This window comes from Kitasatospora sp. NPDC050543 (genome assembly GCF_044457565.1).
Lineage (GTDB): Bacteria > Actinomycetota > Actinomycetes > Streptomycetales > Streptomycetaceae > Kitasatospora.
Genome location: NZ_JBITGZ010000001.1, coordinates 229,981 through 345,323 on the forward strand (window position 1 = coordinate 229,981; position 115,343 = coordinate 345,323).

The window sequence follows — 115,343 nt, forward strand, 5'->3', positions numbered from 1 at the left end:
GCTGTCGCGGTCGCCGTCACCGTCACCCGCGAGGCTCTCCACCGGCGCGCCGGCGGCCGCGCCGGGGCCCGGCCGGGGCGCGGGCGCGAACGCCGGGGGGCGGCCGGTTCGGTCGAGGGCGGCCTGCTCGGCACAGACCCGCAGGGCGAGCAGCAACTGCGCCACCGCGGGCTCCTCGCGCAGCGGCAGGTCGTCACCGTCGATCTCCAGCGGGACGCCCGCCGCGCTCAGCGCCCGCCGCACCCCCGGGATGGACCGGGCGCCGGCCCGGACCAGCACCGCCATCTCTCCCCACGGCACCCCGTCCTCCAGGTGCGCGCGGCGCAGCAGGTCCGCGATGCTGTCCAGCTCGGTACCGGGCGTCGGGTAGGTGTAGACCTCGACCCGCCCGCCCTCCCTGGACGGCAGCAGCGCGCGGTGCTGGGCGAGCTTGTCGGCGGGCAGCCGCCCCATCGGCATCCGGCGGGCGACTTCCCGCGAGGCGGCGAGCAGCACCGCGCCGGAGCGGCGCGAGACCCGCAGCACCCGGACGTCCGCCGGGCTGCCGTCCGCCTGCCGGAAGGCCTGCGGGAAGTCGAGGATGCCGTTGATGTCGGCGCCCCGGAACGCGTAGATCGACTGGTCCGGGTCACCGACCGCGACCAGGTCACGCCCGCCGCCCGCCAGCTGCTGGAGCAGCCGGACCTGCGAGGGATCGGTGTCCTGGTACTCGTCGACGAAGACCACCTCGTACCGCCCGCGCAGCTTCTCCCCCACCTCGGGGCGCTCGGCGAGCAGCACCGCGCGGTGCACCAACTCGGCGTAGTCGAGCACGCCGCGCAGGTCCAGGACGTCCAGGTAGTCGGCGAGGAAGTGGGCGGCGGCCGCCCAGTCCGGGCGCCGGACGCCGTCGGCGAAGCGCCGCAGCTCCTCCTCGCCGAGGCCGAGCTCGCGGCTGCGGGCCAGCACGGCGCGTACCTCGTCGGCGAAGCCGCGGGTGGTGAGGCAGGCGCGCAGGTCGAGCGGCCAGCTGATCCGGCCTATGCCCAGCCGGGCGTCCTCGGCGTCGCCGGCCAGCAGCTCGCGGACCATGACGTCCTGCTCGGGGCCGGAGAGCAGCCGCAGCGGCTCGGCGTACTCCTGCGGGTCCTGGTGGGCGCGCAGCAGCGCGTAGCAGAAGGAGTGGAAGGTAGTGGCCTGCGGGGCCGCGCCGGTGGCGCCGACCCGGGCGGACATCCGGTCGCGCAGCTCCATCGCGGCCTTGCGGCTGAAGGTCAGCACCAGGATGCGTTCGGGGTCGGTGCCCTGCTCGATCCGCCGGGCCACCGCCTCGACCAGCGTGGTGGTCTTGCCCGTGCCGGGCCCCGCGAGCACCAGCAGCGGGCCGCCGGCATGCTCCACCACGGCCTGCTGGTACGGGTCCAGCACGGGCGGGGCGGGTAGCGCGAGCGGGCTGCGCACCAAGCGGTAGGGGGAGGTCACGAACGTCCTGGGGTCGAACTTCGGGCAACAGCGGGACGGGCCCGCGGGGGCCCGTCCGTATCGAGCCTACGATCCTGCCCCGTCAACCTCCGCCACGCACCCGGTTCGGCGAAGGTGGGGGCGCGCCGGCCCCGGGGGTGCGCCCCGCCGTCAGGGGTGGGCCGGGAGGCCGTCCCAGCGGGCCAGCTTCAGGTCCACCCTGGGCAGGTCCTCGGCCGCCTTCGAACCCCGGGCCGGGCCCCGGCCGCCGGTGCCGCGCAGCGGGGTGCCCTCCTCGCGGTAGTGACCAAGGGCACGCTGCTCGTGGCCGGGGAGCAACGCGCCGTCGGCGCGGATCACCCGCCACCACGGCACCGCCGCGCCGTACAGTGCCATCACCCGGCCGACCTGCCGGGGGCCGCCCTGACCGAGGTACTCGGCGACGTCCCCGTAGGTCATCACCCGGCCGGGTGGAATGAGCTCGGTCAGGTCGAGCACCAGTTCGGCGAAGGGAGGCAGCGCCCGGTCGTTCCCACTGTCCGTCACCTGCGGCATTCTTCCGCATCCGGGCGATTCGCGGGCCTCGTCCGGCCGATCCGCCGCGCCCGATGCGCCCCCTGTCCAGCACGGAACGCCACGGCATGCCACCATCTTCGGGGCGGTGAGTGGTGATACGAGGACAAGACCAGATGACCGGGACGGCAGACGTGGGCGTGGACGAGGACTCCGGGGAGTCCCCCGACGAGTCCGCCGACGACATGTCCGCAGGTCCCGGCAGTGAACCGGACGCGTTGCCGGAAGTCTCCCTGATCAAGGACCGGACGATCAAGACCCCCGAGCCCACGACCGTCGAGCCCGCGGCCGTCGATACCTCGGCCGTCGATACCCCGGCCCGGGAACAGCCGGCCCCGGAGCACCCCACCGCGGAGCCCGGCACCGGCCGGCCCACCGGGCCGCGACCGGCCGCCGACCGCCCCTCCGACCACCGGCCGCCGGTGCCCGCCCAGCCGACGCCGGGCGGCGTGCTGCCCGACCCGCTGGACGACGCCACCCACCTCGACGTCGACGAGCCGCTGCTCGCCGCCCGCGCCCACCGCCCGTCCGACCTGATCCGGTTCCTGGCCGGGCTGCTGGGCATCATCGCGCTGTTCGTCCTCGCCAACGTCGCCACCTCGACCACCAGCGGCATCGAGAAGGACATCGCCGCCAACGCCCAGCGGATCTCCCCCGTCCTGTCCACCATCGCCGGACTGGTCTCCAGCATCGCCGTCCTCGCCGTCCCGCTCGCCTTCGCCGTCGAGCGTCTGATCAAACGCGACGGCCTGCGGGTCGCCGACGGCGTCCTCGCCTCCGTCCTCGCCTACGGGGTCTCGCTCGGCATCGACTGGTGGGTCGCCGAGGGCGCCTCGGAGCACATCAGGGATGCCCTGACCAGACTCCCGACGGGCAGCAACGGCACCCTCACCGACCCGGTGCACGGCTACCTCGCACCCGTCATCGCCTATATGACGGCCGTCGGCATGTCGAGCCGACCACGCTGGCGGGTCGCCCTGTGGGTGGTGGTGATTCTCAGCGGTACCACCGAGCTCATCAGCGGCTACACCACCCCGCTCTCCCTGCTGCTGACCGTCCTGATCGGCTGGTCCGTCGCGTACGGCACGCTGTACGCCATCGGCTCGCCGAACATCCGGCCCACCGGACAGCACCTGATGATCGGCCTGCGCAAGGTCGGCTTCACCCCGGCCAGCGCACACCGCGCCCCCGACGCACCCGGCGGCACCCGCCGCTACTACGTCGTCCAGCAGAGCGGCCCGCCGCTGGACGTCCACATCGTCGACCGCGAGCAGCAGGCCTCCGGCTTCTTCTACCGGGCCTGGCGGCGGCTGCGGCTGCGCTCGGTGGCCGTCCGGCGCAGCCCGCAGTCGCTGCGCCAGGCCCTGGAACAGGAGGCGCTGATCGCGTACGCGGCCGCCGCCTCCGGCGCCCGCGCCCCGCAGCTGGTGGCCACCTCCGAGCTCGGCCCGGACGCCGCGATCCTGGTCTACGAGAACGTCGAGGGCCGGCCGCTGGACGACCTGGACGACGAGGAGATCACCGACCAGGTGATGGCCTCGCTCTGGGAGTCCGTGGCGGCCCTGCACGAGCGCCGGATCGCGCACCGCCGGCTCACCGGCGAATCCCTGCTGGTGGTGGACGAGAAGTCGGCCTGCCTGGTCAACCTCTCCGGCGGCGACATCGCGGCCGGTGACCTGACCCTGCGGATCGACGTGGCCCAGCTGCTGACCACCTTCGCGCTGCGGGTCGGCCCCGAGCGCGCGGTGAGCGTGGCCAACGCCGTCCTCGGCGCCGAGCGGGTCGCGGCCGCGCTGCCGCTGCTCCAGCCGGTCGGCATGAGCCGCTCCACCAGGATCGACCTCAGGAAGCTCACCAAGGAGCGCAAGGCCGCGGCCCAGGCCCGGGCGCTGGAGCAGGTCGCCGCCGGCGAGCGCACCCAGCAGCAGGCCGAGGAGGACATCGCGGCGGCCGGCGAGGACCTGCTCAGCAAGATCCGCGGGCAGATCCTGCAGATCGCGCCCGAGGCGCCGATGGCGCCGGCCAGGCTGGAACGGCTCAAGCCGAAGACCCTGATCATGGTCATCGCGCTCACCTTCGCCGCCTACCTGGCGCTGACCACCATCAAGCCCGCGCAGCTCAAGCTCTCCCAGATGAACTGGGCCTGGGCGGCGGCGGCCCTGGCGGCGGCGGCCTTCAGCTACGTCGCGGCCTCGATGAGCCTGACCGGCTTCGTCCCCGAGCGGCTGCCGTTCAAGCGCACCGTCGCGGCCCAGGTCGCCGGGTCCTTCGTGAAGCTGGTGGCCCCGGCCGCGATCGGCGGCATCGCGCTCAACACCCGCTACCTGCAGAAGGCCGGCATCCGGCCCGGGCAGGCGGTGGCCAGCGTCGGCGCCTCGCAGCTGGCAGGCCTGGCGGGGCACCTGCTGCTGCTGTTCAGCTTCGGTCTGATCACCGGCAGCCAGACCAACGGGGATCTCAGCGCCTCCCGCGCGGTGATCATCGGGGTGCTGACGGCGGCGGTCCTGGCCCTGGTGGTCGCGGCCGTCGGACCGCTGCGGCGGGTCGTGGTGACCAGGGTGCGCTCGCTGTTCTTCGGTGTGGTGCCGCGGATGCTCGACCTGATGCAGACGCCGACCAAGCTGCTCACCGGCTTCGGCGGCATCCTGCTGCTCACCCTGAGCTTCACCGCCTGCCTGGACGCCTCGGTGCACGCCTTCGGCGGGGCGATCAGCTTCTCGGCGGTGGCCGTCGTCTTCCTGACCGCCAACGCGGCCGGGTCCGCCATCCCCACGCCGGGCGGCATCGGGCCGGTGGAATTCGCCCTGATCGGCGCCCTGACGGTGGCCGGAGTGCCGCCGGCGGTCGCCACCCCGGCCGTCTTCCTGTACCGCGCGCTGACCTTCTGGCTGCCCGTGGCGCCGGGCTGGATCGCCTACAACGTGCTCCAGCGCAAAGGCGCGCTCTGAGGCCCGGCCCGGGACCGCGAAGGGCCGCCGACCTGTGAGGTCGGCGGCCCTTCGCGTGGTTCGCTGCGGCGGCTAGTACACCGGCTTGTGCGGCTCGACCTGGCTGACCCAGCCGAGCACGCCGCCGCCCAGGTGGACGGCGTCGGCGAAGCCCGCGGACTTCAGCACGGCCAGCACCTCGGCCGAGCGGGCACCCGACTTGCAGTGCAGCACGATCTTCTTGTCCTGCGGGAGCGACTCCAGGGCGTTGCCCATCAGGAACTCGTTCTTCGGGATCAGGACGGCGCCGGGGATGTTGACGATCTCGTACTCGCCGGGCTCGCGGACGTCGACGAGGTAGATGTCCTCCTTGTCGTCCTGCCACTGCTTGAGCTGCTTGGAGGTGATGGTGGAGCCGGCGGCGGCCGCCTGCGCCTCCTCCGACACGACGCCGCAGAAGGCCTCGTAGTCGATCAGCCCGGTGACGGTCGGGTTCTCGCCGCAGAGCGCGCAGTCCGGGTCCTTGCGGACCTTGACCTGGCGGTAGTTCATCTCCAGGGCGTCGTAGATCATCAGACGGCCGACCAGCGGCTCGCCCACACCGGCGAGCAGCTTGATCGCCTCGGTGACCTGGATCGAGCCGATGGACGCGCAGAGCACGCCCAGCACGCCGCCCTCGGCGCAGGACGGGACCATGCCCGCCGGCGGCGCCTCCGGGTACAGGCAGCGGTAGCAGGGGCCGTGCTCGGCCCAGAAGACGCTGGCCTGGCCGTCGAAGCGGTAGATCGAGCCCCACACGTACGGCTTGCCCAGCAGCACCGCGGCATCGTTCACCAGGTACCGGGTGGCGAAGTTGTCGGTGCCGTCCACGATCAGGTCGTAGCCGGAGAAGATCTCCATGACGTTGGAGTTGTCGAGGCGGTCCTCGTGGAGGATCACGTTGACGTAGGGGTTGATCTCCTTGACCGAGTCACGCGCCGACTCGGCCTTGGAGCGGCCGATGTCCGACTGGCCGTGGATGATCTGGCGCTGGAGATTCGACTCGTCGACGGTGTCGAACTCGACGATGCCGAGCGTGCCCACACCGGCCGCGGCCAGGTACATCAGCGCCGGGGACCCGAGGCCGCCGGCGCCGACACACAGCACCTTGGCGTTCTTCAGCCGCTTCTGCCCGGCCATGCCCACATCGGGGATGATCAGGTGGCGGGAGTACCTGCGGACCTCGTCGACGGTGAGCTCGGCAGCCGGCTCGACCAGGGGTGGCAGCGACACGGGGACTCCGATGGTCGTCAGTTCGGGTACGCCAACAATGTGGCTTTGCTACGCCAACAGTGTCATGCCGGGTCGGTATTCCGAGACAGCTCGTCCGATTGGCGAGACACCATCCGCCGGATCGTGGGACCACCGCACCTCGCCGCATCCGGTGCCGTACCCCGCGGCGAGGCCCGTGCAGCCGCCGGGTTCCGGGGCGGACGAGGTCCGCCCCGCCCGCCCCGGATCCACTCAGACCCGGCAGGCCGTCTCCAGCCAGACGTCGCCGAGCGACTCCTCCAGCGGCACCTGTGTCCGCCAGCCGAGACGGTCCCGGGCGGTCCGGACGTCGGCCTGGCGCCAGGCGACCGGCTCCCCCGCCACCGGGCGGCCGTCCACGGTACGCGGCTCCACCGGACGGTGGCCCGGAAGGTGGTGCACGGCGTGGTGCAGCGGGTGGTGCACCGTGTGGTCCGCCGCCCCGACCGCCTGCGCGGGCAGCATCACCTGCCGGTTCTCCTCGGCGACCGTGCCCTCGAAGCCGGACGCCCGGACCAGCAGCTGGGCCGCGTCCCTGGCCCGGACGGCGTTGCCGCTGCCGATGTTGATCACCCCGGTGGCGGCCGAGACGGCGGCCGCCTGGATCGCCCTGGCAACGTCCCGGACGTCGACGAAATCCCGGTATCCGGACAGATCCGGCATCCGCACCTGCGACTCGTCCCGCTCCAGCGCCCGGCGCAGCCCCTCCGAGAGCCGCCCGAACAGCGAGGCCGTCGGCGCTCCCGGGCCGACCACGTCGAAGACCCGCAGCACGGTTGCGTCCAGCCCGGAGGCGAGCACCAGCTCGGTGCCCGCGAGCTTGGAGACCCCGTACGGACCCACCGGGCGCGGCTCGGCGCTCTCTGCGATCGGCACCCCACCCGGCATCGGGCCGTACTCGGCCGCCGACCCCACGTGCACCAGCCGGGCCGGCTCCCGGCTGCGCCGGATCGCCTCGCACACGGTGGCGACGGCCAGGGTGTTCGCCCGGATCAGCGTCCGTGAGCTGCCGTACGTCGCGCCGGCGCAGTTGATCACCACCTGGGGTGCCACCGCGTCCAGGAACCGGGCCAGCGCGCCCGGGCTCCCGGCCGTCAGGTCGAAGCGGATGTCGGCCGAGTCGCGCCGGCCGAGCACCGTCACCTGCAACTCCTGGTCCACGAGCAGACGATCGGTGACCCGGCGGCCGATGAAGCCGTCGGCGCCCAGCAGCAGCACCCTCATTGGGGGGGTGTCCTTCCACGAAGCGAGGTCTCAGCGACCTGGCGGGTTGAGAGATGGACGGGGCAGTGTGGAGCGGTCGCGCTCGATCGAGAGCGACCGGTCGGTCGGGAGTGTCGGGTCGGATCGGGTCCGGCCGCGACGGGTCAGGGCAGGACCGGTCGGGGCAGCCCGGGTGTGATCCGGGAGCCCGGGAGTGACGGGCGGGGTGGTGGAGCCCGAACCCGGAGGCCCGGGCCGGGCCACGGGCTCAGCGGTGCGAGGTGGGCCAGCCGAGCACGACCCACGCGTACGGCAGCAGCACGGCCCCGGCGGCGCCGCTGCCGAGCAGCCGGGCGCCCTCCGCCCCGTGACCGGCCAGCGGCAGCGCGTCCGCCACCGGCCCGGCCATCGCGCGTACGGCCAGCAGCAACGCGGTGAGCGCCACCGCCCCCGCCGCCCCGGCCATCGCCGCACGGGCCCGCCCGCAGTGCACCAGCAGCACCGCGAGCGCCAGCAGCAGCCCGGTGGCGGCCTGCGCGGCCCAGGGCACCGCACCCGCGCGCTCGACGGCGGCGTGCATCAGGCCGCCCGCTGCCGGGCCGGGTCTGGGCGCGACGGCGGTGAGCACCGCCAGCGCGGCGAAGGTCAGCAGCGCCAGCACCGCCAGGTGCAGCCCGAGGGCCACCGGCAGCACCGGCCGCATCCGCGCCCGGAACTCCGCGATCGTCCCCGAGGTGCGCAGATGCACCTGCCCGGCCTGCCGGAACCAGCGCGCCACCCACTCGGCCGCCCCGATCGAGAGCGCGGCCGCCACCGCCACGACCGCCGTGTCCGGACCGGCGCCGACGACCGAGGGCAGCAGCAGGACGGCGGCCACCCCGCAGCCGTACCCGAGCATCGCCGGCCCACGCTCCCCACCCCGGGCGGCCGCACCGGCGAAGGCCAGCGCGACGGCCAGCCAGAGGCCCACCGGCAGGACGGCCAGCAGGTCGGCGAACCCGGCCCGGCCCGGGCCGAGCAGCCGGATACCGGCCGCCACCGCGCACGGCGGGCCCACCAGCAGCGCCACCCTCAGCGCCTGCGCCAGGCGCCGCCGCCAGCTGTCACCCGGTGCCACCGGCGCGGGCTCCGGCGGCCGGCGCGGCACCCGGGCGTACAGCTCCTCGGCCAGCGAGAAGAGGTCCGCGTGCCGGTAGCGCGCCGCCGCGGCGGGCCCCAGCCCCGCCTCCTCCAGCCCGAGCGCGATCTCCAACGGGTCGACCGCCTGCTCGCACAGGGCCCGGTGGCGCGCCATCAGCTCGCGCACGGGATCACCCAGCACACCCGGCACACCCGCCGGCCTGGCGGGCGGCTCGTCCAGCCCGGCCGCGGCCCCGCGCGACGGCTCCCGACCGGCCACTAGACCGCCTCCGCCATGGCTTCCGGCTGCCCGACGGCCGCCACCCCGGCTGCCTCGGCCACCCCGTCCTTCTCGGCCACCTCGGCCACCTCGGCGGCCCCGGCAGGCCGGGCGGTGGCGGCCAGGACCGCGGCCGCCGGGGCGGTGCGACCCGGGCCCGCCCCGCCCGCCACCCCGGCGCCCGGCGGCTGCTGCGCGGGCGCCTCCCGTCCGCCCGCCACCCAGTACTCCGCGGGCCGGGCGAACGGCCGGGGTTGCCCGCCGGCGGTGCCGTCGTCGCCGGCCGCGGGGAAGGCCGGCCAGTGTGAGACCAGCTCCAGGTAGATCTCCCGGAACGAGGACACCACGGGCTCCGTGGCGAAGCGTTCCTGCGCCCGCAGGCGGCCCGCCAGCCCAAGCCGCGCCCGGCGCTCCTCGTCCTTCAGCAGCGCCAGGCAGGCCGCCGCCAGCGCCTGCGGATCCCTCGGCGGCACCAGCAGGCCCGTCGGCCCGACCATCTCGCGGGCCACCCCGACCTCGGTGGAGACCACCGCCCGCCCGCTGAGCATCGCGTCCACCAGCAGCCGGGGGCTGCGCTGGACCGGCGCCGAGAACACCACCACCGAGCCGCCCGCCCAGGCGGCCGCCGGCGAGGAGGGCAGCCCTGCGAACTCCACCGCCGCCTCGATCCCCAGCCGCCCGGCCAGCGCCCGGCAGTGCGCCAGGTACCCGGGCGCCGCCTCCTCACCGTGCAGCTGCAGCCGGGCGGCGGGCAGCTCGGCCCGGACCCGCGCGAAGGTGTGCAGCATCAGCACCGGGTCGCGCCCCGGCTCCAGCGCACCGGCCCAGACCAGGGTGGGCACGGCCGGCTCCGGCCCGGCGGGCTCGCGCGTCACCGCCGAGGTGCCCTCGTACACCACCCGGGTGCGGGCCGGGTCGGCACCGCAGCGCTGCTGCCACTGCTGGTCGTAGGCGCTGCCCGGGGTGAGGACCGCCGCCTTCCGGTAGGTCTCCTCGGTGAGCAGCCGGAAGAACGTCAGCAGCAGGGCCCGCACCGGCCAGCGGTAGGGCGCCCCGCGGTACCCGAGGTACTGCTCGCGCAGGTGCGGGCCGTGCTCGGTGACCACGAAGGGGACGCCGTGCAGCCGCTTGGCGGCCAACGCGGGCAGCGCCGCGGGGCCGCCGCCGAGCACATGGCACAGGTCCGCCGTGCCGAGCCCGCCGTGCCCGGTGCCGTACCAGGGCGCGGACAACGGCCGCAGGCACCGCTCCAGCAGGTCCCCCGCCACCAGCACGTCGCAGACCAGCGGCTGCCCGGCGGCGGTGTCGGCGCCGGGTGAGCGCCAGGCCTTCTCCAGCGCCCGCTGGGCGTGGCCGGAGGCCAGGAAGGCGGGCAGTGCGCCGTCCTCGCGGGCGAGCGCGGCCAGCTGGTAGAGCCCGGGGGCGAAGGAGGCCCGCTCCCCCGGCATCACCAGCGCCCGGACCAGCTGCCCGTATGCCTTGAGGTAGAGCCGCCTGCGCAGCGCGCCGGGCAGCCGGGCAGCCGGCGGGCGGCCCCACAACGGCAGCTGGTGGACGCCCTTGAGCAGCCCGGGGCCGCCCGCGGCGGTGGGGACGGCCCGCCCGGCCAGCAGGTACAGCTCGAACTCGTGCTCGGCCAGGCCTTCGACCAGGCGGGCACACCAGCCGCTCCCGCCACGCTGAGCGTACGGATGAGCGCCCTCGGTGAGCAGTGCGACGCGCACGAAGACCTCCAGAGCAGAGCGGTTCAGAGAGCGGATTCGGAGAGGACCGGAGCGGATCGGACGGGGCACGGATCGGGCGGACCAGGGCGGCGGCAGCGCGAATCCCGGGCGGAGCGCCGCCCGGTACGACCGCGCTCCCCGCGGCCGCCCCCCGGAGCCCGGCCCGTGGGCACCCCCGACCCGCTGGGTACCCCTCCCGGCAGCCGCCTCCCGCCTCCGGCCGCTGCTCCCCCACACCTGTTCGGTCCGACACCAGAAAGGTAGGACCGGGCGTCGCCGGTCCATCGGTCACATGCCTGATTGCCACCTGAACGAGTGAACAGGCGTGACCTAACCCCGAACAGCCGCGTTACGCCCGGCCCACCGCCGGCTCCGCGTCGCCCGTACCGTCCACACCGTCCGTACCGTCCGGCCCCGCCAGCAGCTCCCGCACCGCCCGCGCCACCTGCGCGGGGTTCTCCATCATCGCGACGTGCCCCGAGGCCGGCAGCACCAGCAGCCTGGGGTCACGGAACGCCGCGCAGGCCCGCCGCGCGGAGCGGTACGAGACGAGCTTGTCCCGCAGCCCGTACACCAGCAGCACCGGCACCCGCACCCGCTCGGCCTGGCGCCACAGCGACTGCTCACCGCGCTCGGTGTACGCCGAGACGATCCCCCGCGCCGAACCCACCATGACCGGCATCGCGTACGGCAGCCCCATCCGCCGCCCGTACTCGGCCACCGCCTCGGCCCGCCGGGCCGCCGGCACGGCCTCGGCGTCGCCGTAGACCAGCCGCAGCAGCCCGTCGGTGGCGTCCTCGACGCTGCGCCGCCCGTTCGAGGGGAAGCGCCGCAGCAACCCGGGGACCCCGGGCACGGCCAGCATCACCGTCGGCCAGGCGGTGCGCTGCGGCACCAGCTCCGGCAGCGCGGGGGAGATCCGGGTCAGCGAACGGACCAGGTCGGGGCGCAGCGCCGCGAGCCGGACGACGACCGCCCCGCCGAGCGAGTTGCCGAAGAGGTGCACCGGGCCGCGGCCGGACTTCTCCAGGTAACCGATCACCGCCCTGACGTGTCCGGAGACCGACAGGTTGCCGTCCGGCGGCGGCTCGGAGCGGCCGAATCCCGGCAGGTCGACGGCCTCGCCCTCGACCAGGTCGGCGAGGTCGGCCATCAGCTCGGTCCAGTTCTCGCCGGAGCCGCCGAGCCCGTGCACGAAGAGGGCCGGCGGCAGCGCCGCCGCACCCTGCGGGCGGTCGGCGCGGGGGCCGCGTACCGCCAGTACCGCCCCGGGGACCTCGACCGTGCGGACCTTCGCGGGCTCCCGGAGGACGGCAGGCACCTGCTGCTCAGCGCTCATGGAGCACGATGGTAGTGAGCCCCTGCCGCGAAATCCCGGGGCTCGGGACGGTACCGTTCCCCGCACCGCCCTCGCGCCAAAGGCCTCCCATCAGCCGTGGTCAGCGCCGTATTGTGGGCTTCCGACAAGGGGGCCGTGCGCAATTCTCGTGCTCACCGGGCGCAGATGCGGTTACCGAAAAGTAGAATCAGTCCCTTGCCAGCCAGTCAGAACCCGTGAAGTGAGGAGCGCCGTGACGGCCATCCAGGAGGCGCAGGAGCGCCCGCGCGGTGCCCGCCTGCCGCGAAGCGCCCGCCGTGAACAACTGCTCGGTGCCGCCCAGGAGGTGTTCGTCGCGCAGGGCTACCACGCCGCTGCCATGGACGACATCGCCGACCGCGCCGGGGTCAGCAAGCCGGTGCTCTACCAGCACTTCCCCGGGAAGCTGGAGCTCTACCTCGCGCTGCTCGACAAGCACTGCGACGCACTGGTGGAGGCGACCCGCACGGCGCTCTCCGCCACCACCGACAACAAGCAGCGCGTGGCCGCGACGATGGAGGCGTACTTCCACTACGTCGCCAGCGAGTCGGGCGCGTTCCGGCTGGTCTTCGAGTCCGACCTGACCAACGAGCCCGCCGTGCGCGAGCGGGTGGAGCGGGCCGCTGACCTCAGCGCGACGCTGGTCAGCAAGGTCATCGCGGAGGACACCGACCTGCCGGAGGCCGAGGCCAAGCTGCTGGCCGCCGGTGTCTGCGGGCTGGCCCAGATCACCGCCCGCTACTGGCTCTCGCAGGGCCGGGAGATCCCCCGGGACGAGGCCGTACGGCTGGTCGCCAGCCTGGCCTGGCGCGGCCTGAAGGGCTTCCCGATGCACCCGGGCGACCAGGCCCAGGGCGCGGAGGCGGACGGCGGGACGCCGGACGCGGCCGACGGCCGGACGGACAGCGAGGCCGCCCCGGAGTAGGCCCCCGGGCCCACGACGGCGGCCGCTGCCGGGGCGATGCGCGGACCTTCACCTGGCCGCGCACCCGGTGCTCTATGGTGAAGCCGTACGGCGCGGTCAGCGCGAACGCCTGTTCAGGGCGGTCCCGCTCCCGCGCGTGGAATGGCTGCAACCCCGGAGGGACGGAAGCCGTGGAGGTCAAGATCGGCGTGCAGAACGCGCCTCGCGAGATCGTGATCGAGAGCTCGCAGACTGCCGATGAGGTCGAGAGCGCGGTCGCCAGGGCGCTGGAGGGCACCTCGAAGCTCTTCTCGCTGACCGATGAGCACGGCCGCCGCGTCATCGTCCCGGCCGAGCGCCTGGCGTACGTGGAGATCGGCGAGCAGGCCGCCCGCAAGGTCGGGTTCGGCACGCTCTGAGAGAGTCCGACGGTGCCCCGCCCCCTCACCGAGGGGGCGGGGCACCGTCGCGTGTACGGCCCCGGCCTGCCGGGTAGGGCGAAGGTGCAACCGCACGCGACCCCACTCTCCGGGAGGCAGCCCTTGCTGGTCGAGCCGCTCGTCTTCGCCGCCGTCGGCTCCATCGTCGGCGCCGTGGCACTGATCGCCTTCCCCGGGTACTTCCCACCCTCCAGAAGCCTGACCGTGGCCACCGCGGTGATCGCCGCGCTGCTCACCGGGCTGATCGCGCGCTACGCGATGCAGGGTGCGCTGCCGGGGCTGAGCGTGGCGATCTCGGCGGTCGGCTCGGCGCTGCTGGTCTCCGTGCTCGCCCGCCCGGAGCGGGCCGGGCAGCGGCAGGCCGCCGCGCGCCGGCGCAGCGTCCACCGCCACGGCGGGCAGCGGCGCCACCGGCACCGGCCCGCCTGACGGCCGACGCCGTCACCCGGCGCCCGGGCCACCGGCGCCGTGCCGGCCGGCGCGGATCATGAGGCCAGGCCCAGCGCGGCCATCCGCTTGGTGTGCGCCTCGGTGATCCGGTTGAACATCTTGCCGACCTCGACCAGGTCGAAGCCCTGCACCTGGGCGCCGCCGACCAGCAGGTTGGACAGCGCGTCCCGCTCGGCGACCACCCGCTGCGCCTGGCTGAGCGCCTCGCCCATCAGCCGCCGGCCCCAGAGCGCGAGCCGCCCGCCCACCCGCGGGTTCTCCTGGATCGCCTCGCGCACCTTGCCGACGGCGAACTGCGCGTGCCCGGTGTCGGCCATCACGCCGAGCACCAGGTCCCGGGTGTCGTCGTCCAGCCGGACGGCCACCTCGCGGTAGAAGTCGGTCGCGATCGAGTCGCCGACGTAGGCCTTGACCAGGCCCTCCAGCCAGTCGGACGGCGCGGTCATCCGGTGGAAGGCGTCCAGCGGCTCGACGAAGGGGGTCATCGCCTCCTCCGGGTCGGCGCCCACCTCGGCCAGCCGGTCGTGCAGCAGCTGGTAGTGCTGGAACTCGGCGGAGGCCATCCGGGCCAGCGCGGCCTTGTCCGCCAGCCCGGGAGCGAGCTTGGCATCCTCCGCCAGCCGCTCGAAGGCGCTCAGCTCGCCGTACGCGAGGGCGCCGAGCAGGTCGAGCACCGCGGCCCGGTAGCCCGGGTCCGCCGCCCGGCTCGCCCAGTCACCGATCGAGCCGATCGGGGTGCCGTCACCAGATTCCCGAGTTTCCATCAGACCTCTTCGTCACGCAGCTACGGTTCGGCGCCCCGGCCGGCTCGGCGGGCAGGGCCTGCCCGCGCCCCAGCCTCGCACGGCCCGGGCGCAGCGGCCCCCGCGCCGCGAAGCGCCGAGGTCACGGCTCGCCACCCTAGACGGTGCCCGCGCGGCACGCAGTGCCAGGCAGTAACCCGCGTCACGTGTTCGAGTCTCCGCTTGACTGTATGGTGGTGGTGAGGCCTGGTGTACTCGCGCGGCCCGCCCCCAAGGGCAGGCCGCGCAGACGTGCCCCGCACGGTGACCGGGCGCTCACGTACGCGGATGCCCGGTCGGAGAGCCGATCGGCTCCGACCTTGGCTTGGACCTCAAGCCTTGGCACCGCATCAGTGGCCGAGCGAGGGCCGCCGCGGACCGCGCCGCCCGGCGCAGGTCCCGCGCCGTCTCCTCACGGGAAATCCTCCCCGACGCCGCCGGACGACGCGCCCGACCAACGGGCCGCTCGGGCCGGCAGGCCGCAGGGACCGGCGCGGTTGTGCGTCCACGCAGCTGCACCCGGGCCGTCCTGGCCCCCGCGCAGCCGTGTGGCTGCCCGCCGCCGCCCTCTCGCTCTCGGCCCTCCACATGGAAGAGGCAGCACCCTGTCCACCACCGCTGAACCCACCAAGACCACCTTCCGGGAGCTGGGAATCCTCCCGGAGACCGCCGAGGCCCTTGAGGCCGTCGGCATCATCCACCCCTTCCCGATCCAGGAGATGACCCTCCCGGTCGCGCTGACCGGCCACGACGTCATCGGCCAGGCCAAGACCGGCACCGGCAAGACGCTGGGCTTCGGTCTCCCGCTGATCGAGCGGGTCATCGTGCGCGCCGACGTCGACTCCGGCCGCGCCACCGAGGAGCAGCTCTCCGAGAGCCCGCAGGCGCTGATCGTCGTCCCGACCCGCGAGCTCTGCACCCAGGTCACCAACGACCTGCAGACCGCCGGCAAGGTCCGCAACGTCCGGGTGCTCGCCATCTACGGCGGCCGGGCGTACGAGCCGCAGGTCGAGGCGCTGAAGAAGGGCGTCGACATCATCGTCGGCACCCCGGGCCGCCTGCTGGACCTCGCCGGGCAGCGGAAGCTGGACCTGTCGAAGATCCGGGCGCTCGTCCTGGACGAGGCGGACGAGATGCTCGACCTGGGCTTCCTGCCCGACGTCGAGAAGATCCTCACCATGCTGCCGGCCAAGCGGCAGACCCTGCTCTTCTCGGCCACCATGCCGGGCCAGGTGATCAGCCTCGCCCGCCGTTACATGAGCCAGCCCACCCACATCCGGGCCACCGCTCCGGACGACACGGGCCACACCGTCGCCAACACCACCCAGCACATCTTCCGGGCGCACTCGCTCGACAAGGTGGAGATGGTCTCGCGGATCCTGCAGTCCGAGGGCCGCGGGCTGGCGATGATCTTCTGCCGCACCAAGCGGACCGCGGCGGACGTCTCCGACCAGCTGACCCAGCGCGGCTTCGCGGCCGGCGCGGTGCACGGCGACCTCGGCCAGGGCGCCCGTGAACAGGCCCTGCGGGCCTTCCGCGGCGGCAAGGTCGACGTCCTGGTCTGCACCGACGTCGCGGCCCGCGGCATCGACGTCGAGGGCGTCACGCACGTCATCAACTACCAGTGCCCCGAGGACGAGAAGACCTACCTGCACCGGATCGGCCGCACCGGCCGCGCCGGGGCGTCGGGCACCGCCGTCACGCTGGTGGACTGGGACGACATCCCGCGCTGGCAGCTGATCAACAAGGCGCTGGACCTGAAGTTCCCGGAGCCCGAGGAGACCTACTCCACCTCGCCGCACCTGTACGAGCTGCTGAAGATCGCGCCCGGTACCACCGGCGTGCTCCCGCGCTCCGAGCGGACCCGGGCGGGCCTGGGCGCGGAGGAGGTCGAGGACCTCGGCGAGACCGGCGGCCGCGGCTCCCGCACCGCCGTGAAGACCCGGGGCGGGCGCAGCGGCGCCGGCCGCGGCCCGGCCGCCGCCGAGGTGGCCGAGGAGAAGCCGGCCCGTAAGCCCCGCGAGCGCCGCCGCACCCGTGGCGGCTCGACCGTGGCGGACGACGCCGTGGTCGGGACGCCCGTGGCGGACGCGACCCCGGCCCCGGCCGTCGACGCCGCCCCGGCGGAGGGTGAGGGCGCCCCGCGCCGGCGCCGCCGCCGTCCGCGTGCCGCCGCCGAGGGCGCGGTGGGCGCGGTCGCCGAGGCCCCGGCCGCAGCCGAGGCCAAGACCGAGCCCAAGGTCAAGGCGGCGGCGAAGGCCAGGAGCGAGGCCGAGCCCGCGGCCGAGGGTGAGGCCGCCGCTCCGCGCCGCCGTACCCGTACCCGCCGCCCCGCCGCCTCCGGCGAGAGCACCCCGGCGAGCTGACGCACCCGAAGGGGCGGGCCGGTCCGAGCGGACCGGCCCGCCCCTCGGCGTTTGCGCGCCTCGGCCCGGCAGTGGGTGGCTAGGCTCGGGGCTACCGCAGGCCGGCACCCTCCCAGGAGACCTCACGATGAGCACCCCGCAGTTCCTCACCCTCCCCGACTGTGCCCGGGCCCTGCGGCTGCGCACACCACGCGGCGAGTTCGCGGCGCTCCAGGCCGATCCGGCCGGCCCGGTGCGCGGTGCGGCGCTGCTGGTACCCGGCTTCACCGGCAGCAAGGAGGACTTCATCGCCCTCCTGGAGCCGCTCGCGCTGGCCGGCTACCGGGTGGTGGCCGTCGACCAGCGCGGCCAGTACGAGAGCGGCGGCCCGGCGGCGGACCCGTCCGCGTACACGGTGCAGGCGCTGGGCGCCGACGTCCGGGCGCTGAGCGACCTGCTGGCCGGCGACGGGCCGCTGCACCTGCTCGGGCACTCCTTCGGCGGCCAGGTGGTGCGGGAGGCCGTGCTGAGCTGTCAGGAGCCGCTGCCCTGGCGGTCGCTGACGCTGCTCTCCACCGGACCGGCGTCCATCGACCCGGCCGAGGCGGCCCGGACCAAGCTGCTGATCGACGCGCTGGCCACGATGGACCTGGAGTCGATCTGGCAGGTCCTCCAGCAGATGGAGGAGGGCAGCGGGGACCAGTCCGCCCGCCCGGCACCCGAGGTGGCGCGCTTCCTGCACCGGCGCTGGGTGGCCAACGTCCCGCAGGCGCTGATCACCATGGGCGGGCATCTGATCGCCGCTCCGGACCGGGTCGACGAGCTGGCGGCGACGGCACTGCCCAAGCTGGTGCTCTCCGGCGTCCGGGACTACGCCTGGCCGGTGGAGGAGCAGTCGCTGATGGCGACGCGGCTCGGCGCCCAGCGCGTGGTGATCGAGGATGCCGGGCACTCCCCCAACGCCGAGCGGCCCGCCGAGACGGCCGCGGCGCTGCTGCGCTTCTGGTCCTGACCTGCGCCGATCCCTCCAGGTGGCGCGCTCGCGCCACCTGGAGGGACAACTCACGGGACAATATTCGTTAGTTCCGGTAATATTTGAGTCTGTCCGGGAATCATCACCCGCCGACCCCTTGTTGAACGTCCTGTCGAAGTACGGCCGCGCCATCGGGCGCCTGTCAGCCGAAACCGGGACTTTACGGGCGGGCAACCGCTCGGAAGCAGCACTGCACCACTGTGGTCCATGAGAAGCCGGCGACCCCGGCGAACAGGGGGCCGACTTGCCGCAGCAGACCGCGCAGCGAGCGACACGACAGAGCCAGCACCGGCCGATGACGAATCGGTCCCGACCGCCCCGCACGCCGGGGCACACAGAGGAGACGCCCATGCACTTCGAGATCCTCCGCCTGGACGACGCCCAGGGCGCCGCCACCGACCGGCTGATCGCCGACGCCGAGACCGTCCGCGAGTTCGTCCAGGCCGCCGCCCGTACCGGCGAGCGCCTGCTCATCCGTCCGTGCAAGACCGTCTGACGGCGTGCGGTGCGGCTCCCGCCGAGGAGCCCGGTACAGCCGCCCACCTGAGCCCCGACGTCGGCGAGCCCGACGAACCGATACCAACTGACGCCCCGTCGCCGATCGGCCGATGACGGGGCGTCAGTGCGTTCGGGCACGCGCCCGCTCCGCGCTTGCCGCCGCCGGCGCACGTTTGCCGCCGCCCGCCGCTGGACATCCCCTACCGGGGGCCTCCCGCGCAGCACCGCCGGCGAGGGTCCGGCCACCCACGGGCAGGTGACGTGACGCCCTCCGTACGGGTGATCGTCCTTGACGCGGCGGTCCGGAGGGAGGAGCGTTGTCGGCTATGAGGGGCGAGCCAAGCTGCCCGAGGTGCGCCGGTCGGGTCCGCGCCCCCGGTCTGTTCTCCGACACCTGGCAGTGCGACCAGCACGGAGCCGTGCACCCGATGCAGCCGGTGCTGCCCCCGAGCGTCGAGGCGCTCGGTGTGGCCGTCGCCCGTTCCCAGGTCCCGGTCTGGTTGCCCTGGCCGCTGCCGGTCGGCTGGCTCTACACCGGGATCGCGCACGTGGGTGACGATGTCTCCGGTGCCCGCGCCACGGCCGTCGCCTGCTCGGGCCCGGCACCGCTGGGCGGCTTCGGCGAGCTGGTCCTGGTCGCGGAGGAACTCGGCGTGGGGCTCGGCGCCCGCTACGCGGGGATGCCCGGGCCGGATCCCGGTGACTCCGTCTCGCTCTACAAGCCCGCCGACGCCAAGCTGATGGCCGCCGGCCGACCGACCCCGATGTTCCACGTCCCCGAGGCACCCGCCGACCGCGCGGTGTTCGTCGGCGAGGCGCGCGGCCTCTGGCTCTGGGCGGTCGCCTGGCCCGAGCAGTCGGCCCTGGTGATGTACGACGAGCTGGTGCTCACCGACCTGCGCGAGGCCGGCGCCGAGCTCGACCTGCTGCCCTGCGGCGCGCTCTCCCCCCAGCTGCTCGGCTGAGGCGCCGAGGCCGGACCGGCCGAGGGCCGAGCGGGCCGGCCGCGCGGCGCGGGGGCCTGGCTATCCTGGGGCGCACCCGGCGAGTGCCCAGCGACAGGAGCCCTGACACCCGTGCGCATCGACCTGCACGCCCACAGCAATGCCTCCGACGGCACCGACAGCCCGGCCGAGCTGGTGGCGGCGGCCGTGGCGGCGGGCCTGGACGTGGTGGCGCTGACCGACCACGACACCGTCTCCGGGCATGCCGAGGCCGCCGGGGCCGTGCACGCGCTGGCCCCCGGCACCCGGCTGACCCTGGTGCCCGGCGCCGAGCTCTCCTGCCAGGTGGGCGGGATCAGCATGCACCTGCTGGCGTACCTCTTCGATCCGGCCGAGCCGGCCTTCGCGCGGGAGCGCGAGCTGGTGCGCACCGACCGGTTCCGGCGCGGGCGGGCCATCGTGGAGCGCTGCCGGGAGCTGGGCGCGCCGATCAGCTGGGAGCAGGTCGAGCGGATCGCCGGTGACGGTTCGGTCGGGCGGCCGCACATCGCCAGCGCACTGGTCGAGGCGGGCGTGGTGGCGAGCGTGTCGGACGCCTTCACCGCCGACTGGCTGGCCAACGGCGGCCGGGCGGACGTCCGCAAGCACGAGACCGACCCGGTGACCGCCGTCCGGCTGGTCCGGGCGGCGGGCGGGGTGCCGGTCTTCGCGCACCCGGGCGCGTCCAAGCGCGGGCACACCGTCTCCGACGAGGTCATCGCCGCTCTGGCGGAGGCCGGACTCGCGGCGCTGGAGGTGGACCACACCGACCACGACGAGCCGACCCGGGAGCGGCTGCGCGCCCTCGCGGCCGAGCTGGGGCTGCTGACCACCGGCTCCAGCGACTACCACGGCGGGCGCAAGACCGTCCGACTCGGGGAGCACACCACCGACCCCGCGGTGTACGAGGCGCTGGTGGCGCAGGCGACCGGGGCCAAGCCGATCGGCGGCTGAGCGGGCGGGCCTGCCCCCGCCCCGCGAGCGAGCGGCCGACAAAGAGGTGCGACGCCCGGGACATGACCGGACAATTCCGGATATGAGCCGGAGCGCCCCGCCATGAGCATCTTCGACGCCACGACCTTCGGCTCGCTCTTCGTCACGCTCTTCGTGATCATGGACCCACCGGGGACCATCCCGATCTTCCTGGCGCTGACCTCCGGACGGGCCCATCGCACCCGCCGCCGGATGGCCTGGCAGGCCGCCGCCGTCGCACTCGGCGTGATCACCTGCTTCGGCCTGTTCGGCCAGCAGATCCTGGACTACCTGCACGTCTCGATCCCGGCCCTGCAGGTCTCCGGCGGCATCCTGCTACTGCTGATCGCACTCGACCTGCTGACCGGCAAGATCGAGGAGCCCACCCAGACCAAGGACGTCAACGTCGCGCTCGTCCCGCTCGGCACCCCGCTGCTGGCCGGGCCGGGCGCCATCGTGGCCGTGATCCTCGCTGTCCAGGGCGCGGACACCGGCGCGCAGAAGCTCGCGGTGTGGTGCGCCATCGTCGTGATTCATCTCGTGATGTGGCTGACCATGCGGTTCTCACTGCTGATCATCCGGGTGATCCACGAGGGTGGTGTGGTACTCATCACCCGGTTGTCGGGCCTGCTGCTCTCCGCCATCGCCGTCCAGCTGACCGCCAACGGCGTCTTCGCCTTCATCGACGCCAACCGCTGAGCCGCCGTCAGTCCAGCGGGACGGCCCGCCGAGCGGGGTCGCGCAGGTCGGTGCCGTGACTCAGCCAGCGCTCCTCCAGCGCGGCGGCGCCGTGCACCCGCTTGAACCCGGCCTCGTTGGGCGTCATCGGCAGCAGCGGCAGGAAGCGCACCGGATCGGCCGGCTCCTCCAGCTCCAGATCCTCGACCAGACCGCCCGGCTCGGCCGCCAGCACCGAGGTGAACGGCGCGCCCTCCCAGAGCGGCGCGCCGAGGTCCAGCGAGCCGCCGGGGGCCACCACCAAGCCCTCCACCTGCGGCGTCGCCGCGAAGGTGGCCAGCGTACGAAGGACGTCGTCGCGAGCACCACGGACCGTCAGCACCAGTTCCGCGCGCGGGCCACGGACCGGGTCGACGACGGCGGAGGTGGGGTCGGCCATCGGTGCGGCCGACATGCCGAGGGTGGCGTACCGCACCAGGCCCTGGGCGTCGGGGCCGAAGCGCAGCACCTCGATCCGGTCCGCGCCGAGGAAGGTGACGCCGGCGCGCCCGCTCGGCTCGCCGAAGGCGGTGAGCAGCCTGGTCTCCACCGCGGCCAGGACGGACTCGCGGGAGTGCCGGTCGTGGCCGGGCAGGCCGCCGGTGGGGTCGGACGGGTCACCGAAGAGCGGGAAGTCGTGCGCCATGCCGGTGAGCGTAACCCGCCACCCGCGCCGCGCCGCTGAACACCCCGGCGCCCGAGCCACGACAGCTGTTAGTATGAGCGACTGGCCACCGGGGATGCTTATACCTCCGGGGCAGCGGCGTGAAGGAGGTGGTTGCGGTGGATACCAGCCGACCATGCAGTACCGGCAGCTCTACCCGGCCCGGTCGCCTTCCCCGTACCCCTCGTAACGCCGGCTGAAACAGCTGTGCCCGCCGAGGCTATTGAGGCAGTGTCAGACCAGGCCGGGAGAGCACCCTCCCCGGAACCGCGTCGTCCCCCATCGCGCCCCAGCAAGGCCGAGGACTGACCGCAGGCTCCGGCGTCCACCGGTGTTCCCCGCCGTCGTACCACGGCCCCTGTCACCGCGCCGCCGTGCGACGGCTCCTGCCCAAGGAGCCCTGCCATGTCGATGATCAACAACCTGCGTGCCGCCGTCCGACCACACCGCCGGCGCACCGGCCAGGCGTACGACTCGATCCACCCCGGACAGTCCCCCTCGGCGGTCGTCGACTGCGCCGTCTACCAGGACGGCAAGCGCGCCGGGGAGAGCTGCAGCCCGCGCGAGGCGGCGCGCCGTGTGAAGGCCGCGAAGGCCCTGCAGGAGAGCGCAGGATCGTTCAGCTGGATCGGCCTGCACGAGCCGACCGAGGCCGAGTTCGAGGGCATCGCGCAGCGCTTCGGCCTGCACCCGCTGGCCGTCGAGGACGCCGTGCACGCCCACCAGCGCCCCAAGGTCGAGCGCTACGACGACGTGCTGTTCGCGGTGTTCAAGACCATTCGCTACGTCGAGCACGACCAGCTGACACCGACCAGCGAGGTGGTGGAGACCGGCGAGCTGATGGTCTTCGCCGGCCGGGACTTCGTGATCACCGTCCGGCACGGCGGGCACAGCTCGCTCCAGGAGCTGCGCCACCGGCTGGAGGCCGACAGCGACGGCACCGGGCTGCTCGCCAAGGGCCCGTCCGCGGTGCTGCACGCGATCGCCGACCAGGTGGTCGACAACTACCTGCTGGTCGCCGACCGGCTGCAGACCGACGTGGACGAGATCGAGTTCGACGTCTTCTCCAACAAGGGCGGCCGGGGCACCGACGTCGGGCGGGTCTACCAGCTCAAGCGCGAGGTGCTGGAGTTCAAGCGCGCGGTGACCCCGCTGCTGCGGCCCATGCAGCAGCTCTCCGAGCCGCTCCAGCGGCTGGTCGACCCGGACATCCAGAAGTACTTCCGGGACGTCGCCGACCACCTCGCCCGGGTGACCGAGCAGGTGCACGGCTTCGACGAGCTGCTCAACTCACTGCTCCAGGCCAACCTGGCGCAGGTCTCGGTCGCGCAGAACGAGGACATGCGCAAGATCACCGCCTGGGCGGCGATCTTCGCCGTGCCCACCATGATCACCGGCGTGTACGGGATGAACTTCGACTACATGCCCGAGCTGCACCACAAGTACGGGTACCCGATGGTGCTGTGCAGCGTGGCCGCGATCTGCGTGGGGATGTACCGGGGCTTCCGGCGCAACGGCTGGCTGTAGTTCCGCCCGCTCGCCTCCGGGGCGCTCGGGGCGCGCTTTCGGCCGGGGCTGGGGCGAACCCCGGCACGGAGCGGCGCCGCGCGGCTCTCAGCGCCGGCCGCCCCGGGCCACCAGCACCAGGCCGGCCAGGATCAGCGCGACCGCCGGGTACGCGGCCACCGGCGGCCACTGACCCAGCCAGAGCGCCGCGATCAGGGCCGCGCCCGGCGTCTCCAGCAGGATCGCGGTCGAGGTCACGGACGGGCCCAGCGTGCGCACCACCCGGTTGCTGAGCGAGTGCCCCAGCAGCTGGGCGGTGACCATCAGCAGCGCGATCTGCCACCACACGCCGGCCGGCCAGCCCGACATCGGTGCCCCGGCCCCCAGGCAGACCACCAGCAGCACCATGGCCGTGGTGGTGTAGCAGACCAGGGTGTACGCGGTGGTGCTGACCGTCCTGCGCACCTCGGCGCCCAGCAGCACGTACCCGGCCGCCGCGAGCCCCGCCCCCAGCGCCAGCGCGTCACCGGCCAGCGCGCGGGGTGAGAGCGAGAGGTCGACGCCGGTGAGCACCAGCACCCCGGCGAAGGCCACGCACATCCCGATCCAGACCGGGCGCGGCGCCCGCACACCGACCAGACGCATCAGCAGGATCGTCCAGAGCGGGGTGGTGGTCACCAGCGCCGTCGCCGAGGCGACCGAGGTCATCCGCAGGCTCGGCATCCAGAGCGCGAAGTGCACCGCGAGCAGCACGCCCGCCGCCACCGCCAGCAGCAGCGCCCGCCGGCCGATCCCGCGCAGCTCGGCCCGGTGGCGCAGCAGCGCGTACGGCCCCAGCGCGCCCACCGCCATGACGTTGCGCCAGAGCGCGATCGCCAGCGCGGGCGCGGCCGTCGCGCTGATCAGCGGGGCGGAGAGCGAGATGCCGCCGATGGAGACCGCGAGCAGCATCAGGTCGGCCCTGGGCAGGGCGTGCGGTGCGGCGGGCGCGGCAGCGGTGCGGGCGGGGGCGGCGGTGTCGGGCCGGGCGGCGGGCACGGGTCTCCTTCGCTGGCGGGCCCGCCGGCGGGCCGGGCGGGACTGGGCTGAGCTGGTCTGGTCTGGTCAGCGGCCGGGCCGGCCGACGGGCGCTACTACGGTAAGGCCCGTGCGGCGCTGACGGAACTGTCGTCCTGACGGGTGAGACACCCCGCGGACGCCACAGGCCTTACGCTGTGCGCCATGGACCGTACGCCCGCCGCAGCCGCGACCGCCGACGACTTCCTCGACCGGGCCCTCCTGGAGGAGGCCGCGAAGAAGTCCGGCCTGCTCTGGGTCCGGGCGGACGGGCAGCAGCAGAGCCAGGCGCTGTGGCACGCCTGGTACGACGGCGCGGTGGTGGTGGTCGGCGACGGCGGCGAGCAGCCGCTGCACGGGCTGACCGCCGGGGCCGGCGCCGAGGTGACCGTCCGCAGCAAGGACAAGTGGGGCCGTCTCACCGGCTGGCGCGCCCGGGTCTCGGAGCTCGCCCCGCAGAGCGAGGCCTGGCTCGGCGCCGTCGAGGAGCTCAAGGGCAAGCGGCTGAACGCCCCCGACACCGACACCATCACCGAACGCTGGGCCCGCGAGTGCCGGGTGCTGCGCCTGGAGCCCGTCGGAGGGCTGAGCGAGCAGCCCGGCGCCATGCCCGACGGCTCGCACGCCACCGCCCCGATGCCCTCACCCGCCACCACCCGCCGGCCGATCCCCGCAGGCCTGCCCAAGCTGCTCTTCAAGCGCCGCCGGGGCTGATCCAACGCGTCGGCGCCGAAAAGCGACAACCGTCGGCACCGGACATGAGCGGCCCGGACATGAACGACCCGGAGCCGAGCGGCCCGGCCGACCGCAGGTCCAACGGGCCGCGCCGGGCCCGCCGCACCGCCCTCACACCCACCTGCGGCCCGGCGGGCTGCCCCCCACGCGCCCGGGTAGCCTTGGCCGCGAGTGCGCATCGGCATCGAGGGAGTCGAGGGAGTCCATGGCAGGGGCAATCAGCCGGGTCTTCATCTCGCACCTGTCGGGCGTGGCGGTCTTCGACCCCAACGGCGACCAGGTCGGCCGGGTCCGGGACGTGGTGGTGACGCTGCGCATCGGCGGGCGCCCGCCCCGGGTGCTCGGCCTGGTGGTCGAGGTGGTCGGCCGCCGGCGGATCTTCCTGCCGATGACCAGGGTGACCAGCCTTGAGTCCGGCCAGGTGCTCACCACTGGTGTGATCAACATGCGCCGCTTCGAACAGCGCCCCGCCGAGACCCTCGTCCTCGCCGAGCTGCTGGACCGCCGCGTGCTGCGGGTCAAGACCGGCGACGAGGTCACCGTCCTGGACGTGGCGATGGTGCAGACCCGGGTCCGCGAGTGGGAGATCAGCAAGGTCTTCGTGCAGACCGGCCGGCCGACCAGGCTGCGCAAGGCCAAGGGCGAGTCCCTCACCCTCGACTGGCAGGAGGTCACCGGCTTCTCGCTCACCGAGGAGGACCAGGGCGCCGCCAACCTGCTGGCCACCTTCGACCAGCTGCGCCCCGCCGACCTCGCCAACGTGCTGCACCACCTCTCCGCCAAGCGCCGGGCCGAGGTGGCCGCCGCACTGGACGACGAGCGGCTCGCGGACGTGCTGGAGGAGCTGCCGGAGGACGACCAGGTCGAGATCATCGGCAAGCTGAAGGACGAGCGCGCCGCCGACATCCTGGAGGCGATGGACCCGGACGACGCCGCCGACCTGCTCTCCGAGCTGCCCGGCGAGGAGGCCGAGCGCCTGCTCCAGCTGATGGAGCCCGACGAGGCGGCCCCGGTGCGCCGGCTGCTGGCGTACGAGGAGAACACCGCCGGCGGTCTGATGACCACCGAGCCGATCGTGCTGGAGCCCGTGGACACCGTCGCCGAGGCGCTGGCCCGGGTCCGGATCGCCGACCACAAGCCCGCGCTGGCGGCCCAGATCTTCGTCTGCCGCCCGCCGGCCGAGACCCCGACCGGCAAGTACCTGGGCACCGTGCACTTCCAGCGGCTGCTGCGTGAACCCCCGTACACCCTGGTCGGCACGCTGGTCGACGACGACCTGGACCCGCTGCCGCCGGACACCCCGCTACCGCTGATCACCAGCTACCTGGCCACGTACAACATGGTCGCGGCGGCGGTGGTGGACGAGGCGGACCACCTGCTCGGCGCGGTGACGGTCGACGACGTGCTCGACCACCTGCTGCCCGAGGACTGGCGCGAGGTCGGGCTGCACGCGGACACCCGGATCGAGTCGCCGGAGGGCGTCGGGGCACCCGAGGGCATCGGGCCGAAGGAGAGCGAGGTGGCCGGTGGACGCTGACCGCAAGGGCAGGCGCGAGGACGGCCCGCGTCAGCGGCTGCAGGTCGAACTGCGACAGCTGCGCCAGCTGCGGGCCCGGGAGGGCAGCCGGATGCAGCGCACCGAGAGCGCCAGCACCGGCACCGCCCGGGTCCGGCTGGACCAGCCGCGCACCACCCGCCCCGGCCTGATCAACCTGCCCACGTACGACCCGGAGGCGTTCGGCAAGCTCTCCGAGCGGATCGCTCGCTTCCTGGGCACCGGGCGGTTCATCGTCTGGATGACGGTGGTCGTGGTCGTCTGGGTCGCCTGGAACACCCTGCTGCCCGACACCGTCCACTTCGACGACTACCCCTTCATCTTCCTGACTCTGATGCTCTCGCTCCAGGCCTCCTACGCCGCGCCGCTGATCCTGCTGGCGCAGAACCGCCAGGACGACCGCGATCGCGTCAACATGGAGCAGGACCGGGGCCGCAGCGATCGGAACATCGCCGACACCGAGTACCTGACCCGGGAGGTCGCCGCACTGCGGCAGGGCCTGGGCGAGGTGGCCACCCGCGACTTCATCCGCTCCGAGCTCCAGGCGCTGCTGAAGGACCTGGACGGCCAGCGGGAGCCCTCCAGCATGCTGTGACCGGCGGCACGCTACCGACGAGTCGGAGCCAACTCCCGGCGCCGTACCATCAAGGCATGGCCAACGAGACAGAGGTTGCGGTCGGTGTGACGGAGGAGTCCGTACGCGCGGCACTGGCGACCGTCAACGACCCGGAGATCAACCGCCCGATCACCGAGATCGGCATGGTGAAATCGGTCGAGATCGCCGAGGACGGCGCCGTGCGCGTCGCGGTCTACCTGACCGTCTCCGGCTGTCCGATGCGCGAGACGATCATCAGCCGGGTGACCCAGGCCGTCGGGAAGGTCCCCGGCGTGAGCGGCGTCGAGGTCGAGCTCGACGTGATGAGCGAGGAGCAGCGCAAGGAGCTCTCCCAGCTGCTGCGCGGCGGCGCCCCCGAGCGGGAGATCCCGTTCGCCAAGCCGGGCACCCTGACCCGGGTGTACGCGGTCGCCTCCGGCAAGGGCGGAGTCGGCAAGTCCTCCGTGACGGTGAACCTGGCCGCCGCGATGGCCGCCGACGGCCTGAAGGTCGCCGTCGTGGACGCCGACATCTACGGCCACAGCGTGCCGCGGATGCTGGGCGTCGAGGGCCGCCCGACCCAGGTCCAGGACATGATCATGCCGCCGTCCGCGCACGGCGTGAAGGTCATCTCGATCGGGATGTTCACCCCGGGCAACGCCCCGGTGGTGTGGCGCGGCCCGATGCTGCACCGCGCGCTCCAGCAGTTCCTCGCCGACGTGTACTGGGGCGACCTCGACGTCCTGCTGCTCGACCTGCCCCCGGGCACCGGCGACATCGCGATCTCGGTCGCCCAGCTGGTGCCGAACGCCGAGATCCTGATCGTCACCACCCCGCAGATGGCCGCCGCCGAGGTGGCCGAGCGGGCCGGGACGATCGCGCTGCAGACCCACCAGAAGATCGTCGGCGTGATCGAGAACATGTCCGGCATGCCCTGCCCGCACTGCGACGAGATGATCGACGTCTTCGGCACCGGTGGCGGGCAGACCGTCGCCGACGCGCTGACCCGCTCGGTCGGCGCCACCGTGCCGGTGCTCGGCTCGATCCCGATCGACGTCCGGCTGCGCGAGGGCGGCGACGACGGCACCCCGGTCGTCCTGGCCGCCCCCGACTCCCCGGCCGGCGCCGCCCTGCGCACCGTCGCGGGCAAGCTCGGCGGTCGCCAGCGCGGCCTCTCGGGCCTCTCCCTCGGGCTGACCCCCAGGAACAAGTTCTGACCGGGCACTGAGCGGCCGACGGCCGTGGTGGCGGGGCGAGGCGGTATCAACCGCCTCGCCCCGTCGCGTATGCGGCGGAGCCGGCGGGTCGGCGGGCCCGGGTGGGGCTACGGGCGGGTGTAGGCGGTCAGGTCGGGGACGGTGGAGAAGCCGACGCCGTAGGCGCTGACGCCACGCCCGTACGCTCCGAGCAGGACGCCGGGCGCCTCACCCGCGAGCACCCAGCCGTACTCCGACTCCCGGTAGCGGAAGGGCTGCGGCAGACCGTTGACGGGCAGGCTCAGGGTCGACCAGCCGGGGCCCGCCAGGTCGTCGGCGAGATCCCAGGCCAGCGCCGTCTGCTGGTCCAGCCAGTCCTGGCGCAGCGCGCGGTCCAGCTGGCCGGGCCAGGTGGCCGCGAGCAGGCCGGAGCCCGCCAGCCAGGCGGCCGAGGAGGCGGACGTCGCCTCCAGCGTGCCGGTGTTGTCCGAGCTGCGCCGCACGTCGCGGCGGGCCACCGTCACCACCACGGCGAAGCGGCGGACGTCCCTGGCCTCGTACTGTCTCGCCGGCTCCTCGCCGTGGCCCAGGGTGCCGTAGTCCACGCCGGTGGACTGCCCCGCACGCGGGCCGCCGGCGCCGGCCTGGAGCAGCCAGCGCCGGCCGGTCCAGCCGTCGTCCAGCCCGTACCAGGGGAAGTCCGCCGACAGGTAGGGCAGCAGCGGGTCCGCCGGGCGCGCCTGGCCGCCGACCACGGCGCCGAACGAACCGCCGGGCCCCGGCCCCCCTGCTGTCGCCGTTCCCACCGCATGACTCGTCGCGTCCATCCCCGGGCCTCCTCAAACGCATGTGTTCCCTGCCGCTGCGCGCTCCCATCGTGGCGCACGCCGGTGTTCCCGCAGTGCTCAACGGCCCCGGGAGGGGCTCGGAAGTGACGGAGAGCACAGCTGGACAATCAGCACAATAGCGGCGGACACGCCGCTGCCCCGCTCAGCCGAGGGGCCGGGCGGGGCGGCGTCGGGCCGGGGCACCGGTGACGCGGGGCCGGTCCCGGCGGTGGATCAGGTCGCGTCGGGGTCGAACGGCGGGCGTTCGCCCGTACCCAGCGGCCGGCCGGCCGCCGAAGTGGCCGCCGGGGCGCTCTTGTCCATGTTGACGCTGCCCGAACGCCCGTTCACCACGGCGGCCGGCTTGTCGTCCAGCACGGACTTGATGTCCAGACTCTCGCGGATCTCCTTGAACCCCAGCGGGTCCTCGTCGCCGCCCATCAGCTGCTTGCGGACGAAGGTCTTCGGATGCAGGTCCTCGAACTCGAAGTCCTTGAACTCCGGGCCGAGCTCGCTGCGGATGTCCTCCTTCGCGCTGTCCGCGAAGGACCGGATCTTCCGGATGAACCCCATGGTGTCCTGGATCAGCTTGGGAAGCTTGTCCGGCCCGAAGATCACGATGGCCATGATGACCAGCGTGATGACCTCCAGACCGCCTATGTCCTGGAACACGTAAGCTCCCACGCTCTTCTGACAACGGTGCCTACAGCGTAATGGCCACCGACTGGTCCGTCGCCCACGACGTGATGAAGCCGTGGTGAAGACCGGCCGATGGCCCTCGTCTCTCCTGCACCGGCCGGACGGCCGCCGAGGCGGACCGGCCCCACGGCCCCCGGGGCCGGAGCGGCCCTACGGCCGGTTCTCGGTGTGCAGGCCCGCGCCGTACGACCGCGGCAGGCGGTCGAGCCGCTCCGGCACCGTGCCCGCGCTGTGTGTGGCCGAGGCCGGCAGCAGCGGGAAGTCCACCGGGACCGGCGCCGTCATCGGCACCGGGGCGCCACCGCCGCCGGGCGCCCGCGCCGGGGTGACGGCGGTGCCGTGCTGGTCCTCCCCCGCGACGGAGGAGAGGCCGCCCACCCCGCCCAGCGTCACCGCGGCGACCGAGAAGGCCCCGGCGGCGGCGAAGACGAAGCGGCGCCCGCGCGGCGCCGGGGCCCGGACCACGGGCACGGCCGGCGCGGCGGCCGCCAGCGGCCCGGCCGGCGCCGGATGCGCGCTGCGCCGGCCCATCAGCGGGCGCAGCACCGAACCGCGGCCGAAGGCTCTCGGGTCGACACCCGGCAGTGGTGCGTCCGCGCCCAGCGCGCCCGCGCCGAAGGAGGCCCCGGCGCCACGGCCGAAGGAGCCGCCGTTCAGCCGGCTGCCGCCGAGCGTGCCGCTCGCGGCCACCCCGCCGCCGGGGCCGCCGCGGTGGTCGCCCCGGTCGTCGTGATCGTCGTGCTCGCCCCGGCTGTCCCGCCGCGGGGCGCGGGGGTCCTCCTCGGGGAGGTCGTCCTGGAGGGCGCCGACCGCGAGCAGCCGGGCCATCAGCGTCGAGGAGGGGGCCGGGGTGACGGTGTGCGTCAGCAGGTGCTTCACGGCACGGCCCTCGTCCGCCTCCGCCAGGCACTGCGGACACGTCGCCAGGTGGGCCTGGACGCGGTCGCGGGTGTCGTGGCCGAGCTCGCCGTCCACGAACGCGGAGAGCCGGTCACCGAGATGGTGCTCCTCGGCGGCGGGCTCGGCCGTCCGCAGTGGGAGCAGTGTGGCATCCAGGGCGGGTGGCGCGGTGGCCGTGGGCGGCTCGGGCTCGACCGTGCCCCTGCGGCCCAGCTGGGCCCAGCCGCTACCGCGCCTGGCCTGCGTCCTACCTGGCTCGTGCTGTTCTGGACCGGATCGGCCGACAGCGCTCACGACCGCCTCCGTCCACGCCTCTCGGGGGCGCCACCCCCGTCGCCGCTGACCGCGCCGACCGGTACGGGCTCCTCCGAGCCGCCCCGGCGCTCACGGCCGGGCGCGGCGCCCGGCGCGCGGTGCTTGAGCGCGGCGCGCAGGTGCGAACGGCCGCGGTGGATCCGGCTGCGTACCGTCCCGAGCTTGACGCCGAGCGTCGCGGCGATCTCCTCGTACGAGAGACCCTCGATGTCGCAGAGCACCACGGCGGCACGGAACTCGGGCGCGAGGGTGTCCAGCGCCTGCTGGACGTCGGCGTCGAAGTGCGTGTCGCTGAAGTGCTGGGCCGGGCTCGGCTCACGGCTGGGCAGCCGCTCGGCCGCGTCGTCACCCAGGGCGTCGAAGCGGATCCGCTGGCGGCGGCGGACCATGTCCAGGAAGAGGTTGGTGGTGATCCGGTGCAGCCAGCCCTCGAACGTCCCCGGGGTGTAGGTGGACAGCGAGCGGAAGACCCGGACGAAGACCTCCTGGGTGAGGTCCTCGGCGTCGTGCTGATTGCCCGTCAGACGGTAGGCCAGCCGGTAGACGCGGGCGCTGTGCGCCTCGACGATCTCCTCCCAGGATGGCGGAGTCCAGGTCTGCGCGTCGGGGCCCTCGGCGAAGGTGGCGAGAGCAGCGGGGGCCTCGGCGGTGCCGTCGGCCGGCATGTCCAGGGGGGTGGGCGCAGACTGGTTCATCACGGGCTTCGGCGTACGGACCGACGTGGTGCCGCGGAGCTGCCGCCGCACCGGGACGTCGCCCTCGGCCACACCTCCTCGGTCGGCTCTTCTGGCCAGCAGGGCAACCACCATATCCACCTCACCCGTCAGATCTGGATAAACGTGCTCAACCCCCGGCCGAACACGCCCGCCACCGACCGGTGGCCCTGTGGTGCGCACTCCGATCGTCCGCGCCTTCGTCCGTTCCCAACTGCACCAACGGCCCGCCGCCGGACGCGGTTCCCGGGCGGCCAGTAATCTGTGGCAGGAAATATCGACATCCGGTCGGCACAGGGTCGACACCCGGCGCTCCGAAAGAGGCAGCCATCACCGAGTTCGGGCCCGAGCGTGCGGCCCTCGCCGACACCTACGTGGGCGAGGACGCGGTCCTGACCTACGCCCGCGCCCAGTCCGCCAGGACCGGGATCAGGGCGATCGGACCGAGCGGCGGGGCCTTTCTGCGACTGCTGGCGGCCGCGCTGGACGCCAAGGCGGTCGCCGAGATCGGCACCGGCACCGGTGTGTCCGGCGTCTACCTGCTGCGCGGGATGCGCCCGGACGGCGTGCTGACCACCGTCGACTCCGAGCCGGTGCGCCAGCAGCTGGCACGCGAGGCCTACCTGGCCGCCGGCTTCGCCGCGAACCGGGCCAGGTTCATCCCAGGCCGGGCACTGGAGGTGCTGCCCCGGCTCGCGGACGGCCAGTACGACCTGGTCTTCTGCGACGGCGACCCGGCTGAATCGCAGGCCTACCTTGCAGAATCGTTGCGGCTGCTGCGCCCCGGCGGCATGGTCTGCTTCGAGGGCGTCTTCCAGGAGGGCCGGCTCGCCGAGCCATCCCACCGCGACCCGCAGACCCACGCCGTCCGCGAGCTGGTCCGGGACGTCCGGGAGAGCGAGGACCTGCTGCCCGCCCTGCTGCCCGTCAGCGACGGCCTGCTCTGCGCCGTCAAGCGCTGACCTGGCGACACACCCCCGGCACCCCCGTGCACCCCGGAACTGCCGTGCACCCCGGCGCGCCCTCACCCGCGAACGCCACGGGGCCCGGGCCGACAGGTCGTCGGTCCGGGCCCCGTGCACATCTCCAGGAGATGAGGGGAGCACCCACTGCGGTCAGCCGCAGGCCTTCTTCAACGCCTCGCCCAGGGCGTCGGCCTCGTCCGGCGTGAGCTCCACCACCAGGCGTCCGCCGCCTTCCAGCGGAACGCGCATGATGATGCCCCGCCCCTCTTTGGTGACCTCGAGCGGGCCGTCACCCGTCCGCGGCTTCATGGCCGCCATGCTCGTTCCCCTTCCTGCAACCGCTCAGCTACGTACCGGTGGTCCGTCCACCGCCGGTATCGAACGCATTGATCGGAAGCCATTATCCCGCATGCAACGGCCTGATGACCAACATCACTCTCACCGCAACCACGGCCGGACCCGCCCACAACGGCCGATTTCCTACCCAAAGCCCCGTCCTGGCGGCGATTCGCGCGCCACCTGCGCGCCGCCCAAAGGTGCGATACCTCACACTCCCCACGCGGGCTCCGGCTCCGGCATCCTGGCACAGCACCCTCACCCCACGACCTCGGGAGCCCACAGCCTCATGTCCGACTCCGTGCTGTACGAGCTCGACGGCGGCCTCGCCGTGATCACCATCAACCGCCCGGACGCGATGAACGCGCTGGACACGCCCACCAAGGTGGCCCTGCGGGACACCGTGACCGCGGCGGCCGAGGACCCGGCGGTGCGGGCGGTGCTGCTCACCGGCGCCGGCGACAAGGCGTTCTGCGTCGGACAGGACCTCAAGGAGCACCTGGGCCTGCTCAAGCGCGCCGAGGAGACCGGCGAGGGCGCGCTGAAGACCGTCGCCGAGCACTACAACCCGCTGGTGCGGGCGCTGGCGGGGATGCGCAAGCCGACCGTCGCGGCCGTCGGCGGGGTGGCCGCCGGCGCCGGTGCCTCGCTGGCCTTCGCCTGCGACTTCCGGATCGTCGCCGACTCGGCCGGCTTCAACACCTCCTTCGCCGGGGTGGCGCTGACCGCCGACTCGGGTGCCTCCTGGACGCTGCCCCGGCTGGTCGGGCACGCCCGCGCGACCGAGCTGCTGATGCTGCCGCGCACCGTCAAGGCGCCCGAGGCGCTCCAGCTCGGCCTGGCCACCAGGGTCGTCCCGGCGGCCGAACTCGCCGCCAGCGCACGGAGCTTCGCCCAACAGCTGGCCGAGGGCCCGACGGTCGCCTACGGCGCCATCAAGGAGTCGCTGTCGTACGGCGCCGCCCACTCGCTGAGCGACCTGCTGGACAAGGAGGACGAACTGCAGACCCTCGCGGGCGCCAGCGCCGACCACCGCGAGGCCGTCCGCGCCTTCATCGCCAAGGAGAAGCCCGCCTACCTCGGCCGCTAGCCCGGGAGCGGGCGCCACGGGCCGGGCGTTGACGGCCGGTCGGCACCGGGTGCCGGTCGGCCCGGCGTCCGGCCGGCGGCCGGTGCACGGCCGGCGCGCGGTGTCGTCGGAGCCGGAGCCGGAGCCGAGGGGCGGGCTCGCGAGCGGGGTGGCCGGGTGTCAGGACCCGGGCGTCAGGACCCGGAGCTCAGGGCCGCGCGGACGTGGCAGTCCGCCAGGTGGTCGTCGACCAGACCGCAGGCCTGCATCAGGGCGTAGGCCGTGGTCGGGCCGACGAAGCGGAAGCCCTGCTTCTTCAGCTCCTTGGCCAGTGCCGTCGACTCGGGCGTGACGGCCGGCACCTCCTCCAGCGACCGGGGTGCCGGGCGGCCGGGGTCGACGGCATAGCGCCAGATCAGCGCGTCCAGCCCGCCGTCGAGCTCGCGCGCCACCCGGGCGTTGGCGATCGAGGCCTCGATCTTCGCCCGGTTGCGGATGATGCCGGTGTCCTGGAGCAGCCGCTCCACGTCCGCCTCACCGAACTCGGCGACCTCGGCGATCTCGAAGCCCGCGAACGCCGCCCGGAAGCCCTCCCGGCGGCGCAGGATGGTGATCCAGGACAGCCCGGACTGGAACGCCTCCAGGCAGACGCGCTCGAACAGCGCGTCGTCGCCGTGCACCGGCCGGCCCCACTCGCCGTCGTGGTACTCCCGGTAGTCCTCGGAGGAGTTGCCCCAGGCACAGCGCAGCAGCCCGTCGGGGCCCGGCACGGTGCCGGTCATCGGTCCGCCGGGCGGTCGTCCGTCGCCGGGTGGTCCGCCCGGCGGTCGGCTGGGCGCTCGGCGGCCGCGCCGGCGGTCTCCGGCGCCTGGTCGGCCGCCGGAGCCGCGGACGGAGCCTCGGCCGACTCGACGACCTTGGCGAACGCCTCCAGGCCGGGCAGCGGCTCGCCCCCCGGCTCGGCGTCCGGTCCGGCCTCCACCGCGCCGCGCAGGGCGGCCGCGGCCTCCAGCTCGGCGATCCGCGAATCCCGGTACGCGAGTTCCGCGCCCAGCCGGTCGAGCACGTCGTCGACCTCGTCCATCCGGTAGCCGCGCACGGCCATCGGCAGCCGGATCTCGTCCACGTCGTGGCGGCTGAGCGGACGGTCCTGCGGAAGCCTGGCGGCGATCCGGTCGTGCACCGCCTCCGGCAGCGAGCCGCCACCGCCCAGCGCCACCAGCGCGGCGCCTCCGACCACCACGGCCATCGCCGCCACGATCACCCAGAACACGAGCTGTCCTCCCGACTTCCTGGCCGGCCCCGATAACAGTGGGATCATGGTCCCCGAGTAGGCCGGGGGCCATCATCGCACCCGCAGCAGCTGTGGAGGAGACAACGGTGGCACTGCGCCTGGGACCGCGTGAGTTCGGCGACGACGAGCTGGTGATCATGGCCATCGTCAACCGCACTCCGGACTCGTTCTTCGACCGCGGAGCCACCTTCGCCGACGAGGCCGCGTTCGCCGCCGCCGACCGCGCCGTGGCCGAGGGCGCGGCGATCCTGGACATCGGCGGGGTCAAGGCCGGACCGGGCGAGGAGGTCACGGTCGAGGAGGAACTGCGTCGCACGGTGCCCTTCGTGGCGGAGCTGCGCAAGCGCCACCCGCAGGCCGTGATCAGCGTGGACACCTGGCGGCACGAGGTCGGCGAGGCGGTCTGCGAGGTCGGCGCGGACCTGCTGAACGACGCCTGGGGCGGGTACGACCCCGCGCTCGCCGAGGTCGCCGCCCGGTACGACGCCGGGCTGGTCTGCACCCACGCGGGCGGCGTCGAGCCGCGTACCCGCCCGCACCGGGTCGGTTACCAGGACGTGATGGCGGACATCCTGCGGGTGACGGTCGGACTGGCCGAGCGGGCCGCCGGTCTCGGCGTGCGCCGGGACGCCCTGATCATCGACCCGGGCCACGACTTCGGCAAGAACACCCGGCACTCGCTGGAGGCCACCCGCCGGCTGCCCGAGATGACGGCCACCGGGTTCCCGGTACTGGTCTCGCTCTCCAACAAGGACTTCGTCGGCGAGACCCTCGACCGGCCGGTGGACGAGCGGCTGCTCGGCACCCTGGCCACCACCGCGGTCTCGGCCTGGCTGGGCGCCCGGATCTACCGGGTGCACCAGGTCGCGGAGACCCGGCAGGTGCTCGACATGGTGGCCTCGATCCAGGGCACCCGTCCCCCGGCGGTGGCCCGCCGGGGTCTGGGGTGAGCTGGTCAGCTTCTGTCTGGGGCTCGGCTCGCCTCCGGGGCGCTCTCTTCCTTTGGGGGCTCGGCTCGCCTCCGGGGCGCTCTCCTCATTTGGCGCTCGGCTCGCCTCCGGGGCGCTTCAGCCCGGCGCCGACGGTCGTCGCTCCCGCGCTCCCTCGTACCTCGGTCGCTTCCTCGCTCCTCCCTTTCGGCACCGGCGCGCCCCTTCGGCTCGCTCGCCGGTGGTGGGTGGCTGAGGTCAGGTAAGGCGCGGGCGGGCAAGGGCCCGGGAGCGGGCGTGGGCGTGGGCGGCCCGCCCCGGGCGGGGGCCGCTAGATCAGGTCGGGGCGGCGGGTCTCGGCGAGGATCTTCATCACCTCGTCGACCTCGTCGGTGATGTGGAACAGCTCCAGGTCCTTGGGCGAGGCCTTGCCCTCGGCGACCAGGGTGTTCTTCAGCCACTCGAAGAGGCCGCTCCAGTACGCGGTGCCGAACAGCACCACGGGGAAGCGGGTCACCTTCTTCGTCTGCACCAGCGTCAGCGCCTCGAAGAGCTCGTCCAGCGTGCCCAGACCTCCGGGCAGCACCACGAAGCCCTGGGCGTACTTGACGAACATCGTCTTGCGGACGAAGAAGTAACGGAAGTTCAGCCCGAGATCGACGAACTCGTTGAGCCCCTGCTCGAAGGGCAGCTCGATGCCGAGGCCGACGCTGAGCCCGCCCGCCTCCGAGGCACCACGGTTGGCCGCCTCCATCGCGCCCGGGCCGCCACCGGTGATCACGGCGTAGCCGGCCTCGGCCAGCGCCCGGCCGATCGCCACCCCGGAGGCGTACTCGGGTGAGTCGACGGCCGTCCGGGCGGAGCCGAAGACACTGATGGCGGGTGGCAGTTCGGCGAGCGCGCCGAAGCCCTCGACGAACTCCGAGGTGATCCGCCAGACCCGCCACGGGTCGGTGTGCAGCCAGTCGGTGGGGCCGGTGGTGTCCAGCAGACGCTGATCCGTGGTGCCGGTGCCGACCTGGTCGCGCCGGACCAGGACCGGCCCCTTCTGCTTCTCCGGCCAGGACTTCTTCTGCCCGGGCTCGCCCACCCGCTCAGGGCCGTGTCCGTAGTGCTTTTCGTCTCCTGTGCCTGTCATGACGAAACCCTACGCCCGCCGATCCCCGATTTCAGGGAACGGCGAGAGGTCGGTTCGCGGACCTTCAGGTGGCGCTCAGGAGCCGGTGAGCCAGCTGCGCAGCCGCTCCTCCACCTCGCCGATCGCGGCGAGCGAGCAGTGCTCCTCGCGCTTGTGCGCGAGATTGGGGTCACCCGGGCCGTAGTTGACCGCCGGGACGCCCAGCGCGCTGAACCTGGCGACGTCCGTCCAGCCGAACTTGGCCCGGGCCTGGCCGCCGGTGGCGGCCAGGAAGGCCTGGGCGGCGGGCTGGCCGAGGCCGGGCAGCGCGCCGGGAGCGGAGTCGGTCACCGTGATCTCGTAGCCCTCGAAGACCTCGCGCACGTGCGCCTCGGCGTCGGCCTGGCTGCGGTCCGGGGCGTAGCGGAAGTTGACCGTCACCACGCACTCGTCGGGGATCACGTTGCCGGCCACGCCGCCGTCGATCCGGACCGCGTTGAGGCCCTCGCGGTACTCCAGGCCGTCGATCTCCACCCGGCGCGGGCGGTAGGAGACCAGCCGGCCGAGCACCTCGGCGGCGTGGTGGATGGCGTTGTCGCCGAGCCAGCTGCGGGCCACGTGCGACCGTACGCCGGTGAGCCTGACCTGCACCCGCAGGGTGCCCTGGCAGCCGCCCTCGACCATGGCGCCGCTGGGCTCCAGCAGGACCGCGAAGTCCGCGGCCAGCCAGTCGGGGTGCTGGGCGGCGAGGTGGCCGAGCCCGTTGCGGGAGGCCTCGATCTCCTCGCAGTCGTAGAAGACGAAGGTGAGGTCCCGGTTCGGCTCGGGCAGGGTGGCGGCCAGCCGCAGCTGTACGGCCACACCCGACTTCATGTCGGAGGTGCCGCAGCCGTAGAGCAGGTCCCCCTCGACGTGGGAGGGCACGTTGTCGGCGATCGGGACGGTGTCCAGGTGGCCGGCGAGCAGCACCCGCTCCGCGCGGCCGAGGTTCGTCCGGGCGACCACGTTGTTGCCGTACCGGTCGACCCTCAGGTGCGGGTAGGCACGCAGCGCGGCCTCCACCGCGTCGGCGAGCGCCTGCTCGTCGCCGCTGACGGACGGGAAGTCGACGAGCTGCGCGGTCAGCGCGCCGCCGTCGAGGGTGAGGTCCAGGGACGTATGGGGGCTGCTCATGGTCGCCAAGCGTATCGCCGGGCCGGTCCGGCGCCGGCCCGTGTCCACGATCGCCCGCCCGGCGTCCGCCCGTCACCCCGTACGCCTGCGCCGGCCCCGGGTACGGACGCGCCGGGGGCCGCGCGCGGCGGCGGTCCGCAACCGTGGACGCCGTACACCCGTCCGAGTAGGTACGGTGGCGGGGCAATGCACGGTTCGAGAGGGGCGGCGGGTGGCCAGGAGAGCTAGGGGCGGAGAGAGCGGCGGCAAGGCTGCTCCGCGCCGGGGCAGGCTGCTGCGCTGGATCCTGGTCGGGCTGGTGGTGGCCGCCGTGATCGCCGGCTCGGTGGTGTGGCTGAACCGGGAGAAGTTCGTCCCGGAGGGCTGCACGGTCAAGACCGCGGCCGGCGCGGGCACGCTGGAGATCCCGCAGGCCGCGAACGCCGCGACGATCTCCGCGGTGGCGCACTCGCGGGGGCTGCCGGACCGGGCGGTGACGATCGCGCTGGCGACGGCGATGCAGGAGTCCAAGATCCGCAACCTGACCGGCGGCGACCGCGACTCGGCCGGGCTGTTCCAGCAGCGACCCTCGCAGGGCTGGGGCACGTACGAGCAGATCAAGGACCCGGTGTACGCCACCAACAAGTTCCTCGACGGTCTGGTCAAGGTGCCCGGCTACACCCGACTGCCGCTGACCGACGCCGCCCAGCAGGTGCAGCGCAGCGGCTACCCCCAGGCGTACGCCAAGCACGAGACCAAGGCGACGCTGCTCGCGTCCTCCCTGACCGGCCGTGAGCCGGGCTCGTTCACCTGCGTCGTCCATGACTTCGCCACGCCGGACAGCGCCGACACGCCGAGCGGCCAGCCCGGCGGCGTGACGTCCTCCACCTCGCCGGCCGCCGCGCCCGACCGGACCCAGCAGCTGACCGAGCGGGTGCGCCGGGAGTTCGGCCGTACGGTGACGGCGGCCGACGGCTACACCTCGGCCATCAAGGGCGCGGAGCACGCGGTGGCGCTCACCCCGGAGCCGTCGTCGAGCACGGACTCGGGGCCGGAGGCGGCCCGGGAGAACGGCTGGGCCGTGGCGCACTGGGCGGTGGCGCAGGCGCAGCAGCTGGGGATCGCGACGGTCGCCTACGACGGGAAGATCTGGCGGATGGCCAAGTCCACCGAGGGCTGGAAGCCGCTGGGCACGGGCACCTCGACCACGCTGGTGCAGGTCACCCTGGCGGCGCCGAAGGGCTGAGGCGCCCGTTCGGCGCCGCAACGGCGCGCGGTTGACGCACAGACGGCCGATACACCGCCATCCGGGTGATTCCGGTCAACCTGGATCGACGACCGGCACCCGCGCCGCGCGTCACCGGCGGGTGTTCCGGCCGTCCGGGACGATCCCCTCGGGCCATGGGAAGTGACGATTCTTCATCGGCGGCCCGCCCGGCCGGGCCGCCGATGACGACAGGCCGCCGACACGCCTTCTTGGCGTGCTCTTTACCTGTCCGGACCGAAACCTTCTCGCTCCTCAAGCGGTAATCACGTCGTCCGCCCGGCGGACGGGATTCACCCACACCTCTTAGGAGCTCCATGTCTCTCCCCCTCAAGCGCCGGATCGCCCAGGCCGCGCTGCTCGTCGCGGCCGGCGCGACCCCGCTGGTCGCGGCCGGGTCCGCGTCCGCCGACGCCCTGGTGCCGAAGACCGACCTGGCCGCACCTCTGAGCGCGCTGACGTCCACCGACGGTGGCACCACCCTGCAGAACGCCACGCACGAGCTGGGCCAGGCCGCCGGCTCCGACGCGACCGGCAACATCGTCGCGGACAGCCTGCCCGCGGCGACCCAGAAGGCCGGCACGCTGATGGCCCCGGTCGACAAGACCGCCGCCACCACCGGCACGCTCTCCGCCGTCGCCGCCAAGCTCAGCCCCGCGCTGGACGGCAAGCTCCAGCAGGCCGCCACCGGCCGCAGCGCCGGCACCTCCGCCGACCCGGTCGGCGCGCTGAGCCAGACCGCCGGCGTCACCCCGCAGCTGCCCGCCCCCGGCTCCCTCACCGGCGCGGTGCCCGGTGCCGAGAACCTCACCGGCGGCCTGCCCACCGGCGCCCTGCCCACCGGCTCAATGACCAAGGCCCTGCCCGGCGCCGACCTGCCCGGCGCCGACCTGCTCGGCAGCCTCGGCGGCGCGCCCGCCACCCGCGGCCTGCCCGGCGTCGGCGGCGCCTCCCCGGTCGGCGGCCTGACCGGCGGGCTCGGCCCGGTCGGCGGCCTGCTCGGCGGTATCGGCGGCGGCAACATCGGCTGACCCGACCGCTGACGCACCGACACGGCGAAGGGCCGGGGAGCAGCTGCTCCCCGGCCCTTCGCCAGCTGCTCGGGCCCCTTCGCGGGGCCCTCGGCTCAGCGCCGCAGCCGCTCCACCGCCGCCGCGACCCGCTCGTCCGTGGCGGTGAACGCGACCCGGACGAACCGCTCGCCGGCCGGCCCGTAGAAGTCGCCGGGCGCCACCAGGATGCCCAGTTCGGCCAGCTCGGCCACCGTCTCCCAGCACGGCCGGTCCTGGGTCGCCCACAGGTACAGGCTCGCCTCGGAGTGCTCGATCCGGAAGCCGTACGCCTCCAGCGCCCCGCGCAGTGCGGCCCGCCGCGCCGCGTACCGCCCGCGCTGCTCGGCCACGTGCGCGTCGTCCGACAGCGCCGCGACCGTCGCCGCCTGGACGGGCGCCGGCACGATCATGCCGCCGTGCTTACGGATCTCCAGCAGCTCCGCGACGACCACCGGATCCCCGGCCACGAAGGAGGCCCGGTAGCCGGCCAGGTTGGAGCGCTTGGACAGCGAGTGGACGGCGAGGATGCCCTCGTGCCCGCCACCGCAGACGTCCGGGTGCAGGACGGAGCCCGGATCGGCCTCCCAGCCCAGCTCCAGGTAGCACTCGTCGCTGACCAGCAGCACCCGGTGCTCGCGCGCCCAGGAGACCGCCTCGCGCAGCCGCTCGACGGGCAGCACCCGCCCGGTCGGGTTGGACGGCGAGTTCAGCCAGAGCAGCCGGACCCGGGCCGGGTCCAGCTCGTCCAGCGAGTCGTACTCCACCGCCTCCGCGCCGCACAGCCGCGCCCCGACCTCGTAGGTGGGGTAGGCCAGCCGCGGATGGGCCACCTGGTCACCGGGCCCGAGGCCGAGCTGCGTCGGCAGCCAGGCCACCAGCTCCTTCGAGCCGACCGTCGGCAGGACGGCCTGCGGGCCGATCTCGGCGCCCACCCGGCGGCGCAGCCAGCCGGCGATCGCCTCGCGCAGCTCCAGCGGGCCCCAGACGGTGGGATAGCCGGGCGTGTCGCCGGCACCGGCCAGCGCCTTCTGGATCACCTCGGGGACCGGATCCACCGGGGTGCCCACCGAGAAGTCGCAGAGCCCGCCGGGGTGGGCCAGCGCGGTCCTCTTGTACGGCTCCAGCCGGTCCCAGGGGAAGACCGGCAGGAGGTCTGATACGCGGCGCGCCGCCCCCGGGTGACCCGGGAACGGCGCGTGCGTCGTGTCGTTGCTGCTCACAGCTGGGCTGCCACCGATCAGTGGTCGGCGTTCTGCGGCGGCAGAGCGGCGATGAACGGGTGGTCGCGCTCGATCAGGCCGAGCTTCGAGGCACCACCGGGCGAGCCGAGGTCGTCGAAGAACTCGACGTTCGCCTTGTAGTAGTCCTTCCACTCCTCGGGAGTGTCGTCCTCGTAGAAGATCGCCTCGACCGGGCAGACCGGCTCGCACGCGCCACAGTCGACACACTCATCCGGGTGGATGTAGAGGGACCGCTCGCCCTCGTAGATGCAGTCAACCGGGCATTCTTCGATGCAAGCCTTGTCCTTGACGTCGACACAAGGCTGCGCGATGACGTAGGTCACGCTGTCGTTCCTCCTCGGAAGGGCTGGCCGCCCTAACTATTTGCTTGCGTGCGCGGGTGAGCGCGGCGTCGTCGATGCCCGCCCCTAGTATCGCGGGTCAGAGACCGCAAATGCACAGGAGGTGCCCAGATGGCGGGTGGAGCCCCGGTCGAGAACCGCCCCGAGGTCCGGATAGACCGCTCTGACGTGGGACGACGCGTGTCAGTACGGCGGCTGACGGAGATCGTGGCCGACCGGCCGGTGTTCCGGGATGTGATCGGTGTGCTCACATCCTGGGACGATCTTGGCCTCACGGTAGTTCCCCGCAGCGGTGCGGCGGTCTCCTTCCCGGCAGAGCTGCTGGTCGCGGGCAGGACGGTGCCGCTCTTCCCGGCGCGCCGCGCACCGCTGCCGGCGACCGGCCCGGCCGAGCTGGAGCTGATCGCCGCCCGCGGCTGGCCCGCCGTCGACACGGAGCGGCTCGGCGAGTGGACGCTGCGCGCCTCGGCCGGGTTCACCCGCCGCGCCAACTCCGTCCTCGCCGTCGGTGACCCCGGCCTGCCGCTGCCGGAAGCCGTCGAGGCCGCCCGGCACTGGTACGAGCAGCGCGGCCTGCCCACCTGGATCTCACTGGCCGAGCAGGCCGCGCCCAAGGGGCTCGCCGAGGAGCTGGAGCGGCACGGCGGCCTGCACCAGGAGACGCTGCTGCGCACCGCGCCGCTGGCCGGCCTCGCCAGGATCGCCGGCGACCACCGCCGGGTGCGGCTCTCCCGTACGGCGGACACCGACTGGATGTCGCTCTACCGCAGGGTCACCGACGACCCGGCGGTGGAGGCCGCCGCCCGCCGGGTGATCCACGGCGGGCCGTCGGTGTGGTTCGCGACCGTCCGCGAGGAGGGCGGCGGGGCGCCGATCGCCATCGGGCGCTGCGTGGTCGACGGCGCGTGGGCCGGCTTCGGCGCGGTGGAGGTCAGCCCAGCCGCGCGCCGGCAGGGCCTGGCGTCCGCCATGATGGCCGTGCTCGCCGCCCGGGCCGCCGAGGAGGGCGCCACCGGCGCGTACCTTCAGGTCGAGGCCGACAACGGTGGAGCGCTCGCGCTCTATGACCGGCTCGGCTTCACGACCAGTCACACTTACCAGTACGTCCGCCTTCCCCAGCGGTAGCGCCCCACCCGGCCCAGTACCGCCAGTACCGCCAGCAACACCCAGCTCCCAGCAGCCGTACCCACGAAAGCCGCCGCCGCCACCGTGACCGAGCAGAGCAGAACACGCTTCCGTACCGAGGCCCGGGCCGAGCACCCCGACCCCGTGCTGCTCTGCCTGCTCGCGGCCGCCGAGCACACCCTCGGCGACCACCCCTACCCGGACGACACCGGGGAGCCGCCCACCCTGGACGCGCTGCTGGCCGCCTGCCAGGCCGCACTCGACCGGCACGCGGCCGCCGTCCGGCTCGCCGTGGCCGAGCGCGCGCCCCGCACCCCGGAGGAGACGGCGGCGCTGCTCGCGGCGGTACTCGGCGGGCGGGAGCGCTTCCACGGCCGGGAGGCCGACTACCGCCGGCTGGAGTCCTCACTGCTGCCCGACGTCCTGCGGCGCCGGCGCGGTCTGCCGATCATGCTGGCGCTGGTGTGGAACGCGGTCGCCGCGCGGGCCGGGCTGACCGTCCACGGCGTGGCACTGCCGGGCCACTTCATCGTCGCCGTCGGCGGGCCGGACGACGGCGAGGACTACGTGCTCGCCGATCCCTTCCACGGCGGGCGGCTGCTCGACCTGGAGGATGCCGCCGCCCTGGTGAACGCCACCGGGCACGCCTTCTCCCCCGGCATGCTCAGCCGCGCCCAGCCGCTGGACATCGTGCTGCGGGTGCTCGGCAACATCCGCAACTGGGCCGCCGACCGGCCCGAGCACGCCCGCACCCAGCTCTGGGCCACCGAACTGTCCCTGCTGCTCCCCCGGCACCCGGCGCAGCTGCGGCTGGAGCGGGCCGAACTGCTGGTGCGCACCGGCGACTTCCTGGCCGGGGCCGCCGAGATGGACTCCTACGCCGAGATCCTGGACGCCTTCGACCCGGACACCGCCGCCCGGGTCCGGCTGGACGCCCGCTCGGCCCGCCACCGCCTCAACTGACCGGCGGCGGCCGCCTGCTACCGGCCGGGGCCGGCCGCCGCACCGGCTACAGCCAGCCCTTCTCCCGGGCGATCCGCACGGCCTCGGCCCGGTTGCGGGCGTCCGTCTTCTGGATCGCCATCGAGAGGTAGTTGCGGACCGTCCCCTCCGACAGGTGCAGCCGCCGGGCGATGTCGGCGTTCACCGCGCCGTCCGAGGCCGCCGCCAGGACGTCGCGCTCGCGGGCCGTCAGCGGGTTGGCGCCCTCGGCCAGCGCGGCGGCGGCCAGCGTCGGGTCGATCACCCGCTCGCCGCGCAGCACCCGGCGGATCGCCTCGGCGAGTTCGGCCGCCGGGGCGTCCTTGACCAGGAAGGCGTCGGCGCCGGCCTCCATCGCGCGGCGCAGGTAGCCGGGCCGCCCGAAGGTGGTGGCGATCACGATCTTCGTCTCGGGGCGCCGCCGGTGCAGCAGCGCCGCCGCCTCGATCCCCGTCATCCCGGGCATCTCGATGTCCAGCACGGCCACCTGTACGTCGTGGGCGACCGCCGCGTCCACCACCTCGTCGCCGCGGGAGACCTGCGCGACGACGTCGATGTCCCCCTCCAGCCCGAGCAGCGCGGCCAGCGCCTCCCGGACCATCCCCTGGTCCTCGGCGAGCAGGACCCTTACACCCGGTACTGGCGTCTCGTCAGTCATGCGCCCAGCGTAGGGTCGCGGCGCGCGGCGGCGGCGAGGAGGTCACCCCGTCCGACGTCCAGTCTGCGCGGCTGCTCGGTCTGCGCGTGTGCTCAGCCGGCCGTACGGGCGGTGCCGGCCGGCGTACGGGCGGCACCGGCGGCACCGGCACTCTCCTGCGGGACGGTACGCAGCGGGACGAGGGCGCGCAGGCGGAATCCCCGCCCGCGCGGCCCGGGGCCGGTCACCAGCCTGCCGCCGACCAGGGCGAGCCGCTCACCGAGGCCCGAAAGACCGTTTCCCGCGGCGGACTTGCCCGGACCGGGCCCGTTGTCCGCGACCTCCAGCACGGCGTACCGCTCGCCGTCCTCGGCCCAGCTGCGGTCCGCCGTGACGGTGCACAGGGTGGCGCCCTCTCCGTGCCGGACGACGTTGGTCACCGCCTCGCGCAGCGCCCAGGCCAGCGCGCCGGCCTCCTCGGTGCCCAGCCCCGGCCAGCTGTCGCCGAGCGCGGGGTCGGCCTCCAGCTCGACCTGGGCGGCGGCCAGCGCCGTACGGGCGGCGGCGAGTTCGACCGGCAGGGTCGGACGGCGGAAGCCGCTGACCGCCTCGCGGACGTCGATCAGCGACTGCCTGGCCACCGACTCGATGTCGGCGACCTGGGCGCGCGCGGCCTCCGGCTTGTCCTGGTCCATGAACCGCCCGGCCAGCTCACTCTTCAGCGTGATCAGCGACAGCGAGTGCCCGAGCAGGTCGTGCAGGTCCCGGGCCAGGCGCAGCCGCTCTTCGGACGCCGCCAGGTGCGCGATGGCCGCCCTGGCCTCCCGCAGCTCCCGCATCGTGACGATCAGCCGCTGGAGGCCGGTCATCGCGAGGCCGCTCAGGAAGCAGGGCAGCACGATCGCGGCGAGGGTGTCCGCCTCGGCCCCGATCAGCAGCGCGACCACCAGGGCCAGTACCGTCGCCGCCGCCACCCCGGGGATCCCGAGCCTCGGCGGCAGGACGACGGCGACGCAGACCGAGGTGTAGGTGAACAGCGTCAGCCAGGCCTCGCCGAGCCCGAAGGAGGTGGCCAGCGCCAGCACCGTCATCACCGCGACGCTGACGTGGTGGCCCCGCCACTGCGCCGGCTTGGTCGAGCGGGAGGCGACCAGCGTCAGGTAGGCGCTGAGGAACACCGCCAGCGCCAGCCCGCCCGCCACCGTCGCGCCCGTACCGTGCCGGCCGCCGGCCAGATCCTTGACCGGGTAGGCCAGGTAGACCATCCACAGCGACATCCAGGAGAGCTTGACGACCAGCTGGCGCCGGTTCTCCACCGGCGCACCCGGGATGTTGGTGAACGAGGTACGCCCCTGCTCCTCCTCCCCCGGCTCGGCGGGACGGCGGTTCAGGGGCGACTTCGGCATGGCGATCATCATGCCTGCTCGGTGTCCCTGCGGTACAGGACGGCCGCAGCGGCCGCGAAGACCACCAGGAAGCCGGCCAGACCGGCGACCGCCGCCAGGTCCAGCGAGTGCCCGGGCCGGCTGAACGAGGCCAGCTCGTTGTACAGGTACACCGGGTCGAACCGGGCGAAGGGCCGCAGCGAGTCGCCCACCGGGAACCACGTCCCGCCGAACAGCGCCATCACCATGTAGGCGATCATCACGATCGGCTGCACCGCGTCCGGCTCCGCCGCGTACCCCAGTGCCACGCCCAGGGCGGCGAAGACGAAGCTGCCCAGCCACAGGGCCAGACCCAGACCCGCCCAGCGCGCGGCGCTGAGCTCCACGCCCTCGAAGTAGCCGACCGCGAAGACCACCAGGATCGCGGGCAGGGTGGTGACCGCGCAGGCCGCGATCTTGGCGGTGGTGTACGCCCACCCCGGCAGCGCCGTCAGCCGCAACTGCCGCACCCAGCCGCTGCCGCGCTCCAGCGAGATCCGCTGCGCGTTGCCGGTCAGGACGGCCCCGACCGCGCCGAAGGTGGCCATCGAGACCATGAAGTACGCCTTCGCGGGGATGCCCCCCTCGACGTTGCCGCCGTGGTGGGCGCTGATGAAGAAGACGTACAGCAGCCCCGGGTAGAGCAGCGTGAACAACAGGTAGCGCTTGTTGCGCAGGGTGCGCACGATCTCCAGCTGGATCAGGGTGGTCATCGCACACGCTCCTCGGCGGCGTAGTCGTCCTCGGTGTACCTGCCGGCGGTGTCCCTGCCGTCGGCGTACTCGCCGGTGATGGTCAGGAAGGCCTGCTCCAGGCCCAGCCCGGTGACCTCCAGGCCACGCGGGTACAGCCCCGCGCGGTAGAGACCGGCGACGGTCGCGTCGGCGTCGGCGGTGCGGATGCGTACCGTGCGCACGCCCGCGGGCCGGCCGCCGATGTCCAGCGACAGCACACCCGGCAGGCCGCGCAGCAGCCGCTCCTGCGGCGGGCCGTCGGCGGCGTGCAGGTCGAAGGTGACCCGGCGGGCGCCGGCCCTGGCCTTGATCTCCGCCGAGGAGCCGTCGGCGATCAGCCGGCCCCCGTGCAGGACCAGGACCCGGTCGGCGACCGAGTCCGCCTCCTCCAGGTAGTGGGTGGCGAACAGCACGGTGCGCCCGGCGTCGGCCTGCGCCCGCATGGTGGCCCAGAAGGCCTGTCGGACGGAGACGTCCATCCCGGTGGTCGGCTCGTCCAGCACGATCAGATCGCTCGCGCCGGCGATGGCCAGCGCGAACCGCACCCGCTGCTCCTGGCCGCCGGAGAGCTTGTCCACCTTACGGTCGGCGAGCTCGGCGACGCCGGCGTCCCGCAGCACCTCCTGGACGCCCCGGCCGCGCGGGTGGACGTCGCAGGCGAACTTCACCAGTTCGCGGACCTTGACGTCACCCATCAGCCCGCCGCTCTGCAGCATCGCGCCGACCCGCCCGGCCGCGATGGCCGCCCTCGGCGTGCCGCCGAACAGCGAGACGCTCCCGCGGTCGGGCGCGCGCAGGCCCAGCAGCAGATCCAGGCTGCTGGACTTGCCGGCCCCGTTCGGACCGAGCAGCGCCACCGTCTCGCCGGGGCGCAGGACCAGGTCCAGATCCCGCACCGCCCGGACGCGGCCGTAGCTCTTGCTGACCTGCCGGAAGGCGGCGACCTCACCGCCCACCCCGAAATCCGTCACGGTGTTCATCCGTCCCCGTCCCCGCTCTCTCTCCTGGCCCCGGCCGCTGCTCGGCCCGACCTCTCAAGAGTCCCGTCCGGGGGGTGGCCGACGGCAGTGTGCACCGTCGTGCTTCGGGGATGACGGATGTCATGCCGGGGCCCGGCCGGATGTCACCGGCTGTCGGGCGCCCCGGTCGCGCCCGGCGCACCGGCTGGAACGGGCGCGCTCAGCGCGCACGCGCGCCCGCGGGCGCACACGGCGGAGGGGGAGCGGGTACCCACGCCCCGCTCCCCCTCCGCTCTTCCGTCAGCCCGCCAGCGCGTGCTTGACGAAGTCCACCTGGAGCAGCAGCAGGTTCTCCGCCACCTCCTCCTGCGGCGTCATATGGGTGACCCCGGAGAGCGGCAGCACGGTGTGCGGGCGCCCGGCCGCGAGCAGCGCCGAGGAGAGCCGCAGGGTGTGGGCGGCCACCACGTTGTCGTCCGCCAGCCCGTGAATGATCATCAGTGGCCGCTCCAGGCCGGCCGCGTAGCCGGTCAGCGAGTTGGCGGCGTACACCTCCGGGCGCTCGTGCGGGTCGCCGAGGTAGCGCTCGGTGTAGTGGGTGTCGTACAGCTCCCAGTCCGTCACCGGCGCCCCGGCGACGGCGGCGTGGAAGACGTCGGGGCGGCGCAGCACGGCGAGCGCCGACAGGTAGCCGCCGTAGGACCAGCCACGGATCGCGACCCGCCCGAGGTCCAGCGGGAACTCCCCGGCCAGCGCGTGCAGCGCGTCCACCTGATCGTCCAGGGTGACGCCGGCGAAGTCGAGGGCGATCGACTTCTCCCACCCGGGGCTGCGCCCGGGGGTGCCGCGGCCGTCCGCGACGACGACGGCGAAGCCCTGGTCGGCGAACCACTGCGAGTTCAGGTGCGGGTTGTGCGCCTGGACGACGCGCTGCCCGTGCGGGCCGCCGTACGGGTCCATCAGCACCGGCAGCAGGCCGTCGCGCTCCCGGTCGTAGCCGGTGGGCAGGAAGACAGCGGCCGGGATGCGGCGTTCGCCGGCGAAGCGGAACACCGGCCGGGCGGTCAGTACCGGGGTCTCGGCGTACGACTCGATGGTGGCGATCTCGTCCACCACCACGCCCTCCGGCAGGTCCCGGCCGACCTGGACGAGCGCGCCGGGCCGGTTGTGCACGGAGGTCGCGCGGACGGTGATGCCGGCGGCGTGCACCGCGCTGGTGACGGAGGTGAACGGCTCGCCGTTGGCACTCTCCCAGGTCAGCCGCTTGCCGTCGTGGCTGATCCGCCCGACCGCGATCCAGCCGGGCTCCGGGTCGCTCTCCTGCTCGCCGCCGCCGGCGCTGAAGAACACCTCCTCGTCGGTGATCGCGACCACCGAGCGCAGCTGGAGGTCCGCGCCGGTGACGGGGTGGTCCCCGATCACCAGCGCCCGGACCCGGCCCTCGGCGCCGTCGGCACCGTCGAGGTCGGAGATCCGCACCAGCTTGCCGTCCGGGGTCCAGGCCGGCACCCCGGGGAACAGCTCCAGCCAGTGGTCGTCGGTCTCCTCCAGGAGCAGCTCGCTCGCGCCGGTCTCGACGTCCACGGCCCGTACCTGCTGGGTGCGCTGGTCCCGTGCCTGGACGAGCAGCAGCGGCGGGCCGCCGGCCGACCAGTGCACCCGGGCCAGGTACGGGAACGCCTCACGGTCCCACTCCACCTCGACCCGGCTGCCGTCGAGGCCGAGCACCCAGAGCCCGACCTCGGCGTTGGCCGTGCCGGCCGCCGGGTAGGCGATCTCGGCGGGCTCGGCGGCGGGGTTGGCCGGGTCGGCGATCCACCAGCGCTGCACCGGGCTGTCGTCCGCCCGCTCGACCAGCAGCCGGTCGCTCTCGGGGGACCACCAGAAGCCGCGGTCGCGGTCCATCTCCTCCTGGGCGATGAACTCGGCCTGCCCCCAGGACACCCCCTCGCCGTCCGGCTGGGCGAACGCCCAGTCACCGCTGCCGTCGGTGCGGGTCAGTCGCAGCTCGCCGGCAGCGGTGGCGTACGCGACGTAGGCGCCGTCCGGGGAGGGCCGGGGGTCGAGCAGCGGGCCCTCGGCGGGCAGCTCGCTCGCGGTGCCGGCCACCAGGTCGGCGACGAACAGCCGCCCGGAGAGCGCGAAGGCGGCCAGCCGGCCGGGGCCGTCGAGCGCGTAGCCGACGATGCCGGCCGAGCCCTCCCGGCTGCGCTCGCGCCTGGCCCGTTCGGCCGGGGAGAGGTCCTCCTCGCCGCCGCCGAGGAGCGCCACCGGGTCGGCGGCGATCCGCTCGCGGCCGGTGGAGGTGTCGAGGGTCCAGAGCCGGTTGGCGCGGTCGCCGCCGGAGAGCGAGCGCAGGAAGACGACCCGGGCCCCGTCGGATGTGACGGTGAAGGACCGGGGCGCTCCGACGGTGTAGCGCAGCGTCCGCGCGTACTGCCGGGGGAAGGTGTCCGCAGGGGTATCGGAGATCATGGCACCAGACCCTACGACCTGGGGGCGCTCCCGGCCGGGCCGACGTGATCACTCGTTCGGAGCATGCGGGCGAACTACCCCCGGAAGGGCCCCACACCCCCTCCCACCGGCCCGTGCGCCCCGTCGACGCCACCGTGCCCCGGCCACGGCGACTCACCGAACGTGATGCGCCGGTCACTTATCGGGTATTCCTGGTTCAACGAGTGTGCCGGGCCCCGTCCCGGGCCGGCCCGCTCGGATGCTGGTCCCCGCAAGGTCCCGACCGCCGCCCTCCCCAAGGGGCGGCGCACCCGAGAAGGGGTGTGAGCCGCCATGGCTTTGTCCATCTCCGCAGCCATGCTGATGCTGGTCATCGTGGTGATGCTGATCCGCCGCTCCGGCCTGAAGCTCGCGCACGCGATCATCTGCGCGCTGCTCGGCTTCTATCTGGCGTCCAGCTCCATCGCGCCGTCCATCAGCCAGGTCACCAGCAATCTCGCAGGGATGATCAACGGCCTGAAGCTCTAGCCGGGCCCGCGCGGTCGTTAGGCTCTCCCCATGACCGCGATTCCCGGACGCCGCCTCCTCCTGGTCCACGCCCACCCCGACGACGAGTCGATCGGCAACGGCGCGACGATGGCGAGGTACGCCGCCGAGGGCGCCTCGGTCACCCTGGTGACCTGCACCCTCGGCGAGGGCGGCGAGGTCGTCGTCCCGGAGCTGGCCCATCTGACGGCGGACCGGGACGACACCCTCGGCCCATACCGGATCGGCGAGCTGACCAGCGCGATGCGCGAGGTCGGCGTCGCCGACTTCCGCTTCCTGGGCGGCCCCGGCCGCTACCGCGACTCCGGGATGATGGGCGTGCCCGACAACCAGGCGCCCGGCTGCTTCTGGCAGGCCGACCCGGACGAGGCCGCCGGCCACCTGGTCGAGGTGGTACGGGAGGTCCGGCCCCAGGTGCTGGTCACCTACGACGAGAACGGCGGCTACGGCCACCCCGACCACATCCAGGCGCACCGGGTGGCGATGCGGGCGTACGAGCTGGCCGCCGATCCGGCGTACCGCCCCGAGCTCGGCCCGGCCTGGCGGATCGCCAAGGTCTACTTCAACCGGATGCCGCGATCGGTGATCGACGAGGGGCTGCGCGAGGCCGCCGCCCGGGCGCCGTTCCCCGGCGTCGCAGAAGCGGGGGACGTACCGGGCGTGGTGGACGACCATCAGATCACCACGGTGCTGGACGGCCGGGCCCACGCCGGGCGCAAGGCCGCCGCGATGGCGGCGCACGCCACCCAGATCACCGTCGACGGTGACTTCTTCGCGCTCTCCAACAACCTGTCCCAGCCGCTGCTGGCGACCGAGTACTACCAGCTGGTGCGCGGCCAGGCGGGCCCCGTCAGCCCCGAGACCGACCTCTTCGCCGGCCTGGACACCGCCGCACCCGCCCCGGCGGGCACCGGCGCGGACACCCGCCAGGACACCCCTGCGGACACCGCCGAGGAGGCGACCCGATGATCGACCAAGCCCCGACCCGCACCCTGCGCTCCCTGCCCGCCCGGGTGCTGGGCAGCCGCTCCGCGCGCCTGGCCGAGCCGCAGCCGCCGCGGGCCGGCCGGATCGTCGCGTATGTCGGGTTCTTCCTGCTCGGCATCGTGGTGTCGGTGTGCGGATCTTTCGTGCAGGCCTTGTGGGTGCCGGCCGGTCTGCTGATCTCGCTGGCGGCCACCGCCGCGGTCTTCTACGCCGGCCTCCGGGTGACCGGCACCAAGCTCGGCGCCGGCGTGCCGGTGGCCGGCTGGTTCCTGGCACTGCTGGTCCTGATGGTGCCTCGACCCGAGGGCGACGCGGTGCTCTGGCCGGGCTTCTCCTCGTACACGTACCTGTTCCTGGGCTCGATCATCGGGGTGATCTGCGCCACCCTGCCCACCCGTGGCGGCTACCTCCTGGGCGCCCCCCGCGCGGGTCGCTGAGCCCCGGCGGGAGGGGGCGCCGAGCGCCCTCGTACGCCCCCGACGAGCCCTGTCGGGCCCGCACACGACGAGCAGTCAGCACCCGGCGCCCGTAGTCTCATACCGGAGGAACCGGACGTATCGCGTTCCATCCGAACCAGTTCACCGCTCAGTTCTTCCCAGTATGGTGGTGCCGCAGGACGAGAAGCTGGTGTCGGTAGGGGATGCGGTCCGGTCCACACCCGGCGGTAACCACCGCCCAGCTGGACAGCCGCCCCACAACCCGCGATCGTGCCCCAGGCCACGACCCGCGAACCCGGAGCAGAGCAGCATTGAGCAGCCGCGAATCTGACAACGCGAACCCGACGCCCCGGCGCACGGGCCCGGACGCCTACCCGTCCGGCACCCCGCCGTACGGCATCCCGGGCATGCCCAACGGCAGCGACCAGGCTGCGCCGGCGGACCCGGGCGGGGACGAGGACGTCCCGAAGACCGAGACCACGCTGACCACCCGGGTGCGGATCAACATCCCCGGGTCACGTCCGATCCCGCCGGTGGTGGTGCGCAGCACCGTCAAGACCGAGGACGGCGGGGGCGAGGGCCCGCCCGCCGAGGTGCCCGAGCCCGCCGGCCCGCGCCACCGCTCCGCCGCGCCGTCCTCCCCCGTGCTCGGGGTGATGGAGGGCGGCCCGCGCACGGCCACCCCGCCGAACCTGCCGCCCGAGTGGCAGGGCGGCGAGCAGTCCGAGGCCGAGTCGACCGGCGAGTGGTTCCGGCCGCGGCAGAGGAAGGGCTCCGAGCCGGCTCCGGTGCCGGCCGCCGTGCCGGCCGGCGCCCCGCGCGATGCGGGCGAGAGCAGGCCCGCCGAGGCGCGCCCGAAGGACGCCCGCCCCGGCGGCGGCCGTCCGGGCGGCCAGCGCCCGGCGCAGGGCCAGCGTCCGGCCCAGGGACCGCGTCCGCCCCAGGGACCGCGTCCGACCGGTGCGCCGGCCTCGCCGTACGCGGCGGAGCCGGGCCAGGGCCGTTCCGACGACCCGTTCGGCACCAGCGTCAGCCCGAACGCCGCGCGGGCCGAGGCCGCCGCGTACGAGGACGGGATGCCCGATCCCCAGTCGCTGCCGGCCGACTGGCAGGCGGACGCCCCCGGCGGCGCCCCGGTGGACCCGTTCCAGCCGGGCCCCGAGCAGGGCCCGCTGCCCACCCGCCCGCACCCCCGTCAGGGCGGCGCTCCCGGCGCTCCGCAGGGCGGCGGCCGCGGTCAGCAGCGGCGGCCCGAGGCCGGCCAGGAGGACACCGCGATCGGCGGCTTCGGGCCGATCCCCGACGACACTGCGCAGTCCGCCGCCATATCCGGCATGCCGCAGCCCGGGCTGTTCGCCTCGGCGCCGCCGGCGGCCTCGCCGGCCGCGCCCGGCGCCCCGATGACCCCCGGTGGTCTCTTCCCCGGCGCCCCGGGCGCCTCCGGGCCCGGCGCCGACCCGTTCGGCCCGAGCGGCCAGTTCGCCTCCGGCCCCGGCCGCCCCCAGGCGGGCTCGCCCGCCGAGGGCTTTCCGGCGGCGCCGGCACCCGCCGCCCCCGCCGCTCCCGCTCCCGCCGCCAAGGCCGCGGCCAAGCCCGCCCCCAAGCGGCGCAGCAAGGCCGTCAAGCTGGTGGTGTACGGCGTCGCCGGGGTGCTCTTCCTCGGCGCGGCCGCGTACGGCACCGGGCTGATGCTGAACCAGGCGGACGTACCCAAGGGCACCGTGGTGCTCGGTACGGACATCGGCGGCAGCAGCCGTGACCAGGCGATCCACCAGCTCGACGACAGCGTCGCCAAGGCCGGCCAGCAGCCGGTGAAGCTGAAGATCAACGACCGGACGGTGGACCTCGACCCGCTGACCGCCGGGCTGAGCTTCGACACCACGGCCACCGTGGACGGCCTGACCCAGCACAACTACAACCCGGTCGTGGTGATCAACTCGCTCAAGGGCGGCGAGAAGGCCGTGCCGCCGGAGGTCAAGGTGGACCGGGCCAAGCTCAAGGCCGCCCTGGACGCGCTGGCCACCGGCTCCGGGCAGGGGCTGCAGGAGGGGTACGTCCGGTTCAGTGAGACCGGCGAGCCCGTCGTGGTGCCCGGCAAGGCCGGGCAGGCCGTGGACTCCGCCGCCGCCGTGGGTCAGGTCGAGCAGGCCTACCGGGACCGCGCCGCGGGCAAGGACGTGGCGCCGGTGCCGCTGTCCGTCACCGTCGCCCAGCCGAGGATCTCCGCTCAGGCACTCCAGGCCGCGGCCGACGGCATGGGCAAGGCCGTGGCGAGCGGGCAGGTGCACGTACTGGCCGGCGTCAGGAAGTTCGACTTCGGCAAGCTCGCGGCCTCCAGGGCACTCACCCTCGTCCCGGACGCCAACGGCAAGATCGTGCCCAAGTGGGACTACGACCAGCTGGGCGGCCTGCTCGGCGGGACCTTCGACAAGGTCAAGGCGCGCAAGGGCGGCGCCCTCGTGCCGATCACCGTTCAGGACGTCGCGGACGCGATCACCTCCGTCATGGAGAAGAGCGGCGACAAGGAACGGACCTTCAGGTTCACCACCACCTGACGCATCGTCGCACCGCTCCGGAAGGCCGGGACCTGGCATCAGGTCCCGGCCTTCCGGCGTCCGAAGGCGCTCGCGTCATGTCCGATAGTCGAACAGCTGATGGCCGATCAACACCCCTTATTCATGAGACGGTTCGTGGCGGATACTCGCCAATGGCGGTCCATAACTGGACATATCAGAATAACTTGCTTGCCCGCCACAAACGTTGGCACACAACCCGCCCGCGACCTGAAAAACCCGCCGCTGCCTGCGCTTTTCACCCTAGAACCCATGGTCAAAGGGGGCCTCAAACCTGCGACCAGGGTTTCTGCGTTACCAACCCTTGATTCGCCGCCGGTCGACAACGCTCCCCACGGTCAGCAAGATGTGGCACCAAGGCCGTTCCACAGCGGCGCGAAGTTTCTGTCCAGATCAGCGGCACTCCGAGCCCCCTCGACCGTGGCCCCGGCACCCGCACCGACTGGACCGCACGAGGGAGAGAAGCGCCTTGGGTCGCTACATGCTGCGCAAGTTGGCCAACTATCTGGTCCTGGTCATCATTGCCGCGTCCCTCACCTATTTCCTGGCCGGACTGAGCCTCAACCCGAAGGCGAAGTACGAGGGGCGCAACCCGCCCGTGCCGATCGCCACCATCACCAAGTCGCTGGACGACATCAACCAGAACCCGGACACCCCGATCCTGGAGCGCTTCGGGACCTGGGCCAACGGCGTCGCCCACGGTGACCTCGGCAAGACCATCGACAACAGCTCGGTGAACGACGACTTCGGCCGCCGGGTCGGCGTCTCCACCCGGCTGCTGCTGATCGCCACCCTGCTCGGTTCGGTCGGCGGCGTCGCCCTCGGCGCGCTCGGAGCCATCAAGCAGTACAAGTTCTTCGACCGGTTCACCACCGTCGGCTCGTTCCTGATCCTCGCCACTCCCGTGTTCGTCCTGGGCAGCGCCCTGCAGATCGGCGCCACCCAGTTCAACGACGGCTCGGCGACGATCAAGGTGGTGAGCGAGTACGACTCCGAGTTCCAGGGCCGCTGGGACTTCGAGGCGCTGGTCAACCGCGGGCAGCACATGCTGCTCCCGATGATCACCCTGGTGCTCATCCAGGTCGCCCTCTACAGCCGCTACCAGCGCAGCACCATGCTGGACGTGCTCGGCAGCGACTTCCTGCGCACCGCCCGCGCCAAGGGCCTGCGCCGGCGCGACGCGCTGGTCAAGCACGGTCTGCGCACGGCCGTCCTGCCGGTGGTCCCGCTGCTGGTCTACAACATCGTGCTGCTGTTCACCGGCGCCACCATCACCGAGAAGACCTTCGGCTGGCACGGCATGGGCGAGTGGCTGGTCGACTCGATCAACCGCAACGACGTCAACTCCGTCGCGGCGGTCGGGCTCTTCACCGCGGTCCTGGTGCTGATCGCAGGCCTGCTCTCCGACCTGCTGTACGCGGCACTCGACCCCCGGGTCCGGGCCTGACCCCCCGCGCCCAGGACCGACCCCGCCCCAGCCGCCCAGGAGAGCAGAGATGACCTCGACCACCGCCCCCGAAGCAGTAGCCCCAGCCGCCCCGGCCAAGAAGCGCACCAGCCGTGCCCGGCTGACCGTCCGCCGGTTCGCCCGTAACCGGATGGCCCTGGTGGGCCTGGGCATCATCGTGCTGCTGTTCCTCACCGCCTACCTCGGCCCGCTGTTCAACAAGTGGAACTACACGCAGCACGACTACATGGCGTTCATGTCGCCGCCCACCGCGGACCACTGGTTCGGCACCACCCAGGGCGGCCAGGACATGTTCGCGCTGACCATGCGCGGGCTGCAGAAGTCGCTGGTGATCGGCCTGCTGGTCGGCATGCTCACCACGCTGCTCGCCGCCACCGCGGGCGCCTTCTCCGCCTACTACGGCGGTTGGACGGACCGTTCGCTGATGTGGCTGGTCGACCTTCTGCTGGTCATGCCGAGCTTCCTGATCCTCGCCGTGCTCTCCCCGGTGTTCCGCTCCTCCAGCTGGCTGATCTTCGTGGTGATGATCGCCGCGTTCAGCTGGATGATCACCGGCCGGGTGGTCCGCTCGATGACGCTGACCCTGAAGGACCGTGAGTTCGTCAAGGCCGCCAAGTACATGGGCGTACCCGGGCCAGTGATCATCTTCCGGCACATCCTGCCGAACATGGCCTCGCTGCTGATCATCGACGCGGTGATCCAGGTCGGCGCCGCGGTGGTCTTCGAGTCCACGCTGTCGTACTTCGGCTTCGGCATCCAGCCGCCGGACGTCTCGCTCGGCACCGTGATCTCAGCGAACCAGAGCATGGCGATGTCCTACCCCTGGCTGTTCCTCTTCCCGGCCTCCGCCCTGGTCCTGATCGGCCTCGCGGTCTCCTTCATCGGTGACGGCCTGCGCGACGCGCTCGACCCCAACTCCACCGGTGCCAAGGCCAAGTGGAGCAAGAAGCTGGACCAGGCCACGGACCGCATGGCCATGGCCGAGGCGCCGTCCAAGGGCACCGAGGTGCTGACGTCATGACCCAGGCCTCCGGCAACCCAGCAGACAGCACCCGTACCAAGGAAGGAGTCCGACCGGTGACCGACACCCGGCTGGACAAGTCGCAGCCCTCGCTGGAGCAGCCCGTGCTGGAGGTCTCCGACCTCCACGTCTCCTTCCCCAGCGAAGCCGGCCCGGTGCGCGCGGTGCGCGGCGTCTCGTACGCCGTCCGCCCCGGCGAGGTGCTGGGCATCGTGGGCGAGTCGGGATCCGGCAAGTCGGTCTCCTCGATGGCCGTGCTCGGTCTGCTGCCGGAGAGCGCGCGGATCACCGGCTCGATCAAGCTGGCGGGTCGTGAGCTGCTCGGGCTGAACGACACCCAGCTCTCCGAGATCCGCGGCAAGGAGATCGGGATGGTCTTCCAGGACCCGCTCTCCGCGCTGACCCCGGTGTACAGCGTCGGCACCCAGATCATCGAGGCGCTGCGGATCCACCAGAAGATGACCAAGCAGCAGGCCCGCGAGCGGGCGATGGAGCTGCTGGACATCGTCGGCATCCCGGACCCCAAGCGCCGGGTGGACAACTTCCCGCACGAGTTCTCCGGCGGTATGCGCCAGCGCGCGGTGATCGCCATGGCGATCGCCAACGACCCCAAGGTGATCATCGCGGACGAGCCCACCACCGCGCTGGACGTCACCATCCAGGCGCAGGTGCTGGAGGTGCTCAAGAAGGCCCAGGACGTCACCGGCGCCGGCATCGTGATGATCACCCACGACCTCGGAGTGATCGCCGGCTTCGCCGACCGCGTCCAGGTGATGTACGCCGGCCGCCCGGTCGAGGCCGGCACCGTGGACGAGGTGTACTACACCCCCCGGATGCCGTACACCATCGGCCTGCTGGGCTCGATCCCCCGGCTGGACAACACCGAGCGCCGGGCGCTCACCCCGATCGAGGGCACCCCGCCGTCGATGGCCGCCCTCAAGCCGGGCTGCCCGTTCGCCGCGCGCTGCCCGATCGCGATCGAGGTCTGCCACGAGCGCGAGCCCGCGCTGAGCGAGCGCGAGGGCGTCGGGCACCGCACCGCCTGCCACCGCAGCCACGAGCTGGCCGCCGGTCTCGACCCGGCGACCATCTACCCCGTCCCCGAGCTGCCGCCGGTCGCCGAGACCAGCGCGCTGCCGCGCGAGCAGCGCCCCGCGGTGCTCGAGCTCACCCAGCTGACCAAGCACTTCCCGCTCACCACCGGCGCGATCGTCAAGCGCAAGGTCGGTACCGTCCGCGCGGTGGACGGCATCACGCTGGACATCCGCGAGGGCGAGACGCTCGGCCTGGTCGGCGAGTCCGGCTGCGGCAAGACCACCACGCTGCTGGAGATCCTGGACCTGCCCAGCGGCCAGGCCGGCACGGTGACCGTCTTCGGCAAGGACATCCGGGGCCTGAAGAGGGCCGACCGCAAGGCCCTGCGCCGGGACATGCAGATCGTCTTCCAGGACCCGATGGCCGCGCTCGACGCCCGGATGCCGATCGGCGACATCCTCGCCGAGCCGCTGAAGACCCACGGCTGGGAGAAGGAGCGGATCGCCGCCCGGGTGCCCGAGCTGCTGGAGCTGGTCGGCCTCAACCCCGACCACGCCGACCGCTACCCGGCGGAGTTCTCCGGCGGGCAGCGCCAGCGCATCTCGATCGCCCGCGCGCTCGCCCTGGAGCCCAAGCTGGTCATCCTGGACGAGCCGGTCTCCGCCCTGGACGTCTCCATCCAGGCGGGTGTGCTCAACCTGCTCGACGAGCTGAAGACCCGGCTCGGCCTGAGCTACCTGTTCGTGGCCCACGACCTGTCCGTGGTGCGGCACATCGCGGACCGGATCGCGGTGATGTACCTCGGCCGGATCGTCGAACTCGGTGACACCGAGGCGCTCTTCGCCGAGCCCTCGCACCCGTACACGCAGGCCCTGCTCTCCGCCGTGCCGCTGCCCGACCCGCGCAAGGAGCGGGAGCGCACCCGGATCATGCTCACCGGCGACCTGCCCAGCCCGGCCGACGTGCCGAGCGGCTGCCGGTTCCGCAACCGCTGCCCGAAGTACCTCACGCTCAGCGAGGGCGAGCAGCAGCGCTGCCGCGACGAGGACCCGGCCGACAGCCGGATCGGCGCCGACCACGTGGCGGCCTGCCACTTCGCCTCGGCGCTCGAAATCGTCTGACGGCGGCTCCCCCTCGCCTGCCCCGGGGCGGTCTTCCTTCGCCCCGGGGTCCGGTCACCCGTACCACCCCAGAACCACCCAAGAGCCACCCGTATCACCCGCACCGCCTCACCCGCCCGAAACCCACTGGGGGAACTCCCGTGAAGCACAGCAGAATCCCGCTCGCCCTGGTCGCCTCCGTCGCCGTCGCGTCCCTCTCGCTGACCGCCTGCAGCTCCAGCAAGGGCAGCGCGGACAACGCCGCGAAGGCCACCGAGGCCCCGAAGATGACGGCGATCGACATCAACGCGCAGGACCGTTCCGCCCTCAAGCAGGGTGGCACGCTGCACTACTCGATCGACCAGTTCTCCAGCCAGTGGAGCCCCCTCGAGGCGGACGGCAACGAGAGCTCGACCATCGAGGTCGCCAAGACGCTCTTCCCGACCCTGTGGCGCTCGGACGCCGGTGGCACCCAGACCCCGAACCCGGCGTACCTGCAGGACGCCAAGGCCGAGACCAAGGACGGCAAGCAGGTCGTCACCTGGACCCTCAACCCCAAGGCCAAGTGGTCGGACGGCACGCCGATCACCTGGAAGGACATCGAGCTCAACTGGAAGGCCCAGAACGGCAAGGACGCCAACTTCAAGGCGACCAGCACCGTCGGCTTCGACCAGGTCGACAGCGTCGTCAAGGGCAAGGACGACTACCAGGCGATCATGACCTTCGCCAAGCCGTTCTCGGAGTGGCAGGGCATGTTCAACTCGGTCGCCAACGCGCCGCTCCTCCCGGGCAGCCAGATGGACACCGCCGACAAGTTCAACACCGCGTACGTGGACGCCATCCCGGTCACCGCCGGCCCGTTCAAGTTCGAGAAGTTCGACAAGACCGCGCAGACCGTCAGCGTGGTGGCCGACCCCAACTGGTGGGGCGACAAGCCGATGCTGGAGAAGGTCGTCTTCCACGCCATGGACCCGGGCGCCGCCCCCAAGGCCTTCGCCAACGGTGAGGTCGACTTCTACAACAACGGCCCCGACGTGGCCGGTTTCAAGGCCATCCAGGGCACCGCGGACGGTGCGGTCCGCGAGGCCGGCGGCCCGAACTTCCGCCACGTCCAGCTGAACGGCAAGAGCCCGCAGCTGACCGAGGCCACCGTGCGTCAGGCGATCTTCCAGGCCATCGACCGCGACACCATCGCCAAGGCCGACCTGAACGGCCTCAACTGGCCGGCCACCGCACTGAACAACCACCTGCTGGTGGCCAACCAGAACGGTTACAAGGACAACTCCAACGGCCTGAGCAAGTTCGACCCCGAGGCCGCCAAGAAGAAGCTCGACGACGCGGGCTGGAAGCTCGACGGTGACGTCCGCAAGAAGGACGGCAAGGCGATGGAGCTCAAGCTCGTCATCCCGGCCGGTGTCCCCGTGGCCCAGAACGAGTCCTCGATGATCACCGAGATGCTGAAGAACGTCGGCATCAAGGTCAACACCTTCACCGCCCCGTCGAACGAGTTCTTCGACAAGTACATCTACAAGTTCGACTTCGACATGACGGTCTACGCGCTGCTCGGCACGCCGTTCCCGGCCTCCAGCGCCAAGCCCAACTTCGGGCTCGGCACGGTCAGCAACTACGCCCAGGTCGGCAGCGCCGAGGCCGACGCCGCCTTCGACCGGGCCGCCGCCGCGTCGGACGTGACCACGGAGTTCCAGGAGATCAACAAGGCCGACGAGGAGCTCTGGAAGATCGCGGGCCTGGTCACCCTGTACCAGCGTCCGGCGATCTTCGGCGCCAAGAAGAACCTGGCCAACATCGGTGCCCAGGGCCTCTCGGACGTCGTCTGGGAGAACGTCGGCTTCCAGAAGTGACGGTAGCCGCACCACGCTGAACGGCCGGGCCCCGGGAGATTCTCCCGGGGCCCGGCCCCTTTGTCCGGCCCGCGCGCTCGGCCGGCCCGCTCGCGCAGCGTGCTCAGCCCGCGCCGACCACGTCCCGTACCTCCGCGAAGTGGCAGGCCGACTCGTGCGCCGCCGCGCCCTTCAGCAGGCCGGGAACGGCCAGCAGCGGCTCCTCCACGGCGCACCGCTCCTGCGCCTTCCAGCAGCGGGTGCGGAACCGGCAGCCCGAGGGCGGGTTGGCCGGCGAGGGCAGGTCACCGGTGAGCAGGATGCGCTCCCGCCCCTCCCGGCCGGTCGGGTCGGGCACCGGTACCGCGGAGAGCAGCGCCTGGGTGTACGGGTGGGTCGGGGACGCGTAGATCTCGTCCTCCGTCCCGATCTCGACCATCTTGCCGAGGTACATCACACCGACCCGGTCGGAGATGTGCCGGACGATGGAGAGGTCGTGCGCGATGAACATGTAGGAGAGCTCGAAGTCGCTCTGGAGCTGCTCCAGCAGGTTGATCACCTGCGCCTGGACGGAGACGTCCAGCGCCGAGACGGGCTCGTCACAGATGATCACCTCCGGCTTGAGCGCCAGACCCCGGGCGATGCCGATGCGCTGACGCTGACCGCCGGAGAACTGGTGCGGGTACCGGTTGATGTACTCCGGGTTGAGGCCGACCACGTCCAGCAGGTCCTGCACCGCCCTGCGGCGGTCGCCCTTGGGGGCGACCTCGGGATGGATCTCGAACGGCTCACCGATGATGTCGCCGACCGTCATCCGCGGGTTCAACGAGGTGTACGGGTCCTGGAACACCATCTGGATGTTCCGGCGCACCGCCTTGAGGGCGGCGCCGGAGAGCTTGGAGATGTCCTCGCCCTTGAACAGCACCTGGCCGGAGGTGGCCCGCTCCAGGTTCATCAGCACCTTGGCGAGGGTCGACTTGCCACAGCCGGACTCACCGACGATGCCGAGCGTCTCCCCCTTCCGCAGCCCGAAGGAGATCCCGTCGACCGCCTTCACCGCGCCGACCTGCCGCTTGAAGAGGATGCCCTGGGTCAGCGGGTAGTGCTTGACCAGGTCCTTGACCTCCAGGATGGGCTCAGCCATGGAGGGTCTCCTTCCAGAGGTGGCAGGCACTGCGCCGGCCCGGCAGCTCGCCGCCGTCCGCGTCCAGCACCGGTACCAGCCGGGGCAGTTCACCACGGCACAGGTCCACCGCCCGGTCGCAGCGCGGGTTGAAGGCGCAGCCCTCGGGGATGCGCAGCAGGCTCGGGGGCAGGCCCTTGATGGCGTACAGGTCCTGGCCCTTCTGGTCCAGCCGCGGGATCGAGTTCAGCAGTCCCTTGGTGTACGGGTGCGCGGGCCGGGCGTACAGCTCGTGCACGGGGGCCGTCTCGACGATCCGGCCGGCGTACATCACCGCGATCTTGTCCGCGACGTCGGCGACCACGCCGAGGTCGTGGGTGATCAGGATCAGGCCCATGTTGAACTCGGCCTGGAGCTCCGCGAGCAGGTCCATCACCTGGGCCTGGACGGTCACGTCCAGGGCGGTGGTCGGCTCGTCCGCGATGATCAGGTCCGGCTCCAGGGCCAGCGCCATCGCGATCATGATGCGCTGGCGCATACCACCGGAGAACTGGTGCGGGTAGTCCCCCACCCGCTGCCTGGCCGCCGGGATGCGCACCCGCTCCATCAGCTCGACGGCCTTCTCCTTCGCCTCCTTGCGGGAGGCGCCCTGGTGCACCCGGAACATCTCGCCCAGCTGGTAGCCCACGCTCAGCACGGGGTTGAGCGAGGAGAGCGCGTCCTGGAAGATCATCGCGACCTTGCGGCCGCGGATCGCCCGCCGGTCCTTGGAGCTCATGGCGAGCAGGTTCTCGCCGCGGAAGCGGATCTCACCCGCGGTGATCCGGCCGGGTGGCATGTCCAGGATGCCCATGATCGCCTGCGCGGTCACCGACTTACCGGAGCCGGACTCCCCCAGCACCGCCAGGGTCTCCCCGGCCGCGACCGAGTAGCTGACCCCGTTGACGGCCTTGGCCACGCCGTCCCGGGTGTGGAACTCGATGTGGAGGTCGTCGACCTCCAGCAGCGGCGTGCCGGACGTCAGTTGCTCGCGCCCGCCGAGCACCTCCACCGTCTCGCCGGGTGCCGTGGCGTCCTTCGAAAGCTTCGGTACGGAAGTCATCGTCCGCAGCCCTCCTCAGCGCAGCTTCGGGTCGAGGGCGTCGCGCACCGCGTCGCCGAGCATGATGAACGCCAGCACCGTCACACTCAGCACGACGGCCGGGAACAGCAGCACGTGCGGGGCGTTGAGGAAGCGGGACTGCGCGTCGCTGATCATCAGACCCCAGGAGATGGCCGGGGACTGGATGCCGATCCCCAGGTAGGAGAGCGCGGCCTCCGCCCCGATGTACACGCCCAGGTTGATGGTCGACACCACGATGACCGGGGCCACCGCGTTGGGCAGGATGTGCCGGCTGACGATCCGTCCAGTGCCCGCGCCCAGCGCCCTGGCGGCCACCACGTAGTCGTTGTGCTTGTTGGCGAGCACCGCCGAGCGCATCAGCCGGTAGATCTGCGGCCAGCCGAGGACGGCCATCACCATCGAGACCGTGAAGGCGTTGCCCTTCTGGAAGTTGGCCATGATCAGCATGCCGCCGAGCAGCAGCGGGATGGCGAAGAAGATCTCGGTGACCCGGGAGAGCAGGCTGTCCCAGAGCCCGCCGACCCACCCGGCCAGCAGTCCGAGCACCCCGCCCACCAGCACCACCAGCGTGGTGGTCAGCAGACCGACGATGATCGAGTTCCGGGCGCCCCACACCGTACGGGTGTAGACGTCGCAGCCCTGCACGTCGAAGCCGAACCAGTGCTCGGCGCTCGGGCGCCTCAGCGAGTCCTGGAGCTGGCAGAAGCCCGCCGACCGCGGGTCCTGGTCGGTGAACAGCCCCGGGGCGATCGCCAGCGCCACCATGAACAGCACCAGCACGGCGCCGATCAGGAACAGCGGGCTGCGCCGCAGGTCGTACCAGGCGTCCGTCCAGAGGCTGGCGACCCGCTCGCCCTTGCCGCCGGGCTCGGGTACGGCCGCCGTGGCCGGTTCGCCGGTGGCCTGCCCGGGGATGGTGACGCTGTCGGCCGGCACCGGGTCGGCCGCGTGGTCGCTCTTGGTCGGCTCACTCATAGCGGATCCTCGGGTCAAGGACGGCGTACAGCAGGTCGACCACCAGGTTGGCGAACAGGTACACCATCACCAGCGCGCTCACGATGCCCACCACGATGGTCCGCTCCCGCAGGTAGACGGACTGGAAGAGCTGGTGGCCGACGCCGGGGATGTTGAAGATGCCCTCGGTGATCACCGCACCGCCCATCAGCCCGCCCAGGTCCATGCCCAGGAAGGTGACGATCGGGATCAGCGCGTTGCGCAGCCCGTGCCGGACCACCACCCGCAGCGGGCCGAGGCCCTTGGCGACGGCGGTGCGCACGTAGTCCGCGCGCATCACCTCGATCAGGCTGGTCCGGGTGAGCCGGGCGACGTACGCCAGGGAGGTGGAGGCCAGCACATAGGCGGGCATCAGATACGACCTGAACCCCGCCTCCTCGTTGAAGGAGACCGGGAAGAAGTCGATGTCGTAGTCGGTCTTGAGCTTCACCCCCAGCAGCAGCTGGAGCACGAAGCCGATCACGAAGACCGGGATGGAGATCACCATCAGGGTCGAGATCATCACCACGTTGTCGATGAACCGCCCGCGCCGCAGCGCCGCCGCCACACCGGCCGTCACGCCGACGACCATCTCGATGCCGAGCGCCGTCAACGCCAGGTTGATGGTGTACGGGAAGGCGTTGGACATCACGTCCACCACCGCGTTGCCCCGGTAGTCCTCGCCGAAGTCGCCCATGAACAGGTGCGAGAGGTAGTACCAGTACTGGACGAAGAACGGGTCGTTCAGGTGGTAGCGCTCCTGGAGCACCGCCACCACGGTCGGATCGCTGCGTTTCTCACCGGCCAGTGCCGTAATGGGATCGCCAGGCAGCAGGAAGACCAGCGCGTAGATCAGGAACGTCGCGCCGAGGATCACAGGAATGGCCTGGATCACCCGGCGGACCACATAGCGGCCCATGAGGCCTCCTCGTGGTTGGGGGGTACGCCACCGACGGGCGGCACGGGGGTCTCCCGCGCCGCCCACCGGGACGGACCACCAGCTGGAGGGCGGTCAGGCCAGTTCGACGTTGGCGAAGTCGATGCGGCTCTGGGCGTCGACGGCGACGTTCTTGACGGTCTTGGTGTAGGCCGAGGAGGACATGTACGTGTAGATCGGGATGTACGGGACCTCCTTGATCAGGACGTCGTCGGCCTGCTGGTACAGCTTCAGACCTTCCTCCTGAGTGGTCGCCTTGTCGGCCTTGTCCAGCAGGGCCTCGAAGTCCTCGTTGACATAGCCGCCGTAGTTGGAGCCGTTCTCGATCGCGATCTTGGAGAAGATCGGGCGCAGGTAGTTCTCGGCCGCCGGGTAGTCCATCGACCAGGCCATCCGGAAGGCGCCGCTGTACTTCTGGTCGCCGAGCGCGGTGAGGATCGCGCCGAACTTCTCGAACGGCTTGAAGGTGACGTCGACGCCCAGGTTGGCCTTCAGCTGGTTGCCGACCGCCTCGATCCACTCCTTGTGGCCGCCGTCGGCGTTGTAGCCGATCTCCATGGCGTTGCCGGGCAGACCGCCGGCCTGGCTGAAGAGCGCCTTGGCCTTGGCCGGGTCGTACTTGGCGACGTCGCCGAGCGCGCCCTTGCGGTAGCCGGGGATGATCGGGCTGATGAAGTCATCGGCCGGCTTGCGGGTGCCACTGAAGATGGTCTTGCAGATCGCGTCGCGGTCGATCGCCATCGAGATCGCCTTGCGGATGTCCGGCTTGGCGAACGCCGGGTTGGTGGCGATCGGGAAGCCGAGGTAGCCGATGGCCGACTCCGGCTGGTAGACGTACCGGTCACCGAACTCCTGGGCGACGGTGGCCATCGCCGAGATCGGCAGCTTGTTGGTGATCTGGATGGTGTCCGCGCGGAGATCGTTGTAGGCCGTTTCGAGCTTCTCGTAGATCTTGAAGGTGACGGAATCCAGCTTCGCCTTTCCGTCCGCCGCCGGGAAGTTCTCGAAACGCTTCACCTTGATCTGCTTGTTGTGCTCCCACTTCCCGTCCATCTGGAACGGGCCATTTCCGATCGGCGCGTCGTCGAACGCCTTCGGGTCATTGAAGAACGCGGCCGGGAGCGGGAAGAAGGCGTTGTAGCCCAGCATGGTCTTGAACTGGGAGAACGGCGCCTTCAGAGTGACGGTGAAGGTCTTGTCGTCGATGACCTTGAGGCCCTTGAGTTCCTTGCCGGTGGGCTTCTTGTCCTTACCCGGCGCAAGCTCCTCGGACCCGAGAATCTTGTCGAAGAACGGCAGGCCCTCCAGCGCGTTGTCCTGGTTGGCACCGTAGTTCCAGGCATCCACAAAGGACTTCGCGGTGACCTTCTCGCCGTTGTGGAAGGTGTAGCCGTCCTTCAGCTTGATCGTCCAGAGCGTGGAGTCCTTGGTGTCGATCGACTCGGCCACCCGCAGCTTCGGCTCACTCGTCTTGACGTCGTACTTGACCAGGCCGGCGAAGATCGCGCTCAGCACCGCCGAACCCTCGGACTCCGCGGTGTTCTGAGGAACCAGTCCGTGCTGGGGCTCACCGGACTCGACACTGATCGAACCGCCGGTCTTCCCCGCCGCCCCACCGCTCGCCGCGTCCGTCGCCTTCTTGCCGCCACCGGTGCTGCACGCGGAGATCGCGAGTGCCGTACACGCCGCCAGAGCGGTCCAACGCATCGTCTTGGTGAGCCTCATTCAACTGCCTCTCGATTTAGGGGCTTACGAACGAACGGCAACCTCGCCACTCGGTGTGCCGGCCACGGCGAGGATCGGACATCAGGGCAGTGCGCCGCGTCGGCGTTGTGACCACTGATACGCGCAGAGCAACTATCGATCACCCACCCCCTCCGGCGGAATCGTCGTCACATCTCTTTTCAGTTACATGCTCAGGCCAAGTCATGACAATGCTCGCCAAATTCCGGCATATCGCGCGCGGAGCCTCTTCCTCCGGTTGCCGAATACCGAACAGGAAGCTCCGGAATTCGGCACCTTACGCGGCGTAACACTCAAAAGCTCTTCAATCGCGCGCCCAGCATTCGGGAGTTCCGGTCGGGCGCACGGGAAAGCGCGCCCCCGGTGGGGGGCGCGCTAATTGGTGCCCATGGTGCTATTGATTCTTCTGTTGCCTATGGTGCTGCTGTTACCAGTGGGATCAGAAGGTATTTCCGGTGAATTCAGGAGGGCGCGGTGTGATCCCGCTCCGCCGCGAAGTGGCAGGCCGACTCGTGCTGGGCGAGCCCCTCCAGCCAGGACGGCGCGGCCAGCAGCGGCTCCTCGACGGCGCACCGCTCCTGCGCCTTCCAGCAGCGGGTACGGAACCGGCAGCCCGAGGGCGGGTTGGCCGGCGAGGGCACGTCACCGGTCAGCACGATCCGGTCCCGGACCTCCCGCGCGGTCGGGTCGGGCACCGGTACCGCGGAGAGCAGCGCCTGGGTGTACGGGTGCGTGGCGTGCTCGTAGATCTCCAGGTCACTGCCGATCTCGACCATCTTGCCGAGGTACATCACACCGACCCGGTCGGAGATGTGCCGGACGATGGAGAGGTCGTGCGCGATGAACATGTAGGAGAGGTTGAAGTCGCTCTGGAGCTGCTCCAGCAGGTTGATCACCTGCGCCTGGACGGAGACGTCCAGCGCCGAGACGGGCTCGTCACAGATGATCACCTCCGGCTTGAGCGCCAGACCCCGGGCGATGCCGATGCGCTGACGCTGGCCGCCGGAGAACTGGTGCGGGTACCGGTTGATGTACTCCGGGTTGAGGCCCACGACGTCCAGCAGGTCCTGGACGGCCTTGCGGCGGTCGCCCTTGGGGGCGACCTCGGGGTGGATCTCGTACGGCTCACCGATGATGTCGCCGACCGTCATCCGCGGGTTCAGCGAGGTGTACGGGTCCTGGAACACCATCTGGATGTTCCGGCGCACCGCCTTCAGCGCCGCACCCGACAGCTTGGAGATCTCCTCCCCCTTGAACTTCACCGACCCGCCCGAGGCCGGCTCCAGGTTCATCAGCACCTTGGCGAGGGTCGACTTGCCACAGCCGGACTCACCGACGATGCCGAGCGTCTCCCCCTGGCGCAGGTCGAAGCTGATCCCGTCGACCGCCTTGACCGCGCCGACCTGCTTCTTGAAGACGATGCCCTTGGTGAGCGGGAAGTGCTTCACCAGCTCCCGCACCTCAAGGATCGGCTCGCCGGCCGCGACCGGCCTCGCGAACACGACGTCCTCCGGTACCGGCACGTTCAGCGCGTGGGCCCCGCTAACCATGGAGGGTCTCCTTCCAGAAGAAGCAGGCGCTGCCCCGGCCGGGGATCTCGGTGCCGTCCTCCTCGGTGACCGGGAACAGCCCGGGCACCTCGGCACGACAGATGTCCTGCGCGCGCGGGCAGCGCGGGTTGAAGGCGCAGCCCGGCGGGATCCGCAGCAGGTTGGGCGGCAGCCCCTTGATCGCGTAGAGCTCCTGGCCCTTCTGGTCCAGCCGCGGGATGGAGTCCAGCAGGCCCCGGGTGTACGGGTGGGCGGGCCGGGCGTACAGCTCGTGCACGGGGGCCGTCTCGACGATCCGGCCGGCGTACATCACGGCGATCTTGTCCGCGACGTCGGCGACCACGCCGAGGTCGTGGGTGATCAGGATCAGGCCCATGTGGTACTCGGCCTGGAGCTCCGCGAGCAGGTCCATCACCTGGGCCTGGACGGTCACGTCCAGGGCGGTGGTGGGCTCGTCCGCGATGATCAGGTCGGGTTCGAGGGCCAGCGCCATCGCGATCATGATGCGCTGGCGCATACCGCCGGAGAACTGGTGCGGGTAGTCCCCCACCCGGTCCTTGGCGGCGGGGATGCGCACCCGGTCCATCAGCTCGACGGACTTGGCCTGCGCCTCCTTGCGCGAAGTGCCGTGGTGGGCCCGGAACATCTCGCCGAGCTGGTAGCCCACGGTGAGCACCGGGTTGAGCGAGGAGAGCGCGTCCTGGAAGATCATCGCGATCTTCTGGCCACGGATCTGCCGGCGCTCCTCCTTGCCCATCGTCAGCATGTCCTGGCCCCGGAAGCGGATCTCGCCCTTGGGGATGCGGGCCGGCGGCATGTCCAGGATGCCCATGATCGCCTGCGCCGTGACCGACTTGCCGGAGCCCGACTCGCCGAGCACGGCGAGCGTCTCACCGGCACTGACGCTGTAGTTGACCCCGTTGACGGCCTTGGCCACCCCCTCCCTGGTCACGAACTCCACGTGCAGGTCCCGGACGTCGAGCAGCGGCCCCTGGAAGGGCGCCTCCCGGGCGGGCTTGCCGGTGTCGACAGCAGTACTCACGATGCGTCCCCTCGCTCAGCGCAGCTTCGGGTCGAGGGCGTCGCGCACCGCGTCGCCCAGCATGATGAAGGCCAGGACGGTGACCGACAGTGCGGCGGCCGGGAAGAACATCACGTACGGGGCCGTGCGGATCACCTTCTGGGCCGAGGAGATGTCGATGCCCCAGGAGATGGTGGGTGCCTGGAGGCCGATGCCGAGGAAGCTCAGCGTCGCCTCGGTGGCGATGTACCCGCCGAGCGCGATCGTGGCGACCACGATCACCGGGGCGACGGCGTTCGGCAGGATGTGCCGCAGCATCAGCCGCCCGGTGCCCGCGCCGAGCGCCCGGCCTGCCACCACGAAGTCGGCCTGTTTGATCGTCAGGACGGAGCCGCGCATGACCCGGGCGATCTGGGTCCAGCCGAGCACCGCGAGGGCGACGACGACCGTCCAGACCGTGCGGATGGTGAACGCGTTCAGCAGCACCAGCGCGCCGAGCAGCAGCGGGATGCCGAAGAAGATGTCGATGATCCGGGAGAGCACCGCGTCCACGGCGCCGCCGAAGTACCCGGCCACCATGCCGGTCAGCCCGCCGAGCAGGGTGACCGCGGCGGTGACGCAGATGCCCACCGTGACCGAGGCCCGGGCGCCGTACACCACCCGGGCGTAGATGCTCCGGCCCTGGCCGTCGTAGCCGAACCAGCCGGCCCCGAAGAAGTCGGTCCAGTCCGGGCGCTTCAGGTAGTCGTGGACCAGGTCGGCCTTGCGCGGATCGGCGTCGGTGAAGGCCCACGGGAAGATCGACACCACCACCAGCAGCACGATCAGCACCGCCGAGAGCAGGAAGATCGGCCGCCGTCGCAGATCCCGCCAGGCGTCGCCCCAGAGGCTGCGGGCCTCCTCCCGCTTGACCGGGTCCGCCTCGATCAGCGTCTCCTGCTCGACCGCCCTGCCCTGCTCGCCGGCGTAGTCCAGATGGTCGACGCCGGGCGTGGGGTGCGGTTCGAAGCCGCTCTCCTCATGCATGTCAGGCATAGCGGATCCTCGGGTCCAGGACCGCGTAGAGCAGGTCGACGATCAGGCTGGCGACCAGGTAGACGATCACCAGGACGGTCACGATGCCGACCACGGTCGGCCCCTCCTTCTGGTTGATCGCCCGGTACAGGACGTTGCCGATGCCCTGGACGTTGAAGATGCCCTCGGTGACGATCGCACCGCCCATCAGGGCGCCGAGGTCGGTGCCGAGGAAGGTGACGACCGGGATCAGCGAGTTGCGCAGCAGGTGGCGGGTGATGATGGTCCGCCGGCGCAGGCCCTTGGCCACGGCCGTGCGCATGTAGTCGGCCCGCAGGTTCTCGCCGATCGAGGTCCGGGTGAGCCGGGCGACGAACGCCAGTGAGAGCGAGCCGAGCACGATGGCGGGCAGGATCAGCTGGGAGAGGTCCGTGGAGTCCTGGACGGTCGGGGTGACCCAGCCCAGGTCGGTCGCGAAGATGGTCTGCGCGACGTACGCCAGGACGAAGACCGGGATGGAGATCACCACCAGGGTCAGCACCAGCACCAGGCTGTCCTGGAGACTGCCCCGCTTGAGGCCCGAGACCAGGCCCAGCGCCAGGCCGACGACCAGCTCGAAGGCGAAGGCCATCAGGGCCAGCCGGATGGTCACCGGGAACGCGTCCGCCATGATCTCGGAGACCGGGCGGCCGGTGAAGCTCGTCCCGAAGTCACCCTGGAAGAGGTTGCCCATGTAGTGCAGGTACTGCTTCCAGAGCGGCTGGTCCAGGTAGTACTTGTGCTTGATGTTGGCCACCACCGCGGGGTCCGCGGCCTTCTCCCCGAACAGCGCCGTGACCGGGTCGCCCGGCAGGCTGTAGACCATGATGAAGATCAGGAATGTGGTGCCGAAGAACACCGGGATCATCTGCAGCACCCGCCGCAGTACGTAGCTGCCCATCGCGCCTCCTTCCGCTGTGCCTGAGTGCCTGGGCCCCACCCTCCGTGCGGGGAGGGCGGGGCCGGCGAGGGGTCGGAATCAGCCCTTGACCTCGACCTGGGTCCAGGCCGGGTTGCCGAAGGAGTCGAAGGTCACGTTCTGGACGTTCGTGGAGTAGCCGGAGTTGGTGCGGTAGTACCAGAGCGGGATGGCCGGCATGTCCTGCGCCAGCACCGCCTCCGCCTTCTGGTAGCCGGTCGCCGAGTCCTGGATGGTGGCGGCCTGGTCGGCCTGGTTGGCCAACTGGTCGAACTCCGGGCTGCTGTAACCGAAGTCGTTGCTGGCGGCGCCGGTGCGGTACACGTCGGCGAGGAAGTTGGCGTTCAGCGGGTAGTCCTGCACCCAGCCGGTACGGAACGCGCCGTTGATCTGGTGCCCGGTGATCGCGGCCCGCGCGGTCTTGAAGTCCGTCTTCGGGTCGCCGAGACAGTCGACGCCGGTGGACTGGCGGATCGAGTTGCAGACGGCGTCGACCCACTCCTTGTGGCCACCGTCCGCGTTGTAGGTGATCGTGAGCTTGTTGCCGGGCACACCGCCGCCCTCGGCGATCAGCTGCTTGGCCTGGTCCACGTTGAAGTTGCAGAAGTCGCCGCAGGTCCCGGCCTTGTAGCCCTCGACGCCCTCGGCGGTCCAGGCGCTCGCGGGCGAACGGGAGCCCTGCAGCACGGTCTTGGTGATGGTCGCCCGGTCGATCGCCATCGACAGCCCCTGGCGGACCTTGGCCGTGTTCGGGCTCGACCACTCGGGCTGGTAGAGCGTGAAGCCGATGTTCTGGATCGCGCCCTGCGGGGAGTCGATGGCCCGGTCCCCGAGGTCGGTCTTGTACGTCGCCAGCGCGGACGGCGGCACCTGGTCCATCACGTCCAGGTTGTTGGACTGGAGGTCCGCGTACGCCGCCTCGGCGCTGTTGTACATCTTGAAGACGACGCCGCCGTTCTTCGGCTTGTCCACTCCCATGTAGTTCGGGAAGGTCTTGGTCACCACCTGCGAGTTGTGCTCCCAGCTGACGAACTGGTACGGGCCGTTGCCGATCGGCTTCTCGCCGGCCGCGGCCGGGTCGCTGAAGAAGCTGGTGGGCAACGGCGAGAAGGCGATGTAGCCGAGCTTGTACTCGAAGTACGAGACCTTGGTGCTGAGCTTGATGGTGAAGTGGGTGTCGTCGGTGACGGTCAGACCGGACATCTTGGTCGCGGTCGGGGCTCCGCTCTCCGGGTGGACGTCCTTGTAGCCCGCGATGTCGCCGAACCAGGAGCTGTTGATCTGGTTGTTCGAGGTGTTCGCCGCCCAGTTCCAGGCGTCCACGAAGCTGTTGGCGGTGACGGGGCTCCCGTCGTGGAAGGTCCAGCCGCTCTTCAGCGTCACGTTGAAGGTCTGCGCGTCCGAGGTGTCGATCGACTGCGCGACCTGCATCCGCAGCTGGGCGTTGCTGGGGTCGTAGTCCACCAGGCCCTTGAACAGGTTCTGGATGATGCGACCGCCGCCGCTCTCGTTCGCGTTCGCGGGCTGGAGCGGGTTCTGCGGCTCACTGCTCTGGTAGCTGAAGGACTTTCCGGAGTCGGACGATCCACCGCCGCCTCCGCTGCTGCTGCACCCGCTGGCCACCAGGGCCACGGATGTCGCGCCGGCCAGGGCCCATCGAACGCGGGTGGCTGCGGGCATGGACGTCCCTCCTCAGGGGTGTGTGTCGCATCACACCCCATGAGAAGGGCGCCGCCTCGGCGGCGCGACCTGGGTACGGCCGGATGGGTGCGGCCCAAGCCCCCGTCAGGTGGCGGCGCCGGAAGAGCCCGAGGGCCCCGCAGCACTGTGGACTGCGGGGCCCTCGTTCTCGCTCTGCCCGGATCACACCGCGGCGGGCGTCCTGACCTCGGCGAAGTGGCAGGCGGACTCGTGCGCCGCCGGGCCCTCCAGCACCTTCGGCACCGCGAGCAGCGGCACCTCGGTCGCGCAGCGGTCCTCGGCCTTCCAGCAGCGGGTGCGGAAGCGGCAGCCCGAGGGCGGGTTGGCCGGCGAGGGGATGTCCCCGGTGAGGATGATCCGGTCGCGGTTGGCACGCGCCGTCGGGTCCGGCACCGGCACGGCGGAGAGCAGTGCCTGGGTGTACGGGTGCGTGGCGTTGTCGTAGATCTGCTCGTCGGTGCCGATCTCGACCATCTTGCCGAGGTACATCACACCGACGCGGTCGGAGATGTGCCGGACGATGGAGAGGTCGTGCGCGATGAACATGTAGGAGAGGTTGAAGTCGCTCTGGAGCTGCTCCAGCAGGTTGATCACCTGCGCCTGGACGGAGACGTCCAGCGCCGAGACGGGCTCGTCACAGATGATCACCTCCGGCTTGAGCGCCAGACCCCGGGCGATGCCGATGCGCTGACGCTGGCCGCCGGAGAACTGGTGCGGGTACCGGTTGATGTACTCCGGGTTGAGGCCCACGACGTCCAGCAGGTCCTGGACGGCCTTGCGGCGGTCGCCCTTGGGGGCGACCTCGGGGTGGATCTCGTACGGCTCACCGATGATGTCGCCGACCGTCATCCGCGGGTTCAGCGAGGTGTACGGGTCCTGGAACACCATCTGGATGTTCCGGCGCACCGCCTTGAGGGCGGCGCCGGAGAGCTTGGAGATGTCCTCGCCCTTGAACAACACCTGGCCGGAGGTGGCCCGCTCCAGGTTCATCAGCACCTTGGCGAGGGTCGACTTACCACAGCCGGACTCACCGACGATGCCGAGCGTCTCGCCCTTGTGCAGGTCGAAGCTGATGCCGTCGACCGCCTTGACCGCGCCGACCTGCTTCTTGAAGAGGATGCCCTGGGTCAGCGGGTAGTGCTTGACCAGGTCCTTGACCTCCAGGATGGGCTCAGCCATGGAGGGTCTCCTTCCAGAGGTGGCATGCGCTCTGGCGGCCCGCCAGCTCGTTGCCGTCCTTGTCGGTCACCTGGTGCAGCGCGGGGATGTCCGTGCGGCACAGGTCGGTGGCGACGTCACAACGGGGGTTGAACGCGCAGCCGGCCGGGACCTTGAGCAGGTTCGGGGGCAGGCCCTTGATCGCGTACAGGTCCTGGCCCTTCTGGTCCAGGCGCGGGATCGACCGGAGCAGGCCCTTGGTGTACGGGTGCGCCGGGTTGCCGTACAGCTCGTGCACCGGCGCCGTCTCGACGATCCGGCCGGCGTACATCACGGCGATCTTGTCCGCGACGTCGGCGACCACGCCGAGGTCGTGGGTGATCAGGATCAGGCCCATGTGGTACTCGGCCTGGAGCTCCGCGAGCAGGTCCATCACCTGGGCCTGGACGGTGACGTCCAGGGCGGTGGTGGGCTCGTCCGCGATGATCAGGTCGGGCTCCATGGAGAGCGCCATCGCGATCATGATGCGCTGGCGCATACCGCCGGAGAACTGGTGCGGGTAGTCGCCGACGCGCTGGGCGGCGGCGGGGATGCGCACCCGGTCCATCAGCTCGATGGCCTTGGCCTTGGCCTCCTTCTTGGAGAGGCCCTTGTGCACCCGGAACATCTCGCCGAGCTGGTAGCCCACGCTCATCACGGGGTTGAGCGAGGAGAGCGCGTCCTGGAAGATCATCGCGATCTTCTGGCCGCGGATCTGCCGGCGCTCCTCCTTGGTCATCTTGAGCATGTCCTGACCGCGGTACAGGATCTCGCCCGAGGTGACCCGGCCGGGCGGCATGTCCAGGATGCCCATGATGGTCTGCGCCGTGACGGACTTGCCGGAGCCGGACTCGCCGAGCACGGCGAGGGTCTCGCCCGCGGCGACGGAGTAGTTGACACCGTTGACGGCCTTGGCGATGCCGTCCCGGGTCACGAACTCCACATGCAGGTCGCGGACCTCCAGGAGCGGGGTGCCCGGGGTGAGGCGCCCGTCCTTGGCGGTGGTGGTCTTGGTGACGGTGGTCATTTCGCGTCCGCCTCTCTCAGCGCAGCTTCGGGTCGAGGGCGTCGCGCACCGCGTCACCGAGCATGATGAACGCCAGGACGGTCAGGCTCAGCATGCCGGCGGGGAAGAACAGTGCGAACGGGGCGGTGCGGATCACCTTCTGGGCCGAGTTGATGTCGATGCCCCAGGAGATGGTCGGGTCCTGCAGACCGATGCCGAGGAAGCTCAGCGTCGCCTCGGTGGCGATGTAGCCGCCCAGGGCGATGGTCGCGACCACGATCACGGGGGCGATCGCGTTCGGCAGGATGTGCTTGACCAGGATCCGCGAGGTGCCCGCGCCGAGGGCCTTGGCGGCGGTCACGAAGTCGGCCTGCTTGACCGTGATGACCGAGCCGCGCATGACGCGGGTCATCTGGGTCCAGCCGAGCGCGACCAGCGCGAAGACCACGCTCCAGACGGTGCGGTCGGTGAACGCGTTGAGGATCACCAGCGAGCCGAGCAGCAGCGGGATGCCGAAGAAGATGTCGGTGATCCGGGAGATCAGCGCGTCCACCCAGCCGCCGAAGTAGCCGGCCATCATGCCCGTGAACCCACCGAGGAGGGTGACACCGGCGGTGACGCAGATGCCGACGACGACCGAGGCGCGGGCGCCGTAGATCATCCGGGCGTAGATCGAGCGGCCCTGGCCGTCGTAACCGAACCAGTCGCCCTGGAACAGGTGGCTGTAGTTCGGCTTGGTCAGGAAGTGCGTACGCAGGTCACCGGCCCGCGGGTCCACCGAGGTGAACAGCCCGGGGGCGACGGCGATCACGATCAGCAGCAGGATCAGCAGGGCCGAGAGCACGAAGACCGGCTTGCGGCGCAGCTCCTGCCAGGCGTCCGAGCCGAGGCTCCTGGCCTTCTCGGGCTTGGACTCGGGGGCTGCGGAACGCTGGGCGGGGATGTCCCCGGAGGTCTTGTCGATCAGGTCAGGCATACCGGATCCTCGGGTCCAGGACCGCGTAGAGCAGGTCGACGATCAGGCTTGCGGCCAGGTAGACGAGCACCAGGACGACGACGAAGCCGGAGACCGTGGCGCCTTCCTTGAGGTTGATCGCGTGGTAGAGCGCGTTGCCGACGCCCTTCACGTTGAAGATGCCCTCGGTCACGATCGCCCCGGCCATCAGGGCGCCCAGGTCGGTGCCCAGGAAGGTGACCACGGGGATCATCGAGTTGCGCAGGAGGTGGGTACCGATCACCTTGCGCCGGGGCAGCCCCTTGGCCACCGCGGTGCGGATGTAGTCGGCCTTGATGTTCTCCGCGATGGAGGTGCGGGTGAGCCGGGCGACGTACGCCAGCGACAGCGAGCCCAGCACGATGGCGGGCAGCAGTAGCTGGCTCAGGTCCATCGAGTCCTGCACGGTCGGGGTGACCCAGCCGAGGTCGGTCGCGAAGATGGTCTGGAAGACGAAGCCGAGCACCGGCACCGGTATCGAGATCAGCAGCAGCGTCAGGACCAGGGTCGCCTTGTCGAAGGCCTTGCCCCGGCGCAGGCCGGAGAACACACCGATGGTGACGCCGAGAACGATCTCGATGGCGAAGGCGAGCAGCGCGAGCCGGATGGTGACCGGCATGGCCGCAGTGATCTCGTCCAGCACCGGCCGGCCGGCCATGGTCTTGCCGAAGTCGCCGGTGAACAGATTCCCCATGTAGTCGAGGTACTGCTCGACCAGGGTCTTGTCGAAGCCCAACTGGTGCTTCAACGCGGCGAGCTGGGCCGGATCCGGCGCCTTGTCGCCCCACATCGCACTCACCGGGTCACCCGGTAGCACGTGCACCATAAAGAAGATGAGCGCGGTCGTCCCCAGGAAGACCGGGATCATCTGGAGCAGTCGCCTCGCGACAAAGCGCCCCATCGTGCCTCCATGTATTACTCTGCCGGGCCGTCATCCCGGCCAGAGGTGAGTCGGCGTGCCAACGGCCGGTGCCAGTCCTGCCCTTGTGGGGGTACGGACGGGCACCGGCCGCTGTCACATCAAGCCGTGCGGTGCCGACCTGACTACTTCTGCTTGACCTCGACGTCGGTGTAGACCGGGTTGCCGAAGGAGTCGAACTTCACGTTCTGGACGTTCTTGGACCAGCCGGAGTTGGTCTTGTAGTACCAGAGCGGGATGGCCGGCATGTCCTTAGCCAGCACGGCCTCGGCCTGCTGGTACAGCTCGGCGGTCTTCTCGACCGTGGTGGCCTCGTCGGCCTGCTGCGCGAACTTGTCGAACTCCGGGCTGGAGTAGGCGGCGTCGTTCGCCGAGGCGCCGGTGCCGTAGACGTCCCGCAGGAAGTTGGCGTTCAGCGGGTAGTCCTGGACCCAGCCGGTGCGCATCATGCTCGGCACCTGCTTCTTGCGGATGATGTCGCGCGAGGTCTTGAAGTCCGGCTTCGGGTCACCGAGGCACTCGACACCGGTCGACTGGCGGATCGAGTTGCAGACCGCGTCGACCCACTCCTTGTGACCGCCATCGGAGTTGTAGATGATGGTGATCTTGTTGTTCGGCACGCCGCCGCCGGCCTGGATGAGCTCCTTGGCCTTGGCCGGGTCGAACTTGCAGGCGTCGCCGCAGGCGCCGGCCTTGTAGCCCATGACGCCGGGGGCGACCCAGCTGTCGGCGGGCTGACGCGAGCCGTTCAGCACGGTCTTGGTGATGGTGTCGCGGTCGATCGCCATCGAGAGGCCCTGACGGACCTTGGCCTTGTCGACGCCGGCCCAGTCACCCTGGTAGAGCGCGAACGAGATGTTCTGGATGGCGCCCTGCGCCTGGTCGACCGCGCGGTTGCCCAGGTCGTCCTTGTACTTGGGCAGGTCGGTCGGGTCGACCTGGTCCAGCACGTCCAGGGTGTCCGAGGTGAGGTCCTTGTAGGCCGCCTCGCCGGACGTGTAGTTCTTGAAGACGACGCCGCCGTTCTTCGGCTTGTTGCTGCCCGCGTACTTGTCGTACGCCGCCAGCGTGATCGCCTTGTTGTGCTCCCACGAGACGAACTTGTAGGGGCCGTTGCCGACCGGCTTCTGACCGTAGCCGGCCGGGTCGGCGAAGAAGCCGGTCGGCAGCGGGTAGAAGGCCGAGTAGCCGAGCTTGTACTGGAAGTACGAGACCGGGGCGGTCAGCTCGATGGTGAAGTGGGTGTCGTCGACGACCTTGAGGCCGGACATCGCCTCGGCGGTCGGGTCGCCCTTCTCGGGGTGCACGGCGTCGTAGCCGGCGATGTCCGAGAACCAGTCGGAGTTGATCTGGTTGTTCTTGGTGTTGGCGGACCAGTTCCAGGAGTCGACGAACGACTTGGCGGTCACCGGGGTGCCGTCGTGGAAGGTCCAGCCGGACTTCAGGGTGACGGTGTAGTTCTTGGCGTCAGTGGTCTCGATCTTGTCGGCCACCTGGTTGCGGAGCGCGCCGGAGGCGGGGTCGTAGTCGACAAGGCCCATGAAGAGCTGCTTGACGATGCGGCCACCCTGGTTCTCCATGGCGTTGGCCGGCTGGAGCGGGTTCTGCGGCTCGGCGCTCTGGTAGCTGAACACGCCCTGAGCGTTGACAGCACCGTTGGAGCTGCCGTCGGCGCTCGAGCCGTCGTTGTTACAGGCGGTCGCGGCAAGGGCGACGGCAACGGCTGCGACGACCCACTTGGCCTGGCTTGCACCGCGCATCGGTGTGCCTCCTGAAATCCGTATTTGCAAACGTGGAGAGCACCGGGGGAGTTGGGGGCGGCGGCGAAGCCTGACCCAGAAGGTGCTTCCTCGCTCGAGGTTTCGGCGCGCACCCCTGCGCGTTAACCCTTGACCCGAGCCTGACTGCACCACTATCCGTCACTCACGGACACGAAAGTGCCCACTGTCGATCTCAATTAGGTCACATGACCGGTTGGTGCGTTTCGGAAATCGGACATATGAGACATAGCCAGACAGGTATTAACCGGACAGTTGTCATGAATGACGGATTGTCACGTCCGCTGAGCGGACACTTCACCCTGCTGGGCGCTATTCCGTTTATACGCGCGTCGACCGCGTTGCGTGACAGAAATGCCGTCGCCCCCCACCCGAACGGGAGGGGGGCGACGGCAGGACGGCGCTATCCGAAGAGTCAGTTCTTCTTGGCGCGCGAGGCGCTACGGCCACGCTCCTTCTGGTCAAGAACGACCTTGCGGATACGCACGGTCTCCGGGGTCACCTCGATGCACTCGTCCTCGCGGCAGAACTCCAGCGACTGCTCCAGCGAGAGCTTGCGCGGCGGCACCAGGTTCTCGGTGGTGTCGGAGGAGGCCGCACGCATGTTGGTGAGCTTCTTCTCCTTGGTGATGTTGATGTCCATGTCGTCCTGGCGCGAGTTCTCGCCGACGATCATGCCCTCGTACACCTCGGTGGTGGGCTCGACGAAGAGCGTGCCGCGCTCCTGGATGCCCATCATCGCGAACGGCGTCACGACGCCCGCGCGGTCGGCGACCAGCGAACCGTTGTTGCGCATGCGCAGCTCGCCGAACCACGGCTCGTGGCCCTCGAAGATGCTGTGCGCGATACCGGTGCCGCGGGTGTCGGTCAGGAACTGGGTACGGAAGCCGATCAGGCCGCGCGACGGCACGATGAACTCCATGCGGACCCAGCCGGAGCCGTGGTTCGTCATGGTCTCCATGCGGCCCTTGCGGGTCGCCATCAGCTGGGTGATCGCACCGAGGTACTCCTCGGGGCTGTCGATGGTCATCCGCTCGACCGGCTCGTGCACCTTGCCGTTGATGACCTTGGTGACGACCTGCGGCTTGCCGACGGTCAGCTCGAAGAGCTCGCGGCGCATGGTCTCGACCAGGATGGCGAGCGCGAGCTCACCACGGCCCTGGACCTCCCAGGCGTCGGGACGCTCGGTCGGCAGCACGCGCAGCGAGACGTTACCGATCAGCTCGCGGTCCAGGCGGTCCTTCACCATGCGGGCGGTGACCTTGTGGCCCTTGCCGCCCTTGCCGACCAGCGGCGAGGTGTTGGTGCCGATGACCATCGAGATGGCCGGCTCGTCGACGGTGATCAGCGGAAGCGCGACCGGGTTCTCCAGGTCGGCCAGGGTCTCGCCGATCATGATGTCCGGGATACCCGCGACGGCGCAGATGTCGCCGGGGCCGGCCACCTCGGCCGGCTTGCGGGTGAGCGCCTCGGTCATCAGCAGCTCGGTGATCTTGACCTGCTGGACCGAGCCGTCCCGCTTCATCCACGCGACCTGCTGGCCCTTGCGCAGCTCGCCCTGCTCGACGCGGCAGAGCGCGATACGGCCGAGGAAGTTGTCGGCGTCCAGGTTGGTGACGTGGGCCTGGAGCGGGGCGTCCTCGTCGTAGGTCGGGGCCGGGACGTGCTCCAGGATGGTCGAGAAGAACGGCTCCAGCGAGTCGCTGTCGGCCGGGACGGTGCCGTCCTCGGGCTTGGTCATCGAGGCGACGCCGTCACGCGCACAGGCGTAGACGATCGGGAACTCGATCTGCTCCTCGGTGGCGTCCAGGTCCAGGAAGAGGTCGTAGGTCTCGTTGATGACCTCGTCGATCCGGGAGTCCGGACGGTCGGTCTTGTTGATGCAGAGGATGACCGGCAGCTTGGCGGTCAGGGCCTTGCGGAGCACGAAGCGGGTCTGCGGCAGCGGACCCTCGGAGGCGTCGACCAGCAGGACGACCGCGTCCACCATCGAGAGACCGCGCTCGACCTCGCCACCGAAGTCGGCGTGGCCCGGGGTGTCGATGATGTTGATCGTGATCGGGGCGCCACCCTCCTTGGGGTGGTACTTGACTGCGGTGTTCTTCGCGAGAATGGTGATGCCCTTCTCGCGCTCCAGGTCGTTGGAGTCCATCATGCGGTCGTCGAGGTGCTGGTGGGCCGCGAAGGCGCCGGCCTGCTTCAGCATGGCGTCGACCAGAGTGGTCTTGCCGTGGTCGACGTGGGCGACGATGGCAACGTTGCGGATGTCATTGCGCGTGGGCATGCTGAGCGGATTCTCCCGGAATTGTGGGTTACGGCGCCCGGCTGCGTGACGCCGACCGGCGATCCCTGTTGATCGCCGCCGCCCGTTCCGCCTGCTACTACCGGTCCACCCGCCGGGCAGAACATGCCACGGCTTCCTCCTATGGTACGTGGAACCACCCAGCGGGGCCGAAACGGGCAGGCCAGGGCGGGACCAAGATCACATCCGGCCCGCCCCCGGCCCCCGCCCTGACCCTCGCCCGGACCGCGTCCGGACCGCTCCCGACCCGCCCCCGGAGAGCCGCCCGGCTAGCTGTTGTGGAAGCCGATGTCCTGGTAGCGCGGCCAGGCGAAGCCGTACGCGCCGGCCCCCACGATGCCCGTGCGGACGGCCACCAGATCGGGGCGCTGGTAGAGCGGCACGGAGTGGCCGAGCTCCCAGATCCGGGCGTCGGCCTGCTGGAGGAGCTTCTGCTGAGCGACCGGGTCGAGCTCGGCGGCCGCCCGGTCGAAGAGCAGGTCGATCTCCTCGGTGCCGGTCCTGGCGTAGTTGGAGCCGATCTGCGTCGTGCCGTCCGGGCCCGGCTGGGGCTTGGCGTAGACGGCGCGCTCGTCCGTGGCCGGCGAGATGCTGGCGGGCCAGGAGAAGAGCGCGAGGTCGTAGTCGCCGGCGGCGAGGTGGTCACTGACGAACTTGTCGGCCGGCACGGGCTGCGCGTGGACGGCGATGCCGGACTCGGCCAGGTTGGCGGCCAGCGCGTCCGCGGTCCGGCGGGCGGTGGCGGAGGAGTCCGGGAGCAGGAGCGCGAGTGATAGGTCCTTGCCGTCCTTGCTGCGGGTGCCGCCGGCCGCCGCGTGCCAGCCCGCGGCGTCCAGCAGCTCACCGGCGGAGGCCCGGCCGACGGCGGCGCTGTTGTCCTGGTAGCCGTCCTGCCCGACCGCCAGCAGGTGGTTGCCGAGCGGGGTCGCGGTGAGGCCCAGCGGGGTGAGCGCCGCGCCGGCGATCCGCCGCCGGTCGACGGCGCGGGCGAGGGCCCGGCGGACGGCCGGGTCGGTGAGCGGGCCCCGGGTCGCGTTGAGGGTGAGCTCGGTCAGGACGGGTGCGGCGGCCCGGTGCAGGGTGAGGCCCGGCAGTGCCTCCGCCCGCTTGAGGGCAAGCGTGGAGGCCTCGACCAGCGCGACGCCGGCGGTGTCGGGCGGCGCGGCGGCGGGCGCACCGGACGCCGGCGTGGACGCGGTCGGGGCCGCGGTCGCGCTCCGGGTCGGGGTGGCCGCCGCGGTGCTCACCGGGGTGACCGGCGGGGTGCCGATGGCGTGGTCGACGGCGGCGGTGAGCGGGGCGATGTCGAGCTTGCCCTGGTCCAGGGCGTCGAGGCGGTTCTCCGCCGGCGTGGACAGGAAGTCGATCCGGTCGACCTTTGGTGCGTCGCCCCACCAGGCGGGGTTGCGGGTGAGCCCGGCCAGGCCGGCGGCGCGGTCGTAATCGGCGAGCACGAAGGGGCCCGCCGTGGTCTGTGACCGCTCGGCCAGCGGCTGGTTGAAGGCGTCCGCGGAGCCCGTCGCGGCGGCCGGGTAGAGCGGGCTGAACAGCGTCTTCCACTGGGCGTACGGCTGCTTGAAGGTGACCTTGACCTCGTGCGGGTCCGCGCCCTGGGTGATCGAGTCGATCGCCGCGTACCCGGCCGGGTGGGCGCTGCGGTACGCCGGGTCGGCGCCGGCCAGGGCGGTGCGCTGGGCCGTGAAGTCGGCCGCGGAGAGCGGCTTGCCGTCGCTCCAGAGCGCCTTCGGGTTGAGCCGGTAGGTGACGACCTGTGGTTGCCCACCGGGTGGGGTGGACTCGGCGGAGACCAGGTAGTCCGGGTCGGCGGTGGGACGTCCGTGCTCGTCCGGCCGGAACAGCGAGGGGTACAGGGCCCGGGCGAGCAGCGCGGAGTCGGCGGTGGCCTCGGGCTGGTAGACGTTGAGCGTCGCCGGCACCGCGTCCACGGCCCAGTGCAGGGTGCCGCCGTCCCGGACGGCGCTGCGGTCCGCCGCACCGAAGTCGGAGACGGCCGGGCCGGCCGGCGCGGGGTCGTCCGAGCAGGCGGCCACGGAGGTGGCCAGGAGCAGCGCGACGGCTGCGGCGGTGAGCTGGCGGGCGCGCATGCTCTCTCCGTCGGGTTGTCAGGTGACCCGAAGACCGGGCGGGGTCACCAACTCAACGCGACGGAGCACCGCCCGGCCGGGCGACACGGCGGCGGGCGGCGCGGAGCACCCGCATGGCGCACAGCCCGCCGGCCGGGCCGCCCGTACCGCCGCCGCGACCGGCCGGCGGCGTCCTCAGAGCGTCAGCTCGAACCAGACGATCTTGCCCTTGGGTGTGCGGCGGCTGCCCCAGCGCTCGGCCAGCAGGCTGACCAGCTGGAGGCCGCGCCCGCCCTCGTCGGTCTCCTGGGCGCGGCGCTGGCGGGGCTGGGCGTAGCCGTCGTCCCAGACCTCGCAGACCATGCCCCGGTCGCGCAGCAGGCGCAGCCGGATGTCGCCGCGGCCGTGCCGCAGGGCGTTCGTGACCAGCTCGCTGACCAGCAGCTCGGTGGTGTCGACCAACTCGTCCAGGCCGCGGGTCAGCAGCCAGCTGCAGGCGAGCTCCCTGGCCTTGGCGACGGAGGTCGGCTCGGGCGGCAGCTTCCAGTCGCCGACGGAGTCCTCGGGGAAGGCGTGCACCTTGGCCATCAGCAAGGCGATGTCGTCCTCTCCGTGGTGCGGGTTGAGCTCGCCCAGGACGTGGTCGCAGAGCTCCTCCAGGCCCTTGGACCCGCCGGAGAGCGCCGTCCGGAAGGCGCGCAGGCCCTCGTCCAGCTGGTGCTTACGGGATTCGACCAGGCCGTCGGTGTACAGGCCGAGCAGGGCGCCGTCCGGGAGGGTCAGTTCGACCTCCTCGAAGGGCTCGCCGCCCACGCCCAGCGGCAGGCCGGGCGGCACGTCCAGCATCCTGGCGGGCTCGCCCGGGCTGAGCAGCACCGGCGGCAGGTGGCCGGCGTTGGCGAAGAAGCAGCGCCGGGTGACGGCGTCGAACACCGCGTACACGCAGGTGGCGAGGTAGACCTCGCGGGCCTCCTCGTCGGCGGGCGAGGAGAGCCGGCCGTAGGCGCTGGGCGGGCCGGCGGGCGCGGAGTCGTCGCCCAGGCCGCGGGCGATCTCGTCGAGCGCGGTGAGCACCTCGGCCGGGTCGAGGTCGAGCATCGCGAGGGTGCGCACGGCGGTGCGCAGCTGGCCCATCGCCACCGCGGCGCGCAGGCCGCGGCCCATCACGTCGCCGATGACCAGCGCGGTGCGGTTGCCGGGCAGCGGGATGACGTCGAACCAGTCGCCGCCGACCTCGGTGTTGTTGTTGCTGGGCAGGTAGCGGCAGGCGATCTCCAGGCCGCTGGCCGCCGGGTTGCCCGGCGGCAGCAGGCTGCGCTGGAGGATCAGGGCACGTTCGTGCTCGCGGCGGTAGAGCCGGGCGTTGTCGATACAGACCGCTGCGCGGGCGACCAGCTCCTCGGCGATCGCGACGTCCCGGGCGTCGAACGGCTCGCTGCCGATCGCCCGGGAGAGCTGGACGAGTCCGAGCACCTGGTCGCGCGCGACCAGCGGGACGATCAGGGTCGAGCGCAGCAGCGGGTCGGGCCCGGGCTCGGGGACGACGCTGCGGCCGGTGCGCAGGGCGCGGGCGTGCGGGGAGCGGCGCGGGTAGCAGAGGGTGCCGCCGGGCTCCGCGGCGGGCAGCCCGGTGATCGTGCCGAGCACAGAGGAGGCGCCGCCGACCACGCTGGAGACGGCGACCCTGCGCAGCTCGCCGCAGCCGTCGGAGAGGACGGTCTCACCGAGCCGCCCGGCCGTCGGGGCGGACTCGCCGGCCAGCAGGGCGGTGTAGAGGTCCACGGTGGCGACGTCGCAGAACGGCGGGACGACGACGTCCAGCAGCTCCTTCGCGGTGGTCTCCAGGTCCAGGGTGGAGCCGATGTGGGCGCTGGCCTCGTTGAGCAGGGCGAGGTTGCGCCGGACGCCGTCGGCCTCGCGCTCGGCGACGTGCCGGCTGGTGACGTCGGAGACCTGGCCGGCCACGCCCATCGGCTGTCCGCCGGTGCCGTCGAGGCGGTAGAGCGAGACGGCCCACAGGCGGCTACCGTCCCGGGCGGGGACGCCGGTGGCGTGCAGCCGCAGGTCGAACACGGGCTCGCCGCTGTCCAGCACCTTGCGCAGGGCGGCGGCCAGACGGTCGGCCTCCGAGGGCGGGAAGAGGTCGTGCGCGGTCAGGCCCTCCAGGTCCGCGGTGCCGAGGCCGACGCCGGTGGCGAAGGCGTCGTTGACCCGCTGGAGGCGCAGCCTGCTGTCGAACAGGATGAAGCCGGTCGGCGTCTGGCCGAAGACGGCCTCGGAGGCGGCGAGGTCGGTCTCGATCCGGCGCAGCCGCCCGAGGTCGACGGCCAGGCAGGTCGCGCCGGCCGCGGGCAGGGCGCTGCCGGGCATCAGGTAGACCTCGGCGAGGCTCTCGGTACCGGTGGCGTCGCGGTACGGCGCGGTGCCGACCCACTCCTCGCCGGCCAGGATGCGCTCCAGCCGGGCGCGCCCGCGCTGCCAGAGTTCGCGGGGGACGAAGGTGGTGATCGGGTCACCGCCGACGGCCTCGGCGGCCGGCAGGCCGAAGAACTCGGCGGCGCGGTCGCTCCACTGGCTGATCCGGCCGTCGGGGCCGATCGCGAAGGTGGCGACCCGGATGTAGTCGTAGATCGACCCGGGCTGGCCCTGGCCCCACCGGGAGTGGGCGGGGGTGGCGGCGGCCGGGGCGGTGTGCCCGCCGCGCCTTGGCAGATCCACAGCGCTGGGCTGTCCGGGCACGGCGGCATGACCGCTGCTGCTCGGCGCATTCCGCGCCGGGGTGCTGTTCAAACGGACCGACCCCTCCAACCCGCGACCGTCCGGATGTCGAGAAGACCGAGTATTCATCATCGAGGGGTGGGCGCACACGCCCTCAACATCACAACATCGGATCGGGCGAAGGTTTTTGCCCTGTCGCCCGCGCCACCACAATGCCACGCTCGCGCCCCCTGTCGGTGTGCGCACTCCCCCTGGCCGTGCTGCGGCATATGCGGTTCCGTTCTACTCGCGTCACTCGTCGTCGGGCTCATTACCCGGCAGCGCCTGTTCGAACCAGACGACCTTGCCCATTCCTTCGGCGCGGGCGCCCCAGCGGAGTGCCATCCGTCTCACCAGTTCCAGGCCGCGGCCGCCCTCGTCGGCCTCGGCGGCGTGCCGCTCGCGCGGCGGGTCGGGCAGCGGGTCGGAGACTTCGACCATCAGCGTGTCGCCGAGCGTCAGCCGGACCCCGATCGGGGCGCTGGCGTACCGGACGGAGTTGGTGACCAGCTCGCTGACCAGTAGCTCGGCGACGTCGGTGAGCTCCTCCACGCCCCACTCGGCCAGGGCGGCGCGGACCAGCCGACGGGCCCGCGAGACGGCGGTGGGCTCGGCGGGCAGGGTCCAGCCGGCCGTGGGGGTGCCGGCGTGGCCGTGCCCGAGCCGGGCCAGCAGCAGGGCCACGTCGTCGGGCTCGCGGCCCTGCTCCATGGTGTCCAGGACGGCTTCGCACGCCTGCTGGATCGAGCCGTACGGCTGTTCGAGCACCATCAGCAGCCGGCCGAGGCCGACGTCCAGGTCCTTGTCCCGGGACTCCACCAGGCCGTCCGTGCAGAGCGCCAGCAGGCTGCCCTCGGGGATCTTCAGCTCCACCGACTCGAACGGCACCCCGCCGACCCCGAGCGGTGCCCCGGAGGGCAGCTCCAGCACCCGGCCCTCGCCGCCGGGCAGCGGCCCGCCGTTCCTGGTCGGCTGCTGCTCGCTCCCGCCCGCCGGGACGATCAGCACCGGCGGGATGTGGCCCGCCTTGGCGACCACCAGCCGGGCGCTGGTCGGGTCGAACACCGCGTAGATGCAGGTCGCCAGCAGGGCCTCGTCGGGGCCCTGGGCGAGGTCGTCGGCCAGCTCGTGGACGTGCCGCAGCAGGACGTCCGGCGGCAGGTCCAGGCCCGCCAGGGTGCGCACGGCGGTCCGCAGCCGGCCCATCGTGGCGGCGGCCCGCAGCCCGTGGCCCATCACGTCGCCGACCACCAGTGCCGTGCGGTCCCCGGGCAGCGGGATGACGTCGAACCAGTCGCCGCCCACCTCGGTGCCGATACTGCCGGGGACGTACCGGTAGGCGACCTCGACGCCGGTGGGTTGCGGCACCTGCTGCGGGAGCAGGGTGCGCTGGAGGGTCAGCGCGGCGGTGCGCTCGCGGGCGTAGAGGCGGGCGTTGTCCAGCGAGCTGCCGGCCCGGTCGGCGAGCTCGACGGTGAAGGCCAGGTCGTCCCGGTCGAAGCCCTCCCGGTACCCGGCCCGGCTGACCAGCAGCAGGCCGATCACGATGCCCCGGGCACGCAGCGGGACGACCAGCATCGAGTGCACGCCCAGCTCCTGCGCCGCCTGCATCTTGGGGTCGCCGGGGTAGGTCACGTCGTCCAACTCTCCCGCGCCGGACAGCAGTTCCGGCACACCGGTACGCAGCACCCGGCCGCAGGCGGAGTCCTCGGCGAAGGTGATCCGCGCACCCCGCCGAAGCATCACCTCGACCTCGGGGCCGTCCTGGACGGAGGCGGTGCCGAGCTGGAGCAGGGACGTCCGGCGGTCGTGCCCGTGCCGGGGCAGGTCGTCACCGTGGGCGACGGCCTGGAGCAGGATCACCGCGGCGTGGTCGGTCAGCCGCGGCACCACGGCGCTCGCGAGCTCCTGCGCGATCCGGGAGGCGTCCAGCAGGTCACCGACCCGGGAACCGAACTCGTTGAGCAGCGAGAGCCGGCGCCGGGCGTGCTCGACCTTGGCGACGGCGCGGTAGCGCTCGGTCACGTCCATCACGGTGCCCGAGATGCCGAGCACCCGGCCGGCCCGGTCGGTCAGCCGGCTGTAGGAGATCGAGCGGAAGCCCGAGCGGGCGGTGATCGGCGAGGCCAGCGTGACGTCGATGACGGGCTCGCCGGTGGCCAGCACCTGGCGCTGGATCGCGGTGATCTCGTCCGCGGCACGCTCCGGGAGGGTCTCGCCGGTGGTGCGGCCGACGTGGTCCTGCGCCGCGACGCCGTTCATGTCGGCGAGCGTCTGGTTGACCGCCGTGTAGCGCAGGTCGCCGTCCAGGATCGCGATGCCCAGCGGGGACTGCTCGAACAGCGCGTCCCGTACGGCGAGGTCGTGCTCGACCGCCTGGAGCGCGCGCGCCTCGGCCAGCGCCGCCTGGAGGAACGGGGTACCGTCACCGTCCACCAGCAGCGACACCCGGGCCTCCACCACGACGCCCTCGCCGTCCCGGTGGCGCAGCTCGGTCAGGCCCTGCCAGCGGCCCTGGCGCAGAGCCTCCTGGATGGCGGCGCGGGCCTGGGCGACCAGCTCGTCGCCGTACAGCAGCTCGTCGATCCGCCGGCCCACCAGCAGCTCGCTCGGCCAGCCGAGCAGCTCCTCGGCGGCGGGGCTCCAGAGCACCACGCGCCCGGACGTGTCGAGGATCGCGATGGCGACCTTGACCACGTCGAAGAGGCTGCCCCGGCTGTACTCGCCGAACCGGTCGGCGTCGGGGGCCTCGGTGCCGGGGAACGGCAGGGTCGGGCGGCTGCGGATCCCGGCGGTGGCCGGCGTGCCCAGGACGATCGGCAGTGTGGCGGGCGGCTCGCCGTCATCGCTGCGGCGGCGGGCCCGGGCGGCGGCCGGCGGTGTGGGCCGCCCCGGCCTGACCCCCCGGCGCAGCCGGGCCCGGGCGGCGGCCCGGCCGAATGTACGACCGCTCCGGCTCGCGCCCGCACCCGCGGCTGCCGCGCGCTGCCCCCACCGGGGGGAGGCCTGCGCTCGCCGCTCTCCCCCGCCGTTACCCGTACTCGACACCGACGGGGCCTCCGGCTCTCGGGCTGCGCACTCCGGCGGGACGCCGAGGTGCGAAATGTCGTGGCCGAACTCTGGTCAAGGCTTCTGGTCAGGATCGGTTCCGCCGACTGGGGCGACTCACCGATGGTGACGAATGCTGCCGAACAGTGACATACCCAGCAGAAACCCAGCCTATCCCGGCGGGCGCGTCGACTTTCCCGATTGACCTACCTGGCCTAGCGGCTGGGCCGGGGCGCGGCCCGGGAGGGGTCTACGGGCGCGCGGCAGAGGCCGCCGGGCGGGGGCGCGTCCGCTACGCACCGTGACGGTCGCGGGGTGCCGGAGGCGGTGGCCGAGGCTGTGGCGGGCAGGCCCCGGCTCAGGCCGTGGCGAGGAGGCGGGCGATGGCGGGCAGGACATCGCGGTCGTGGTCGAGCCAGTCGACGTCCGCGAGCTCCTCCGGCCCGAGCCAGCGCAGCTCGGAGTGGTCCTGCAGAGGTCGGGGGTCGCCGGAGAGCAGTTCGGCGGCCCAGAAGCGGAGTTCGAGACCGGCCCGGACGATCCAGCGGCCCGGGAGTTCCTCCAGCGCGTGGGCCCGCACGCCGAGCTCCTCCAGCAACTCGCGCTCCAGCGCCTGCGCCGGCGTCTCGCCCGGTTCGGCCTTGCCGCCCGGGAACTCCCAGCGGCCGGCCACCTCGGGCGGTGCGCTGCGGCGAGCGGCCAGCACCCGGCCCCGGTGGATGAGCGCCCCGCCGACCACGATCCGGTTCTCCATGTCCGAGACCCTATGCGGCCTCGGCCTCCACCCAGTACAGCTGCTTGTGGCCGCGGGCCTCGAACTGCGCCGCCTGCCGCTCGGCCTCCTCGCGGGTGAGGCCCTTGGCAACCAGGTAGCGGTTGCCGTTGTCGTCCTGCCGCATGACTCGGTACGTCCCCATTGGGGGAGGGTAACGGCCCCGGCCCGCGTGGGGGTCGGGCCGGGCCCGCACCCACGGCGAGGCTACGTGCGAGCTGCTACCGGCACGTACGCGATGGGTTAACACCGCGTTAGGCGTTCCGCAGGCCGCCGTTCCGGGCCGCGTCGGCGCTCTGCCGACGCGGCGTCGCGGGTGAGTCGGGCCTGGTCGGGCGGGTCGCGTGGGTCGCGGGTCGGGTCGGGTCCGGTCCGGTCAGGTGCGGGCGTCCGCCGCCTGACCGCCGGCCGGCAGGCCGAGCGCCGAGCGGATCGCCCGGGCGCCGGCCTCCGTCCTGGTCACCTGATCGAACGCGATGCGTGCCCGCTGGCGCAGCGCGTCGTCGCCGGGCGCGGACTGCACCGCCCGCCAGGCCTCGGCGTTGGCCCGCCGATCCGCCCGCAACTGCTCGATCAGGGACTTCGCCGGCTCCGGCCAGCGATCCGCGGCCCCGCCCAGCGCGTCGGCCTCCGCCCCGGCGGCGTCGGCCATCCTGCCGGCCCAGGCGCGGTACTCCTGCGGTGCGTCCGCGAGCTCCTTCTCCGGCCCGTGCGTCCAGGCCCGGCCGAACGGGCGCTCCGCCCTCAGGTACGAGACCTGCGTCGGGGTCAGCGCACCGGCGTCGGTGCGCACGGAGCCCACGTGGGCGGTCTCGCGGTCCCGGTACACGCAGGTCAGGGTGTGGTCCCCGGTCCGCCAGTTCGCCGCGGTCGGATAGAAGTAGGCCTCGCCGACGCCCTTCGGCACGCTCTGCTCGTCCAGGACGTAATCCAGGAAGATCGGCGAGCAGAGCGTCAGTGACGCCTCGGTGACGACGGCCTGCCCCGGGTAGTCGCGGTTCCCGCCGCCCGGGACGGTGGCGGTGCCCGCCACCTCGTAGTGGTGCGGGCTCGTGCAGGGCAGTCGCCGGACCCCGGTCATCGCCTCGCCGCTGCCGCTGTGGTCGGAAACCGGGTCGAAGCAGTCCCCGGCCCTCAGGTCCTGCACCCTGACGGCACCCTTCGGGGCATGGGCGGCGGAGCTCGGCAGGGTGTCGGCCGCCAGCAGCCCGATCATCACGAACAGCGAGACCATCAGGCCGAGGACGGAGAACACCAGGCCGGTCACGGCAAGGCCGGTGCCGCGCTGGTTGCGCCGGGGGATCTGGACCAGGGCCGTGATCGAGAAGGCCAGTGCGAGCGGCCAGGTGCAGAGCAGGCCGGTGATCAGGGCCGCGATCGCAAAGGGGTTGGTGGTGGCCGGCGGGGCGGGGTAGCCGTACGGCCCGTGGTACCCCGGGAGCGGACCCGGGGCCGCCGCGGCCCAGCTCCCGGCGCCGGCACCACCCCACGGGGTGGCGGCCTGCGGGGTGCCCTGGGTGGGCGCCCCGTAAGCATCGGTACCGGGCGGCGCCCACGGGTCGAAGGGGGCAGGTACGGGTGCGGGTGCGGGCTCAGGGCCGGCTTCGGGCCCGGGTGCAGGCGCGGGCTCAGCTGCCGGCTCGGGCTCAGACGCGGGCTCGGGCTCAGACGCGGGCTCCCGCGAGGGCTCGGGCAGGGGCGCAACGTCCGGCTCGGCCTGCGGCCCGGACGCGTCGGCCGGCTCCGGGACGGCCGCGGGCTCCGGCGGGGAGGCCGGCTCCGGCAGGAAAGCGGGCTCCGGCGGGGAGGCGGGCTCCGGCAGGAAAGCGGGCTCCGGCAGGAAAGCGGGCTCCGGCGGGGAGGCGGGCGCGTCGGGATCGACTGGCGACATGGTGGGCTCCCCCGGCCCGTGACATGCGGGCATCAGTTCGACATCCGATTGAGTGCCGCGCGACTCTATCCGATCAAGCACACGGCTCCCCCACGGATTTCGCCCGGCACCACCCCGCCCGCCCCCACCTCCACCCGAGCTCACCCCCGGGCCAGCACCTCCCCGTGCAGCACCGCGAACCAGCCGTCCTCCGCCGCCGCCCAGGCCCGCCAGCCCGCCGAGATCCGCTCCAGCTCCGCCCGGCTCGCGAACCCCTTCGCCAGCGCCGCCCCGGCGATCCCCGACTCCAGGATCCGGTCCGCCCACAGCCCGCCCCACCACGCGCGCTGCTCGGCCGTCGCGTACGTCCAGGTGGAGGAGGAGCACTCGATCTGCGCGAATCCGGCCGCCCGCGCCCAGGACAGCAGCCGGCGCCCGGCGTCCGGCTCGCCGCCGTTGGCCCGGGAGATCCGCCGGTACAGCTCCTGCCAGCGGTCCAGCTCGGGCAGCTGCGGGTACCAGGTCATCGCGGCGTAGTCCGCGTCCCGGGCCGCGACCACCCCGCCGGGCGCAGTCACCCGCCGCATCTCGCGCAGCGCGGCGACCGGATCGCCGACGTGCTGGAGCACCTGGTGGGCGTGCACCACGTCGAACTCGCCGTCCTCGAAGCGCACCGCGTGGACGTCGGCGACCTCGAAGACGACGTTGTCCAGCCCGCGGCCGGCGACGTACTCGGCGGCCTGCTCCAGCACCTGCGGCGAGGCGTCCACCGCGACCACCCGCCCGCCCGGGCCGACCAGTTCGGCCAGGTCGGCGGTGATGGTGCCGGGCCCGCAGCCGACGTCCAGCAGCGCCTGGCCCGCCCGCACGTGGGCCAGCAGGTAGGCGGCCGAGGTGGCCGCCGTACGGGAGCGGTGTGAGCGCAGCACGGGCTCCTGGTGGCCATGGGTGTAGACGGCCTGATTCTCGGTCATGACTCTTCCCCTCGTCGGTCCGACCGGGCTCTGCGACAGTCCCGACGCTACTCCTCGTCTCAGTCAGCGAGAAGGTGCGTCTCAGAAAGAGAGACGCCGGTGAAACCCGGTTCCCGCGCCGAGACCATCGCCCATCTGCGCGAGAACGGCCGGATCACCCTGATGTGGTGCGACTTCACCGGGCCGCCCACCGTGGTGCGGGTGCACGGGCGCGGCGAGGCGGTGCAGTGCGACGACCCGCGCTTCCCCGAGCTGCCGGGCCGCTTCGATCCCGGCGTGGACGGGCCGGCCTGCGGACGATCGTGCCGGTGCACGCGGAGCGGGTCAGCGACTCCTGCGGCTTCGCCGTCCCGCTGATGGAGTACCGCGAGGACCGCACGCTGCACTCCGACTGCCTGGAGCGCAAGACCGACCCCGAGTTCGCCGCGTACTGCGAGGGCAAGGAGTTCGTGGCGACCGGCATCGACGGCCTGCCCGCCCTGCCCCTCCCGCTGCCGCCCCGCCCGGCCTGAGGCCGCACCCCGCCGGACGCCGCACCCGGCCGGACGCCGCGCCGGGCGTGCCGGAGCCCCGCCGGACGGTGCCCGGCGGGGCCCGGGTACGGCTGCCGACGCTACGCGTTGACGGTGAACCAGGTCGAACGGGACTTCTTCCACTCCGGGTGGGTCAGGTCCTTGGCCGCGACACCGTCGCCGTAGAGGTCGGCGGAGCCGTCGTCCGTGATCACCTGCACCCGGGCGCCGGGCGCGGTCAGATCAGGCACGTCCACCACCGTCTCCCAGCCGCCCGCGTCGCTGGTCGGCAGGTCGAGCAGCTTGACCGGGGCCGAGCCGGGCAGGCCGTCCCAGCGGTAGAGCGCGTACGGGTCGGAGTTGTCGTCGGCGGCCCAGGAGCCGGCCACGATCAGGTACTGGCCGGCGGCCGCGCGGCGGATGTCCCGGACGGACAGCCCGCCGAGGTCCAGCTCGATCGGCGTACCGAACGCGGCGTGCACCGAACCACCGGGCAGCTGGTCGAAGTTGGTGACCGGCACCAACAGCGCCCCGCCCCCGGGGACCGCCGGGGCCAACGGCGCGCGGAAGCCGACGTACGCGGTGCTGGTGCTGCCCGGCGCGAACTCCAGACCCTCCACGTTGAAGCCGTCGATCTGCTTCGGCGCCTGGCCGGCGGCCGCGCCTGCCGCGAAGCCGTAGTGGTCGCCGTTTGCCCGGTCCCAGGCGATCAGGTCGTCCCGCAGGCCGGTGTACTTGCCGCCGAGGCTGAGCTGGGTGCTCGCGCCGGAGCCGGTCACCGTGGTGGTGAAGACGGTCCGGCGGTCCGCCTTGACCTCGCCGTCCTTGTTGTTGCCCAGCGAGCCCGTCCAGTAGATCGTGTTGCCGACCCGGGTCGCGCCCTCGATGTCGATCTCCTTGGCGACCCCGAGCGCGGAGCTGAAGTCCCAGGTGCGCACCGGCGCGCCGGAGGCGTTGCGATCGTAGAGCCGCAGCACGTTGGACTCGTCGTCCGCCACCACGATGTAGCCGCCGCCCGCGTCCACGGCGGCCGAGGCGTCGCTCGAACCGGTCAGGTAGCGGCTGTCGGCGGCGAACTGCACGGCGGGCGAGGCCGCGTAGTGCAGCGTCTTGGTCGCGCTCTTGCCGCCGAGGCCGGTCACCTTCACCGTCAGGTCGGTGTAACCGACGCCCCGGGCGGTGACCGCGAGCGTGCGACTGCTCGCGGTGCCGGTGACGCTCACGTCGGTGGTCCTGGCCACCGACGTCCTGCTGCTGGCGGAGGCCGCGACCGTCAACGCGGAGGCGTCCGCGCCGCTCTGCGCCACCGTCACGGTGACGACCGGGTCGCCGGTGGCGCCGACGGCGCCGGAGAGGTAGCTCGCGGACAGGGTGATGGTCGGCGTGCCGTAACTCGCGGCGGACGCGGGCACGGTGACGGCCGGCAGTGCGGCGGCGAGGCCGAGCGCGGCGGCCAGCGCGAGCGGGCGGCGACGGGGGTGGGAGGACACGGGCGGGACCCTTCGACGGCGCGGGCGGTACGAGGTCCGGACCAGGGTGGGCCCACCGGGCGAACGCCGGCCCTACGGCACCGGGCCTGCGGGCGAACACCGTCCTTCCGCCCGGCCCCGCACGTCGTACCGTGGGCGGTACACGACAGAAGATCGGACGATCCCACCATGACACCCCCGCGCCCGTACGTCCTGCTGAGCGCCGCGATGTCGCTCGACGGGCATCTCGACGACGCCACACCCGAGCGGCTGCTGCTCTCCAACGCCGCCGACTTCGACCGGGTCGACGAGCTGCGGGCCGGGTGCGACGCGATCCTGGTCGGCGGCAACACGCTGCGCGCCGACAACCCCCGGCTGCTGGTCAACGACCCCGCCCGGCGGGCCGCCCGGGTCGCCGCGGGGCAGCCCGAGTACCCGCTCAAGGTGACCCTCAGCGCGAGCGGCTCGCTGGCGCGCGGTCTGCGGTTCTGGCACACCGGCGGCCGGCGGCTGGCGTACACCACGACCGCCGGCGCCCTTACGCTGCGCCCCGCGGTGGAGGACCTCGCCGAGGTCGTCGGGCTGGGCGCGACGGTGGACCTCGGCGAGGTGCTGGACGACCTCGGGGCGCGCGGGGTGCGCAGGCTGATGGTCGAGGGCGGCGGCAGCGTGCACACCCAGTTCCTGGCGCTCGGGCTGGCCGACGAACTCCAGCTGGCGGTCGCCCCGCTGCTGGTCGGGCAGGCCGCGGCGCCGCGCTTCGTCCACCCCTCGGACTTCCCCGGCGGGCCCGGCCGACGGATGCGGCTGCTGGAGGCACGTACGGTGGGCGAGGACGTCGTCCTGCTCAGGTACGCCCCGAAGGAGCCCGCCGCGTGACCGCCGACCGCTCGCCCACCGTCGAACACCCCCGGGACCTGGAGTTCCTGCGCCGGGCCGTCGAGCTGTCCCGGCTCTGCCCGCCGTCCGAGAGCGCCTTCTCGGTGGGCGCGGTGGTGGTGGACGCCGCGGGCGAGCTGCTCGCCGAGGGGTACAGCCGGGAGGTCGACGGGCACAACCACGCGGAGGAGGCCGCCCTCGCCAAGCTCCCCGCCGGGGATGCCAGGCTGCGGGGCGCGACGATCTACAGCTCGCTCGAACCCTGCGGCCAACGGGCCTCACGCCCGCGCACCTGCGCCCAGCTGATCATCGCGGCGGGCGTCCCCCGGGTGGTGGTGGCCTGGCGCGAGCCGGACCTGTTCGTCACCGGCTGCCAGGGGACGGCGCTACTGGAGGCCGCCGGGGTCGAGGTGGTCGAGCTGCCCGAGCTGGCCGGGGCAGCGCGCGCGGTCAACGCCCACCTGCTCGGCTGATCCGCGCCGAGGCCGGTGCGCCCTGCGGCCGGCCCGCGCCGAGGCCTGGACCTGTTTTGTATCATTGATGAACAAACACGTCCCCGCCGCGAGGAGACCCCATGGCCGCCCCCACCGTACTGTCCGCACGCGCCCTGCTCCTGGACATGGACGGCACCCTGGTCAACTCCGACGCAGTGGTCGAACGCTGCTGGCGCCGCTGGGCGGCGCGGCACGGGCTGGACGGGGACACCGCGATGCGGACGGTGCACGGGCGGCAGGGCCACCTCTCGATGGCCATCCTGCTGCCGGACCGCCCGATGGAGCAGAACATCGAGGAGAACCGGCTGATGCTCGCCGAGGAGACCGCCGACACCGACGGCGTCGTCCCCGTCGACGGCGCGGCCGCCTTCCTCGCCGCCCTCGCCGGGCGTCCGCACGCGCTGGTCACCTCCGCCGACGAGGCCCTCGCCCGGGTCCGGATGGGCGCGGCCGACCTGCCGCTGCCGCCCGTCCTGGTCACCGCCGAATCCGTCGGTGCGAGCAAGCCCGACCCGGAGGGCTTCCTCAAGGGCGCCGCCGCCCTCGGCTTCGCCCCCGCCGACTGCATCGTCTTCGAGGACTCCGAAGCCGGGATCACCGCCGCCCACGCCGCCGGCATACCGGTCGTCGGCATCGGGCCCCGCGCCGCCGCGCACCGGCCGACCGCCCACGCCGTCTCCCTGGAGCAGGTCCGGGTCAGCGCCGATGCCGACGGCACCCTGACCGTCCGGGTCGGCTGACCCCTCCGCCCGGCGGCCGGCTGTCCAACCCGCCGCCGGACCACCGGGAACGGCTCAGTGGAGCCGGAGCAGCGAGTCCCGCAGCCGCCGGGCATCCCGCAGCCGCTGCTCGTAGGTGGCGCCGAGGGCGAGCAGCAGCAGCCCGGCGCCCGCGAGCGGCACCCAGCGCGGCAGCAGGCCGAGCGCCTGGACGACGACCGGGGCCAGCTCGTGCAAACCGACCAGGACGAGCACACCGCCGCCCAGCAGCAACGGGCACTGCAGGCCCTGTCGCCCGCCCAGCACCGTCACCGCCAGGGCCACCGAGCCGAGCAGGAGCGGCCGGAGCCAGAAGCCGTCGGCCCACATCGCGACCAGGCTCGGCAGCAGACCCAGCGCCAGCCCGGGCCCGTGACAGGTCCAGGAGTTGGCATCGGGGTAGCGCCTGCGGTGCAGCCGGCCGAGCACCAGCGCGGCCGCCGCGACGCTCACCGTGTACGGCTCGGGCGTGTGCACCCCGGAGAGCGCCAGCCGGACCCAGGAGGCGACGGTCAGCAGTGCGGTGGAGGTGACCGCCGCCGCCCGGCGGCGGTCGGGGCGCAGCGCCACGCCGAGCGCCGCCACCCCGGCCACGGTGAGGGCGAAGGCGAACCGGCCCGGGTACGGGGCCGTCAGGCCCAGCGCCACGGCGGCGAGTACGTACCCCGACAGCTCCACGGCGCGCGAGGTGCCACCCTCGACGCGGGCCGCGACCGGGGCCGACCCGATGGCCACCGCGAGGACGCCCAGCATGGTGTCCGGGAGGGCGAGCCCCGTCGTCGACCCGACGGCGGCGGCCTCCGCACCCAGTGCGAGGACGGCGCAGGCGGCGGCGACGGCGGGCCGGACCTCGGATCCGGCAGCGGCCGGCGTGCTCAGCACGATGGCGAGCACGGCCGCGACGGCCAGCGCGACGATGGTCGCCGTGCGGTCGGCCGACGCCCAGAGCAGGGCGAGCGGCGCGGCCGCCGTCAGGCCGATCAGGGTGACCCGCCGGACCGGACGGAGCACGGCGCTCCCGGCAGCCACGACCGCGAGGGCGCCGGCCGCCACGACCGCCACACCGTACGGCAGCCCGAACGCGACCGGCAGCAAGGCCACGGCGGGGACGACGGCCAGGGCCGTGGCCGCCCGCAGCGAGGCGGCCGGAACCGGGCCGACATCGAGCACGGCCGCGACGGCGAGCGCGACCACCAGCAGCCAGAGGCTGCTGACGGCGGCCGGCGCGACGTGCCAGCCCCACGCGGGCGCCGGCCCACCGGACCAGGCGGCCGGGAGCTGCCCGAGCGGTTCCGCCAGCGCCCGCGCGAGCTCGCCGAGGGACGTGACCGAGCTGACCAGCAGGACGAGCGCGGCCGCAGCGAACAGCCCGGCGGGGACGGCCAGCCCGGCACGGGCGTCCGCGGCCTCGCTCACGCCCGGCGCCTCCGCCGCCTCCGTCTCCAGATCCGTTCCTACCCCCGTCTCCGCCCCCGCTTGCGCCGTCATCGCCGAGGTCACGGCCATCGCCCGGCGCAGGAGGATGCCGGCCGGGGCGAGGAGCAGCGCGGCCGGCGCCCCGTACGCGAGGGCGCCCCAGCCGGGCGCGAGGAGGTGGCCCACGGTGCCACCGGCCGCCAGCAGCAGGGAGCCGCCCGCAAGGCCCGCGGCCAGCCGGCGGGCCGGGTACGGGAGCCCGGGGTAGCCGAGCACGGGGCCGGGGAGCGCCACGGCCAGGGCGAGCAGGGCGAGGCCGCCCAGCGGAAGCCACGCCCAGCCCACGACCGCCGCCGCGGCATCCCCGGTGCCGGTCGGACCGGTGCGCGGCAGCCGGAGCCCGGCCTGGAGCGACCCGATCGCCGCCAGGGCACCGCCCAACACCGCCCACGCGGCGGCGAAGGTCTCGGCCGACCGCAACAGCAGCCCGCCACGCCCGCGCGCCGCGTCCCCGGACGCGCCGTCCTCGGATGCGCGGTCCTCGGATGCGCCGTCCTCGGCCGGGATGTCCAGGCGGGCAGGCAGGCCTTCATGCCCGGCGAGCATCCGGAGCACCGGGTAGTCCAGGGCGGCCGTCAGGACCATCGCGGCGGCACCGCCCTGTGGGCCGGAGATCCCGACGGCGGGGACGGCCAGCAGCGCGGGCAGCCGCCCCAGCAGGAAGCCGGCCGCCAGCGGCAGCCGAAGCCGCATCGCCCACCCGTACGCCGCCGCGCCGGGGCCGGCCAGCGCGGTGGCCACCGCCCAGTAACCGAGCCCGTCCACCCGGTCGAGGCCGGCCAGCCCGGCGGAGCGCGCGGCGAGGAAGTCCAGGAGCACCAGGGCCAGCCCGATCGCGGCCGAGGTCTCGGCGGTCGCCCTCAGCCCGCGACGGCGGAGCGGGTACGGCAGCGCCAGCGCGCAGCCGGTCAGCAGTGCCAGGACGACGGCGCGGCCGGCGATCCCCAGATGCCCCCAGCTGACCACGGTGAAGACCAGTGCGGCCGTGGTCACCAGGAGTCCGCCGAGCACCAGCAGAGCCGTCTGCGCGGATGTCCCGGAGACCTCGCCCTTCCCTGCCGCTCCCTTGCCCCCTACGCCGGTCCGGGCCGACGGCGGCGCACTCCGGGGGGCGTCCCGGCGGGCGCGGAGCCCGGCGAGCAGTCCGTCCCGCTGCCGAAGCAGCGTCAGCCGCTGCGCGTCGAGGGCGTGCAGCGCCGAGGTCACCTGCCACAGCGTCGCGGCCTCGGCGGTGTCGAGCGGCAGCCGGCAGTGCGGACACCGGTCGACCCGGGCCGTCCCGAACAGCGCACCACAGTCGGGACACACCGGCGGCGGGCTGCCGGGCAGGGAGCTGGTCATACCCGCGAGTCTCCCGGCCCGGCCCACCCGCGCACATGAGTAGGCGTACTCAATCCCGCCCGCGCCCCGCTCCCCACCAGTGCCTCCGGCACCCGTCCCGCCTGCGAGAAGCCGCAGACCCCCGATGGAGCCCTTGAGACCGACCACGAGCGCATCCACCCGGGCGGACAGCAGTGCCCGGCCCGCCAACAAGCGGGCCGGGCACTGTCCTTGGCTGCTCGTCACACGTTGAAGCGGAATGTCTGCCAGCCGATCCTGACCTGCGGCGGAGCGCCGCAGATGCTCCTGACCAGGCATTTCGTGGTTGGCAGGCGACGGCGTGCGACGGTCGCGATCGAGTGTCCTGCGGACTGACTGCGGACTGGAACAGCTCCCGCTGCGATCACTGACGTGGGTAGCAGCGAAAACGGTGTACCCGACGGTCGCTGGCGACGGCCCTCAGCGCAGAGCCGTCGCAAAGCCGGCGGGCGGCCCCGGAGGACTAGCCTCGAGGCCAATGTCCGTCCGAGGAATCGGGGCTGCGCGGGGGCGCTCTGACCTGTGGAGGAGCGGAGGTGCTGGATGGCGCCTAGACGGCCCCGGACGGGGGTGAATGCAACCAGAACTGCAACCGTGCGCCGTGCTGGCTCGTGGTGCGCGACGGGCGGTAGCATCGACGAATCCATGGTCCATTCGGGGGGTCACATGTCGTCGCACATCGTCTCGTACGCGCTGGATGAGCAGACTACGGTCGGCTTCGAGATCGAGACCGGTGACGACTTTCACCCTGTTGGCGCGGAGACCGCCATCGCCCGGGTCCGTGAGGCCGTCCAGCCCGCCGTGCAGGCGGCGCGGACCGTGCTTGATCAGGTCGCAGCGATCAAGCCCGGCGAGATCCAGCTCAAGTTCGGCATCAAGGTCAACGGCACCGCGAACTGGCTGATCGCCAAGGCCGCGACCGAGGCCAACTTCGAGGTCACCCTCACTTGGCGGGAAGGCGCGGCGTCGGCCGGGCAGTCGGACCCTCAGTAGCGGGGCACGACGGGGCGGGCAACGCGGCACCACGGGAAGGCCGTTCATGGACAACCAGCCCACTAGGCCCGCGAATGACTCCTGGGTCGCTGCCGTCCACCGCACAGAGGCCGATGAGATGTCGCTTGGGTCTGCCTTTGTGCTTGACGCCCACCGAGTCCTCAGCTGCGCCCATGTGGTGCGCGTCGCCGCTGATGCAGGGGCCCCGCTCTGGGTGGCCTTCCCCAAAGCGGAGGAGAGCGACACAGTACGCATCCCGGTCCGGGAGATCGTCCTGCCGCCCGCCGGGCTCCAGCGCATCCAGGACGCGGCGATCCTCCGACTCGCCGAGCCGGTCCCGGCGCCCCGTATACCCCGGCTGCGCTGCCCCGTCCCCGCCGATATGGTCGGCCGGGACTGGTGGGCCTTCGGTTTCCCTGGCGGCGAACTGCTCGGCAACTCTGCCGCCGGTGTGGTCGGCGAAGCCCTCGGCTATGGCTGGATACGGCTCGACACCCACTCCCGGTACACCGTCAAATCTGGCTTCAGCGGCTCGGCGCTGTGGTCACCCGAGTACGACGCGATCGTCGGCATGGTCGGCCAGGCAAGCGGTGAAGGCGACGCCCGCGCACTGTCGCTCTGGCAGATCGATCGCATTTTCCCCGGGGAGGGCATCGTCGACCTCGCCGCGTGGACGGTCGAGGCGGCCGGAGAGTCCGCCCTCGCCTCCTGGGGATGGTCGCTACGGAACGACCCAGAGGCCGGCCGCCACTGGCGCCCGCGCGCCCGCGGCGTCAGCATCGAGACGGAGAAGGGGTTCCGCTTCCGTGGGCGGACCGCTGCCCTCACCGCCATCGTCGATTGGATCAACAAACCCCCGCCACGGAAGGCGCTTGTGGTCACCGGATCACCCGGTGTGGGAAAATCGGCCGTCCTGGGCCGGATCGTCACGACTGCGGACCGGCAGATCGCGGACCTGCTGCCAGCGGACGACACCGCCATACGAGCACCGGCCGGATCCATCTCCTGCGCGGTGCACGCCAAGGGCAAGACCGCGCTCGACGTCGCCGTCGAGATCGCCGCGGCCGCCTCGGCCGCGCTCCCCGACGACATCGAGTATCTACTGGAACATCTGCGCGAGGCCCTGAAGGACCGTTTCCCGGCCCAGAACAACGGCCTCCCACCCGATTTCACCGTGGTCATCGATGCACTCGACGAGGCCGCCACCCCTCAGCAGACGCGGCTAATCATCCGACGGATCATCACCCCGCTGGTGGAGACCTGTACGGACCTCAACATTCGCGTGATCGTGGGAAGCAGGCGCCGGGACGACTCCGGTGATCTGCTCGCCCCGTTCGGCCGGGCCCTGTCACTGCTCGACCTCGACCAGCCCGGCCTCTTCGAGCAGGAAGACTTGAGGTCGTATACCCTCGCCACCCTCCAAATGCTCGGCGACGAACGGCAGGACAACCCGTACGCCGACAACGCCGCCGCCGAGCCGGTCGCCCGCCGCATCGCCGACATGGCCGACGGCAACTTCCTGGTGGCCGGACTGGTGGCGCGGGCGCACGGACTACACGACCGGGAGGCGGTCCGGCCCGAGGAGATCTCCTTCATCCCTACCGTAGACGGCGCACTCCGCGACTATCTCGACCGGTTTCAGCCCGTGCACGGCTGCTCCGCCGGATCCATCCTCACCGCCCTCGCCTTCGCGGAGGCCCCGGGCTTCTCGCTCGCCCTGTGGCGGATCGCAATCACCGCACTCGGCGGACCCGCTATTCCGGACAGCACCCTCTCCGCCTTTGCCCGCTCCTCAGCGGCGAACTTCCTCGTCGAGACGGGCGGCAGCGAACGCCAGGACACCGTCTACCGGCTATTCCACCAGGCCCTCAACGACACCCTGATCAGTGCCCGAGCCGAACTGCACACCCGCCGCGAGGACGAACGAGCGCTCACTCGCGCCATGATCGCCGAAGGCGAGCGGACCGGCTGGACGCAAGCCGATCCATATCTCAAACGCTCACTGCCCGGCCACGCCGAGGCCGGGGACGTGCTGGACGAGCTGCTGACCAAGGAGGTGTATCTGCTCCATGCCGACCTGCGACGACTGCTCCCGGTGACCGACCGCGCCGTCTCCGACCTCGCCCGCACCAGAACCAAATTCATTCGGCGCACGCCCCAGGCATTCAACGCCGGCCCCGCCAGGCGGATCGCCCTCTTCAGCGTGACGGAGGCCCAGCAGCGTCTGGGCCGGGTCTACCGCGAGCTGCCCGTGCCCGCGCCCTATCGCGCCCGCTGGTCCACCGCGGTGCCCGGCCGGGAGGTGGCCGTCCTGGACGGCCATACGCGCTGGTCATACGTCCTACGCGCGTTCACCGCGGGAGGCCGGGAGCTGCTGGCCAGCGCAGGCGGTGACCGCACTGTACGGATCTGGGACCCGGTGCTCGGCGAAGTCCTGCACGTCATGGAGGGGCACACGGATGAGGTCCGGTCCATCGTCTCCGTACGGCTCGGGACGGTGGATGCCCTCGCCTCCGCCGGACGGGACGGGATAGTCCGCTTCTGGGACCCCCTCATAGGGGAGGCTCTGCACGACATCGGCGGAGATGCGGGCGGGTACTCCGCGCTCTGCTCCCTCACTCGTGACGGCCGGACCCTGCTGGCGGCAGCGAGGGCGGCGGACGCCACAATCCGGCTGCTTGACCCCGAGGCAGGCGAACAGGTCGCCAAGCTCGACGGCCATGACGAGTGGATCACTGATCTCTGCGAAATCACCGTGGACGGCGTCCCCTTGCTCGCCTCGTGTGGTGAGGACGGAACCGTACGCCTGTGGGATACCGCCACTGGAACTAGCCGCTGGACCATGACTCACCAGGACTCGTCGGAATGGGATGTGTGGACACGGGCCCTATGCGCGATCCGGGTCGGTGGGCGCACGCTGCTCGTCGGTGCCGGATACGACTCTGAGATCCGGCTCTGGGATCCGCGCGATGGCAGCGAGGCCGGACTGCTGAGAGGGCACGATGCTCCCGTCCTCGCCGTCTGCTCCACAACACTCGGCGGTAAATCGGTCCTAGTCAGCGCGGGCGAGGATGAGACGCTGCGGCTCTGGGACCCGCACACCGGGCGCCAGCTCGCGATGTGGCGCGGCCACACCGACTCGATCTACTCGGTCAGCGCCATCCGCATCGGCTCCCAAGTCCGGCTGGCCAGCAGTGGCGACGACCACTCCATCCGTATCTGGGACCCGGCGACAGGCGAACAGAACATGCTGGCGGAGAACGACGAGGCGCACCTCTTCGACGCCGCTTGTGTGGTCCGTGCGCAATCCGGACTGCTCATGGCGACCGCGCGAGTCGGTGGGAGGGGGGCCGACATTCGGGATCCGGTCTCCTGGGACACGGTGCGCAGGCTGCCCACGGACACGGTCAACGCAATCTGTGCTGTGCCGCTCGACGGCCGGGCCCGCCTCGCCATCGCTGGATCGGGCATCGAGATCTGGGATCCGCAGACCGGTGACCGGGTTCGGGTGCTCAAGCATCCGCGGACGCGGTACACGGCCATCAACTCGATCTGCGCCATCAGGGTCGATGCGGCCCCAATGCTGGTGGGGTCGCTGGGGGACTCCCTGCACTTCTGGGATGTATCACGGGAGCACGCCATCCACGAATTCGACATCGGTACGACGGGGGCGCGAGAAATTTGCCCCGTACCGGTACGGGGGCGCCTCGCTATCGCGGGCATCACCTTCGACGGGCGCATCGGGGTCTGGGATCCCGGTTCGGGCAATCTGCTGGCCCAGTTGGGCATCGGACGTGGGGCGCTCACCGCGCAGTGCACCGTCCAGGTCGGGGGGCGAGCGCTGCTCGCCACCGGCAATGAGTTCGGCGTCGTCCAACTCTGGGATGTGACGGCCCAAGAGCCGATCGCCTCCCTCGAAGGCCACTCGGCCCGGGTACGACAGCTGTGGGTCTCGGTCGTTGACGGTCGTACGGTGCTGGTGAGCGCCGGTGACGACCGGTCGCTGCGAGTCTGGGACCCAGCAGGCCCCCGGCCGCTGGTGGACATTCCCGTCCACCACACCATCGTGTGGGCGGCTCAGGCAGGCTCGGACATCACGGTGAGCCTGGATGCGGGAATGCTCGGCATCCGGCTCGATCTCTCCGAGATGGATCTCGACCCGGCCGGCCTTTCAGGGCAGCGTCCTTCGGGCGATGGGACGTCCGACCAACGGCCCTCCGGGCTGGGGCTCTTCGCTCCAAACCCCTACGCGCTGCCGCGCTCGACACTCTCCTGAGAGCTCGTAACACGCTCCTGTTGATCGTTGCTGGTAGGACGTGACCGATGCCGGGAGATCTCAGGCGCGCAGGTGTACACGGGGTCCTTCATCAGCGGGTGCCTGCTCGCCTGCTGCGGCGCGGCGCCCGGTACGCAGCGTCCAGGTGGTTGAGCCTGTTCGGGCCTGGCCATCCAACGGTTCGCGCGACCCAGGTCAATGTGGTGGTGCCAGATCCTGCTCGGTGCCCAGCCAGCCGCGAAGGTGAAATTCCTCCCGGCGATGACAGCCTGGTCGTCCTGGCCGGACTCGACCAGGGTTATCACTCTCCCCGCTCGTTCCTCCCCGACTAGCTGGGGACAGCCAGATCGCGGAAGATCATAGAGGGCCATCGAGAGTCAGGACTCGCGCCGGGACCTGGCCGCAGTCCCGGGATGCACCTCCCGCAGCAGCGCCTCTGCGCCGACGAGCTAAATAGAAGCATCAAATCCCTGTCCATCTAAATGTGATCATGTCATTATCGACGGATAGCTGATGGCGGGTCAGAGAGGCAGGCAGCCTTGAAGGTCTCGATCTACCTGTTCCGGGATGAAGCGACCACATTTGCCGAACTCCTGCGCGATTTTGCACCTGGCGCTCCCACTCCGGAGCCCCGCGAGCTGATCAATCAGGTCGTTGTACCCTGCGAGGTATGGGTCATGCCGGCACAGCCGAAGCCGCCATCGTGGGCCAAGGCCCTTGAAGCCGTTGTCAATATTTCAGACCTGAAAAACTCAAGCAACTCTGTCGTTCTGTTCTATGAGGTAAGTAGGCGGTTCTTTGCCGTTTGCTTTGGGTATGGCCATTCCCTTCTGAATCATGAGCTCCTGGAGTCGGAATTCGGCCTGCGCGTGACGGCAAACATGGCGGACCCAGAGAAAGTCGCAACCATGCAGGTTCGCACCGTCAGTGAAAACTCAAGGCAACAGCAGAGTCAGACGGCGAACAAGACGCGGGCCGCCGAGTTCGATCTCCAACTGGAGCGCGAGTGGCTCCGATACTTGAAGGCAGATGTCACGAAAGGCCTCGAATGGGCTACCACAGTCGGCGGGTCCCAGTCCCTCTCGATCACCACCACTACACCGCTCGCCGATTTCTCCGAAATCCTTGAGCACCTCTTGGTCGAGTTCAACTCCCAGGCATACAAAGAGAAGTTTCCATATATCGACAATTTCTCCCCGGTAGCCAAAGGCAATCCAATTCTATCGACCCTCTGGGGTGAACTGGCGGCAGCATTGTCCGACCCTGGATCCAGCAAGATTGGCGTAGCCTCGCCGGACGACCTTCTTGGGGCCGACGTCGACCACTGGAAGATCAATGGCGACCGAAGGAGGCGCAAGCCGCTTGAAGACCTCACGTTCGAATCCGTGGCCATGCAGATACCGCCTGACGGGATCGCCGACGCTCTAGAGCATCTTAGAATCACTCCATATAACGCCGGAGACGCCCCGATCAGAACTAAAAGGCCACTAAGAGACTATTTCGTCTTCGAGTGTAAAATTTCAAACTCGACCTGCGTACTATGCCTTGGGCAATGGTTCAGGATCGCATCAGAGTACATAGAAGATATCAACCGGCAAATCTCCGAAGTTCCGGACATAACTCAAGAATTGATGCTCCCCGGCTGGAATTCAGGCGATTCAGAGGGGCAGTACAATAAGGGGGTTTGTGACCAGCGGGGATACATCCACCTCGACGCAAAAAGCTTCATGGTCGGCGGACCTCATCAAAAGATTGAGATCTGCGACTTCATTACTCCGGAATTTGATTTCGTATGCGTGAAGCGAATGGAGAGCTCGGCAACGCTATCTCACCTTTTCAGCCAGGCCGCCGTTTCTGCCGAGCTTTATTCTGAAAACGTTCAGGGGCACGGGAAAAACACTCAACGCTACGGCGATCATGTGCGTGACCTTTACCGGAACAACTGGGGCGACCTTGGAGAACGAGAGAATGATCGCCGAATGGTACTGGCAATCGCCACAGACAAGAGCGGGCCGCTGGCTGAGTCCCTCTACTTCTTCAGCAAGGTGAATCTGGTTCAGCGACTTTCGGACTTGCGTCACTCCCGCTTCAGAGTTGGCCTGGCAAAGATCGATCGGTGAGCGCCTCCTCGCAGCAACGGCCCGCAACACCAGTGCGAGCAGGTGACGCGCGTCCAGAATCCCACCGTTACCGCCAGAGTTTGAAGAACGAAAGATGTGGTCCATGGCCCACACCCGGCCAGCACCACCATCATCGATTCAAGCGCGGTGGCGTCGTGTTTCATCGCCAAGGGCCGATCCGGCAGTGCCGCGCCCGCTGCGCTGCGTCAGGCCGGACGGCGGGATGGTTGCCCTTCCGCCGGACGTGTTGGGCTTCCAGCCGCGCGGAGAGCCCCGGCGGGCGCTCCTCCGGGTATCAACGGTTCGCTGGAATCTATGGCTCATTTCACCAGGTCAGCACGGTGATTCGATAGAAGGTACGGGCCCTGTCGCTTCAGTTGTGAACCCTTGCCCAGCACCCAGCCGGCCGTCGGCGCTCCCAGGAGATATATGCTCCGACGGCACGGCAGGCTGGTAGGAAGTCGGGGGACGCCATGAGTCGACCACTGCTGTTCCTCGATGTCGACGGACCGCTGAACCCGTACGCGGCGAAGCCTGAGAAGCGGCCGGAGGGCTACACAACTCTTCGCGTGCCACAGGAGAGCGAGATCGCCTGGGAACCTGGGAGGCCGCGAACTCACGCGAGGCCGCTGCAAATGTGGCTCAACCCGGACCACGGGCGGGCGCTGTTGGCTCTCGGCTACGCGCTGTGCTGGGCCACCACCTGGATGAGCGATGCAAACAAGTGGATTGGTCCTGCGCTCGGCCTGCCCGAGTTGCCGTTCGTCGACTTCGGCGATGCGTTGCTCCGCGAGCGTCCCGACGGGGTTCACTGGAAGTCCGATCCGCTGGTGGCGTACGCCGACGGCCGGCCTTTCACCTGGGTGGACGACGAGCAGGGCGATGCGGATCACGCATACGTGGCCGCCAACCATGGCGCCCCTGCCCTGCTCCACCATGTCAATCCACGGATTGGTCTACGGAGCACCGACTTCGCCGTCCTTGCGGACTTCGCAGTATCCCTCGACGCCTTCCCCGAGTCTGACTGGGCGGTACCCCACAGGCCACGCAGCTGAGCTCAACGATCAGCGGCGGGTGGCCACCACGCCCGTGGCATGGCGGCTACCCGCCCCTACGTTGCAGCCGACGGCCCTCACTCGGGAGAGTGGCCGACGCGCTCGACCGCTCCCGTCGCAGCCATCACAGTGGCCAGTCTTGGCTTACTCGTGATCCAGTCGGTGTTGCCGTTCCTGATGGCGAGCCGGACGGCGTCAACGACGGCGGCTTCGGGCTCGGCTGGCCGGGCCATGTGCGCTCGCATGAAGTGCTTGAAGAGCGCGGGTAGTTGTTCAGCACGAATTCCGCTCTTCTCCTTGAGGGAGAAGAGCGGAAGGAACCACGTCTCGAACGCGGCCCTCGTCCAAGTTCTGGCTTTGTACGTCTCATACATCGGCCGAAGATCCGCTGTGCGGTCATAGGGGAGGTGGCCGTACAGGGCGTACTGCAGCCGAGTGCCGAGGTGCTCTCGGAAGTGCTGCCCGTGGGCTGCTATGTGGTTAGCCGCGTTCTGGGTGATGGTCATCACGGCTGTTTCCGCCTGGTGCCTTCGTGCTACGGCGAGGACGGTCACATGGATGCCGACCCGTGGGTCGAGGACGAGGCCAGCCAGCCCGAGCGGTGAGAGGTCGATGCCGTGGTCGCGGGTTCGGGTGAGGATCAGGCGCTGGGTGACGTTGCTGGCGGTGTTCTGTAAGTGCTTGGGCTGCTGGCGATGGCTCGCGTGGATGTCCGAGCGGTCGAGGACTGGGCGATCCTTCGCGAGCTCGGCGACGAGGTGCAAGCCGGTGCGAGGTTGAGTCTCGGTGCTGCCGCAGGCGTTGCAGGGGTGAGAGCCGCCGCCGGTCATGTGACCGCAGGCCCGGCACGTGGGAACAATCTCGCGGCTCACCACGACGGTGCCGGCCCGCAGATTGCTCTCGATCATCTCTAGGGCCAGGCTGGCCACCTCAGCGTCAGCGTCGGTCAGGGTGCCGGCTACCGGGAACTGCCCCGACGGGTACTTGGCGGCTATGAGGTCGGCCTCGAACGCCTCGCGGGTGATCTGCCTTCCGGCCGACTCGCGGTGCCGTAGGTCGCCTGCGAGGGTCACGGTGTTCCACAGGTGGGGCACGGGTGGTGCGCCGATGATGGCGTTCAGGGCTGCGGCGAGTCGGACGCCGACTGCCTTGCCCGGTTTGGTCTCGAAAGTGAAGGGCCCGTTCTGGACAGGGCCGTTGAGGAACAGGTGTCGCACAGGCTCCTCCTAGATCGAGGGGATGGTCGTTCCTGTCCGGGCGAACCGACCGTCTCGCAGTTCGTAGTGCAGGATCGCGGCGTTGGGCATCTTGCCCTTCCTCTCTTCGGCAAGGATCTCGGGGAGGGCGCGCTCTTCGAGCAACGAGCGGAGTGCGACGGCGGCGGTCTGGTGGGTGAAGGCGACGACCGTGCAGGGCGTCTGGAGTTCGGAGTGAGCCAGGGCGGCGAACTCGGCGGCCCGTTTGCTCACGGCTTCGGCGAGGGACTCGCCACCGCCAGGCGCGGTCCAGATGTGCTTGCGCTGTCGGCGGTCCTCGGCCAGGTCCGGGTAGGTGTCGAACAGCTCGCGCTTGGTCATGTAGGTAGCGTCCCCGTAGTGCTGTTCGTCGAGAAGTACTGTCTGCTGGGGCCACCCGTCCGGGAGTTCGGGGAGGGCGATCAGCGCGGTGTCGATCGCCCTCCGGTAGGTTGAGGTGTAGACGTGCGGCTCGTGATTCATGAGGCCCGGGAGCACCTCGGCGAGCCACTGGGCTTGCCGGAAGCCGCGTGGGGTCAGGCCGACGATGCTGCGGGAGATGCTGTGGGCGGCGGCCCCGCTGTAGGGGCGCGGGTCCTGGTAGAAGCCGTTGTACTTGTCGGCGTTCTCAACGGACTCGGCGTGCCGGACGATAAACAAGGTCATGGCGCAGCTCCTATCCGGCCAGGTTGGCGACGTAGGAGCCGCTGACGGTCCATGGCGTGAGCTCAATACCGAAGCCGCTGTGCTCGCCGTCCTGGGTGTGGACGAGCTTGCCGGACAGGTGCACGGTGTCCCCAGTGCGGAACGCACCGGTGTAGGCGCCGAGGTACGAGCGCATGTGGGTGATCCTGCGGGCGAAGGAGTCGGGCTCGTCGATGGTCGAGCTGAGGATGGTCTTTACCTTGATCCCGTAAACGGCCGGGGTGGTCAGGCCCTCGGTGTGATCGGTGATCTTCGCCAGTAGCGAGACCTCCCCGATCTCCTTGGAGGTCACCCGGGAGAAGGTCTTGTCGCGGTCGGAGCGGATGGGCTCGCAGTTGATGTGCGCGCCGGCGTTGGCCGTCAGCCCCTGGAGCTTGCGCCTCTCCTGCTTGATGAGCGCGTCGAACGAGCTGCCCTCCATGTACTTCGCCCGCCGGATGTACAGCCGTGTCAGGTCGTCCCCGTCGTACGGCCTGATCAGGTCGGGCTGCTTGAACAGCTTCTGCGCGGCCTCGTAGCCCTCCGGGCCGTAGGAGACGAGGTCGATGTCCGAGCGCTCGTTGAAGCAGCCGACGAGGAAGGAGCCGGTGACGCCGATGAGTCCTTGCAAGCCGTTCGATGCGACCCACTCGGTGATCGCCAGGAGGTCCTTACCCGCAGGGTTGTCGGCGACAGGGCCCGGCTCCTCGTGGATGGCTACCAGGGCCTGGCGGCAGGAGTAGTGGACGGCGATGTCGTCGCGCGGGATGCCGGTGATGACGCAGCCGAGGGTGTCGGAGTAGACGTAGCACTCCGGCCTGCCCGCCAGGATGCCGAAGGACTTCGACACCACGCTGTTCTGCCGGTAGGTCTGGCCGAACAGTCGGCGGTCGCCCTTGTCGTCGGGGTGGTACTTGACGTAGCCGAGGTAGTGGCTGCCGGGGTGGCTGTCGCCGATGACCTTGAAGACGACTCCGTGATGATCCATCAGGTAGTCGCGGTCGCGAACGGCGGGAACGGGCCTACCGGTGCTCAGCGGTGAACCGTTCCAGAGTGGGGAAGGTGTCGGTGTCGATCGTGTTGGACGACTCATACTGATCAAGTCCCATCGTGAAGAGGGTGCGGCGGTACTGCCACTTGATGTGCTTGTCGTGCCGTGCGGGGTCGGTGGGTCGCATGAGGGCGAGGAAGAAGAAGCACTTGACGAGCAGGAAGTCGCCCAGGTGCTCGCTCACCCGCTGTCCGATCAGGGAGGCGGTGGTCTCGTCGAGTGCGGCGACGTAGGCGGCGCGCTGTTCGGGACTGATGCTGTAACCCTTGCCTCCGCCCTTGAAAGCGACGATGTCGAGCGCGGGATAGACGTCGTAGCCGAGTGGGATGGGGCCGTGGTGCTGCCAGTCGATGACGCCGGCCGCCAGGACGTTGGGCAGGCCGAAGTCGAGGTGCCCGTGAACCGTGGGCAGCAGTGCCATCCGGTCGAGCGCCCGCTTGACCGTGTCACGGACCCGTGGGGTGTCGAAGTCCGGGTTCTCGTCGAAGACGTCCTTGGCGAAGGCAGCCTTCTCGAACCAGGGCGAGGCGGGCAGCGGGTGCCTGGCCTGGGCCTGCAGGAGCTTGGACGAGACGGCTGCCGCCGTGCTGATCACCTGGTAGCTGATCTGTCCGTCACGCAGAGCGTCGGTCAGGGCCTTCTCGTGCAGCGAGGCGCTGCCGAGGGATCGCTCGGTGACGTAGTAGCTCCCGTTCTCCGACCCGCTGTCGACGATCTCCGGGACCGGGTAGCCGAGGCCGGCGGCAAGCCGCTGGAACTCGATCTCCTCGCGCAGATCCTCGCCCCCGGTCCGCTTGTAGAGCAGGCCATCTGCTGACTTCCACACCGCGCCCTGCGTCGCCGTTCTGTCCTTCACGAAGTCCCAGTCGCTCATTCATCCATCCTTCCGTAGGGCCGAGTTCAGGTGGAGCATGCGCGGCTTACCCAGCGGGTTGTGCGAGGGTGGGGCCAGCCACTCCCCGGGGGGGAGAGAGAGCGACCGGCCCCGTCACCGTCCGGCCGGTGTGCCTGGACTTGAACGGGCGGAGTCTGTGGGCCCGCGGGGCTCGGTGTTTCGCAAACCACTGGTACGCGCGGGCGCTGCTTCGGGTGGCTCGATGGGGGCGCGGCCTGGGGCGATCGGTGCGGACCATGCTGGCAATGAGGGAGGCTCGGCGCTCCGAGCGGGAACGTTCGGGTGCCGCAACGGCTGGGACGGCTAGCTCGGCCCAGACCTTCTTGCCATGGGTCGTCGGCTCGGCACCCCAGCTCTCTGACAGGCTCTCGATCATCAGCATCCCTCGACCGCAGGTCAATTCGCTATTTCCGAAGTTCGCCGCCCCGGCCGGCATCCTGCGCGACGGGTCGTAGACCTCGATCACCACCCGGTCGCCGTCCGGGGAAAGGTAGACGCCAGCCAGCAGCCGTCCGGGGGCGTGGATGACCGCGTTGGCAAGGAGCTCGCCGGCAACCAGGGCGATGTCGTCCAGGCCGTCCCCGGTGATTCCCCACGATCGGGCGATGTCGACGACGGCTTCCCGGGCTGGTGGGATGTCCTCTCGCCTGGTGCCGTTGAACGCGATGCGCCGCGCGAGGGAGGGTGCGGTCATCGGTCACCGTCGCATGCCTGGACCGCGTCGACGACGGTGTTGCACGGCCAGACGCCGCAGCCGTGACTGCACTGACCGTCGGCGAACTGGTGACGGCCCAGAACCTCCCGGGCGTTGGCAGCGGCGAGGCGCTCACGGCGCTCGGTGGCGCGGCTCGGGAAGTCCGCCACTCCGCTGATCATCTGCTCGCCGACCGGTACGAAGGGAAGGGCCATGGCGTCCCGCTGGTGCGCGGTGTTGTCTCTCTGCACGTCCGAGCGGAAGGCCATCGGCGCTTCTCCTTTGCCACTGGGTAGAGCCGCGCTCGCCGGAGACCACGGATGGGCCTCGGGCATGCGGGGGTCGGGAACCGCAAGCTCCAGGGGTGGGTGAGCTGCTGACGCCAAGACAACTCCATGACAGAGCCAAGTGGTTAGGCAGAACGTCGGGTGCGCATGATCCATGCAGATCGTGCATACCGAGTTGTCCTGGTGCGGCTACGCTCGGCCCACCAGGCAGGATCAGCATTGGCAGGAGAAGCCATGTCGCCGACGGCCAAGGGACACTCCGCAGCGGGCGGGATCGGAGAAGTGATCCGCCGCGCACGAGTGTTGAGCGGCCGGACGCAAGAGGATGTGGCCACCGAACTGGGCTACCACCAGTCGAAGATCAGCCGGCTTGAGCGCGGCACGGGGACACAGGACATGGACGTTCTGCGGGCTGTCGCAGCCGTGCTCGACATCCCACTGGGGAGCCTCGGCCTGTCCTCCCATACCAGTGCGGACAGCAGGGCGGACGACATGCACCGTCGGAACTTCCTGGCTGCGAGCGTCGTCGCGCTCGCGGCCCCAGCAACCCCGCCCAGCGTGGGCATGGAGCTTGTGCACGCGCTGCTGCCTGGACCGGTTCCAGCCAGCGCTCCGCCGCAGGCCCAGGCCGCGCTGACCGCTCGACTCTCCCAGGCCCGCAGGCTCTTCTATGCCTGCCGGTACGCCGAGCTGGAAGACGTCCTGCCGTCGCTGATCGCTGACCTTCGCCAGGCCAAGGACGCTGTCCACGGCGGCGACCCGGCGCTGGCTGGTCTGCTCGCGACGGCCTACCAGACCGCGGTGAGTCTGCTTCTCAAGCTGGGCGACCACGGCAACGCCTGGCTCGCGGTCGGCCGAGCAATGGCCGAGGCCGAACGGAGCGGCGATCCCATCGTTATGGCGTCTAGTGTCCGTGTCCAGGCCCATGTGCTCGCCCGAGACCGGCACACCAAGCCAGCCGTCACCCTCATCCGCCACACCGCCGACCAACTCGCCGGAAGCTATGACCGGCGGTCTCCCGCCTACCTGGCAGCGTTCGGCCTCATGCTTCTTCGTGGAGTGACGGCCGCGAGCGCGGGCGGCGATCGTGCCACGACCGCAGAGTTCCTCGCCGAGGCCCAGGAGGTGGCGCGCTACGTCGAGCTCGACGCCCCGGACGCCTGGGCGAACTTCAGCCCGATCAACGTCGCGCTGCATTCGGTGAGCGCGTCCGTCATCCTGGGCGATGCTGGTGCGGCACTCGAAGCCGCTCAGCCCCTGATGCGCCGACGAATCCCCGTTCCCGAACGCCGGGCGGCACTCTGGGTGGAGGCTGCACGGGCGTACAGCCAACAGGGCAGACTGGCCGAGGGATACAAAGCG

The 115,343-nt window shown here is 71.8% G+C and carries 93 protein-coding genes and 2 pseudogenes (2 of these 95 only partly in view); 38 read left to right on the forward strand and 57 right to left on the reverse strand.

From position 1 onward, the window contains the following. Together ACIBH3_RS00940 and ACIBH3_RS00945 are read right to left on the reverse strand one after the other, a co-directional pair. Positions 1-1,461, reverse strand: the 5' portion of a protein-coding gene (locus ACIBH3_RS00940) for an ATP-dependent helicase (RefSeq protein ID WP_396309689.1). Its footprint begins 2,124 nt before the window's first position; only the first 1,461 of its 3,585 coding nucleotides appear in the window; the start codon lies at positions 1,459-1,461; its stop codon lies off the left edge, out of view. 150 nt (positions 1,462-1,611) lie between these two features. Beyond that, positions 1,612-1,995, reverse strand: coding sequence for an MGMT family protein (locus tag ACIBH3_RS00945; RefSeq protein WP_396309690.1), 384 nt, complete (start codon positions 1,993-1,995; stop codon positions 1,612-1,614). A gap of 134 nt (positions 1,996-2,129) precedes the next feature. On the opposite strand from ACIBH3_RS00945, the gene ACIBH3_RS00950 reads away from it, so the two are divergent. Beyond that, a complete protein-coding gene (locus ACIBH3_RS00950; protein ID WP_396309691.1) occupies positions 2,130-4,961 on the forward strand; it encodes a flippase-like domain-containing protein in 2,832 nt (943 codons plus the stop codon). Between the two features lie 72 nt (positions 4,962-5,033). Here the strand turns inward: ACIBH3_RS00950 and moeZ are convergent, their stop codons facing one another. The 5 genes from moeZ to ACIBH3_RS00975 form a co-directional block, all read right to left on the reverse strand. Beyond that, on the reverse strand, positions 5,034-6,212 hold the full coding sequence (gene moeZ / locus ACIBH3_RS00955) for an adenylyltransferase/sulfurtransferase MoeZ (RefSeq protein WP_396309692.1): 1,179 nt from the start codon (positions 6,210-6,212) through the stop codon (positions 5,034-5,036). Positions 6,213-6,443: 231 nt separating this feature from the next. After that, positions 6,444-7,454 (reverse strand): NAD-dependent epimerase/dehydratase family protein, encoded by a 1,011-nt coding sequence (locus ACIBH3_RS00960; RefSeq protein ID WP_396309693.1) that lies wholly within the window; start codon positions 7,452-7,454, stop codon positions 6,444-6,446. Between the two features lie 247 nt (positions 7,455-7,701). Then, the gene (locus tag ACIBH3_RS00965) at positions 7,702-8,754 is read right to left on the reverse strand and encodes a hypothetical protein (protein ID WP_396309694.1); all 1,053 of its coding nucleotides are present in this window, start codon (positions 8,752-8,754) and stop codon (positions 7,702-7,704) included. 77 nt (positions 8,755-8,831) lie between these two features. Then, positions 8,832-10,556 (reverse strand): DUF3492 domain-containing protein, encoded by a 1,725-nt coding sequence (locus tag ACIBH3_RS00970; RefSeq protein ID WP_396309695.1) that lies wholly within the window; start codon positions 10,554-10,556, stop codon positions 8,832-8,834. Between the two features lie 349 nt (positions 10,557-10,905). Continuing rightward, on the reverse strand, positions 10,906-11,895 hold the full coding sequence (locus tag ACIBH3_RS00975; RefSeq protein WP_396309696.1) for an alpha/beta fold hydrolase: 990 nt from the start codon (positions 11,893-11,895) through the stop codon (positions 10,906-10,908). Between the two features lie 232 nt (positions 11,896-12,127). On the opposite strand from ACIBH3_RS00975, the gene ACIBH3_RS00980 reads away from it, so the two are divergent. The 3 genes from ACIBH3_RS00980 to ACIBH3_RS00990 all read left to right on the forward strand — a co-directional run bounded on the left by ACIBH3_RS00980 (position 12,128) and on the right by ACIBH3_RS00990 (position 13,686). Then, positions 12,128-12,838 (forward strand): TetR/AcrR family transcriptional regulator, encoded by a 711-nt coding sequence (locus tag ACIBH3_RS00980; RefSeq protein ID WP_396309697.1) that lies wholly within the window; start codon positions 12,128-12,130, stop codon positions 12,836-12,838. A gap of 170 nt (positions 12,839-13,008) precedes the next feature. Continuing rightward, entirely contained in the window at positions 13,009-13,236 is a 228-nt protein-coding gene (locus tag ACIBH3_RS00985) for a DUF3107 domain-containing protein (RefSeq protein ID WP_396309698.1), read from the forward strand. A gap of 123 nt (positions 13,237-13,359) precedes the next feature. Beyond that, a complete protein-coding gene (locus ACIBH3_RS00990; RefSeq protein WP_396309699.1) occupies positions 13,360-13,686 on the forward strand; it encodes a hypothetical protein in 327 nt (108 codons plus the stop codon). A 56-nt stretch (positions 13,687-13,742) separates the two neighbouring features. On the opposite strand, the gene ACIBH3_RS00995 is transcribed toward ACIBH3_RS00990, so the two are convergent. Then, entirely contained in the window at positions 13,743-14,471 is a 729-nt protein-coding gene (locus ACIBH3_RS00995) for a ferritin-like fold-containing protein (RefSeq protein WP_396309700.1), read from the reverse strand. Positions 14,472-15,208: 737 nt separating this feature from the next. Here ACIBH3_RS00995 and ACIBH3_RS01000 point away from each other — a divergent pair. The 6 genes from ACIBH3_RS01000 (at position 15,209) to ACIBH3_RS01025 (ending at position 21,019) form a co-directional block, all read left to right on the forward strand. Further along, positions 15,209-16,855 carry a DEAD/DEAH box helicase gene (locus ACIBH3_RS01000; RefSeq protein WP_396309940.1) on the forward strand — a complete coding sequence of 549 codons (1,647 nt, stop codon included), beginning with the start codon at positions 15,209-15,211 and terminating at the stop codon, positions 16,853-16,855. Between the two features lie 127 nt (positions 16,856-16,982). Beyond that, positions 16,983-17,846 carry an alpha/beta fold hydrolase gene (locus tag ACIBH3_RS01005; protein ID WP_396309701.1) on the forward strand — a complete coding sequence of 288 codons (864 nt, stop codon included), beginning with the start codon at positions 16,983-16,985 and terminating at the stop codon, positions 17,844-17,846. Between the two features lie 370 nt (positions 17,847-18,216). Continuing rightward, on the forward strand, positions 18,217-18,363 hold the full coding sequence (locus ACIBH3_RS01010) for a hypothetical protein (protein WP_396309702.1): 147 nt from the start codon (positions 18,217-18,219) through the stop codon (positions 18,361-18,363). A gap of 328 nt (positions 18,364-18,691) precedes the next feature. Continuing rightward, on the forward strand, positions 18,692-19,330 hold the full coding sequence (locus ACIBH3_RS01015; protein ID WP_396309703.1) for a DUF6758 family protein: 639 nt from the start codon (positions 18,692-18,694) through the stop codon (positions 19,328-19,330). 111 nt (positions 19,331-19,441) lie between these two features. Beyond that, complete coding sequence (locus tag ACIBH3_RS01020) at positions 19,442-20,302, forward strand: PHP domain-containing protein (protein ID WP_396309704.1); 861 nt, start codon at positions 19,442-19,444, stop codon at positions 20,300-20,302. Positions 20,303-20,410: 108 nt separating this feature from the next. Beyond that, complete coding sequence (locus ACIBH3_RS01025) at positions 20,411-21,019, forward strand: MarC family protein (RefSeq protein ID WP_396309941.1); 609 nt, start codon at positions 20,411-20,413, stop codon at positions 21,017-21,019. 7 nt (positions 21,020-21,026) lie between these two features. On the opposite strand, the gene ACIBH3_RS01030 is transcribed toward ACIBH3_RS01025, so the two are convergent. Continuing rightward, on the reverse strand, positions 21,027-21,683 hold the full coding sequence (locus ACIBH3_RS01030) for a suppressor of fused domain protein (protein ID WP_396309705.1): 657 nt from the start codon (positions 21,681-21,683) through the stop codon (positions 21,027-21,029). A 423-nt stretch (positions 21,684-22,106) separates the two neighbouring features. On the opposite strand from ACIBH3_RS01030, the gene corA reads away from it, so the two are divergent. Further along, positions 22,107-23,228 carry a magnesium/cobalt transporter CorA gene (corA, locus tag ACIBH3_RS01035; protein ID WP_396309706.1) on the forward strand — a complete coding sequence of 374 codons (1,122 nt, stop codon included), beginning with the start codon at positions 22,107-22,109 and terminating at the stop codon, positions 23,226-23,228. Between the two features lie 87 nt (positions 23,229-23,315). On the opposite strand, the gene ACIBH3_RS01040 is transcribed toward corA, so the two are convergent. Further along, positions 23,316-24,245 (reverse strand): DMT family transporter, encoded by a 930-nt coding sequence (locus ACIBH3_RS01040; RefSeq protein ID WP_396309707.1) that lies wholly within the window; start codon positions 24,243-24,245, stop codon positions 23,316-23,318. Between the two features lie 183 nt (positions 24,246-24,428). Here ACIBH3_RS01040 and ACIBH3_RS01045 point away from each other — a divergent pair, with 183 nt between their 5' ends. From ACIBH3_RS01045 to ACIBH3_RS01060, 4 genes are all read left to right on the forward strand, one after another. Then, positions 24,429-24,977, forward strand: a complete 549-nt coding sequence (locus tag ACIBH3_RS01045; RefSeq protein WP_396309708.1) for a hypothetical protein — start codon at positions 24,429-24,431, stop codon at positions 24,975-24,977. A gap of 226 nt (positions 24,978-25,203) precedes the next feature. Next, positions 25,204-26,535, forward strand: coding sequence for a magnesium transporter MgtE N-terminal domain-containing protein (locus ACIBH3_RS01050; protein WP_396309709.1), 1,332 nt, complete (start codon positions 25,204-25,206; stop codon positions 26,533-26,535). 91 nt (positions 26,536-26,626) lie between these two features. Then, positions 26,627-27,148: a DUF1003 domain-containing protein gene (locus ACIBH3_RS01055; RefSeq protein WP_396309942.1), complete on the forward strand. Its 522-nt coding sequence runs from the start codon at positions 26,627-26,629 to the stop codon at positions 27,146-27,148. A gap of 56 nt (positions 27,149-27,204) precedes the next feature. Continuing rightward, the gene (locus tag ACIBH3_RS01060) at positions 27,205-28,365 is read left to right on the forward strand and encodes an Mrp/NBP35 family ATP-binding protein (protein WP_396309710.1); all 1,161 of its coding nucleotides are present in this window, start codon (positions 27,205-27,207) and stop codon (positions 28,363-28,365) included. Positions 28,366-28,472: 107 nt separating this feature from the next. Here the strand turns inward: ACIBH3_RS01060 and ACIBH3_RS01065 are convergent, their stop codons facing one another. The 4 genes from ACIBH3_RS01065 to sigE form a co-directional block, all read right to left on the reverse strand. Further along, the gene (locus ACIBH3_RS01065; protein ID WP_396309711.1) at positions 28,473-29,171 is read right to left on the reverse strand and encodes a hypothetical protein; all 699 of its coding nucleotides are present in this window, start codon (positions 29,169-29,171) and stop codon (positions 28,473-28,475) included. 234 nt (positions 29,172-29,405) lie between these two features. Continuing rightward, positions 29,406-29,843, reverse strand: a complete 438-nt coding sequence (locus tag ACIBH3_RS01070) for a sec-independent translocase (RefSeq protein WP_396309712.1) — start codon at positions 29,841-29,843, stop codon at positions 29,406-29,408. Positions 29,844-30,020: 177 nt separating this feature from the next. Further along, on the reverse strand, positions 30,021-31,064 hold the full coding sequence (locus ACIBH3_RS01075) for a zf-HC2 domain-containing protein (RefSeq protein ID WP_396309713.1): 1,044 nt from the start codon (positions 31,062-31,064) through the stop codon (positions 30,021-30,023). Next, positions 31,061-31,780 carry an RNA polymerase sigma factor SigE gene (gene sigE / locus ACIBH3_RS01080; protein WP_396309714.1) on the reverse strand — a complete coding sequence of 240 codons (720 nt, stop codon included), beginning with the start codon at positions 31,778-31,780 and terminating at the stop codon, positions 31,061-31,063. Before sigE ends, ACIBH3_RS01075 begins: the two co-directional genes overlap by 4 nt. A gap of 278 nt (positions 31,781-32,058) precedes the next feature. Here sigE and ACIBH3_RS01085 point away from each other — a divergent pair, with 278 nt between their 5' ends. Further along, complete coding sequence (locus tag ACIBH3_RS01085; protein WP_396309943.1) at positions 32,059-32,760, forward strand: O-methyltransferase; 702 nt, start codon at positions 32,059-32,061, stop codon at positions 32,758-32,760. A gap of 153 nt (positions 32,761-32,913) precedes the next feature. Here ACIBH3_RS01085 and ACIBH3_RS01090 read toward each other — a convergent pair whose 3' ends face one another. After that, entirely contained in the window at positions 32,914-33,081 is a 168-nt protein-coding gene (locus ACIBH3_RS01090; protein ID WP_014137929.1) for a DUF3117 domain-containing protein, read from the reverse strand. Positions 33,082-33,388: 307 nt separating this feature from the next. Between ACIBH3_RS01090 and ACIBH3_RS01095 the strand changes: the two genes are divergently transcribed. Next, positions 33,389-34,189, forward strand: a complete 801-nt coding sequence (locus tag ACIBH3_RS01095) for an enoyl-CoA hydratase-related protein (protein WP_396309715.1) — start codon at positions 33,389-33,391, stop codon at positions 34,187-34,189. Positions 34,190-34,362: 173 nt separating this feature from the next. Here ACIBH3_RS01095 and ACIBH3_RS01100 read toward each other — a convergent pair whose 3' ends face one another. Then, on the reverse strand, positions 34,363-34,950 hold the full coding sequence (locus ACIBH3_RS01100) for a DNA-3-methyladenine glycosylase I (protein ID WP_396309716.1): 588 nt from the start codon (positions 34,948-34,950) through the stop codon (positions 34,363-34,365). Further along, positions 34,947-35,441 carry a DivIVA domain-containing protein gene (locus ACIBH3_RS01105; RefSeq protein ID WP_396309717.1) on the reverse strand — a complete coding sequence of 165 codons (495 nt, stop codon included), beginning with the start codon at positions 35,439-35,441 and terminating at the stop codon, positions 34,947-34,949. Before ACIBH3_RS01105 ends, ACIBH3_RS01100 begins: the two co-directional genes overlap by 4 nt. A 158-nt stretch (positions 35,442-35,599) precedes the next feature. Between ACIBH3_RS01105 and folP the strand changes: the two genes are divergently transcribed. After that, the gene (folP, locus tag ACIBH3_RS01110; RefSeq protein WP_396309944.1) at positions 35,600-36,412 is read left to right on the forward strand and encodes a dihydropteroate synthase; all 813 of its coding nucleotides are present in this window, start codon (positions 35,600-35,602) and stop codon (positions 36,410-36,412) included. 310 nt (positions 36,413-36,722) lie between these two features. Here the strand turns inward: folP and ACIBH3_RS01115 are convergent, their stop codons facing one another. Together ACIBH3_RS01115 and dapE are read right to left on the reverse strand one after the other, a co-directional pair. Further along, complete coding sequence (locus tag ACIBH3_RS01115) at positions 36,723-37,529, reverse strand: TIGR00730 family Rossman fold protein (RefSeq protein ID WP_396309718.1); 807 nt, start codon at positions 37,527-37,529, stop codon at positions 36,723-36,725. 75 nt (positions 37,530-37,604) lie between these two features. After that, positions 37,605-38,681, reverse strand: a complete 1,077-nt coding sequence (gene dapE / locus ACIBH3_RS01120; protein ID WP_396309719.1) for a succinyl-diaminopimelate desuccinylase — start codon at positions 38,679-38,681, stop codon at positions 37,605-37,607. Positions 38,682-38,892: 211 nt separating this feature from the next. Between dapE and ACIBH3_RS01125 the strand changes: the two genes are divergently transcribed. Together ACIBH3_RS01125 and ACIBH3_RS01130 are read left to right on the forward strand one after the other, a co-directional pair. After that, positions 38,893-39,906: a hypothetical protein gene (locus ACIBH3_RS01125; protein WP_396309720.1), complete on the forward strand. Its 1,014-nt coding sequence runs from the start codon at positions 38,893-38,895 to the stop codon at positions 39,904-39,906. 335 nt (positions 39,907-40,241) lie between these two features. Continuing rightward, a complete protein-coding gene (locus tag ACIBH3_RS01130) occupies positions 40,242-40,955 on the forward strand; it encodes a hypothetical protein (protein ID WP_396309721.1) in 714 nt (237 codons plus the stop codon). A 95-nt stretch (positions 40,956-41,050) separates the two neighbouring features. Here ACIBH3_RS01130 and dapC read toward each other — a convergent pair whose 3' ends face one another. Further along, complete coding sequence (gene dapC, locus ACIBH3_RS01135) at positions 41,051-42,196, reverse strand: succinyldiaminopimelate transaminase (protein WP_396309722.1); 1,146 nt, start codon at positions 42,194-42,196, stop codon at positions 41,051-41,053. 17 nt (positions 42,197-42,213) lie between these two features. Then, positions 42,214-42,540: a ferredoxin gene (gene fdxA / locus ACIBH3_RS01140; RefSeq protein ID WP_030061559.1), complete on the reverse strand. Its 327-nt coding sequence runs from the start codon at positions 42,538-42,540 to the stop codon at positions 42,214-42,216. Positions 42,541-42,726: 186 nt separating this feature from the next. On the opposite strand from fdxA, the gene ACIBH3_RS01145 reads away from it, so the two are divergent. Together ACIBH3_RS01145 and ACIBH3_RS01150 are read left to right on the forward strand one after the other, a co-directional pair. Next, entirely contained in the window at positions 42,727-43,683 is a 957-nt protein-coding gene (locus ACIBH3_RS01145) for a GNAT family N-acetyltransferase (protein WP_396309723.1), read from the forward strand. Between the two features lie 84 nt (positions 43,684-43,767). Further along, positions 43,768-44,646 (forward strand): transglutaminase family protein, encoded by an 879-nt coding sequence (locus ACIBH3_RS01150; RefSeq protein ID WP_396309724.1) that lies wholly within the window; start codon positions 43,768-43,770, stop codon positions 44,644-44,646. Positions 44,647-44,692: 46 nt separating this feature from the next. Here ACIBH3_RS01150 and ACIBH3_RS01155 read toward each other — a convergent pair whose 3' ends face one another. The 5 genes from ACIBH3_RS01155 to ACIBH3_RS01175 form a co-directional block, all read right to left on the reverse strand. Then, positions 44,693-45,322, reverse strand: a complete 630-nt coding sequence (locus tag ACIBH3_RS01155; RefSeq protein ID WP_396309725.1) for a response regulator transcription factor — start codon at positions 45,320-45,322, stop codon at positions 44,693-44,695. Between the two features lie 92 nt (positions 45,323-45,414). Then, positions 45,415-46,707, reverse strand: coding sequence for a sensor histidine kinase (locus ACIBH3_RS01160; protein WP_396309726.1), 1,293 nt, complete (start codon positions 46,705-46,707; stop codon positions 45,415-45,417). Positions 46,708-46,715: 8 nt separating this feature from the next. Continuing rightward, positions 46,716-47,438 carry an ABC transporter permease gene (locus ACIBH3_RS01165; RefSeq protein WP_396309727.1) on the reverse strand — a complete coding sequence of 241 codons (723 nt, stop codon included), beginning with the start codon at positions 47,436-47,438 and terminating at the stop codon, positions 46,716-46,718. Then, positions 47,435-48,439 carry an ABC transporter ATP-binding protein gene (locus ACIBH3_RS01170; RefSeq protein WP_396309728.1) on the reverse strand — a complete coding sequence of 335 codons (1,005 nt, stop codon included), beginning with the start codon at positions 48,437-48,439 and terminating at the stop codon, positions 47,435-47,437. Before ACIBH3_RS01170 ends, ACIBH3_RS01165 begins: the two co-directional genes overlap by 4 nt. Positions 48,440-48,718: 279 nt before the next feature. Then, entirely contained in the window at positions 48,719-50,893 is a 2,175-nt protein-coding gene (locus ACIBH3_RS01175) for a prolyl oligopeptidase family serine peptidase (protein WP_396309729.1), read from the reverse strand. Between the two features lie 312 nt (positions 50,894-51,205). On the opposite strand from ACIBH3_RS01175, the gene ACIBH3_RS01180 reads away from it, so the two are divergent. From ACIBH3_RS01180 to ACIBH3_RS01215, 8 genes are all read left to right on the forward strand, one after another. Next, positions 51,206-51,400, forward strand: coding sequence for a DUF2304 domain-containing protein (locus tag ACIBH3_RS01180; protein WP_396309730.1), 195 nt, complete (start codon positions 51,206-51,208; stop codon positions 51,398-51,400). Between the two features lie 30 nt (positions 51,401-51,430). Then, positions 51,431-52,387 (forward strand): N-acetyl-1-D-myo-inositol-2-amino-2-deoxy-alpha-D-glucopyranoside deacetylase, encoded by a 957-nt coding sequence (mshB, locus tag ACIBH3_RS01185; protein WP_396309731.1) that lies wholly within the window; start codon positions 51,431-51,433, stop codon positions 52,385-52,387. Next, positions 52,384-52,842, forward strand: a complete 459-nt coding sequence (locus ACIBH3_RS01190) for a DUF6113 family protein (protein WP_396309732.1) — start codon at positions 52,384-52,386, stop codon at positions 52,840-52,842. Before mshB ends, ACIBH3_RS01190 begins: the two co-directional genes overlap by 4 nt. 311 nt (positions 52,843-53,153) lie before the next feature. After that, complete coding sequence (locus ACIBH3_RS01195; RefSeq protein WP_396309733.1) at positions 53,154-55,397, forward strand: peptidoglycan binding domain-containing protein; 2,244 nt, start codon at positions 53,154-53,156, stop codon at positions 55,395-55,397. Between the two features lie 499 nt (positions 55,398-55,896). Further along, positions 55,897-56,862, forward strand: coding sequence for an ABC transporter permease (locus tag ACIBH3_RS01200; protein WP_396309734.1), 966 nt, complete (start codon positions 55,897-55,899; stop codon positions 56,860-56,862). Positions 56,863-56,911: 49 nt separating this feature from the next. Further along, positions 56,912-57,904, forward strand: a complete 993-nt coding sequence (locus ACIBH3_RS01205) for an ABC transporter permease (protein ID WP_396309735.1) — start codon at positions 56,912-56,914, stop codon at positions 57,902-57,904. Between the two features lie 56 nt (positions 57,905-57,960). Then, entirely contained in the window at positions 57,961-60,060 is a 2,100-nt protein-coding gene (locus ACIBH3_RS01210) for a dipeptide ABC transporter ATP-binding protein (protein WP_396309736.1), read from the forward strand. Positions 60,061-60,200: 140 nt separating this feature from the next. Further along, entirely contained in the window at positions 60,201-61,901 is a 1,701-nt protein-coding gene (locus ACIBH3_RS01215) for an ABC transporter family substrate-binding protein (RefSeq protein ID WP_396309737.1), read from the forward strand. A 103-nt stretch (positions 61,902-62,004) separates the two neighbouring features. Here ACIBH3_RS01215 and ACIBH3_RS01220 read toward each other — a convergent pair whose 3' ends face one another. From ACIBH3_RS01220 to ACIBH3_RS01330, 23 genes are all read right to left on the reverse strand, one after another. After that, the gene (locus tag ACIBH3_RS01220; protein WP_396309738.1) at positions 62,005-63,024 is read right to left on the reverse strand and encodes an ABC transporter ATP-binding protein; all 1,020 of its coding nucleotides are present in this window, start codon (positions 63,022-63,024) and stop codon (positions 62,005-62,007) included. Then, positions 63,017-64,105 (reverse strand): ABC transporter ATP-binding protein, encoded by a 1,089-nt coding sequence (locus tag ACIBH3_RS01225; protein ID WP_396309739.1) that lies wholly within the window; start codon positions 64,103-64,105, stop codon positions 63,017-63,019. The genes ACIBH3_RS01220 and ACIBH3_RS01225 overlap by 8 nt, the downstream gene beginning before the upstream one ends. Positions 64,106-64,120: 15 nt before the next feature. Further along, positions 64,121-65,101, reverse strand: a complete 981-nt coding sequence (locus ACIBH3_RS01230) for an ABC transporter permease (protein ID WP_396309740.1) — start codon at positions 65,099-65,101, stop codon at positions 64,121-64,123. Next, positions 65,094-66,038 carry an ABC transporter permease gene (locus ACIBH3_RS01235; protein ID WP_396309741.1) on the reverse strand — a complete coding sequence of 315 codons (945 nt, stop codon included), beginning with the start codon at positions 66,036-66,038 and terminating at the stop codon, positions 65,094-65,096. The genes ACIBH3_RS01230 and ACIBH3_RS01235 overlap by 8 nt, the downstream gene beginning before the upstream one ends. Before the next feature lie 93 nt (positions 66,039-66,131). Continuing rightward, positions 66,132-67,781 (reverse strand): ABC transporter substrate-binding protein, encoded by a 1,650-nt coding sequence (locus ACIBH3_RS01240; protein WP_396309742.1) that lies wholly within the window; start codon positions 67,779-67,781, stop codon positions 66,132-66,134. A gap of 479 nt (positions 67,782-68,260) precedes the next feature. After that, positions 68,261-69,349: an ABC transporter ATP-binding protein gene (locus ACIBH3_RS01245; protein ID WP_396309743.1), complete on the reverse strand. Its 1,089-nt coding sequence runs from the start codon at positions 69,347-69,349 to the stop codon at positions 68,261-68,263. Beyond that, positions 69,342-70,391, reverse strand: a complete 1,050-nt coding sequence (locus tag ACIBH3_RS01250; RefSeq protein ID WP_396309744.1) for an ABC transporter ATP-binding protein — start codon at positions 70,389-70,391, stop codon at positions 69,342-69,344. The genes ACIBH3_RS01245 and ACIBH3_RS01250 overlap by 8 nt, the downstream gene beginning before the upstream one ends. Positions 70,392-70,406: 15 nt before the next feature. Further along, positions 70,407-71,405, reverse strand: a complete 999-nt coding sequence (locus ACIBH3_RS01255) for an ABC transporter permease (protein ID WP_396309745.1) — start codon at positions 71,403-71,405, stop codon at positions 70,407-70,409. Next, positions 71,398-72,324 (reverse strand): ABC transporter permease, encoded by a 927-nt coding sequence (locus ACIBH3_RS01260; protein WP_396309746.1) that lies wholly within the window; start codon positions 72,322-72,324, stop codon positions 71,398-71,400. The genes ACIBH3_RS01255 and ACIBH3_RS01260 overlap by 8 nt, the downstream gene beginning before the upstream one ends. Positions 72,325-72,402: 78 nt before the next feature. Then, entirely contained in the window at positions 72,403-74,022 is a 1,620-nt protein-coding gene (locus tag ACIBH3_RS01265) for an ABC transporter substrate-binding protein (protein WP_396309747.1), read from the reverse strand. 183 nt (positions 74,023-74,205) lie between these two features. After that, the gene (locus ACIBH3_RS01270; protein ID WP_396309748.1) at positions 74,206-75,222 is read right to left on the reverse strand and encodes an ABC transporter ATP-binding protein; all 1,017 of its coding nucleotides are present in this window, start codon (positions 75,220-75,222) and stop codon (positions 74,206-74,208) included. Further along, positions 75,215-76,267, reverse strand: coding sequence for an ABC transporter ATP-binding protein (locus ACIBH3_RS01275; RefSeq protein ID WP_396309749.1), 1,053 nt, complete (start codon positions 76,265-76,267; stop codon positions 75,215-75,217). Before ACIBH3_RS01275 ends, ACIBH3_RS01270 begins: the two co-directional genes overlap by 8 nt. A 16-nt stretch (positions 76,268-76,283) precedes the next feature. Further along, positions 76,284-77,222, reverse strand: coding sequence for an ABC transporter permease (locus ACIBH3_RS01280; RefSeq protein ID WP_396309750.1), 939 nt, complete (start codon positions 77,220-77,222; stop codon positions 76,284-76,286). Then, positions 77,215-78,141 carry an ABC transporter permease gene (locus ACIBH3_RS01285; RefSeq protein WP_396309751.1) on the reverse strand — a complete coding sequence of 309 codons (927 nt, stop codon included), beginning with the start codon at positions 78,139-78,141 and terminating at the stop codon, positions 77,215-77,217. The genes ACIBH3_RS01280 and ACIBH3_RS01285 overlap by 8 nt, the downstream gene beginning before the upstream one ends. Before the next feature lie 143 nt (positions 78,142-78,284). Further along, positions 78,285-79,919, reverse strand: coding sequence for an ABC transporter substrate-binding protein (locus ACIBH3_RS01290; RefSeq protein ID WP_396309752.1), 1,635 nt, complete (start codon positions 79,917-79,919; stop codon positions 78,285-78,287). A gap of 433 nt (positions 79,920-80,352) precedes the next feature. Beyond that, positions 80,353-82,221, reverse strand: coding sequence for a translational GTPase TypA (gene typA, locus ACIBH3_RS01295; protein WP_396309753.1), 1,869 nt, complete (start codon positions 82,219-82,221; stop codon positions 80,353-80,355). Between the two features lie 287 nt (positions 82,222-82,508). Further along, complete coding sequence (locus tag ACIBH3_RS01300; RefSeq protein ID WP_396309754.1) at positions 82,509-84,344, reverse strand: ABC transporter family substrate-binding protein; 1,836 nt, start codon at positions 84,342-84,344, stop codon at positions 82,509-82,511. A 174-nt stretch (positions 84,345-84,518) separates the two neighbouring features. Further along, positions 84,519-87,170, reverse strand: a complete 2,652-nt coding sequence (locus ACIBH3_RS01305) for a SpoIIE family protein phosphatase (protein WP_396309755.1) — start codon at positions 87,168-87,170, stop codon at positions 84,519-84,521. A gap of 162 nt (positions 87,171-87,332) precedes the next feature. Next, positions 87,333-90,128, reverse strand: a complete 2,796-nt coding sequence (locus ACIBH3_RS01310; protein WP_396309756.1) for a SpoIIE family protein phosphatase — start codon at positions 90,126-90,128, stop codon at positions 87,333-87,335. Between the two features lie 358 nt (positions 90,129-90,486). Next, positions 90,487-90,882 carry an NUDIX domain-containing protein gene (locus ACIBH3_RS01315; protein ID WP_396309757.1) on the reverse strand — a complete coding sequence of 132 codons (396 nt, stop codon included), beginning with the start codon at positions 90,880-90,882 and terminating at the stop codon, positions 90,487-90,489. 10 nt (positions 90,883-90,892) lie between these two features. Further along, positions 90,893-91,045: an SPOR domain-containing protein gene (locus ACIBH3_RS01320; protein ID WP_396309758.1), complete on the reverse strand. Its 153-nt coding sequence runs from the start codon at positions 91,043-91,045 to the stop codon at positions 90,893-90,895. A 231-nt stretch (positions 91,046-91,276) separates the two neighbouring features. Beyond that, positions 91,277-92,791, reverse strand: a complete 1,515-nt coding sequence (locus ACIBH3_RS01325; protein WP_396309759.1) for a DUF4190 domain-containing protein — start codon at positions 92,789-92,791, stop codon at positions 91,277-91,279. A 140-nt stretch (positions 92,792-92,931) separates the two neighbouring features. Next, complete coding sequence (locus ACIBH3_RS01330; RefSeq protein ID WP_396309760.1) at positions 92,932-93,744, reverse strand: methyltransferase domain-containing protein; 813 nt, start codon at positions 93,742-93,744, stop codon at positions 92,932-92,934. Positions 93,745-93,852: 108 nt separating this feature from the next. On the opposite strand from ACIBH3_RS01330, the pseudogene ACIBH3_RS01335 reads away from it, so the two are divergent. Continuing rightward, positions 93,853-94,256 (forward strand): annotated as a pseudogene (locus tag ACIBH3_RS01335) (pyridoxamine 5'-phosphate oxidase family protein); the annotation flags it as partial. Positions 94,257-94,357: 101 nt separating this feature from the next. Here ACIBH3_RS01335 and ACIBH3_RS01340 read toward each other — a convergent pair. Beyond that, a complete protein-coding gene (locus ACIBH3_RS01340; protein WP_396309761.1) occupies positions 94,358-95,746 on the reverse strand; it encodes a hypothetical protein in 1,389 nt (462 codons plus the stop codon). Between the two features lie 168 nt (positions 95,747-95,914). Here ACIBH3_RS01340 and ACIBH3_RS01345 point away from each other — a divergent pair. Both ACIBH3_RS01345 and ACIBH3_RS01350 read left to right on the forward strand, forming a co-directional pair. Next, a pseudogene (locus tag ACIBH3_RS01345) lies at positions 95,915-97,077 on the forward strand (dihydrofolate reductase family protein). A gap of 101 nt (positions 97,078-97,178) precedes the next feature. After that, the gene (locus ACIBH3_RS01350) at positions 97,179-97,838 is read left to right on the forward strand and encodes an HAD-IA family hydrolase (protein WP_396309762.1); all 660 of its coding nucleotides are present in this window, start codon (positions 97,179-97,181) and stop codon (positions 97,836-97,838) included. 54 nt (positions 97,839-97,892) lie between these two features. On the opposite strand, the gene ACIBH3_RS01355 is transcribed toward ACIBH3_RS01350, so the two are convergent. Then, positions 97,893-100,673 (reverse strand): SCO7613 C-terminal domain-containing membrane protein, encoded by a 2,781-nt coding sequence (locus ACIBH3_RS01355; protein WP_396309763.1) that lies wholly within the window; start codon positions 100,671-100,673, stop codon positions 97,893-97,895. 684 nt (positions 100,674-101,357) lie between these two features. On the opposite strand from ACIBH3_RS01355, the gene ACIBH3_RS01360 reads away from it, so the two are divergent. The 4 genes from ACIBH3_RS01360 (at position 101,358) to ACIBH3_RS01375 (ending at position 109,135) form a co-directional block, all read left to right on the forward strand. After that, positions 101,358-101,684, forward strand: a complete 327-nt coding sequence (locus ACIBH3_RS01360) for a CU044_2847 family protein (RefSeq protein ID WP_396309764.1) — start codon at positions 101,358-101,360, stop codon at positions 101,682-101,684. Positions 101,685-101,730: 46 nt separating this feature from the next. After that, the gene (locus tag ACIBH3_RS01365) at positions 101,731-105,960 is read left to right on the forward strand and encodes a hypothetical protein (protein WP_396309765.1); all 4,230 of its coding nucleotides are present in this window, start codon (positions 101,731-101,733) and stop codon (positions 105,958-105,960) included. 539 nt (positions 105,961-106,499) lie between these two features. Then, positions 106,500-108,080, forward strand: a complete 1,581-nt coding sequence (locus ACIBH3_RS01370; protein WP_396309766.1) for a TIGR04141 family sporadically distributed protein — start codon at positions 106,500-106,502, stop codon at positions 108,078-108,080. Between the two features lie 473 nt (positions 108,081-108,553). After that, the gene (locus tag ACIBH3_RS01375; protein ID WP_396309767.1) at positions 108,554-109,135 is read left to right on the forward strand and encodes a hypothetical protein; all 582 of its coding nucleotides are present in this window, start codon (positions 108,554-108,556) and stop codon (positions 109,133-109,135) included. A gap of 77 nt (positions 109,136-109,212) precedes the next feature. Here the strand turns inward: ACIBH3_RS01375 and ACIBH3_RS01380 are convergent, their stop codons facing one another. The 6 genes from ACIBH3_RS01380 to ACIBH3_RS01405 are packed head-to-tail and all read right to left on the reverse strand — an operon-like array spanning position 109,213 to position 113,963. Beyond that, on the reverse strand, positions 109,213-110,352 hold the full coding sequence (locus ACIBH3_RS01380; protein ID WP_396309768.1) for a hypothetical protein: 1,140 nt from the start codon (positions 110,350-110,352) through the stop codon (positions 109,213-109,215). Positions 110,353-110,361: 9 nt separating this feature from the next. Continuing rightward, positions 110,362-111,036 (reverse strand): histidine phosphatase family protein, encoded by a 675-nt coding sequence (locus ACIBH3_RS01385; RefSeq protein ID WP_396309769.1) that lies wholly within the window; start codon positions 111,034-111,036, stop codon positions 110,362-110,364. A gap of 10 nt (positions 111,037-111,046) precedes the next feature. Then, entirely contained in the window at positions 111,047-112,042 is a 996-nt protein-coding gene (locus ACIBH3_RS01390; RefSeq protein ID WP_396309770.1) for a hypothetical protein, read from the reverse strand. A 34-nt stretch (positions 112,043-112,076) separates the two neighbouring features. Further along, the gene (locus ACIBH3_RS01395) at positions 112,077-112,979 is read right to left on the reverse strand and encodes a phosphotransferase (RefSeq protein ID WP_396309771.1); all 903 of its coding nucleotides are present in this window, start codon (positions 112,977-112,979) and stop codon (positions 112,077-112,079) included. Between the two features lie 46 nt (positions 112,980-113,025). Further along, on the reverse strand, positions 113,026-113,694 hold the full coding sequence (locus ACIBH3_RS01400) for an ATP-binding protein (RefSeq protein ID WP_396309772.1): 669 nt from the start codon (positions 113,692-113,694) through the stop codon (positions 113,026-113,028). Next, the gene (locus ACIBH3_RS01405) at positions 113,691-113,963 is read right to left on the reverse strand and encodes a hypothetical protein (protein ID WP_396309773.1); all 273 of its coding nucleotides are present in this window, start codon (positions 113,961-113,963) and stop codon (positions 113,691-113,693) included. The genes ACIBH3_RS01400 and ACIBH3_RS01405 overlap by 4 nt, the downstream gene beginning before the upstream one ends. Positions 113,964-114,215: 252 nt before the next feature. On the opposite strand from ACIBH3_RS01405, the gene ACIBH3_RS01410 reads away from it, so the two are divergent. After that, positions 114,216-115,343: the 5' portion of a helix-turn-helix domain-containing protein gene (locus ACIBH3_RS01410; RefSeq protein ID WP_396309774.1), read on the forward strand. The gene runs 147 nt beyond the window's last position; the window shows 1,128 of its 1,275 coding nt (coding positions 1-1,128); its start codon is at positions 114,216-114,218; the stop codon falls past the right edge of the window.

What these genes read in the sequence shown, in the direction of transcription:
- ACIBH3_RS00945 (WP_396309690.1), bottom strand. Translation starts at nt 1,995, where the DNA reads ATGCCGCAGGTGACGGACAGTGGGAACGACCGGGCGCTGCCTCCCTTC.
- ACIBH3_RS00950 (WP_396309691.1), top strand. Translation starts at nt 2,130, where the DNA reads ATGACCGGGACGGCAGACGTGGGCGTGGACGAGGACTCCGGGGAGTCC.
- ACIBH3_RS00960 (WP_396309693.1), bottom strand. Translation starts at nt 7,454, where the DNA reads ATGAGGGTGCTGCTGCTGGGCGCCGACGGCTTCATCGGCCGCCGGGTC.
- ACIBH3_RS00975 (WP_396309696.1), bottom strand. Translation starts at nt 11,895, where the DNA reads ATGAGCGCTGAGCAGCAGGTGCCTGCCGTCCTCCGGGAGCCCGCGAAG.
- ACIBH3_RS00995 (WP_396309700.1), bottom strand. Translation starts at nt 14,471, where the DNA reads ATGGAAACTCGGGAATCTGGTGACGGCACCCCGATCGGCTCGATCGGT.
- ACIBH3_RS01000 (WP_396309940.1), top strand. Translation starts at nt 15,209, where the DNA reads ATGACCCTCCCGGTCGCGCTGACCGGCCACGACGTCATCGGCCAGGCC.
- ACIBH3_RS01005 (WP_396309701.1), top strand. Translation starts at nt 16,983, where the DNA reads ATGAGCACCCCGCAGTTCCTCACCCTCCCCGACTGTGCCCGGGCCCTG.
- ACIBH3_RS01010 (WP_396309702.1), top strand. Translation starts at nt 18,217, where the DNA reads ATGCACTTCGAGATCCTCCGCCTGGACGACGCCCAGGGCGCCGCCACC.
- ACIBH3_RS01015 (WP_396309703.1), top strand. Translation starts at nt 18,692, where the DNA reads ATGAGGGGCGAGCCAAGCTGCCCGAGGTGCGCCGGTCGGGTCCGCGCC.
- ACIBH3_RS01030 (WP_396309705.1), bottom strand. Translation starts at nt 21,683, where the DNA reads ATGGCGCACGACTTCCCGCTCTTCGGTGACCCGTCCGACCCCACCGGC.
- corA (WP_396309706.1), top strand. Translation starts at nt 22,107, where the DNA reads ATGTCGATGATCAACAACCTGCGTGCCGCCGTCCGACCACACCGCCGG.
- ACIBH3_RS01045 (WP_396309708.1), top strand. Translation starts at nt 24,429, where the DNA reads ATGGACCGTACGCCCGCCGCAGCCGCGACCGCCGACGACTTCCTCGAC.
- ACIBH3_RS01050 (WP_396309709.1), top strand. Translation starts at nt 25,204, where the DNA reads ATGGCAGGGGCAATCAGCCGGGTCTTCATCTCGCACCTGTCGGGCGTG.
- ACIBH3_RS01055 (WP_396309942.1), top strand. Translation starts at nt 26,627, where the DNA reads ATGCAGCGCACCGAGAGCGCCAGCACCGGCACCGCCCGGGTCCGGCTG.
- ACIBH3_RS01060 (WP_396309710.1), top strand. Translation starts at nt 27,205, where the DNA reads ATGGCCAACGAGACAGAGGTTGCGGTCGGTGTGACGGAGGAGTCCGTA.
- ACIBH3_RS01065 (WP_396309711.1), bottom strand. Translation starts at nt 29,171, where the DNA reads ATGGACGCGACGAGTCATGCGGTGGGAACGGCGACAGCAGGGGGGCCG.
- sigE (WP_396309714.1), bottom strand. Translation starts at nt 31,780, where the DNA reads ATGAACCAGTCTGCGCCCACCCCCCTGGACATGCCGGCCGACGGCACC.
- ACIBH3_RS01090 (WP_014137929.1), bottom strand. Translation starts at nt 33,081, where the DNA reads ATGGCGGCCATGAAGCCGCGGACGGGTGACGGCCCGCTCGAGGTCACC.
- ACIBH3_RS01095 (WP_396309715.1), top strand. Translation starts at nt 33,389, where the DNA reads ATGTCCGACTCCGTGCTGTACGAGCTCGACGGCGGCCTCGCCGTGATC.
- ACIBH3_RS01100 (WP_396309716.1), bottom strand. Translation starts at nt 34,950, where the DNA reads ATGACCGGCACCGTGCCGGGCCCCGACGGGCTGCTGCGCTGTGCCTGG.
- folP (WP_396309944.1), top strand. Translation starts at nt 35,600, where the DNA reads ATGGCCATCGTCAACCGCACTCCGGACTCGTTCTTCGACCGCGGAGCC.
- ACIBH3_RS01115 (WP_396309718.1), bottom strand. Translation starts at nt 37,529, where the DNA reads ATGACAGGCACAGGAGACGAAAAGCACTACGGACACGGCCCTGAGCGG.
- dapE (WP_396309719.1), bottom strand. Translation starts at nt 38,681, where the DNA reads ATGAGCAGCCCCCATACGTCCCTGGACCTCACCCTCGACGGCGGCGCG.
- ACIBH3_RS01130 (WP_396309721.1), top strand. Translation starts at nt 40,242, where the DNA reads ATGTCTCTCCCCCTCAAGCGCCGGATCGCCCAGGCCGCGCTGCTCGTC.
- ACIBH3_RS01155 (WP_396309725.1), bottom strand. Translation starts at nt 45,322, where the DNA reads ATGACTGACGAGACGCCAGTACCGGGTGTAAGGGTCCTGCTCGCCGAG.
- ACIBH3_RS01160 (WP_396309726.1), bottom strand. Translation starts at nt 46,707, where the DNA reads ATGCCGAAGTCGCCCCTGAACCGCCGTCCCGCCGAGCCGGGGGAGGAG.
- ACIBH3_RS01165 (WP_396309727.1), bottom strand. Translation starts at nt 47,438, where the DNA reads ATGACCACCCTGATCCAGCTGGAGATCGTGCGCACCCTGCGCAACAAG.
- ACIBH3_RS01170 (WP_396309728.1), bottom strand. Translation starts at nt 48,439, where the DNA reads ATGAACACCGTGACGGATTTCGGGGTGGGCGGTGAGGTCGCCGCCTTC.
- ACIBH3_RS01175 (WP_396309729.1), bottom strand. Translation starts at nt 50,893, where the DNA reads ATGATCTCCGATACCCCTGCGGACACCTTCCCCCGGCAGTACGCGCGG.
- ACIBH3_RS01180 (WP_396309730.1), top strand. Translation starts at nt 51,206, where the DNA reads ATGGCTTTGTCCATCTCCGCAGCCATGCTGATGCTGGTCATCGTGGTG.
- mshB (WP_396309731.1), top strand. Translation starts at nt 51,431, where the DNA reads ATGACCGCGATTCCCGGACGCCGCCTCCTCCTGGTCCACGCCCACCCC.
- ACIBH3_RS01190 (WP_396309732.1), top strand. Translation starts at nt 52,384, where the DNA reads ATGATCGACCAAGCCCCGACCCGCACCCTGCGCTCCCTGCCCGCCCGG.
- ACIBH3_RS01200 (WP_396309734.1), top strand. Translation starts at nt 55,897, where the DNA reads ATGCTGCGCAAGTTGGCCAACTATCTGGTCCTGGTCATCATTGCCGCG.
- ACIBH3_RS01205 (WP_396309735.1), top strand. Translation starts at nt 56,912, where the DNA reads ATGACCTCGACCACCGCCCCCGAAGCAGTAGCCCCAGCCGCCCCGGCC.
- ACIBH3_RS01220 (WP_396309738.1), bottom strand. Translation starts at nt 63,024, where the DNA reads ATGGCTGAGCCCATCCTGGAGGTCAAGGACCTGGTCAAGCACTACCCG.
- ACIBH3_RS01225 (WP_396309739.1), bottom strand. Translation starts at nt 64,105, where the DNA reads ATGACTTCCGTACCGAAGCTTTCGAAGGACGCCACGGCACCCGGCGAG.
- ACIBH3_RS01230 (WP_396309740.1), bottom strand. Translation starts at nt 65,101, where the DNA reads ATGAGTGAGCCGACCAAGAGCGACCACGCGGCCGACCCGGTGCCGGCC.
- ACIBH3_RS01235 (WP_396309741.1), bottom strand. Translation starts at nt 66,038, where the DNA reads ATGGGCCGCTATGTGGTCCGCCGGGTGATCCAGGCCATTCCTGTGATC.
- ACIBH3_RS01240 (WP_396309742.1), bottom strand. Translation starts at nt 67,781, where the DNA reads ATGAGGCTCACCAAGACGATGCGTTGGACCGCTCTGGCGGCGTGTACG.
- ACIBH3_RS01245 (WP_396309743.1), bottom strand. Translation starts at nt 69,349, where the DNA reads ATGGTTAGCGGGGCCCACGCGCTGAACGTGCCGGTACCGGAGGACGTC.
- ACIBH3_RS01255 (WP_396309745.1), bottom strand. Translation starts at nt 71,405, where the DNA reads ATGCCTGACATGCATGAGGAGAGCGGCTTCGAACCGCACCCCACGCCC.
- ACIBH3_RS01260 (WP_396309746.1), bottom strand. Translation starts at nt 72,324, where the DNA reads ATGGGCAGCTACGTACTGCGGCGGGTGCTGCAGATGATCCCGGTGTTC.
- ACIBH3_RS01265 (WP_396309747.1), bottom strand. Translation starts at nt 74,022, where the DNA reads ATGCCCGCAGCCACCCGCGTTCGATGGGCCCTGGCCGGCGCGACATCC.
- ACIBH3_RS01270 (WP_396309748.1), bottom strand. Translation starts at nt 75,222, where the DNA reads ATGGCTGAGCCCATCCTGGAGGTCAAGGACCTGGTCAAGCACTACCCG.
- ACIBH3_RS01275 (WP_396309749.1), bottom strand. Translation starts at nt 76,267, where the DNA reads ATGACCACCGTCACCAAGACCACCACCGCCAAGGACGGGCGCCTCACC.
- ACIBH3_RS01280 (WP_396309750.1), bottom strand. Translation starts at nt 77,222, where the DNA reads ATGCCTGACCTGATCGACAAGACCTCCGGGGACATCCCCGCCCAGCGT.
- ACIBH3_RS01285 (WP_396309751.1), bottom strand. Translation starts at nt 78,141, where the DNA reads ATGGGGCGCTTTGTCGCGAGGCGACTGCTCCAGATGATCCCGGTCTTC.
- ACIBH3_RS01290 (WP_396309752.1), bottom strand. Translation starts at nt 79,919, where the DNA reads ATGCGCGGTGCAAGCCAGGCCAAGTGGGTCGTCGCAGCCGTTGCCGTC.
- typA (WP_396309753.1), bottom strand. Translation starts at nt 82,221, where the DNA reads ATGCCCACGCGCAATGACATCCGCAACGTTGCCATCGTCGCCCACGTC.
- ACIBH3_RS01300 (WP_396309754.1), bottom strand. Translation starts at nt 84,344, where the DNA reads ATGCGCGCCCGCCAGCTCACCGCCGCAGCCGTCGCGCTGCTCCTGGCC.
- ACIBH3_RS01305 (WP_396309755.1), bottom strand. Translation starts at nt 87,170, where the DNA reads ATGAATACTCGGTCTTCTCGACATCCGGACGGTCGCGGGTTGGAGGGG.
- ACIBH3_RS01315 (WP_396309757.1), bottom strand. Translation starts at nt 90,882, where the DNA reads ATGGAGAACCGGATCGTGGTCGGCGGGGCGCTCATCCACCGGGGCCGG.
- ACIBH3_RS01320 (WP_396309758.1), bottom strand. Translation starts at nt 91,045, where the DNA reads ATGGGGACGTACCGAGTCATGCGGCAGGACGACAACGGCAACCGCTAC.
- ACIBH3_RS01325 (WP_396309759.1), bottom strand. Translation starts at nt 92,791, where the DNA reads ATGTCGCCAGTCGATCCCGACGCGCCCGCCTCCCCGCCGGAGCCCGCT.
- ACIBH3_RS01330 (WP_396309760.1), bottom strand. Translation starts at nt 93,744, where the DNA reads ATGACCGAGAATCAGGCCGTCTACACCCATGGCCACCAGGAGCCCGTG.
- ACIBH3_RS01350 (WP_396309762.1), top strand. Translation starts at nt 97,179, where the DNA reads ATGGCCGCCCCCACCGTACTGTCCGCACGCGCCCTGCTCCTGGACATG.
- ACIBH3_RS01355 (WP_396309763.1), bottom strand. Translation starts at nt 100,673, where the DNA reads ATGACCAGCTCCCTGCCCGGCAGCCCGCCGCCGGTGTGTCCCGACTGT.
- ACIBH3_RS01360 (WP_396309764.1), top strand. Translation starts at nt 101,358, where the DNA reads ATGTCGTCGCACATCGTCTCGTACGCGCTGGATGAGCAGACTACGGTC.
- ACIBH3_RS01365 (WP_396309765.1), top strand. Translation starts at nt 101,731, where the DNA reads ATGGACAACCAGCCCACTAGGCCCGCGAATGACTCCTGGGTCGCTGCC.
- ACIBH3_RS01375 (WP_396309767.1), top strand. Translation starts at nt 108,554, where the DNA reads ATGAGTCGACCACTGCTGTTCCTCGATGTCGACGGACCGCTGAACCCG.
- ACIBH3_RS01385 (WP_396309769.1), bottom strand. Translation starts at nt 111,036, where the DNA reads ATGACCTTGTTTATCGTCCGGCACGCCGAGTCCGTTGAGAACGCCGAC.
- ACIBH3_RS01390 (WP_396309770.1), bottom strand. Translation starts at nt 112,042, where the DNA reads ATGGATCATCACGGAGTCGTCTTCAAGGTCATCGGCGACAGCCACCCC.
- ACIBH3_RS01395 (WP_396309771.1), bottom strand. Translation starts at nt 112,979, where the DNA reads ATGAGCGACTGGGACTTCGTGAAGGACAGAACGGCGACGCAGGGCGCG.
- ACIBH3_RS01400 (WP_396309772.1), bottom strand. Translation starts at nt 113,694, where the DNA reads ATGACCGCACCCTCCCTCGCGCGGCGCATCGCGTTCAACGGCACCAGG.
- ACIBH3_RS01405 (WP_396309773.1), bottom strand. Translation starts at nt 113,963, where the DNA reads ATGGCCTTCCGCTCGGACGTGCAGAGAGACAACACCGCGCACCAGCGG.